General features: G+C 41.2%; 109 protein-coding genes, 1 other RNA gene, 3 pseudogenes and 1 riboswitch (2 of these 114 cut by a window edge). Of the genes and pseudogenes, 81 read left to right on the top strand and 32 right to left on the bottom strand.

The features are described from left to right. The 35 genes and pseudogenes from DV740_RS05465 to DV740_RS05295 all read left to right on the top strand — a co-directional run. Nucleotides 1–201: the 3' end of a tRNA (adenine(22)-N(1))-methyltransferase gene (locus DV740_RS05465; RefSeq protein ID WP_118087573.1), read on the top strand. It extends 594 nt beyond the left edge of the window; only the last 201 of its 795 coding nucleotides appear in the window; the start codon falls outside the window, past its left edge; its stop codon occupies nt 199–201. Next, entirely contained in the window at nt 198–983 is a 786-nt protein-coding gene (locus tag DV740_RS05460) for a Nif3-like dinuclear metal center hexameric protein (RefSeq protein ID WP_118087572.1), read from the top strand. Before DV740_RS05465 ends, DV740_RS05460 begins: the two co-directional genes overlap by 4 nt. 28 nt (nt 984–1,011) lie before the next feature. Continuing rightward, entirely contained in the window at nt 1,012–2,706 is a 1,695-nt protein-coding gene (locus tag DV740_RS05455) for a nucleoside kinase (RefSeq protein ID WP_117947422.1), read from the top strand. Nucleotides 2,707–2,929: 223 nt separating this feature from the next. Then, nucleotides 2,930–4,624 (top strand): GspE/PulE family protein, encoded by a 1,695-nt coding sequence (locus DV740_RS05450; RefSeq protein ID WP_117841990.1) that lies wholly within the window; start codon nt 2,930–2,932, stop codon nt 4,622–4,624. 20 nt (nt 4,625–4,644) lie between these two features. Continuing rightward, nucleotides 4,645–5,703, top strand: coding sequence for a type IV pilus twitching motility protein PilT (locus DV740_RS05445; RefSeq protein ID WP_118087571.1), 1,059 nt, complete (start codon nt 4,645–4,647; stop codon nt 5,701–5,703). 118 nt (nt 5,704–5,821) lie between these two features. Further along, on the top strand, nt 5,822–7,036 hold the full coding sequence (locus DV740_RS05440; protein ID WP_118087570.1) for a type II secretion system F family protein: 1,215 nt from the start codon (nt 5,822–5,824) through the stop codon (nt 7,034–7,036). A gap of 77 nt (nt 7,037–7,113) precedes the next feature. Continuing rightward, nucleotides 7,114–7,578, top strand: a complete 465-nt coding sequence (locus DV740_RS05435; protein ID WP_117947419.1) for a type II secretion system protein — start codon at nt 7,114–7,116, stop codon at nt 7,576–7,578. 31 nt (nt 7,579–7,609) lie between these two features. After that, nucleotides 7,610–8,368, top strand: a complete 759-nt coding sequence (locus DV740_RS05430) for a prepilin peptidase (protein WP_330414786.1) — start codon at nt 7,610–7,612, stop codon at nt 8,366–8,368. A 77-nt stretch (nt 8,369–8,445) separates the two neighbouring features. Then, complete coding sequence (locus tag DV740_RS05425; protein WP_118087569.1) at nt 8,446–10,149, top strand: pilus assembly protein PilM; 1,704 nt, start codon at nt 8,446–8,448, stop codon at nt 10,147–10,149. After that, nucleotides 10,142–10,909 (top strand): hypothetical protein, encoded by a 768-nt coding sequence (locus DV740_RS05420; protein ID WP_118087568.1) that lies wholly within the window; start codon nt 10,142–10,144, stop codon nt 10,907–10,909. Before DV740_RS05425 ends, DV740_RS05420 begins: the two co-directional genes overlap by 8 nt. Before the next feature lie 55 nt (nt 10,910–10,964). After that, nucleotides 10,965–12,068, top strand: a complete 1,104-nt coding sequence (locus DV740_RS05415; protein ID WP_118087567.1) for a type II secretion system protein — start codon at nt 10,965–10,967, stop codon at nt 12,066–12,068. 12 nt (nt 12,069–12,080) lie between these two features. Beyond that, entirely contained in the window at nt 12,081–14,297 is a 2,217-nt protein-coding gene (locus tag DV740_RS05410) for a hypothetical protein (RefSeq protein WP_117947416.1), read from the top strand. A gap of 7 nt (nt 14,298–14,304) precedes the next feature. Further along, nucleotides 14,305–14,895 carry a pilus assembly FimT family protein gene (locus DV740_RS05405; RefSeq protein WP_117947415.1) on the top strand — a complete coding sequence of 197 codons (591 nt, stop codon included), beginning with the start codon at nt 14,305–14,307 and terminating at the stop codon, nt 14,893–14,895. A 27-nt stretch (nt 14,896–14,922) separates the two neighbouring features. Continuing rightward, nucleotides 14,923–17,079: a PilW family protein gene (locus DV740_RS05400; RefSeq protein ID WP_118087565.1), complete on the top strand. Its 2,157-nt coding sequence runs from the start codon at nt 14,923–14,925 to the stop codon at nt 17,077–17,079. 30 nt (nt 17,080–17,109) lie between these two features. After that, on the top strand, nt 17,110–21,852 hold the full coding sequence (locus DV740_RS05395; RefSeq protein ID WP_118087564.1) for a DUF5057 domain-containing protein: 4,743 nt from the start codon (nt 17,110–17,112) through the stop codon (nt 21,850–21,852). A gap of 127 nt (nt 21,853–21,979) precedes the next feature. Then, nucleotides 21,980–22,323, top strand: an RNA gene (rnpB, locus tag DV740_RS05390) — RNase P RNA component class A. A gap of 199 nt (nt 22,324–22,522) precedes the next feature. Further along, entirely contained in the window at nt 22,523–22,918 is a 396-nt protein-coding gene (locus DV740_RS05385) for a hypothetical protein (protein WP_118087563.1), read from the top strand. 25 nt (nt 22,919–22,943) lie between these two features. Then, the gene (locus DV740_RS05380) at nt 22,944–23,843 is read left to right on the top strand and encodes a DUF5685 family protein (protein WP_118057228.1); all 900 of its coding nucleotides are present in this window, start codon (nt 22,944–22,946) and stop codon (nt 23,841–23,843) included. Between the two features lie 28 nt (nt 23,844–23,871). Further along, nucleotides 23,872–24,534 (top strand): J domain-containing protein, encoded by a 663-nt coding sequence (locus tag DV740_RS05375; RefSeq protein WP_022244043.1) that lies wholly within the window; start codon nt 23,872–23,874, stop codon nt 24,532–24,534. A gap of 89 nt (nt 24,535–24,623) precedes the next feature. Then, nucleotides 24,624–25,163: a hydrolase gene (locus DV740_RS05370; protein ID WP_022244044.1), complete on the top strand. Its 540-nt coding sequence runs from the start codon at nt 24,624–24,626 to the stop codon at nt 25,161–25,163. 12 nt (nt 25,164–25,175) lie between these two features. Next, nucleotides 25,176–25,688 (top strand): YqeG family HAD IIIA-type phosphatase, encoded by a 513-nt coding sequence (locus tag DV740_RS05365; RefSeq protein WP_117947413.1) that lies wholly within the window; start codon nt 25,176–25,178, stop codon nt 25,686–25,688. Further along, nucleotides 25,685–26,125 (top strand): ribose 5-phosphate isomerase B, encoded by a 441-nt coding sequence (rpiB, locus tag DV740_RS05360; RefSeq protein ID WP_022244046.1) that lies wholly within the window; start codon nt 25,685–25,687, stop codon nt 26,123–26,125. Before DV740_RS05365 ends, rpiB begins: the two co-directional genes overlap by 4 nt. A 159-nt stretch (nt 26,126–26,284) precedes the next feature. Beyond that, nucleotides 26,285–26,842 carry an elongation factor P gene (efp, locus tag DV740_RS05355; protein ID WP_022244047.1) on the top strand — a complete coding sequence of 186 codons (558 nt, stop codon included), beginning with the start codon at nt 26,285–26,287 and terminating at the stop codon, nt 26,840–26,842. Nucleotides 26,843–26,925: 83 nt separating this feature from the next. Continuing rightward, nucleotides 26,926–28,824 carry an LTA synthase family protein gene (locus tag DV740_RS05350; RefSeq protein ID WP_242994223.1) on the top strand — a complete coding sequence of 633 codons (1,899 nt, stop codon included), beginning with the start codon at nt 26,926–26,928 and terminating at the stop codon, nt 28,822–28,824. A gap of 2 nt (nt 28,825–28,826) precedes the next feature. Next, the gene (locus DV740_RS05345) at nt 28,827–31,310 is read left to right on the top strand and encodes a YfhO family protein (RefSeq protein ID WP_118087562.1); all 2,484 of its coding nucleotides are present in this window, start codon (nt 28,827–28,829) and stop codon (nt 31,308–31,310) included. Next, nucleotides 31,307–32,044: an ElyC/SanA/YdcF family protein gene (locus DV740_RS05340; RefSeq protein WP_118087561.1), complete on the top strand. Its 738-nt coding sequence runs from the start codon at nt 31,307–31,309 to the stop codon at nt 32,042–32,044. Before DV740_RS05345 ends, DV740_RS05340 begins: the two co-directional genes overlap by 4 nt. Before the next feature lie 151 nt (nt 32,045–32,195). Next, nucleotides 32,196–33,236, top strand: coding sequence for a zinc ribbon domain-containing protein (locus DV740_RS05335; RefSeq protein WP_118087560.1), 1,041 nt, complete (start codon nt 32,196–32,198; stop codon nt 33,234–33,236). Between the two features lie 130 nt (nt 33,237–33,366). After that, on the top strand, nt 33,367–34,230 hold the full coding sequence (locus DV740_RS05330; protein WP_242994221.1) for a C39 family peptidase: 864 nt from the start codon (nt 33,367–33,369) through the stop codon (nt 34,228–34,230). Between the two features lie 414 nt (nt 34,231–34,644). Next, nucleotides 34,645–34,818 carry a chorismate--pyruvate lyase gene (locus tag DV740_RS05325; protein ID WP_117698093.1) on the top strand — a complete coding sequence of 58 codons (174 nt, stop codon included), beginning with the start codon at nt 34,645–34,647 and terminating at the stop codon, nt 34,816–34,818. A gap of 62 nt (nt 34,819–34,880) precedes the next feature. Next, nucleotides 34,881–35,954 carry an alpha/beta hydrolase family protein gene (locus DV740_RS05320; protein WP_118057232.1) on the top strand — a complete coding sequence of 358 codons (1,074 nt, stop codon included), beginning with the start codon at nt 34,881–34,883 and terminating at the stop codon, nt 35,952–35,954. A gap of 224 nt (nt 35,955–36,178) precedes the next feature. Further along, nucleotides 36,179–36,763, top strand: coding sequence for a hypothetical protein (locus tag DV740_RS05310; RefSeq protein WP_147337974.1), 585 nt, complete (start codon nt 36,179–36,181; stop codon nt 36,761–36,763). Nucleotides 36,764–37,048: 285 nt separating this feature from the next. After that, nucleotides 37,049–38,302 (top strand): ATP-binding protein, encoded by a 1,254-nt coding sequence (locus DV740_RS05305; RefSeq protein WP_022244062.1) that lies wholly within the window; start codon nt 37,049–37,051, stop codon nt 38,300–38,302. Between the two features lie 18 nt (nt 38,303–38,320). Next, nucleotides 38,321–38,485 (top strand): hypothetical protein, encoded by a 165-nt coding sequence (locus DV740_RS14760; RefSeq protein WP_158561519.1) that lies wholly within the window; start codon nt 38,321–38,323, stop codon nt 38,483–38,485. Between the two features lie 230 nt (nt 38,486–38,715). After that, nucleotides 38,716–40,083 carry an MATE family efflux transporter gene (locus tag DV740_RS05300; protein WP_118057233.1) on the top strand — a complete coding sequence of 456 codons (1,368 nt, stop codon included), beginning with the start codon at nt 38,716–38,718 and terminating at the stop codon, nt 40,081–40,083. A 13-nt stretch (nt 40,084–40,096) separates the two neighbouring features. Further along, nucleotides 40,097–40,189, top strand: a pseudogene (locus DV740_RS05295) (cytidylate kinase family protein); the annotation flags it as partial. A gap of 584 nt (nt 40,190–40,773) precedes the next feature. Here DV740_RS05295 and DV740_RS15405 read toward each other — a convergent pair. Beyond that, nucleotides 40,774–40,926 (bottom strand): DUF6774 domain-containing protein, encoded by a 153-nt coding sequence (locus DV740_RS15405; RefSeq protein WP_416390273.1) that lies wholly within the window; start codon nt 40,924–40,926, stop codon nt 40,774–40,776. Nucleotide 40,927: 1 nt separating this feature from the next. Between DV740_RS15405 and DV740_RS05285 the strand changes: the two genes are divergently transcribed. The 5 genes from DV740_RS05285 to DV740_RS05265 all read left to right on the top strand — a co-directional run bounded on the left by DV740_RS05285 (nt 40,928) and on the right by DV740_RS05265 (nt 46,147). Then, entirely contained in the window at nt 40,928–42,136 is a 1,209-nt protein-coding gene (locus DV740_RS05285) for an ROK family transcriptional regulator (protein WP_330415590.1), read from the top strand. A 251-nt stretch (nt 42,137–42,387) separates the two neighbouring features. Beyond that, nucleotides 42,388–43,416, top strand: coding sequence for a zinc-dependent alcohol dehydrogenase (locus DV740_RS05280; RefSeq protein ID WP_117841974.1), 1,029 nt, complete (start codon nt 42,388–42,390; stop codon nt 43,414–43,416). A gap of 9 nt (nt 43,417–43,425) precedes the next feature. Beyond that, entirely contained in the window at nt 43,426–43,818 is a 393-nt protein-coding gene (locus tag DV740_RS05275) for a VOC family protein (RefSeq protein ID WP_117841973.1), read from the top strand. Nucleotides 43,819–43,836: 18 nt separating this feature from the next. Then, a complete protein-coding gene (locus tag DV740_RS05270) occupies nt 43,837–45,201 on the top strand; it encodes an MFS transporter (RefSeq protein ID WP_117841972.1) in 1,365 nt (454 codons plus the stop codon). After that, a complete protein-coding gene (locus DV740_RS05265; RefSeq protein ID WP_117841971.1) occupies nt 45,185–46,147 on the top strand; it encodes a carbohydrate kinase family protein in 963 nt (320 codons plus the stop codon). Before DV740_RS05270 ends, DV740_RS05265 begins: the two co-directional genes overlap by 17 nt. Nucleotides 46,148–46,290: 143 nt before the next feature. On the opposite strand, the pseudogene DV740_RS05260 reads toward DV740_RS05265, so the two are convergent. Then, nucleotides 46,291–46,416: pseudogene (locus DV740_RS05260) on the bottom strand (DUF6061 family protein); the annotation flags it as partial. Between the two features lie 448 nt (nt 46,417–46,864). Here DV740_RS05260 and DV740_RS05255 point away from each other — a divergent pair. From DV740_RS05255 to DV740_RS15050, 7 genes are all read left to right on the top strand, one after another. Beyond that, the gene (locus DV740_RS05255; RefSeq protein WP_004853467.1) at nt 46,865–47,302 is read left to right on the top strand and encodes a radical SAM mobile pair system MarR family transcriptional regulator; all 438 of its coding nucleotides are present in this window, start codon (nt 46,865–46,867) and stop codon (nt 47,300–47,302) included. Next, nucleotides 47,299–47,988: a radical SAM mobile pair protein A gene (locus DV740_RS05250; protein WP_118087559.1), complete on the top strand. Its 690-nt coding sequence runs from the start codon at nt 47,299–47,301 to the stop codon at nt 47,986–47,988. The genes DV740_RS05255 and DV740_RS05250 overlap by 4 nt, the downstream gene beginning before the upstream one ends. Continuing rightward, nucleotides 47,976–48,884, top strand: a complete 909-nt coding sequence (locus DV740_RS05245) for a radical SAM mobile pair protein B (protein ID WP_118057235.1) — start codon at nt 47,976–47,978, stop codon at nt 48,882–48,884. The genes DV740_RS05250 and DV740_RS05245 overlap by 13 nt, the downstream gene beginning before the upstream one ends. Nucleotides 48,885–49,090: 206 nt before the next feature. Continuing rightward, nucleotides 49,091–49,732, top strand: a complete 642-nt coding sequence (locus DV740_RS05240) for a nitroreductase family protein (protein ID WP_117698757.1) — start codon at nt 49,091–49,093, stop codon at nt 49,730–49,732. Then, a complete protein-coding gene (locus DV740_RS15180; protein WP_255415047.1) occupies nt 49,729–49,857 on the top strand; it encodes a hypothetical protein in 129 nt (42 codons plus the stop codon). The genes DV740_RS05240 and DV740_RS15180 overlap by 4 nt, the downstream gene beginning before the upstream one ends. Then, nucleotides 49,854–50,042 carry a DUF3303 domain-containing protein gene (locus DV740_RS05230; protein WP_118087558.1) on the top strand — a complete coding sequence of 63 codons (189 nt, stop codon included), beginning with the start codon at nt 49,854–49,856 and terminating at the stop codon, nt 50,040–50,042. Before DV740_RS15180 ends, DV740_RS05230 begins: the two co-directional genes overlap by 4 nt. Nucleotides 50,043–50,066: 24 nt before the next feature. Beyond that, the gene (locus DV740_RS15050; RefSeq protein ID WP_242986207.1) at nt 50,067–50,204 is read left to right on the top strand and encodes a hypothetical protein; all 138 of its coding nucleotides are present in this window, start codon (nt 50,067–50,069) and stop codon (nt 50,202–50,204) included. 262 nt (nt 50,205–50,466) lie between these two features. Here DV740_RS15050 and DV740_RS14655 read toward each other — a convergent pair whose 3' ends face one another. Continuing rightward, entirely contained in the window at nt 50,467–50,649 is a 183-nt protein-coding gene (locus tag DV740_RS14655; protein WP_117698752.1) for a DUF6774 domain-containing protein, read from the bottom strand. 115 nt (nt 50,650–50,764) lie between these two features. Between DV740_RS14655 and DV740_RS05220 the strand changes: the two genes are divergently transcribed. From DV740_RS05220 to DV740_RS05165, 11 genes are all read left to right on the top strand, one after another. Continuing rightward, entirely contained in the window at nt 50,765–51,268 is a 504-nt protein-coding gene (locus DV740_RS05220) for a cysteine hydrolase family protein (RefSeq protein ID WP_118087557.1), read from the top strand. Nucleotides 51,269–51,357: 89 nt separating this feature from the next. Further along, nucleotides 51,358–51,825, top strand: a complete 468-nt coding sequence (locus DV740_RS05215) for an acyl-CoA thioesterase (protein WP_117698750.1) — start codon at nt 51,358–51,360, stop codon at nt 51,823–51,825. A 6-nt stretch (nt 51,826–51,831) separates the two neighbouring features. Then, nucleotides 51,832–54,468 carry a DNA polymerase I gene (polA, locus tag DV740_RS05210; protein WP_118087556.1) on the top strand — a complete coding sequence of 879 codons (2,637 nt, stop codon included), beginning with the start codon at nt 51,832–51,834 and terminating at the stop codon, nt 54,466–54,468. Nucleotides 54,469–54,483: 15 nt separating this feature from the next. Further along, on the top strand, nt 54,484–55,098 hold the full coding sequence (gene coaE / locus DV740_RS05205) for a dephospho-CoA kinase (RefSeq protein ID WP_118087555.1): 615 nt from the start codon (nt 54,484–54,486) through the stop codon (nt 55,096–55,098). Continuing rightward, nucleotides 55,091–57,352 (top strand): cell division FtsA domain-containing protein, encoded by a 2,262-nt coding sequence (locus DV740_RS05200; RefSeq protein WP_118087554.1) that lies wholly within the window; start codon nt 55,091–55,093, stop codon nt 57,350–57,352. The genes coaE and DV740_RS05200 overlap by 8 nt, the downstream gene beginning before the upstream one ends. 20 nt (nt 57,353–57,372) lie before the next feature. Continuing rightward, a complete protein-coding gene (locus DV740_RS05195; protein ID WP_117698746.1) occupies nt 57,373–58,170 on the top strand; it encodes an MBL fold metallo-hydrolase in 798 nt (265 codons plus the stop codon). A gap of 35 nt (nt 58,171–58,205) precedes the next feature. Continuing rightward, a complete protein-coding gene (locus DV740_RS05190) occupies nt 58,206–58,490 on the top strand; it encodes an ACT domain-containing protein (protein WP_022244074.1) in 285 nt (94 codons plus the stop codon). A 104-nt stretch (nt 58,491–58,594) separates the two neighbouring features. Continuing rightward, complete coding sequence (locus DV740_RS05185) at nt 58,595–59,959, top strand: PFL family protein (RefSeq protein ID WP_117698745.1); 1,365 nt, start codon at nt 58,595–58,597, stop codon at nt 59,957–59,959. Between the two features lie 24 nt (nt 59,960–59,983). After that, nucleotides 59,984–61,177 carry a glycosyltransferase family protein gene (locus DV740_RS05180; RefSeq protein WP_118057239.1) on the top strand — a complete coding sequence of 398 codons (1,194 nt, stop codon included), beginning with the start codon at nt 59,984–59,986 and terminating at the stop codon, nt 61,175–61,177. Nucleotides 61,178–61,253: 76 nt separating this feature from the next. Further along, a riboswitch (ZMP/ZTP riboswitch) is annotated at nt 61,254–61,334 on the top strand. Nucleotides 61,335–61,468: 134 nt separating this feature from the next. Further along, entirely contained in the window at nt 61,469–62,182 is a 714-nt protein-coding gene (locus DV740_RS05170; protein WP_022244078.1) for an IMP cyclohydrolase, read from the top strand. A gap of 39 nt (nt 62,183–62,221) precedes the next feature. After that, nucleotides 62,222–63,400 (top strand): phosphoribosylaminoimidazolecarboxamide formyltransferase, encoded by a 1,179-nt coding sequence (locus DV740_RS05165; RefSeq protein ID WP_117841215.1) that lies wholly within the window; start codon nt 62,222–62,224, stop codon nt 63,398–63,400. A 545-nt stretch (nt 63,401–63,945) separates the two neighbouring features. Here the strand turns inward: DV740_RS05165 and DV740_RS05160 are convergent. Next, complete coding sequence (locus DV740_RS05160) at nt 63,946–65,205, bottom strand: nucleotidyltransferase (RefSeq protein WP_118087553.1); 1,260 nt, start codon at nt 65,203–65,205, stop codon at nt 63,946–63,948. A 226-nt stretch (nt 65,206–65,431) separates the two neighbouring features. Between DV740_RS05160 and DV740_RS05155 the strand changes: the two genes are divergently transcribed. The 10 genes from DV740_RS05155 (at nt 65,432) to ilvA (ending at nt 76,225) form a co-directional block, all read left to right on the top strand. After that, entirely contained in the window at nt 65,432–66,622 is a 1,191-nt protein-coding gene (locus DV740_RS05155; protein WP_118087552.1) for an acetate kinase, read from the top strand. Nucleotides 66,623–66,693: 71 nt separating this feature from the next. Continuing rightward, nucleotides 66,694–67,218: a YceD family protein gene (locus DV740_RS05150; protein WP_197420842.1), complete on the top strand. Its 525-nt coding sequence runs from the start codon at nt 66,694–66,696 to the stop codon at nt 67,216–67,218. Nucleotides 67,219–67,222: 4 nt separating this feature from the next. After that, on the top strand, nt 67,223–67,402 hold the full coding sequence (gene rpmF / locus DV740_RS05145) for a 50S ribosomal protein L32 (protein WP_022244083.1): 180 nt from the start codon (nt 67,223–67,225) through the stop codon (nt 67,400–67,402). A gap of 117 nt (nt 67,403–67,519) precedes the next feature. After that, complete coding sequence (locus DV740_RS05140) at nt 67,520–68,173, top strand: YesL family protein (protein ID WP_158561517.1); 654 nt, start codon at nt 67,520–67,522, stop codon at nt 68,171–68,173. Between the two features lie 81 nt (nt 68,174–68,254). Continuing rightward, nucleotides 68,255–69,274, top strand: a complete 1,020-nt coding sequence (gene plsX, locus DV740_RS05135) for a phosphate acyltransferase PlsX (RefSeq protein ID WP_022244085.1) — start codon at nt 68,255–68,257, stop codon at nt 69,272–69,274. 13 nt (nt 69,275–69,287) lie between these two features. Further along, the gene (gene acpP, locus DV740_RS05130; RefSeq protein ID WP_022244086.1) at nt 69,288–69,518 is read left to right on the top strand and encodes an acyl carrier protein; all 231 of its coding nucleotides are present in this window, start codon (nt 69,288–69,290) and stop codon (nt 69,516–69,518) included. A 229-nt stretch (nt 69,519–69,747) separates the two neighbouring features. Beyond that, nucleotides 69,748–70,446 carry a ribonuclease III gene (gene rnc / locus DV740_RS05125; RefSeq protein ID WP_022244087.1) on the top strand — a complete coding sequence of 233 codons (699 nt, stop codon included), beginning with the start codon at nt 69,748–69,750 and terminating at the stop codon, nt 70,444–70,446. 12 nt (nt 70,447–70,458) lie between these two features. Continuing rightward, nucleotides 70,459–74,019: a chromosome segregation protein SMC gene (gene smc, locus DV740_RS05120; protein WP_022244088.1), complete on the top strand. Its 3,561-nt coding sequence runs from the start codon at nt 70,459–70,461 to the stop codon at nt 74,017–74,019. 5 nt (nt 74,020–74,024) lie between these two features. After that, nucleotides 74,025–75,020 carry a signal recognition particle-docking protein FtsY gene (ftsY, locus tag DV740_RS05115; protein ID WP_117841210.1) on the top strand — a complete coding sequence of 332 codons (996 nt, stop codon included), beginning with the start codon at nt 74,025–74,027 and terminating at the stop codon, nt 75,018–75,020. Further along, nucleotides 75,014–76,225: a threonine ammonia-lyase gene (gene ilvA, locus DV740_RS05110; protein ID WP_022244090.1), complete on the top strand. Its 1,212-nt coding sequence runs from the start codon at nt 75,014–75,016 to the stop codon at nt 76,223–76,225. Before ftsY ends, ilvA begins: the two co-directional genes overlap by 7 nt. A gap of 247 nt (nt 76,226–76,472) precedes the next feature. Here the strand turns inward: ilvA and DV740_RS05100 are convergent, their stop codons facing one another. From DV740_RS05100 to DV740_RS05065, 6 genes are all read right to left on the bottom strand, one after another. Beyond that, nucleotides 76,473–77,663, bottom strand: coding sequence for a site-specific integrase (locus DV740_RS05100; RefSeq protein WP_009271880.1), 1,191 nt, complete (start codon nt 77,661–77,663; stop codon nt 76,473–76,475). 77 nt (nt 77,664–77,740) lie between these two features. Beyond that, nucleotides 77,741–77,944: an excisionase gene (locus tag DV740_RS05095; protein ID WP_004613735.1), complete on the bottom strand. Its 204-nt coding sequence runs from the start codon at nt 77,942–77,944 to the stop codon at nt 77,741–77,743. A gap of 374 nt (nt 77,945–78,318) precedes the next feature. Further along, nucleotides 78,319–78,558 carry a helix-turn-helix domain-containing protein gene (locus tag DV740_RS05080; RefSeq protein WP_025487352.1) on the bottom strand — a complete coding sequence of 80 codons (240 nt, stop codon included), beginning with the start codon at nt 78,556–78,558 and terminating at the stop codon, nt 78,319–78,321. After that, nucleotides 78,551–78,979, bottom strand: a complete 429-nt coding sequence (locus DV740_RS05075) for an RNA polymerase sigma factor (protein WP_008787630.1) — start codon at nt 78,977–78,979, stop codon at nt 78,551–78,553. Before DV740_RS05075 ends, DV740_RS05080 begins: the two co-directional genes overlap by 8 nt. 279 nt (nt 78,980–79,258) lie before the next feature. Then, nucleotides 79,259–79,483 (bottom strand): hypothetical protein, encoded by a 225-nt coding sequence (locus DV740_RS05070; RefSeq protein WP_008787629.1) that lies wholly within the window; start codon nt 79,481–79,483, stop codon nt 79,259–79,261. Between the two features lie 31 nt (nt 79,484–79,514). After that, the gene (locus tag DV740_RS05065; protein WP_008787628.1) at nt 79,515–79,940 is read right to left on the bottom strand and encodes a hypothetical protein; all 426 of its coding nucleotides are present in this window, start codon (nt 79,938–79,940) and stop codon (nt 79,515–79,517) included. Between DV740_RS05065 and DV740_RS05060 the strand changes: the two genes are divergently transcribed. The 5 genes and pseudogenes from DV740_RS05060 to DV740_RS05035 all read left to right on the top strand — a co-directional run bounded on the left by DV740_RS05060 (nt 79,915) and on the right by DV740_RS05035 (nt 81,998). Beyond that, nucleotides 79,915–80,199, top strand: a complete 285-nt coding sequence (locus DV740_RS05060) for a topoisomerase C-terminal repeat-containing protein (protein WP_008787627.1) — start codon at nt 79,915–79,917, stop codon at nt 80,197–80,199. The two genes, DV740_RS05065 and DV740_RS05060, sit on opposite strands and share 26 nt — an antisense overlap. Nucleotides 80,200–80,404: 205 nt before the next feature. Next, a pseudogene (locus DV740_RS05055) lies at nt 80,405–80,574 on the top strand (MLS leader peptide). Nucleotides 80,575–80,622: 48 nt separating this feature from the next. After that, a complete protein-coding gene (locus DV740_RS05050; protein WP_023948524.1) occupies nt 80,623–80,706 on the top strand; it encodes a 23S rRNA methyltransferase attenuation leader peptide in 84 nt (27 codons plus the stop codon). 124 nt (nt 80,707–80,830) lie between these two features. Beyond that, the gene (gene erm(B), locus DV740_RS05045) at nt 80,831–81,568 is read left to right on the top strand and encodes a 23S rRNA (adenine(2058)-N(6))-methyltransferase Erm(B) (protein WP_002292226.1); all 738 of its coding nucleotides are present in this window, start codon (nt 80,831–80,833) and stop codon (nt 81,566–81,568) included. Between the two features lie 145 nt (nt 81,569–81,713). Continuing rightward, on the top strand, nt 81,714–81,998 hold the full coding sequence (locus tag DV740_RS05035; RefSeq protein WP_002326770.1) for a topoisomerase C-terminal repeat-containing protein: 285 nt from the start codon (nt 81,714–81,716) through the stop codon (nt 81,996–81,998). Between the two features lie 177 nt (nt 81,999–82,175). On the opposite strand, the gene DV740_RS05030 is transcribed toward DV740_RS05035, so the two are convergent. The 21 genes from DV740_RS05030 to DV740_RS04925 form a co-directional block, all read right to left on the bottom strand. Beyond that, nucleotides 82,176–82,592: a hypothetical protein gene (locus DV740_RS05030; RefSeq protein WP_008787625.1), complete on the bottom strand. Its 417-nt coding sequence runs from the start codon at nt 82,590–82,592 to the stop codon at nt 82,176–82,178. After that, nucleotides 82,589–82,792 (bottom strand): helix-turn-helix transcriptional regulator, encoded by a 204-nt coding sequence (locus tag DV740_RS05025; RefSeq protein ID WP_008787624.1) that lies wholly within the window; start codon nt 82,790–82,792, stop codon nt 82,589–82,591. The genes DV740_RS05030 and DV740_RS05025 overlap by 4 nt, the downstream gene beginning before the upstream one ends. Nucleotides 82,793–82,892: 100 nt before the next feature. Next, complete coding sequence (locus tag DV740_RS05020) at nt 82,893–83,804, bottom strand: conjugal transfer protein (RefSeq protein WP_008787623.1); 912 nt, start codon at nt 83,802–83,804, stop codon at nt 82,893–82,895. Between the two features lie 17 nt (nt 83,805–83,821). Beyond that, nucleotides 83,822–84,829, bottom strand: coding sequence for a bifunctional lytic transglycosylase/C40 family peptidase (locus DV740_RS05015; RefSeq protein WP_008787622.1), 1,008 nt, complete (start codon nt 84,827–84,829; stop codon nt 83,822–83,824). Continuing rightward, the gene (locus DV740_RS05010; RefSeq protein WP_008787621.1) at nt 84,826–87,030 is read right to left on the bottom strand and encodes a CD3337/EF1877 family mobilome membrane protein; all 2,205 of its coding nucleotides are present in this window, start codon (nt 87,028–87,030) and stop codon (nt 84,826–84,828) included. The genes DV740_RS05015 and DV740_RS05010 overlap by 4 nt, the downstream gene beginning before the upstream one ends. Further along, a complete protein-coding gene (locus DV740_RS05005) occupies nt 87,030–89,480 on the bottom strand; it encodes an ATP-binding protein (protein WP_008787620.1) in 2,451 nt (816 codons plus the stop codon). Before DV740_RS05005 ends, DV740_RS05010 begins: the two co-directional genes overlap by 1 nt. After that, entirely contained in the window at nt 89,458–89,856 is a 399-nt protein-coding gene (locus DV740_RS05000; RefSeq protein ID WP_009243016.1) for a conjugal transfer protein, read from the bottom strand. Before DV740_RS05000 ends, DV740_RS05005 begins: the two co-directional genes overlap by 23 nt. Before the next feature lie 116 nt (nt 89,857–89,972). Continuing rightward, nucleotides 89,973–90,476 (bottom strand): antirestriction protein ArdA, encoded by a 504-nt coding sequence (locus DV740_RS04995; RefSeq protein WP_002323345.1) that lies wholly within the window; start codon nt 90,474–90,476, stop codon nt 89,973–89,975. 17 nt (nt 90,477–90,493) lie between these two features. Beyond that, nucleotides 90,494–90,997 carry an antirestriction protein ArdA gene (locus tag DV740_RS04990; protein ID WP_008787619.1) on the bottom strand — a complete coding sequence of 168 codons (504 nt, stop codon included), beginning with the start codon at nt 90,995–90,997 and terminating at the stop codon, nt 90,494–90,496. Next, on the bottom strand, nt 90,916–91,212 hold the full coding sequence (locus tag DV740_RS04985; RefSeq protein WP_008787618.1) for a hypothetical protein: 297 nt from the start codon (nt 91,210–91,212) through the stop codon (nt 90,916–90,918). The genes DV740_RS04990 and DV740_RS04985 overlap by 82 nt, the downstream gene beginning before the upstream one ends. Nucleotides 91,213–91,321: 109 nt before the next feature. Beyond that, the gene (locus tag DV740_RS04980) at nt 91,322–91,942 is read right to left on the bottom strand and encodes a hypothetical protein (RefSeq protein ID WP_008787617.1); all 621 of its coding nucleotides are present in this window, start codon (nt 91,940–91,942) and stop codon (nt 91,322–91,324) included. An 89-nt stretch (nt 91,943–92,031) separates the two neighbouring features. Then, a complete protein-coding gene (locus DV740_RS04975) occupies nt 92,032–92,253 on the bottom strand; it encodes a hypothetical protein (protein WP_002323342.1) in 222 nt (73 codons plus the stop codon). Further along, nucleotides 92,254–92,388, bottom strand: coding sequence for a DUF3789 domain-containing protein (locus DV740_RS04970; RefSeq protein WP_017143882.1), 135 nt, complete (start codon nt 92,386–92,388; stop codon nt 92,254–92,256). It abuts the gene before it with no gap. Between the two features lie 12 nt (nt 92,389–92,400). Beyond that, on the bottom strand, nt 92,401–93,597 hold the full coding sequence (gene mobT, locus DV740_RS04965) for a MobT family relaxase (protein ID WP_008787615.1): 1,197 nt from the start codon (nt 93,595–93,597) through the stop codon (nt 92,401–92,403). Between the two features lie 183 nt (nt 93,598–93,780). Beyond that, a complete protein-coding gene (locus DV740_RS04960) occupies nt 93,781–95,175 on the bottom strand; it encodes an FtsK/SpoIIIE domain-containing protein (RefSeq protein ID WP_008787614.1) in 1,395 nt (464 codons plus the stop codon). Nucleotides 95,176–95,243: 68 nt separating this feature from the next. Continuing rightward, nucleotides 95,244–95,447, bottom strand: a complete 204-nt coding sequence (locus DV740_RS04955) for a helix-turn-helix transcriptional regulator (RefSeq protein ID WP_008787613.1) — start codon at nt 95,445–95,447, stop codon at nt 95,244–95,246. Nucleotides 95,448–95,450: 3 nt separating this feature from the next. Continuing rightward, the gene (locus DV740_RS04950; protein ID WP_017143883.1) at nt 95,451–96,092 is read right to left on the bottom strand and encodes a DUF3796 domain-containing protein; all 642 of its coding nucleotides are present in this window, start codon (nt 96,090–96,092) and stop codon (nt 95,451–95,453) included. 116 nt (nt 96,093–96,208) lie between these two features. Next, nucleotides 96,209–96,592, bottom strand: coding sequence for a YdcP family protein (locus DV740_RS04945; protein WP_008787611.1), 384 nt, complete (start codon nt 96,590–96,592; stop codon nt 96,209–96,211). A 15-nt stretch (nt 96,593–96,607) separates the two neighbouring features. Further along, a complete protein-coding gene (locus tag DV740_RS04940; protein WP_005339720.1) occupies nt 96,608–96,934 on the bottom strand; it encodes a YdcP family protein in 327 nt (108 codons plus the stop codon). A 234-nt stretch (nt 96,935–97,168) separates the two neighbouring features. Next, complete coding sequence (locus DV740_RS04930; protein ID WP_008787610.1) at nt 97,169–100,222, bottom strand: SrtB-anchored collagen-binding adhesin; 3,054 nt, start codon at nt 100,220–100,222, stop codon at nt 97,169–97,171. Nucleotides 100,223–100,578: 356 nt separating this feature from the next. Then, nucleotides 100,579–101,598 (bottom strand): DUF5050 domain-containing protein, encoded by a 1,020-nt coding sequence (locus tag DV740_RS04925; protein ID WP_117841209.1) that lies wholly within the window; start codon nt 101,596–101,598, stop codon nt 100,579–100,581. A 466-nt stretch (nt 101,599–102,064) separates the two neighbouring features. On the opposite strand from DV740_RS04925, the gene pheA reads away from it, so the two are divergent. The 4 genes from pheA to DV740_RS04900 are packed head-to-tail and all read left to right on the top strand — an operon-like array spanning nt 102,065 to nt 108,283. Next, on the top strand, nt 102,065–103,195 hold the full coding sequence (pheA, locus tag DV740_RS04915; RefSeq protein ID WP_118057244.1) for a prephenate dehydratase: 1,131 nt from the start codon (nt 102,065–102,067) through the stop codon (nt 103,193–103,195). Nucleotides 103,196–103,216: 21 nt separating this feature from the next. After that, nucleotides 103,217–104,512 carry an ATP-binding protein gene (locus DV740_RS04910; protein ID WP_117698734.1) on the top strand — a complete coding sequence of 432 codons (1,296 nt, stop codon included), beginning with the start codon at nt 103,217–103,219 and terminating at the stop codon, nt 104,510–104,512. Nucleotides 104,513–104,542: 30 nt separating this feature from the next. Next, on the top strand, nt 104,543–106,075 hold the full coding sequence (locus tag DV740_RS04905) for a Ppx/GppA phosphatase family protein (RefSeq protein ID WP_117841208.1): 1,533 nt from the start codon (nt 104,543–104,545) through the stop codon (nt 106,073–106,075). 12 nt (nt 106,076–106,087) lie between these two features. Then, nucleotides 106,088–108,283: an RNA degradosome polyphosphate kinase gene (locus tag DV740_RS04900; RefSeq protein WP_117841207.1), complete on the top strand. Its 2,196-nt coding sequence runs from the start codon at nt 106,088–106,090 to the stop codon at nt 108,281–108,283. A 318-nt stretch (nt 108,284–108,601) separates the two neighbouring features. On the opposite strand, the gene DV740_RS04895 is transcribed toward DV740_RS04900, so the two are convergent. Beyond that, nucleotides 108,602–109,474 carry a PHP domain-containing protein gene (locus DV740_RS04895; protein ID WP_117841206.1) on the bottom strand — a complete coding sequence of 291 codons (873 nt, stop codon included), beginning with the start codon at nt 109,472–109,474 and terminating at the stop codon, nt 108,602–108,604. Nucleotides 109,475–109,651: 177 nt separating this feature from the next. On the opposite strand from DV740_RS04895, the gene DV740_RS04890 reads away from it, so the two are divergent. The 4 genes from DV740_RS04890 to DV740_RS04875 form a co-directional block, all read left to right on the top strand. Further along, nucleotides 109,652–110,836: an AfsR/SARP family transcriptional regulator gene (locus tag DV740_RS04890; RefSeq protein ID WP_117698730.1), complete on the top strand. Its 1,185-nt coding sequence runs from the start codon at nt 109,652–109,654 to the stop codon at nt 110,834–110,836. 166 nt (nt 110,837–111,002) lie between these two features. Next, on the top strand, nt 111,003–113,891 hold the full coding sequence (locus tag DV740_RS15175; RefSeq protein WP_278336386.1) for a hypothetical protein: 2,889 nt from the start codon (nt 111,003–111,005) through the stop codon (nt 113,889–113,891). Nucleotides 113,892–113,909: 18 nt separating this feature from the next. After that, nucleotides 113,910–114,092, top strand: a complete 183-nt coding sequence (locus DV740_RS04880; protein ID WP_117698320.1) for a hypothetical protein — start codon at nt 113,910–113,912, stop codon at nt 114,090–114,092. A 183-nt stretch (nt 114,093–114,275) separates the two neighbouring features. After that, nucleotides 114,276–115,343, top strand: partial view of a hypothetical protein gene (locus tag DV740_RS04875; protein ID WP_118057805.1) — the 5' portion only. It continues 732 nt past the right edge of the window; 1,068 of the gene's 1,800 nt are visible here — the first part of the coding sequence; the start codon lies at nt 114,276–114,278; its stop codon lies beyond the right edge, outside the window.

Raw genomic sequence — 115,343 nt, 5'->3', positions numbered from 1 at the left:
AAGAAACTTGAAATCCAGAAGCTTATGCCGGAGCAAACTGTATTGCAGAAACCAGAATTGCTGCAACAATCTGCAACGCAACAGGATGAATTGCAGCAGAAAGAAGATGGCAGTACAAGACGCTTTGAACGGCAGAAAGAACTGCAAGAGAAACTTGCAATGATAGAAGAAGCAGAGCGTATCATGGGAGAAAATATATGAAGTGTGAACAGATACGGGAAATATTAGAGACACTTGCTCCTGTAGCAATGGCCTGTGAATGGGATAATCCAGGATTTCAGGTCTGCAGATGGGAGAAAGAGATAAACAGTATCTATCTGGCGGTGGATGCAACCGATGAAGTAATTGCGGAAGCAAAAGAACTTAAGGCTGATATGATACTGACGCATCATCCGTTAATCTTTGGTGGAATAAAAAATATTCTTACCAGTGATTTTATCGGCAGAAGAATTTACGGACTGGCACAGCAGGATATGGTTTACTGTGCGATGCATACGAATTTTGATATCTGCGTCATGGCGGACCTTGCAGCAGATTACCTGGAACTAATGGAGACAGAACCATTGGAAGTAACCGGGGAGTGGCAGGGAAAATCCTGTGGTATCGGCAAAGTGGGGATGCTGCCAGAGGAGATAAGTCTAGGGGATTGCGGCAGGATTGTAAAAAGCCGGTTTCAGACAGAAGCGGTAAAAGTATTTGGTGATACCAGCCGCATGGTACAGCGTGCAGCAATTTGTCCCGGCTCCGGAAAGAGTGAAGTGGATGAAGCGATTGCAAAGGGTGCCCAGGTGTTGATAACAGGAGATATTGACCACCATACGGGAATCGACGCAGCAGCCAGAGGCTTAAGTATCTTAGATGCAGGACATTATGGATTGGAGCATATTTTTGTAACCTATATGGCAGAATATTTCAAGGAAAAATTACCGGAACTGAACATATACAGCCAGAAGTTACAATCTCCGTTTTCCTATATTGTATAAATAGTAATCAAAGAAATGGGGGACTACTATGGGAGAAATTAAATGTAGAATTAATATTCATGGAAATGTAAGGGAGTATGTGCCGGAAACCACATACAAGCAGCTTGCCAAGGAATATCAGAAACAGTTTTCGGATGATATTGTCCTGGTGCTGGTGAACAACCGCCTGCGGGAGCTGCGTGAGAAGGTAGAATCGGGAAATCTTACCTTTATTACAACAGCAGACAAGGATGGAAGGAAAGCATACCGGAGAAGTACGGCGTTACTGATGCAGAAGGCAGTGCATAATCTTTATGGGGAAGAAAAGATTACGGTCCGCATCATGCATTCCATTGCCCAGGGATATTATTGTGAACTGAAGCGGAATGAGGAAAAGAACGGAGCATCAGAGCAGGCAGAATGGGTAGCTGTCGATGAACAGATGTTAAGGAATTTAAAGCAGGAGATGCAGCGTCTGGTAGAAGCCGATTTTCTGATTGAAAAGCACAGTCTGCCGACGGCAGATGCAGTAGAACTCTTCCGGAGACTGGGAATGACCGATAAAGAAAGACTGTTCCGCTACCGGAGAAGCTCAAGAGTCAATATTTATGAGCTGGATCATTACAAAGATTATTTCTATGGATATATGGTACCGTCTACCGGTTATCTGAAATATTTTGACCTGACATTATATAAAGAAGGTTTTATGCTGCTCTTTCCGGGAAAAGATACCAGGACGGTGGATGTTTTTGTCCCATCGGATAAACTGTACCTGACACTGGAAGAAGCGTCAGAGTGGGGACATACCATGGGAGTAGGAACCATAGGAGCTTTGAATGATGCAGTTTCTGCCGGCAGAATACAGGAAATAATTCTGATACAGGAAGCCCTGATGGAACAGAAAATAGGACAGCTGGCAGAGCAGATTAAAGAGGGACATCATAAGAAATTCATTATGATAGCAGGTCCGTCCTCTTCCGGGAAGACAACGTTTTCCCACAGGCTGTCCATACAGCTTGCCGCCCATGGCATGAAACCGCATCCGGTTCCGCTGGATGATTTTTATGTAGACCGGGATAAGACACCGAAAGATGCAGATGGAAAACTGGATTTCGAATGCCTGGAGGCATTGGATATTGACCGTTTTAATAATGATATGACAAGTCTTTTAAATGGAGATGCAACGGAACTGCCGGTATTTAATTTTAAAACCGGAAAACGGGAAGCAAAAGGCAGAATGATGCAGCTTGGAGAGGAAGATGTACTTGTTATTGAAGGCATCCATGGACTGAATGACAGGCTTTCCTACTCTCTGCCGCAGGAAAGCAAATTCCGTATTTATATCAGTGCGCTGACCCAGCTGGATATTGATGAACATAACTGCCTGCCGACGACAGATGGCAGACTGATCCGGAGAATCGTAAGGGACGCAAGAACCAGGGCTACATCAGCAAGGGAGACCATAGCCATGTGGGATTCGGTAAGGCGGGGAGAAGAAAAAAATATCTTCCCATTTCAGGAAGGTGCTGATGTAATGTTTAATTCAGCTTTAATTTATGAACTTGCTGTGCTAAAACAGTATGCAGAGCCATTGCTGTTTGCAATTGAACGGGACTGCCCGGAGTATCTTGAAGCGAAGCGGCTGCTGAAGTTCTTAGATTATTTCCTTCCGGTACCGGCAGATAATATCAATAACAATTCGATTATCCGTGAGTTTATCGGTGGAAGCTGTTTTAATGTCTGATATAGAAGCTATATGAGGGATAGACCGTGTTTCTTGTACAAAAGAGACATTTGTCTATCCCTGAATTTTACTTAAAAACACAAAAAAATAGACAAAAATTACGAAAAAAAGCGAATAAAAATAGAAATTTTGTTGAAAAGCATATAAAGAATGGCTATAATAAAATAATGATGATTTTTGTCACATCATGATATGTGAAGAATGATTTGGAGAGTGGCAGAGAATGGAAAGCAGACAGAAGAAACGTCTGGGGGATATGCTGATTGAGGAACAGATTATTACAGATGAGCAGCTCTCAGATGCATTAGAGAAGAAAAAGGGGACTACAAAGCGGCTGGGTGAGGTTCTGGTAGAGCTGGGTTATACCAATGAGACGGATATTGCCAAGGCACTGTCAAGCCAGCTTGGACTGGAAATAGTCTCGCTTAGTGGAATACAGATAGAAGAAAATGTGCTAAAGCTGGTGGACGTGGCAGTTCTGAGAAAATATGTCATGGTACCAATTGGCTTTTCACCGAATAATATGAATGAAGTCCGTGTGGCAATGGCCGACCCGATGGATATGCGTGGAATTGATGATTTTTCTATTATTACTAATCTGCAGGTCGCACCGGTAATTGCCACAACCCATGATATTATGCTTACCCTTGACCGTTTCTATGGAAGCAGTGAAGCAAGGAAGGTGGCTGAGGCATATGCACTGGAGCGCCGGCAGGAAGAGCAGAGGGAACAGGAGAAGGAGAATGATGAAGATATTGCAAATTCCCCGATTGTCCTTCTGGTAAATGCCATGATTGAGCAGGCAGCAAGACAGCGTGCCAGTGATATACATATAGAAGCATTGGAAAGCCGTGTAAGAATCCGCTACAGGATTGATGGTGTGTTATATGAGAAGGCGAGCTACGACATCCGGCTTCTGAATGCAATTACAGCACGTATCAAGATTATTGGCGGCATGGATATATCAGAAAAAAGAAAACCACAGGATGGACGAATTACCCTTGTGGTAGATCGTGTGGAATATGATATCCGTGTATCAATCCTGCCAACGGTTTATGGAGAGAAGTGTGTACTTCGTCTTGCACAGAAGAAAGCACTGACCAAGGATAAGAGGGAACTTGGATTTACCCCGGGGGAGCTGGAAAGCTTTGATCGTATGTTAAAGCATCCGAATGGAATCCTTTTGGTAACAGGACCAACCGGAAGTGGTAAATCAACGACGCTTTACACAGCACTTTCTGAACTGAATACAGAGGATATTAATATTATCACAGTAGAAGACCCGGTAGAGGCGAATCTGGACGGCGTCAATCAGGTACAGGTAAATGCCAAAGCGGATATGACCTTTGCATCTGCACTGCGTTCAATCCTGCGACAGGATCCGGATATTATCATGATTGGAGAGATCCGAGACGAAGAAACTGCAGAGATTGCGGTACAGGCTTCTATTACTGGACATCTGGTAGTAAGTACCCTGCATACCAACAGTGCGGCAGGAACCATTACCCGAATGTTAAATATGGGCGTAGAGGGATACCTCCTTGCGGATTCCGTAATTGGTGTAATTGCCCAGCGTCTGGTGCGGAGACTCTGTCCGAACTGTAAACAGCCGCATAAGCCGACAGAATACGAACGCAAGCTTCTGAATCTGGATGATTTGGATGAGACGATGATTTTTGAAGCAAAGGGCTGCCCGATGTGTGCCAATACAGGGTATAAGGGCAGAATCGGTGTCTATGAGATGATGGAAATCAGCACGGAAATGAAAGACGCTATAGCAAAAGATGCTTCCACTGCCGAAATCAAACATCTGGCAGTAGAAAATGGAATGGAAACTCTTGCAGCGGGAGCCAGACGTAAAGTTTTAGAAGGAATTACTTCTGTGTCAGAGCTGGTGGGAGTATCTGCTGAGGATTAAGGAGAACTGGGGATTTTACAATGAACAGAATAGAAATGTTTTTGCGGGAAGGAAATGAAAAAGGGGCATCCGATATCCATCTTGCACCGGGAAGCCCGGTGATGTTCCGGATTGATGGAGAACTGGTTCCCGCATCAGATGAGAAGATAAAACCATTTGAAATAGAAGAAATGATAGAACCGCTGTTGACGGAAGAGCAGAAGGCAGAGCTGAAGGAAAATGGAGAACTGGATTTTGCGTATTCTATCGCAGGCTTTCACAGGGTGCGTTTTAATGTGTTCCGTCAGAGAGGTACTTATGCGGTAGCACTCCGTATACTCTCGTTTGAGATACCGGAAGCAAAGCGGCTTGGTATTCCACCATCTGTGGTTGACCTGACCAACCGCAAGCGTGGGCTGGTATTGGTAACAGGACCGACCGGAAGTGGTAAATCTACCACACTGGCGTCTTTGATACATATTATTTCTGAAACATATGCTAAGACAATTATTACACTGGAAGACCCGATTGAGTATTTGCATCCTCACAGCAAGTCAATTGTATTGCAGAGGGAAATCGGTTATGACAGTAAGAGTTATGCGTCAGCACTTCGCGCCGCATTGCGTGAAGACCCGGATGTAATTCTGGTGGGGGAGATGCGTGACCTGGAAACAATCAGTATTGCGATTACGGCGGCAGAAACCGGATATCTGGTATTTTCAACCCTGCATACCAACAGTGCAGCAGCAACCATTGACCGTGTCATTGACGTGTTTCCACCGCATCAGCAGCAGCAGACCAGGATACAGCTGTCAGGTGTTATTGAAGGAATTATCGCCCAGCAGCTTCTTCCAAAGGAAGGCGGCGGACGTGTGGCGGCTTACGAGGTCATGCTTGCCACTCCGGCAATCCGTAACCTGATACGTGAAGGAAAGAGCTTCCAGATACAGTCTATGATACAGACCAGCAAGAAGCTTGGCATGCAGGCAATGGATGATGCCATTTATGACCTTTATATGCAGAATAAGATATCCGCAGAAGATGCCGTAAGCTTCGCACAGGAGCCGGCAGTTATGCAGCAGAAGGTAACGCTATTCTAAACTGCGGAGCATCTGCAGGGAACTGTTAACAGCAGCTTCCGTGGATACCGTAGAATGAGAAAAATGGTTAACAAATTTGAAATTTAACCGATAAATATACTGTAAGGGGGATGAGAAGGTGCCCAGTTATTCATATATAGCAGTGGATGCCATGGGAAAAGAGAAGAAGGCAACCATTGATGCAGAAAATCAGGACAAGGCAGCAGCCCGGCTTAAGAAAAACGGACTTACTTTAATATCCATAAAGGAAGTCGGAATGTTGGAAAAGGATATTAAATTAAGCTTTGGGCGGAAAGTAAAACCAAGGGATTTGAGCGTGTTCTGCCGGCAGTTTGTCAGTATGATAGAAGCCGGGGTTACGGTAATTGATGCCCTTGGAATGTTAGAGGAACAGACGGAAAATAAGAGGCTTTCCGCTGCACTTCATGAAGTGCGTACCGAAGTGGAGAAAGGACAGACACTATCTGAAGCCATGGGACATCAGGGAGAGATTTTCCCGGAAATGTTAGTGAATATGGTGGCGGCAGGAGAGACCTCCGGTAATATCGAACTTTCCTTCAGCCGTATGGCAGTGCAGTTTGATAAGACGGCGAAACTGTCCGGTTTAATGAAAAAATCACTGGCTTATCCGGTGGTACTTCTGATAGTGGCAGTATTAATCGTCATTCTGATGGTAGTAAAGGTAATACCGGGATATGCAGCAACCTTTGAACAGGCAGGCATGCAGCTGCCGGGCATCACCCGGGCAATGATGAGCATGAGCCATGTGATTACAAAATTCTGGTATCTTTTCGTGGGAGGAATCCTGCTGATTGTACTTGGTATCCGGGAATGGCGCAAGACAGAGAATGGAAAGCTGTTCTTTGGCAAAATAGCCATGAAACTTCCAATATTTGGCAAGTTAAACATAAAGACATATTCTTCACAGTTTGCCCGTACATTAAGTACTTTAATGTATGCAGGAATCCCATTGATTCATGGAATTGATGCAGTCACCAAGCTGATGAAGAACCGTCACTTCCAGCTGCAATTGCAGTCAGCAAGAGAGGAAGTGGCAAAGGGTGTTCCGTTATCAGAACCGCTGCGGAAGGGCGGACTGTTTCCGCCTATGGTAATCCACATGCTTTCTATCGGCGAGGAAACCGGTGATATTGAGGGCATGTTAGACAAGCTGGCAGATTATTATGATGAAGAGGTTGAGATGACCACCCAGACGGTTATGGCGGCAATGGAACCAATGATTATCGTAGTAATGGCAATTATCGTAGTAATTCTGATTGCAGCAATTTATGCGCCGATGCTTTCCATGTACAACCAGCTCGGCAACATGTAAAACGAATTAAGATTCCGTAATAGGGGCGGGATTTTAAGATAAAATATTTATATTTATACAAGAAGGAGAATAGCATTATGAACAAGATTAGAAACAGAAAGAACAACAAAGGCTTTTCATTAGTTGAGTTAATCATCGTTATTGCCATCATGGCAATCTTAGCAGGAATCTTAATTCCTCAGTTTGTTAAGTACATCAGCAGCTCCAAAGTATCCGGAGATATCCAGCAGGCAGAGAACATCTACAATGCAGTAGCAGCTCAGTACGCAGATTCTCAGGGAACAGCACCAACAGGTATGACTTATGATGGAAACAAGCATGAAGTAACAGCTGCTGTTGCAGAGGCATTAGAAATGGGAAAAGCAGCACCTACATGTAAAGTAGATTCAAGCTATTTATTTATGTATAGCTGTGACAGCAAGGGTGCGGTTGCTGTATATCTTGCACCAGCAAGCGAGGCAGATAAAGCATATGATGCTACAAAAGATACCAAGATTTCTCCATCCATTGAAGGAGTGGATAAAGATAAGTGGACAAAATAATCCGCTGAGCTAAGAAAGGACACTACATACCATGACACCAATGCTTGCACTCATCACAGTATTTATTTTCATATATGGAATTGTCATCGGAAGCTTCTTAAATGTCTGTATCTACCGGATACCGCAGAAAGAAGATATCGTCCGGGAGAGTTCCCACTGTATGAGCTGCGGGCATCGGTTGAAATGGTATGATTTAGTGCCGCTGTTCAGTTATCTTTTCTTAAAGGGAAAATGCCGTTACTGTGGTTCGAAGCTGTCAAAGCAGTACCCTATCGTCGAAGCACTCAATGGAATCCTTTATGTAGTTGTATTTTACGCAACAGATTTTAGGTGGGACAGTATTTTATACTGTCTTATGACTTCTGCGTTAATCGTACTTAGTGTGATAGATTACCGCACCTATGAGATTCCTTTTGGAATCAATGTGTTCCTGTTTGTACTGGGGGTTATCCGGTGCGTATTTGGAAAAGGGGACAGAGGAACCTTGATGATTGGTTTCTTTGCAGTGAGCTTGTTCTTGCTGTTATTATCACTTCTTACCAGAGGAGCAGCAATTGGTGGTGGAGACATCAAGCTGATGGCGGCTGCCGGGCTGCTTCTCGGATGGAAGTTGATTATTCTTGCATTTGTGATTGGATGTATTGCGGGTTCTGTGGTACATCTGTTCCGGATGAAGGTATGTGGTGCCGGCAGAATGCTGGCGCTGGGTCCATACTTATCGGTCGGGATATTTATTGCTGCCCTGTGGGGAAATGGGATGATAGACTGGTATCTGGGACTTTTTATGTAGAAAAGAGTGATTATAAGTGGAAAGTGTATGAAGCATAGGTATGCTTTCCAGTTATAATCACGAAAGGTGAGTGAAGGATGAAGATATTAAGTATAGAAATAGGTGTTGATGTAACCCATGTATTGGAGATGGATTACCGGGTGAAGAATCCGAAAGTATATCGAAGCTTTAGCTTTCAGACTCCGGTAGGTGTAATTGGAGAAGCTGGTGTGCGTAAGAGTGAGGAATTCCGCACAGCCTTACATAAGCTTCTGGATGCAAATAAGATTAAGACACGGAAAACTTTGTTTGTAGTTAATTCCGGTAAGATAGCAAGCCGTGAAGTGCTGATTCCGATGATAAAAGAAAACCGTATCAAGGATTTCTTAAATACAAATTCAGCAGATTTCTTCCCGGTAGATTTATCCCGGTACCAGCTGGTATACCGGAATGAAGGTGTGGTACAGCAGGACACGGTAAAGAAGAGAAAATTATATGTATTTGCTGTGCCGGGAGATCTGGTACAGTCTTATGAAGAGCTGGCAGATTTCTGCTCCCTGGAACTTACAGCACTTGATTATGTGGGAAACAGTATTTTCCAGATGATGCATAAAGCGGTAGGAAATAATATCTGCTGTTCTGTAAAATTAGACAATAATGCAACCATGATTACGATTATCAATCAGGGAATGGTTGTATTACAAAGAACAGTATTTTATGGCTTTGAAGAAGTAGAGAAGGTTGTAGTGGATTCCGGTCTTTTCCCGAAGGAACAGTATCCGGCAGCAATGGATATATTACAGCAGACAGACTGTCTGGATGCAAACCAGGCGGCACCGGAAGATGCCATGAATGCCATGCGGGCAGAAGCGGTAGAAGCACTGCGTCCGATGATTGGCAATATTCGGCGGGTATTAGATTATTATCAGTCCAGAAATAATGGGGCAGAAGTAAAAGAGTGTTTCCTGATTGGTAACGGAGCTTATATCAAGGGACTGGACAGACTGATGTCCCTGGAATTGAATCTTCCGGTACATTTACAGGAAAAAGATGTTTTAAACGGTTTCCGTACATCCGGAGGCAGATTTGATGCCATGTATGAAGCCTGCTATGGAGCAGCAATACAGCCATTAGACTTTGTGTTTGGTTCGGCACAGACTGCAAAGATTATAGAAGAGAAGAAAAAACGCGAATTGCTTGCAGCAAAGCTGATTGGTCTGCTTTGCGTGGCATGTGCTGTGATATTGCTGGCATTATCCGGAGTACAGAGGATTGCATTATCCCACGAACTGAATACTCTGAATAAGCAGAAGGATGAACTGGAATATATACAGGATATTTATAATGCATATGTGGATACCAAGAGCCAGTATGATGATGTGACAAAAATGAATGGCAAGACAGAGACAGTCAGTGATGCACTGGCAGATGCCATTGAAGAAATGGAAGAAAAATTCCCATCCGGTGTAAAGGTAACAAGCCTTACCAGTAATGGAGAGGGAATTTCCATGGACATTGAAGTATCTACAAAGGAAGAAGCAGCAAAGATTTTGCAGAATCTTGCAACCTTCGACGCTTTCCGCAGTGTAACGACCAACGGAATTACAGAATCCACAGATGAGAACGGTAAAATTACGGTAACATTTTCAGTGATGTGTACCTATGTAAATGGTACAGCAGATGATTCCATTGATACCGAGACCACACCGGAAGAAGATGTCGAGACCTATATGAATGGTGACCAGTATATTTATCCGGATATGGAAGGCAGTACCGAAAGTGGGGAGGCAGACAATGAATAAGGAAAATAAGAAAGTAAACGACAGGGAATTAAAACTGATATTTGTATTAGGCGGCATAGTATTATTTTTCTTAATCTACCAGTTTGGATATCTGAATGTCCAGAAGGCAAATAAAAATTTAAAGAGCCAGGTAGATGAGGTGCGTGGAGAAGTAAAGGTTATGCAGACCATGAAGCAGAACGAAGAGACTTATAAGGCATATACAGATTCCATGACACAGGAAATGCAGGAGGTAATGGATGCAATTCCATCAGAGATCCGTTCGGAGGATAAGATTATGTTTGCCAGAAGTCTTGAAAAAGAGTATGGCTTTCATGTTACCGGCGTAGGTCTCCAGACGGACGAAATGGTTTATGAAATGAATGAAGATGGAAGTAATCCGGCAGATGATGGCAAATTGTTATATCGTACCGTGGTAAGTCTTGACTGTGAATGTGATTATACACAGCTTAAGAACTGTCTGCGTGGATTAAAGAATAATAATTTCAAGATGTCTGTGGATACAGCAAGCTTCGAGCCGGATGAAGAAACCGGGAAACTGAAAGGAAATATGACGGTAAATATGTATTATCTTTACGGAAGTGAGAAACCATATGAACCATTAACCATTGATGGGGTATCCTTAGGAACAGATAATATTTTTGGAACGGGAACGATTACGCCGTCAGCTTCATCGGATGCCGCAGGTACAGAAGATACCACAGGAAAAACAGGTACTACAGGAACAGCAGGTACCACAGGAACGGATACCAGGCGGTAAGAAAAGCCGGACAGTATAGAAGAAAATGTGAAAAGCAGAAAGGAGCAGAGATGGTATGAGCGGTTATAATGGCAGAAAATTAAATCATAAATTAAATTGTAGTTTAAATAACCGGGGATTTTCATTAGTGGAAATTCTGATTGCAGTAGCGATTCTCGTACTGTGTGCAGTTCCTTTACTGAAAGCATTTGTAACATCTGCCCAGACCAATGTCAGGGCAAGACAGAATTTAAATGCGACTACGCTGGCTGAAAATATTATGGAAGAAATAAAAGCAGCAGGTGTTGAAGGCTATGGTGTGAAATCGGGAGACACGGTTACGATAGATGGTGTGGATCTTCCGGTTTATGAGGCTGAGTATAGCAATTACAGCTTTGATGGCAGGGCATATGATGTTAAGGCAGTAATGACACCATCGCAGGAGACCTATCTGGATGGTACGGATGAAAAAGCATATAATGCACAGGGTATCCCGGAGATTTCTGTTATGGATGACAGCCGGGATGCTGTTTATGTAGAGGACAAGAATGCAAGATTTGACATAATAGATGAAAATGCGGATTCGCTGGGCATGAAGGCGGAAGAACTGCTGAATGCATGCAGAACGGAATACCGCTTTGCAGTAAAGGAAAATCACGGCAGATATACCGTTACCCAGACGGTAACATACAGTGATGCTTCCGGAAATACAATCGGAACACCCCAGACCCTGACCATATTTGATTCGGTGCTGACCGGAGCAGATCTCAGAAGTCTTTATGTGTGCTATATTCCGGCACTTCGAACAGCCGGTGATATGTACAGAACGCAGGAGAAGGTGGTAATCGAAAACAGACAGGATATTCCGGTTGATGTATATCTTATCCGTCAGGGCTCGCAGGATACACCACTTGCAGTCAGTATTATAGAAAGTGCTCCATCAACAGTGGCAGCAACACAGATTCATACAAATCTTTCTGTAGATGATAAGACAGACATCGGCAGTATAGAACGAAATGGAAGCAGTATTACAGCAGCTACAGCTAAAAGCGCCTTTGGTTTTCAGAAGATGGGCGAGGCTGCAAAGGCAGATGCAGCCAGACTTTATACAGTAGAAGTAACCGTTAAACCGGTAGATTCGGAAAAATCAATTACCTTAACAGGAACGGCAATGAAGTAAGGCGGGAAAACAATGAACAGATGGAAGAAATCACGGGACAATCGAGGAATGTCACTGGTCATGGTCATTGGAACAGTGGCACTGGTAAGCATACTGGTGGTTATAGTACTGTCTCTTTCTCTGATGAATATACAGATGAAGTCAGTATATAAGAAGTCTGCGGATAATTTCTATGATGCAGAAGCGGCAATGGATGAGATACGTACCGGTCTGCAGCAGGATGTGGCAGATGCAGCAACCACGGCATATCTTTCTGTTATGTCACAATATTCTGCCAGCAGTTATCAGGATGCTGTGCGTCAGAGCACCTTCCGGGAATTGTACCGGAAGGAGTTAAAGAAGAAAATCGGGCAGACCATGGATGATACCCATTATGATATCGGCTATCTTGAGAATTATATCGGTGCGTCCCACCGTTATGAAGCAGCAACCGGTACCGGAGCCAGACTTACAACACAGGATGGCAAAGATGCAGATTTTGTGGTAACACAGTCCGGTCTTGTGATTATGAATCTGGAGCTTTCTTATAAGGATGCAGATGCTTATGAGTCAGTTGTAGATACAGATCTTGTATTAAGCTATCCACAGGTAAACTTTATCCAGTCAACATCAGTACCGGATTTGCTGAATTACTGTGTGGTAGCAGATGAAGGTGTCTGGGTAAACAATGGAAACCGTACACTTACCATGAATGGCAATGTATACGCAGGCAATTATTATACCGGGAGCAGCAGTGACCGGAATGGATTCCACATTGACAACAGTGGAAGTGTAATGCTTGGACTGCGCAAGACGCTGATTACCAGAGGCGGACTTACGGTAGAAAACCAAGGTTCTTTTACAACGGATACCAAAGCTACGATATGGGCAGATAATCTCAATGTTTACAGCAACGCAGCCCTGTCCTTATCTGGCAGTACATATGTATCGGATGATTTGACGATTACCGGAAGCGGTGATGTTACCTTGCGTGGAGAGTATTATGGCTACGGTAATCCGGAGACTGCCAAGGCAGCGGCATCTGTAGTTACAGAAGAAGTCAATGCCAATAAGGCGGCATACAGCAGTGCCATGATTATCAATGGAATTGCAGACAGTGGCAAGGCTAGTATCCGCATGAATGGATTAAAGACATTGATGTTAGCAGGAAATGCCTATATCGGAAGCGGCAATGCCATGATGGGAGAATCCCTGGCTGTAAAGAGCAGCCAGACGGCATATCTTGCACCGGCAGACTGTTTTCTTATAAATACTACCAATCCCACAACGGTAGCGGAAGATTTTATGGCAAAGAGTGATTTTGCAGCAGCTCCGGAAAAATATATTAATTATGAAGTGTTAAAAAATTATCATGCTTTGGATATCACACCATTATATAAAGATGGTCTGGTTTATTATTTCTTAAAATTCGAGAATGCAAAGGAAGCTGCGGCATTTGACCTTGCATACTACAATGATGCAGACCATGCAGCCACAAGGCAGCAGTACCTGTCTCTTTATGTGGATGACGCAGAATTATCTATCCGGGAGAGCAGCTCTGTGGAGAAGATTACCAACGGAAGTATTCTTGTCTGGGATACAAAAGGAATCCGTACCATTGAGCCGACAACCATAAGTAATGGATTAGACGATATTTACGAGGATGGTTATTATGCCGGACTGCAGAGTGGCTGGCAGGATATGTATGCTTCTTATAATATTTCACTGACAAAGGATTATGAGAGGCTTACAGCGGAGCAGAAGGCAGCCACTGTGTTTGAAAATCTGGTGGATGTAGACGGGCTGAAAAAAATTACTGGCACATCCGGAGCAGTTGAATTTGAATTTACCGATGGGGATGGAGTCCGGCAGGTGGCATACGTAACAGATAATGAAGGTGCATCAGCATTGGAGGTGGATGCTTCGTTTCTGGGTGGAAAGAATGTACCGCTTATCATTGCAACCGGAGATGTGAAGGTTACAGCAGATTACTCCGGTACAATTTTAAGTGGTGGCCAGGTGACCTTTGGCATGCCGGGAAGCAGCAGTTCAACAGTGTCATCTGATATGCAGGATGCTGCCAGAGTCATCCAGAATGCCGAATATAAGAAGGGGTCAGATACCTATATTCTGTCACAGGTATTGAAGAACAGCCAGTACTATGTAGGCAGTATTGGAAAGGCATATACCGGAGAGGATGCCGTGGATGTAACGAAGCTTGTAACCTATCAGAACTGGTCAAAGGAGTAAAGATAAGATGCAGAAAGGGAATCGTATAAGCGGAAAAAAGAATAGTGGATTTTCGTTGGTAGAGCTGATTGTTACCGTGGCGATTCTTGCAATTATTTCTGTGGGAGCGTTTCTGCTTACCGGCTCACAGAATGGATGGAAACTGCGTCATGCTGCGGAAAGACTGGATTCAGCACTGGATAAAGCTATGGTTCAGTCTATGAGTAAGAGTGATACTGCAGGTCTTATTGTCTATGAATTGAATGGAGAATATTATGCGGCAATAATAAAGGAATCCTGCCGGGACGGAAATATTTACCGTGTAACTGAGGACAAGGTGCTGGAAAAGTATTCACTTGGAAAAGAACCGTTGACGATTACGCTAAGTTATAAAGGAAAAGACGGGACAGCAGTATCAGATGTTACATTATCCAATCAAGGCAGTGAGAGTAATTTAAGCAGTGCGGCAGAATTTCTCTATGACAGAAGTACGGGGGCGGTTAAGACCGTAAAGGTAAACAGTGTGGAAAGCTATTATACTGGTATATATTTGAAGTTGTCAGACCGTGATATGCAGATAAAAATAAGTGCTGCCACCGGCAGACATGAGATACAGTAAGCAAAAAGCAGGGAGGAGGAAAACAAAGTGGACCACAGGAAAGCTTCAAAGAAGTATTGTGAAATCAGAAAATGCGGGATATATGATAATAAAGGATTTACGCTGGTTGAACTGCTGGTGGGAATTGCGATTGTGGCAATTGTCGGTGGATTAATCGGCACATTTTTGATTTTCTCCACAAGAACATATGGAAAAGTAACCGATGAAGCAGACTTACAGGAGGATGCACAGATTCTCCTATCCCAGATGGATAGTTATATTATCGATACAGACAGTGCACTTCGTTATTATGCAGATGTATCAGAGAGTGGAAGCGGCACGGAAATTTTAAAGGACAGCCTTTATCCGGGTGGAGCAGCAGGACTGACCAGAAAATGGCTGGAGATTTATAAGACCACCGATACCGGATATACAAAAGAGACCGTTTTGTGGACAAAATCCACAGAGAAGCTGACATATAAGCAGGAGACTATTGATGCGGCAGGAACGGTAACTGAAAATATAGAAGAACAGGATCTGGCAACGCATGTAACAGATTTTTCCATTGATCTGACGAAAGTAACTTCATTGCGTCAGGTAACAGTGTCTGTTGCACTTGCCAGTGGAGAGAAAAGTTATGGAGCGGATACTACAGTGTATCTGCGTAACCAGATTGTAGTAAATGGGGAGCCTTATAAACCGGATGCAGCACCGGTCATTTCATCTGTACTCAGCGTTAAGGTTCTGCCACAGACAGTTATGATGCGGCCCGGCGGAAGAAAGGCATTTCAGGCAATTGTCTATGGTAATAATTCACCATCCCAGGAGGTAACCTGGAGTCTTTCCGGAAATACGTCTTCCCTGACCACTATTTCAGAGGATGGATTGCTGTGGATCAGCATGGATGAGAAGGCAAAGAGCTTAACGGTAACAGCGACATCGGTACAGGATACCACCAAGTCAGGAACGGCGGAAGTAACAGTAGTACATGGCAAGAAGCTGTCTTTAGGCCAGATTCGGAAATACTGGCTGCAAAGAGGAAAATCAATGTATATCTATGCAAGGGTGAATGGAACATTAAGTGGTTCTATTACCTGGGAAAGTAATCCATTGGATTTACTTTCGGTGAATCCCGCAGATTCTGTAACAGTTGCAGGAGGATATCCATCATTGGATTTGATGAATGCAAGATGTGTGAAAACAGAGTATCCGGGGACACCTTTAGGAGAATATACAGTGAAGATTAGCGGTATAGTAGATGGTCAGCCGTATGAAGATATGGTTTATATAGAGGTGGTGGATTCGCCTGAAACGGCTGGAGCAGGTGATGTTGTATATTTTGATAAATCAAATGGTTTGGATTATTGGGTACATCCTGGAGACACCGTGAATTTGTCTACAGCATTAAAGAGGTTCGATATTGGAACAAAACGTAGTTATGAATTTAAAGAAGGCGGGAATATAAATAAGGAATCCTATACTTTTGAAACCTCTGGAACAGATGATGAAAAGATAAAAATAAGTATTGATGAAACAGCTGAGGATGGTGAGATTTATGTTACAGTCAAAGCTGGAAATCAATGGCATACAGGCTATGATTCTGTTACAATTCATGTGGCGGAGGAATTGGATTTCCCATATATTGTGGAAACAACATATTTTCCAGATCAGGAGAACTGGTTCTGGTCAAGTGTACATTGCAGGGGACCGGTAATGATAGCAGATTCAACATTACAATTTACGAATCTTACTTCCGGAATCAATGGGTTGATAGCAAATACCGGCGAGCCGCATAAACTTACACCATCGGAGCAGCATACAGGTGAGAATGAGCGTACGCTGTCTGGCGTAAATGAATTTGTACAGGACGGACCGGGAAGGTATGAAAGTTCTAAGATACTTAATTTAGAGGGAATTATTATTATTGATAAAGATGTTGAACTTGATGCACCTTTTATTTGTTGTAATAGTGATACGGTGATTTATATAAAGGGAGAACATAGCTTGAAATTCAAAGGAATTACTACTTTTGACGGGCTGATTTATGCACCGGAAGGAGATGTTTATTTTGAAGGTCAGGCGGGTTATTGCCGGGGTGTTGTAATAGCAAAAAATTTGCATGTAAATAGTCGGGGAGACAGGGAGTTATCCTTTATGGAAAAAAGCAGTGTAATGGATCTGGTTAATACATTGAAGGCAAACTAGCTTGTTGAGAAGTAAAAGAGGACAGGATATATGAAACGGAAGAATTCTTTGAAAAATTCCAGAAAGAGAATCATTCAGGCAACGGTAGCAGCAGTAGCAGGTATAACAGTTGCGGTTGCTGCATTCCGGCCGGTAGAGACTTCAGCAAACGGAGTACTGCCGGGGGTGGAAAGTATCGTTGCACAGAAGATGGCAACAGAAGATAAGACCTATCGGATTTTAGAGATTATGCCGGATGGAGCAGAAAGTGAAATGGGCTATCTTGCAGCGGGCAGTGAGCCGGTAGCCCTGGCAGATGGAATGCTGGCTTACTTTGCAGAGAATGGTATCGAAAATACGCAGCAGGAGAGAATGAATTATATCAACAGCTTAAAGCAGCGTTTGGAGGACGGGAAGATAGCTTCCGGTGATACATCTAAGACACCACTTTATGCAGAAGCTTATGAGGAGACTTTTTTCCCGACAGAGGAGCAGCAGAAGGACTACAAGAAGCTGGTATTTCCGGAAGAACAGTATGAGACAATTACTGCTGAGGGACATTATGCTTACCGGCAGGATTATGACGGAAACTATAATCCCAATGTAGTTTCCTTCTCTTATAATGCAACTGGGGATTATGCAGTAGAATTTGAACGGAGAACACCACTTAGGGATGAAGCACCATATAACCAGCCATATGAGTACCGGGATAATGGAACAGATGGTTATTATGAAGCAGTTGAAAATCCTATGACAGGTGGTAATTATTACTATATTTCAGATTTTTACTACGTTGGAGCAGATTCAGAACATGGGCATTATCTGGCACAGTTAGATGCTGTAAAACCATATTCATATACTGCATCAGGGGATGGTGCATTTGCATTTGTACCGGGAACAGCGGAAGAGGACAGTGCAAATCAGTCCTGTCAGGTGGAGATGGGTTCTGTCTGGTATACCGGTGGACTTTATAATAATAACCTGTTCCGGGACTATGTATTAGGAGCATTGTCCAAGGATGATTTAAAGGTGGAAGTAACGGCAGTGACAGAGTCTGGACTTGCTTCTGTAGATGTATCCAGTATGGATTTTATTTATATCGGCGGACAGGGTTATGATACCGGAATGAAATATCAGCTTTCTTCTCCGGAGCTTCTTGCACAGGTGGATAAAATATATAAGAAAATTTTAGGAAAAGCACCGGTTCTTATTGATTCCACTGTCTTAGAAAGTGCACTTACTGATTATAATACTTCTGATATTGCAAAGCTTGTGGTGTGGAGCATCCAGAAGGAGTTAAAGGATGACCCGCAGTCTGTGGATGCGGCAGAATTATGTGATACCGCTTCTTTAAACAGCAATTACACCGGCAATGATACTAATTATGCGGAAAATAATGTTTACTGCATGAAAATGACAGATGCAGACGGGGTACGTCAGCATGTATTTACCGGTCTGCTGGAAGCTTTTCCACAGGAGCTGCAGGAGGCGGAGGGATTTGCATCCGTCCGGGCATTGATTGAACAGGAGAATACCCTCCGTACATCAGCGGATGCGATTGATACCACGCTTTCAAAGAACATGGTCTTACAGTATATTTTAAATTATCCGTATGAGAGAACCTTTAGTGATAAAGAGGAGCTGCGGGTGCTGGATATCGAACCGGCAATGGGCGCACTGTATCTTGATGAAAATACAGCTGATGACAGGATTCTTACCAAAAAGAAGCTGGCAGACTGGACAGGTGTTGCCATTGAAAATATCAGCATTACCCGGATGACTTCAGCGGAGTTTATTGGTAAAATCGAAGACATGAATATGAAATACGACCTGGTTTACTTTGGGCTTGGTTATGCCGGAGAGAATGGAAATTCTGATGCAAAGCTTCAGGGGGATTATATGAACCGTGATGCTGAAGGAAATACGGTTTATAATGATTCGCTGATGAACGGACTGGTCTATGCACATACCGGGGATGCATTCTTAAGAAAGGCTATTCTTGGCGGACTTTTAGATACCGATTATGTAGATAATAATACATCGAATTATCTCTATGGAGGCAATCCGGACAGCTCAAGAGACCCATACGGTGACCGGGATGAGTGGGACAGCGGATTAGGTAAGCTCGTTACCGCAACAAAGACCATCAGTGGTTTCCAGTATGATAATCCAAAGAATAGAAATGACCGTCAGGAAATTACCGTTACAGTAGGAAATGTAGGAGTATACCGTGCCAGCGGAAATGATATAACAGAGAGCAAGAAACGTGATCTGGAAGAATTCCTCGGAGCGAAATATCCGGTTCTTTTTGCACAGAATTTTGTGACCACAGAAGGTGAAATCAATGCAAAGGTGGTAGATAATTCTTCTGTTTTATATCAGTTCGCAAAGGAAAATCTGGCACAGGATAATGTCTTTTACCTGGATACCGAAGGCAAGCCAAATGATGAGAGCAGCTTCCGGTACTATATTAATATGCCAAAGGTTAAACTTGCCATGCTCAATCCGTCTACCGGAGTAGAAGAGAGTGATACGGCATTAAGTACAGGAACAGCACGTACTACGGATAACAATTATGGCAATAAAATAGTAGAAATCCGTACCGATAAGAAGGATTCCGGAGTCTATACGCTGCGTTACCGCTTCCGGATTGACAGTTCCGTAGATGCCAGTGCGGCTACGGTATATCATGCAGGACTTTATTTTGATATGAATGCCGATGGTAAATTTATCGAAAATGATACCTATTCCGAACGGCAGAAGGACTGCATCATTTTTGATGCTTCCGGCAATGAAGTCAACCGGGATGCAGCTGGAGAATATCAGTTGAGCAGCGGACAGGAGTACTATCTTGAAAAAGACATTCCAGGTGACTATCGTGGTATGCTGACCTGGAAACTGGAACTGACTCAGACCACCAATGCCTATATCCGTACAGCAAAGACAGGTTATACGATTGTATCAAGACCAGCTGGTGATGATAGTGTACAGGTTGTTAAGGTGCTTCAGATTATGGGAAATAATAATGAATGGGGCGGTTACTTTAATCTTTCTACAGATGGTGACGTGCGGAATTTTATCAGCAATTTTGAAAATACAGAGGGAGTCCGGTTTGAAATTACAGCCATTCCAATGCGCGATTTCGATGGCAAATATACATCCTTTGAACAGCTGAAGGATTATCAGATGTTAATCTTTGGTTTCCAGGACAGTTATTCGGATATGACCAATGCTGACACACTGACAGCAGTAGATGATTATATTGTCAGCGGACGAAGTGTATTGTTTACCCATGATACCTCTTCCTTTGTCAATGTGGCAACCGAGCAGATGTACTGTCAGGATAATCCGGATGGCGATAATGGATGGAACCCGGGCTGGCTTAGCAACCAGGGTAATGCAGGAGATTTTAACCAGGTAGAACGTCACTGGGGCTATACGGTAAACCAGAAATTCCGTGGTGTTCTTGGAATGGACCGTTATGGAATTACTTATAATGAGAGGACTTCCAAAGACCCGCAGGCGGCACAGCTTCGTTCCCTGCTATTAAAGGAAGGACAGCTTTTAGACATCAGTACTACTACAGATGCCTCTGGCAATGAGATAACAACCGGAACCATTGATACGGCACATGGTGGCGTAACTACAAGGGAGAATCCGGATGGCAGCGGGGCACTGACTTCTGCAGTATTAGGAAGTGATAAGGATATTGCGTATGTACCGGGAACGAATCAGAAGCAGTCCTATGGACAGACACAGGGTTATACTTATGGTGCAATCAATTTCCATTATTATTATAATGCTCCGTGGCAGTGTACAACGGAAGCAAAGTATGCTTATAACCAGTACATGATGTGGCGTACACTTCCGTTACCAACACAAAGAAATGATGTTTCTCTTGGAAACCTGAAAAACAATGCCAGCATGTATGCAACCCAGGTAAATGATGGACAGATTACCCATTATCCATATGAGATTGGCAGTCAGATTACGATAGCTAATACCCATTACCAGTATTATCAGCTGAATATGGATGAGGATATGGATGGAGATGAAAACAGTGATATTGTAGTGTGGTACTGTCTGGGTGCATCCGGTGATGGTTCGGCGATTTATACCAGTTCCCCGAATGATGTGCGGAACAATTATTATATTTACAACATTGGAAATATTACCTATTCCGGTGTGGGACACAGTACAATAAGTAACGTGAATGAGAAGCAGTTATTCTTTAATACCATTGTTGCAGCGTACAAGACAAGAATCAAAGATCCGGTAGTAAAGCTTTTAGAGAATGGAAGCCGTACTTCAGCAGAAAAGGAAGCTGTTTATGTACATACTGATAATGCCATCGGAAATAAGGCACTGGAAAATGAAGTAAGTTTTTATTACACCGTAACAGATTCGAATCTCGTCACATCGGATAAGGAAATCAGTGTGGATTATTCCATGGTAGATAAGAATGGCAGCAGTATTGCAATTCCGGTACAGGCAGCAGAAAATCAGGTGTATATCACAACAGAAGCAGTAAACGGAGATACGGTTACGACAGATTCTGCCGGAAGACTGAGAGGCTTAAAGAGCGGGGAAGTGTATAAAGTCACAGTTCATAATCTGACGGATACAAAAGTACAGGAGGCAATTACCAATGGTAATATGCGGATTGCAGTTCATGCAGTCAGTACCTTTGACTATTATGGAGACAGCTATGGTCTGGGTGAAAATGCCCAGGGCATTCCACAGAGCAGTGCATCTATGAAAATATTAGGAACAACGCTGTTTGATTTGGATTAGAACAAAAGAAAAAAATTTTATTGGAAAAATGGAAACGAAATCGTATAAGACCGGAAAAGCAATCCGTAAAATCGAAAAAAAGGTTGAAAAACTGGTAACGTTACCATATAATAAAACCATGAAGAACCAAGTAGGGTGAATGGTCGCGGCTGCATTGTCGAAAGACATACAGACGAGGAAAGTCCGGGCTTCGCAGGGCAGGATGCCGGATAACGTCCGGTGGAGGCAACTCCAAGGAAAGTGCAACAGAAATGTACCGCCAGGTAACTGGTAAGGGTGGAAAGGCAGTGTAAGAGACTACCGCATCTCTGGTAACAGAGATGGCTCTGTAAACCCCATTCGAAGCAAGACCAGATTTAAGCATTGACGTGGCCCGCCAGCTTAAGGTAGGTTGCTTGAGGCGGTTGGCAACAGCCGTCCTAGATAGATGACCATTTTCAACATAACCCGGCTTACAGCCCTGCTTGGTTTCTTACTATCAAATCTAATGTAATTCTAAAATGTTTCTTAAAAGACAATAACTCTGTTGACACAGAAAAGCAGGGGACTTAAGATGAATATCAGGGTATGGTGATATGTGAACATACATATCACCATATTTTTGCGTAAGCATCCGTAAGGAACTGCCGGTGGCAGGTGCGTAGATATAAAAAGAAGAGAGGTCTTATATTTGAAAGAGAAGTTAGCGAGATTTATGTCAGGAAGATATGGAGTAGATCAGTTATCAAGATTATATCTTGGAATTGCACTGATATTACTGGTAGTTTCAATTTTTAGTCACCTTGGTATATTTTATATAGCTGGAATTGTTCTTCTGGTGTATACTTATTATCGTATGTTTTCGAAGAACATTTCCAAGATGTATGCACAGAATCAGAAGTATTTGAATGCAAAATATCGTGTGGTGGTAAAAAAGGATGCATGGAAGAAACAGTGGCAGCAGCGTAAGATTTACCGGTTTTATCGTTGTCCGGGATGTAAACAGAAGGTTCGTGTTCCAAAAGGAAAAGGTAAAATCTGCATTACCTGTCCAAAATGCAGAATGGAATTCATAAAGAAAAGTTAAGCTGTAGCTATTTGGAGGAAGCAGTATGTTTGGATATGTAAATATCAATCGTAATGAATTATCAGATGAAAATAAAAAGATTTACCAGGGTTATTACTGCGGACTTTGTCAGAAACTAAAGGAGGTTTCCGGCCGTAAAGGCCAGATGCTTTTAAACTATGACATGACATTTCTGGTAGTGCTTCTGACCGGACTTTATGAGCTGGAGGATAAAAGCACAGATTTTGTATGTGCGCTGCATCCGACGAAAAAACGGACAGCCAGAATCAATGAAGCAACAGAATATGCTGCTGATATGAATATTATTCTTTCCTACCAGAATTTTGAAGATGACTGGAGAGACAATCGTTCTTATTCGAAAAAAGCATTTGCCAGAATGCTGGGAAAAGATTATAATCGCATCATGGCAAAATACCCAAGACAGGTAAAGGCAGTAGAAACCTATATCGAAGAACTGGGTAAGGCAGAGGATGCACAGGAATCCAATATTGATAAAATATCAGGACTGACAGGAACCATGCTGGGCGAAATTTTTGCATGGCGGGAAGATATATGGGCAGAAGAACTCAGATATTTTGGATTTTATTTAGGAAAGTTTATTTATCTGATGGATGCCTATGAGGATTTTGAAACAGATAAGCGTAAAAATGCATACAATGTTTTCCGGGTACAGCGGAAAGAGGATATGCAGAATCTGGATACCTTTGTGAAGCTGCTGCTGACCAGTATGATGTCAGAGTGTGCCAAGTCCTTTGAACGTCTGCCAATTCTTATGCATGCAGACATTCTGCGGAATGTATTATATTCCGGAGTCTGGACGAAATATGAGTACAACAGACTGAAACGTGAGCGGAAGCAGCAGAAGCTTCTTGAAAAACAGAAAGCCGAAAAACAGAAGGCAGACAGGAAAAGTGCAACAAAGTGAAGTTAAGAATTAAGAAGGAGTAAGTAGTATGGACCCATACAAAGTGCTGGGCATAGCTCCGGGAGCAACAGATGAAGAAATCAAACGGGCATACCGGAATCTGAGCCGCAAATATCATCCGGATGCCAATGTAAATAATCCTGACCGTGCACAGGCAGAAGAAAAATTTAAAGAAGTACAGATGGCTTATGACCAGATTATGAAACAGAAACAGCAGGGTTACAGCTATGGAAGCGGTTACGGCGGCGGTGGCGCTTACGGTTATGGTGGTTTTGGCTATGGCAGAACCAATGGTGCATATGGAAACAGCGGTTATGGCAGCAGTGCTTCAGGTGAATCGGTAGAGATGCAGGCGGCTGCAAATTACATCCGGAATCGTTGCTTTAAAGAAGCATTGCATGTGTTAGATGGCATTTCTGACAGAACGGCACGCTGGTATTATTACAGTGCAATTGCCAATGCCGGAAGCGGTAATAATGTAACGGCAAAGGAGCATGCCAGTCAGGCTGTCAATATGGAACCGAGTAATATGGAATATCGTCAGCTGCAGCAGCAGTTAGAGTTTGGCGGAACCTGGTATCAGAGCAGAGGCGGTGAATATGAACGGCCATATTCCGGCAGCAGCGGCTGGTGCATGAGTATGCTGTTATTGAATCTTTTATGTAACTGCTGTTGTTTCAGACCATATTAGAAAACCATATTTTTGAAGATCTTTTTTATTTGCAAGAATGAAAACTTCTGCTATACTGTAGAATGAAAAAACAGAAATGGAGATTAGAAATGAGAATTTTAGCTGAAAATACATCATGTATTGTAATTGACTATCAGGAGAAGATTTTGCCGGCAATGTCAGGAAGAGAGGAACTTGTGGCAAATTCTGCTGCATTATTAAAGGGACTTAATTTATTGGAAATACCGATGGTATTGACCACACAGTATGCCAAGGGATTAGGAAATAATATTCCGGAGATTTGTGAAGCAATTGGAAGTGATGTGGCATATGACAAGACCACATTTTCTGCATATGAAACAGAAGCGGTATATGAAGCAATGGATAAAGAGCGTAAAAATGTCCTGATTTGTGGAATTGAAGCACATATCTGTGTACTTCAGACAGCCATTGATTTAAAGGCAGCAGGGTATCAGCCGGTTATCGTAGCAGACTGTGTATCTTCAAGAAAAGAACTGGATAAGGAACTTGGTTTAAAGAGAGCGGAACAGGAAGGCATTCTGATTACATCTAAGGAAGCTATTTTATTTGAATTGACACGTAAGGCAGGCGGACCGGTATTTAAACAGATTTCTGCACTGATTAAATAAAGGAGACAGGATATGCTGCAAAGATTTTATCCCGATGAATATCTGGATTCTACCTATGTCATTGACTTTGATAAACTTTATGAAGAGGGATACCGGGGCATTATTTTTGATATTGATAATACACTTGTTCCACACGGAGCACCGGCGGATGAGCGGGCAAAAAAGCTGTTTGCTCATTTAAAAGAGCTGGGTTATCATTGTATGCTGTTATCGAATAACAAGGAACCACGGGTGAAGATGTTCAATGATGCGGTAAATGTTTCCTATATTTACAAGGCAGGAAAACCGTCAACGAAAAATTATCTTAAGGCAATGGAAGAGATGGGAACCACCACGGAGAATACGTTATTTGTGGGAGACCAGATATTTACTGATGTGTATGGGGCAAACCGTGCGGGAATCCGTACAATTCTGGTAAAACCGATACATCCGAAAGAAGAAATACAGATTGTTTTAAAGAGATACTTGGAGAAAATTGTGTTATTTTTTTATACAAGGAAGAGAAAGAAGGAAGAAAAATTATGAAAATCGGAATTGGAAATGACCACAGTGCAGTCGAAATGAAATTTGCAATTAAAAAGTATTTAGAGGAAATGGGACATGAAGTTGTAAATTACGGAACAGATTCTACCGAGAGCTGTGACTATCCGGAGTATGGTGAAAAAGTAGGACGTGCAGTTGCAGCCGGGGAAGTAGACTGTGGCGTATTAATCTGTGGTACCGGGGTTGGAATCTCTTTAGCTGCTAATAAGGTAAAAGGTGTCCGTGCAGCAGTATGTTCTGATGTAACAACTGCGCATCTGGTAAAAGAACATAACAATGCCAATATCATCGCATTTGGAGCAAGAATTGTTGGAATCGAGAAGGCAAAAGATATTGTAAAAGCATACCTGAATGCAGAATTTCAGGGTGGCAGACATGAAAAACGTATTGCCATGATTCATGAAATTGAATCAAGATAGGGTAAAGTCACAAAAAAAAGGTTGAAAAATGGCTTGTTTTATTATAGAATAGAACGAGTGAGTGACAAGTTTGGAATGAGAATTTTTTCCAATACCCATAAGAACCTGCCGATGGCAGCGTCTTATGGTGCTTAGCAACGAAAATTAGGAGGAATATCGATGATTTCAGCAGGAGATTTCAGAAACGGAATTACAATCGAATTAGAAGGAAATATTTATCAGATTATTGAATTCCAGCACGTTAAACCTGGAAAGGGTGCTGCATTTGTCAGAACCAAATTAAAGAATATCAAGAGTGGCGGTGTAGTTGAGAAAACTTTCCGTCCAACAGAGAAATGCCCACAGGCACGTATCGACCGTAAAGATATGCAGTATTTATATTCTGACGGAGATTTGTATTACTTCATGGATGTTGAAAACTATGAGCAGATTGCTTTAGATAAGACAACCATCGGTGATACATTAAAATTTGTAAAAGAGAACGAAATGTGTAAAATCTGTTCTCACAATGGCAACGTATTTGCTGTTGAACCACCATTGTTTGTTGAACTTCAGATTACAGAGACAGAACCTGGATTCAAGGGTGATACTGCAACAGGTGCAACAAAACCTGCAACTGTTGAGACTGGTGCAACTGTAATGGTTCCATTATTCGTAGAGCAGGATGATGTCATTAAAATCGATACAAGAACTGGTGAGTATTTATCCAGAGTATAATTTTATGCGAAATACGTGGGAGTTTCAAAACAGTTGTTTTGAAACTCCTTTTTCTGTTGCCGGGCATTAGGAAGGAACTATTAGTGGCAGTACCAGCAGGTTATGGTAATGAGAATGGAAAGTTGAGGACACAGGTCATGCAGGAAGAAAGCAGAAAAAAGAAAAATTTCATAAAAAGGATTTATCATGCAGAAGCACCAAAATGGCTGAAATATGTGATTTTATTCGGATATCCGGTTCTGCTTTTTTATATTACTGCATTTATGACATATAATCCTTTTGTAAGAACCAGATGGAGAGCACAAATTCTAAATCTCATTTTATTTGAGGCTTTTGTGTGGCTGCTGCTGGCAATTACCGGAAGTGCAGTGATTGCACTTCGTACGGAAACAATTCTTGGAATTGCATTGAGCATTGCGAATTATTATGTCATTTCCTTCCGTGGTTCTCCGGTGGTGCCATGGGATTTGCTGTCTCTTGGAACGGCAGCCAGTGTTGCCGGAGGCTATAATTATATGTTGCCGTCCCGTCAGATTGCGTTGATTCTTCTGATGTTCTTTCTGGCATTTACGGAGCGTTATGCAAAGATTCATATTTCACGGAAAAAGATATTGCTCCGCGCAGGTAGTGCTGTGATTTCTGTTGCCTGTATGGCAGGAATTGGCTGGATGGTACAGGATGATGCAATGGTAAGTGAATTACAGCTTTATCCGTTCCTTTTTACGCCTACAGTCATGTATGAACGAAATGGCTTTGCAGTGACGTTTCTTATGGATATGCAGTATCTTAAGGTGGAGAAGCCGGAAGGATATTCTGTTGAAAAGGCAAAGGAATTATTAGAAAATGAGGATGGTCTTGACTGGACGGCATCCGACCAGAGAAATAATGTTGGAAAGGAATTCACAAATCAGAAAGAAACAACAGACCAGCTTCCGAATGTTATCGTCATTATGGATGAAGCCTTTTCCGATTTGGGGGTCCTGTCCGATGAGGCACTTCCGGTAAATGAAGACTATATGCCGTTTATTCACAGCCTGCAACAGGGGGCAGAAAATACCCAGACCGGATATTTGAATGTATCGGTGAAGGGTGGAAATACAGCAAATACGGAATTTGAATTTTTAACGGGAGATACCATGGCATTTCTTCCGGCTGGTAGTATTCCGTATCAGCAGTATATTACGAAGGATACACCAAGCATGGCATCCTATCTAAAGAGCTTGGGCTATGAGACCTATGCCATGCATCCGTATTATGCGTCCGGCTGGAACCGGGATAAGATATATCCGCTGCTGGGATTTGACAGCTTTTATTCTTCTGCAGATTTCTATGGTTCCACCTATGAGCGGGGCTATATTGATGATTCATCCTGTGTGGATAAGATTATTGAGACATATGAGAAGAAGGATGCAGGAACGCCGGCATTTATCTTTAATGTAACCATGCAGAATCACAGCCCATATACCGACGGCTATCAGAATCTTCAGGGAAATGTTACAGTAGATGGAACGGTATCTGCCCAATTATTGGAATATCTGACACTGGTAAAATTATCGGATGCAGCATTGGAAAAGCTGATTGATTATTTTGAGACACAGGACGAACCTACGGTTATCGTATTCTTTGGTGACCACCAGCCGACAGATGCGGTGGTGGAGCCAATCTGGAATTTAGAAGGCAAATCATCCTCTGATTTAACAGAAAAAGAAAATCAGCTTCGTTATAAGGTGCCTTATGTTATCTGGGCAAATTATGATATTGATGAGGCGGTAAATCAGGAGAGCAGTGCCAACTATCTGGGGGCACAGATGATGGAAGCAGCAGGAGTTCCGTTGTCGGATTATCAGAATTATTTACTGGAACAGAAGAAGGAGATGCCATTGATTTCCACGCAGCATACGGAAGCAGAAGGCAGTGATGCATGGCTTAATTATCAGACGCTGCAGTATTATCTTTTATTTGACTGGGATGGAGAAAAATAGAAATGAAGGAAAGATTACTTCGAATCAAAAACAATAAGAAGATGCCGTTAATACTGGCTTTTTGCATTCCATTTTTTCTTGCACTGGGAGTCTGTATCGGCCATGAGATTTATCCTTTTGGCAATCAGTGTTTTCTGCATATTGATATGTATCACCAGTATGCACCGTTTTTTACGGAATTCATGAATAAGTTAAAGAGCGGAAGCGGGTTATTATATACATGGAATCTGGGGCTTGGTACAGATTTTGTATCCCTGATGGCATATTATCTATCCAGTCCTTTTAACTGGCTGTTATTATTATGTCCGTCTAATCTGGTTATCGAATTTATGACGGTATTGATTTTAATTAAGACTGGACTTAGCGGACTTACTTTTGCATTTTACTTAAACCGGCATTATAAAGATAATGGATATCGCATTGCTTTATTTGCGGTATTCTATGCGTTATCCGGGTTTATGTGTGCTTATAACTGGGATATTATGTGGCTGGATACGGTGGTGTTATTGCCGCTTATTTTGCTGGGTCTGGAAAGACTGGTAGAAGGAAAGAAGATGACGCTTTATGTGGTAACACTGGCGGTTTCGATTCTTTCAAACTACTATATTTCCATTATGGTCTGCATCTATCTGGTGCTTTATTTTGTGATTCTGATATTAGAGCAGAAAAGCGGGATAGGAAAAGCAATTCTTAAATTTGCGACCGGCTCCATCCTGGCAGGCGGTATGGGAGCAGTACTGATTCTGCCGGAGATAGTGGCATTAAGCGGAAGTGGTTCCGGTGGAATCTCTTTTCCGGAAAAAATGGAGTGGTATTTTGGCCTGCTGGATGAAGCAGCAAGGTTCTGCATTGGTGTCGAGCCGTCTTCTACGATAGGACATATGCCAAATCTTTACTGCGGAGCGGCAATTTTATTATTATTATTCCTTTATCTTTTGAATCGCAGGATCCGAATTGGTGCAAAGATTCCAAGACTCTTACTGGTGGCGTTTTTCTTTGTGAGCTTTGCAAATAATAAGCTGGATTTTATCTGGCATGGATTTCATTTCCCGGATGGACTTCCGGCAAGACAGACCTTTTTATTTGCATTTTTACTGCTGACCTTAGGTTATGAGGCAGTGCGGGAAGAAAAAGGCAATAGTATTTTTAAAATCCTATTCGCATTCCTGTTAGCGGAGCTGATATTGGTTTTATGCTTCCGGTTTACAGATTTAGAACAGGTGACACCAGAGCAGATGCTTTTAACAGGACTTTTGATTTTAGGTTATGCACTTCTGCTGTTATTCTATCGGCGGAAGGATAAGACGATGCGGACTATCGTATCGATATTTGCGGTGCTTCTGGTATGTGCCGAGGCAGGCGTAAATCTTGACACGACCAGTATTTCTACTACCAGCCGGACGCTGTATACCCAGCATTTAGAGGATTATAAAACACTGGCGGAGACAGCAGGAGCAGAGGATGACGGTTTCTTCCGTATGGATAAGTTTAACCGGATGACGAAGAATGAGTCGGCACTTTCAAACTATGCATCCGCATCTATTTTTTCTTCTCTTATAAATAAAGATGTGGCAGATTTCTATCGGGAGATGGGAATGGAAGGCGGTAAGAATTATTACTGCTATAATGGTGCAACGATGCTTACTTCCTCGCTGCTTTCGGTAAAATATATCCTGACGGACAGTGCAGAAGAGGAAAGTCCGTATCGAAGTCTGATATCAGAACAGAATGGCATATATTTATATGAAAATACTTATACACTGCCACTTGGTTTTATGGTAGATAGTGATTTGACGGAAAAGTGGGATTTTACCCTTGGAACACCGATAATGGCACAGAATGAACTCGCCTATGCCCTTGGTGCAACGGAGAATCTTTTAGAGCCGGTAGATGCAGAATTACATGATGGAAAAACGGTGATTCAGGTAACGGAAAGTGGCTATTATTATGGCTATTATACGATGAAGGATGCCAAAACCATTACCGCAACCACTGGAAACCGCATGCGGACATTTTCTAAATGTGACCATGTCTATTTACTGGATTTGGGCTATTGTGAGGCTGGGGAAGATATTACGCTGACTTCTGCCGATACGGATCAGATACTGGTGCAGGGCTACCGGTTAAATGATGCAGCATTTCAGGCAGCATATCATACATTATCCCAGCAGACCATGGAGTTAAAATCCTACAGTGACAGCAGAATCGAAGGCAGCATCAACGTAAAAAAAGCCGGAACTCTTTTGCTGTCCGTGCCGGATGATGAAGGCTGGCATGTCTTTGTGGATGGGGAAGAAGTGGATTATGAGCATTTCTGCGATGCGTTTATCAGCATTCCATTAAAAGAAGGCAGCCATGATATTATATTAAAATATACAACACCGAATCTGAAACTGGGAGCATTGCTTTCCGGTGGAGCATTGTTCTTATTCCTTTGTATTACCTGGATACCGGTTGTTGTGAGAAAACGAGGAGAGAGGGCATGAAGAAAAAAATAACATTTCTGATATTTACGGTACTGGCGCTACTTTGTGTTGTTTATTCGGGGATGGTACTGGCAACGGGTTCCGGAACATCATTTTTTCTTGTGTGGATTGGGCTGGCGGTACTTTTCTTCCTGTTTGGGTATTCTATCTGGAAATCTTTCTGGAAGAAAGTTCCCCGGCTGGTTAAGGGAATCTGTATTGCTGTCGTTGCAGTGGGATTTACAGCATTTTTCATCGTAGAAGGCTGTATCATAAGTCAGATGCATGAAAAAGGCGAAGCGGGACTTGACTATATTATTGTGCTGGGGGCACAGGTGAGGGAAAGCGGACCAAGTGCTGCGTTAAAATACCGGCTGGATGAGGCAGTGGAATATTTAGAGGATAATCCAAAGACAATCTGTATCGTATCCGGCGGACAGGGTGCAAATGAACCATATTCCGAAGCCGAAGGAATGGCACAGTATTTAAAAGAACAGGGGATTGATGCGTCCCGGATTCTCTTAGAGGATAAGTCCTTAAATACAGAGCAGAATATGGAGTACAGCAAGGCACTGATAAAAGATGGGGCATCCGTTGGAATTATCACCAATGATTTTCATCTGTTCCGGGCAAAGCAGATTGCACGAAAATACGGACTGGACAATGTCTGTGGAATAGCAGCAAAGTCTACACCGGTTTATCTTCCAAATAATATGCTGCGGGAATTTTTAGCAGAGATAAAATTTTTGCTGTAATTATGCGGATGAATGGAAAAGTCAAAGACTGACCGGAGACTTTGATGTGTGCCAAGGCACATTCTTTGTTCTAAATGGGCTTGCATCGGGTGGAAGAATAGAATAGTATAAAAAGTAACAGGAGTTTTATGGAGAAAGGGTTTATATAGCTATGGAGATTAAATGTGAATACTGTGGCTCCATCATTAAGGAAACAGATGAAAAATGTCCTTACTGTGGAGCCACCAATCAGGCAGTAAAGCGTACTGCGGATCATACGCCAAAAACCATTGAAGAATTGCAGCAGTGGTATCAGGCACGGAATCTGCCGCCTTATGAAGTGACGAGATTCTTTATCGGAATCAATTACACACAGCCCAAGGCCTTTGGTATTTACCGGGAAGGACAGAATGTTATTGTCTATAAGAACAAGGCAAACGGCGAGCGGGCGATCCGCTATCAGGGAACGGATGAAGCCTATGCGGTAAATGAGCTGTATCTTAAGTTAAAAGAGGAAATCTTAAACCAGAAGGAACATAATCGGGCTGGAAATGTAAGAAGCAGTTATGGAAATAACAGAAAGCCAATGTCAACAGGAAAGGTAATAGGAAGAACCTTTGCCGGGATTGGAGCATTTTTTCTTTTCTTCTTTGGTTCTTTTGTACTCTTTGTGTTAGATACATTATACCGGGGAATTGGAACAGCACTTTTTATTGCACTGATTGCCGCAGCACCGGTGGCAGTGATATTAGACCTTATTGTTTGTGGTTTAAGGGGAAAAAGTACGGTATTTGAAAAGATATATCAGGGATTTGCCGGAAAGAAATTCTTAACCTGTGCCGTTTGTTTCCTGATGTGCTTTTTAATCGTTCTGATTCCGATACATAATTACAAGAAGGCAAGTTATTACCAGTACCAAAATACGGTCTATGTACACAGCCACAATAACTGGTTCGAGTATGATGGTTATGACTATGATAAGATAGACAGTGATGAGGTACCGGATGATATTTTAAATAACCGTTCTGATTATGAAATGACTTATCAGAATGGCTATGACTGGGATAACAGCATTACCAATTTTGAAGACAGCAGATATTATGAAGAGCATTATGGCTCAGACAGCTCGGACAGCAGTTCAGACAGTGGATATGACTGGGATTCCAATGACAGCTGGGATTCTAATTCATCTGACTGGGATAGCGACTGGTAAATATTAATATATCATTTAGAAATTTATTTTTCTGTTAAGAATAATCTAAGAAATGAAATAGAATATCTTTAAGAACACTCCTTTTTCGTGTGCTTTACTAAGAGTAAAGAATGAAAAAGGGGTGTTTTTTATGATGCAGTCAGAACAGGAAGGACAACGAAATTTACAACAATCAGGAGCAGCCGGACAGCGGAATACACAACATGCAACGAACATAAAAAAGCGGAGCATGCGCCGGAAAAAAGCAAGAAGAATGCGAAGAATCAAAAGAATATTTGTGGCAGCAATAATTCTGCTGGTAGTTTTTGCCGCGGGCAGAACATCATTTGTGCAAGGCTTCTTAAATCACTGGAATGTAAAATCAGAGGCAACACTTACGGCAGAGGGGTATCCGGAAAGCCTGGTACAACTTTACGAGAAAAATGAAGAAGCAAGACAGTTTGTGCTTGATTATAAGAAGAATGGAAACAACGAGCAGCCGATTGATATTTCATCGGATGTAACAGATGGTAAAATACCGCTTTTCCTTCAGTGGGACGAGCGTTGGGGCTATAGAACCTATGGAGATAATTTCCTTGCAATTACAGGATGTGGTCCGACGGCATTGTCCATGGTCTATGTGGGACTGACCGGAGATACATCCATGAATCCTTATGCCGTTGCCCAGATGGCACAGGAGGATGGCTTCTATGTCAATGGAAGCGGATCTTCCTGGAGTATGATGACGGAACTTGCCACAAAGCTTGGCTTATCCGCGCAGGAACTGAGCTTAAATGAAGACAGCATCCGGCAGGAATTATCCCAGGGGCATCCGATTATCTGTATCATGGGACCGGGAGATTTTACCACATCCGGACATTTTATTGTATTAACAGGAGTAGATTCCGATGGAAAAATAACAGTGAATGATTCCAATAGTAAAAAGAACAGTAATAAGGCATGGAAGATAGAAGACCTTATGAGCCAGATCCGGGATTTGTGGGTGTATCAGTAGAAGTGGCATTCTTTACGAAAATCTGCTATAATTCTTGATAAAATGATTTGAAAGGCGAGTGGGAAAGAGACTGGTGGTAATCTTTCGACGGTAGTGTTTGAATATCCACAGCATTTGCCGGATGTGAATGTTGCATAAAAACTGTAAGGGGTACTAAGAATTTTGATTTAAATTTTATTTTTTTTCTGGCAACCGGTGCAAATTCGCATCCATGCTCAGATGCACCTCGCTGGCACATCCCTGTGCCAGCGTTGCCTGATGTCAGACAAAATTCCAAGTGCCCCTAACAGTCTTTATCATGCATCCACATTCCGGTAAATACTGTGGATATTACATCACATTCCGCCGGAAGAAAACCGGCATCATATTTCCCACTCCTTTACAAATATTTTAACAAGAAGGGAGCTATAGAATATGGGAACATGGTATTACGAAGTCGTATCCATCGATGGAGACTATGCAAATTTAAAGAGGACAGACATTGCTTCAGATGATTTAAAACTTGTGGCAAGAGCACTTCTTCCGGCAGAAATTATGGAGGGAAGCAAGTTAAAATACGAACTGATGCAGTATGAGATTATAGAATAGAGGATAAAGGAGTTAGGGAAGATGAAAATCGAAGCGGCAAGGCGGGAGGTTTAGCAAAAATTATGAAAAAGGAAAAGGTTATTGGAATGGGGGTACTGCTTGGAATTGTTATTCTGGCAGTGATTGGAGTTGTAGTGGCAGGAAATCAGAAAAAAAATAAAACGAAGACTGAGACAGAAAATAAAACGGAAACAGAGACGCAGATGGAATCAGAATCAGAATCGGAAACAGAAACTGCACCTGCGGATAAAGAGTCTTTGGACGCAGACGAGCTGGTAGAAGAGAACTTTCGTCAGGCTGGAATTACAGAATATGAAAAAATAGATATGGAAGATTATGAGAGCCAGGTAGGAATCGATTTATCAGAATATGTATCTTATCGGTTTTATTATGATAGCGATGGATTGAAAATTGAAGGATATTTCAGTGCACCAAAAGATTTACTGGATGGAAAAAAGACTTCCTGTCTTATTTATAATCATGGTGGAAATCAGGATTACGGAGCATTGGAAAATATAGAAATCTGCTTTTATGCCTATCAGCTTCATACCATTTGCATTGCATCAAACTATAGGGGATGTGGAAGCAGTGAAGGAGAAGACCAGTTTGGCGGAGCAGATGTGGATGATGTGGTCCGGATTTTGGATTTGTGTGAGCAATTTTCCTATATTGATGAGGATGCCATAAATATGATGGGTATTTCCAGAGGCGGAATGATGACTTATGAAGTGTTAAGAAGGGATGAGCGGGTGCATAAGGCAGTTGTCGTATCTGGCCTTTCCGATTGCTTTATGTCATATGAGGAAAGAAGTGATATGCAGACCATATTCGATTCTTTGGTAGGCGGTTCCCCGGAAGAGATGCCGGAGGAATATGAGAAACGTTCTGCAACCTATTGGGCGGATGAAATTAATACACCGCTGCTTATCATTCATGCCACCGGAGATGAAAAAGTATCCGTTGCACAGGCAGATAAATTAACAGAAGCATTAGAGCAGGCAGGAAAGACCTACGAATATATCACCTTTGATGGAAATTCCCACGGAGAAATCCGACCAGAGGATGGTGAGAAGATAAAGGCGTTTCTGGGAGGGCAGGAGCAGGAAGAAGATAGTGAAAAGAATAATGTAAAATAGTGAAAAAATAGTGTATTATTTCCTTCGCATGGTACTGTTGTATTCAAATAAGGTTTGTGAATTGCCGGAGAGCTCAAACAGCGAAAAATTGGAAGGAAGCCTTTCGTATCTAAAAAGTAGAGAAAAAGAATTGCTCTTGCTGCTCATGAAGAACTACAAAAGAGAGTTCACGCCTATTGAAGTCAGCAAAGAACTTAAGGTTACCAATAAGACGGTAACAAACTATGCAAAATGGGATGATTGATTTATATGTGAGAGGTAATAATTCTGTAGCTTATTCAGAGATATATTCATCGTTTGCATCAGAAAAAAATAGTTATATTTCTGATTTGTTGTTGCTGGTTATCAATAATGACAGCTCTAAGGTACGAAAACATGGAGAAACATATGAAGTTGCAGGTGTTCGATTTACAGCAGACCAGATTCCTAAAATAGATACAAATAAGTTATTAGAAATAAAAGCTTGTAACAATATAATTGATTTCGGACAGAATCATTACTTCAAATATGTTTCTTCAGACGGAAAAGAGCATGCATTATTTACAAATGACAAGGGTGTTGGGGTTCCCTACTCGGAACATATGCGGGGAGCAGAGCATGATGCAGTTGCTCAGAGATATGCTCTTTTTTGGCGGTATATGATGAACGATGATCCTGTATATGTAGGATTGACTTATTCTAATGATGATATTGATGAATTTATGAAACATGCAGGCATAGAAAATGGCTTCTTTACTGTTAGAATGGGGAATCAGGAAGCAACACAATATTATACCAAAAGCGAAAACCATACTTTGGATATTCCATAAGGAGAAGATTTGTGGTGTTTGGAATACCCGTCAAATTATAGATTTTGGGAAAAATTGATTAATCTCTGAGAGTCTATTTATATGTGTTGTAGTTATCAAGCAAAGGGATACTTATATCGTGTTACAGGACATGGTGTAGGTATCCTTTTTGCATATTATCTATAATCATTACATAAAAAAGTGCAAATGCACAAAAAATAGTAATGGTTATTGAAGTGAAAATAATTTAGTGATAAAATAACATTACCAAAATTCGTGCAATGCACAAAAATAAGGAGTGACACTATGGAGATTAAGAGAGATTCATACCTTGAACAGTTAAAGATAAGAAAAGATAACGGAATGATTAAGATTATCACAGGAATCAGGAGATGCGGCAAATCATTCCTGTTATTTGTGTTGTTTAAGAAGTATTTACTGGAGAGTGGCATAGATAATGACCACATCATTGAGATTGCTTTAGATGGCATTGAAAATGAGGAACTGAGAGATCCAAAGAAGTGTTATCAGCATATTAAAGAACGGGTGGAAGATGACCGGAAGTATTATCTGCTCTTGGACGAAGTACAGTTTATGCCACGATTTGAGGAAGTGCTGAACAGTTTGCTTCGTATCAGTAACATTGATGTGTATGTAACCGGCAGTAATTCTAAATTTTTATCTAGTGACATTGTAACTGAATTTAGAGGCAGAGGAGATGAAATAAGAATTTATCCGTTGTCTTTTGCAGAGTTCTATGCGGCTTATGATGGAGATTATGATGATGCTTGGGAAGAATATATGATATACGGTGGTTTACCACAAGTGGCACAATTTTCTGTAGAACGCCAGAAGGCTGAGTATCTTAAAAATATTTTTACCAATGTTTATATCAAGGATGTGGTAGAGCGGAATAAAATTCAAAATGTTGATGAGATTGGAACTTTGGTGGACATTCTTGCTTCTGCCATAGGAGCACCTACCAATCCAACAAAAATATCAAATACTTTCAAAAGTGAGAGAGGTATCAATTACAGTAATAAAACTATATCCAATCATATTGATTATTTGGCAGAGGCATTTTTGATTTCTAAAGCGGACCGGTATGATATTAAGGGGAGAAAATATGTAGGAGCCAATCTGAAATACTATTTTTCGGATATAGGACTTAGAAATGCCAGACTAAACTTCAGACAGCAGGAGCCGACTCATATTATGGAGAACATTGTTTATAATGAGTTGCTTGTGCGTGGTTACAATGTAGATGTTGGTATTGTGGATGTATTTGCAAAGAATAGTGACGGAAAGAGAGTTCATAAGCAGCTAGAGGTTGATTTTGTAGTAAACCAGGGCAGTCAGAGATATTACATTCAGGTGGCTTATGATATGACTTCTGAGGAAAAACAAACACAGGAACTTAATTCACTCCGAAATATTCCGGATTCATTTAAGAAGATTGTTATAGTAAATGGAACAAAAAAGCCTTGGAGAAATGAGGAAGGCTTTGTGATCATGGGCATGAAATATTTTCTGCTCAATGAGGATAGTTTGGAGTTTTAGTATGGAAGGAGATGATAAGTGTTCTTTGGTGATAGATCCGAAATAAATAATAGTAAGTACTTTGAGATTTTGGATAAGGAAATAATGAGAAAGGTAAGTGGAGGTTACAATTTAGGCATGGCTTACGTTGAAAATTGCATATATGGTGGAACATGGGATGAGTATAAAACGAGAGAAAAATAATTTGACTTTTTCCAAAAAGAAAAATATAATGACTTTTGAACGAGTAGCAAAATTGCGTAAATCCAGTTTTGCTGCTCGTTTTTGTAATTTTATAATGCAATGAAAAAGTGTGTAGCTTATCAGCGTAAGTCCAACTTATAAGATAGGTGCGCACTTTTTATATTGCCAAATATCCGTAAGAAGCTTCCAGTGGCAGCTTCTGCAGGTGGAAAAAGGAGGATTAAGTTAAGATGGCAGAAAGTAACAAGATGAAGGATATGCCGGTAAATAAGCTTATGGTGCAGATGGGAATACCGATGATTTTATCTATGGCATTGCAGGCGGTTTATAACATTGTAGACAGTGCCTTTGTAGGAAACATGAAATCAGGAAGTGAGGCTGCACTTAATGCACTTACACTAGTATTTCCGGTTCAGATGCTTATGGTAGCAGTGGGAATCGGAACCGGTGTGGGAACCAATGCACTTCTCGCGAGAACACTGGGAGAGGGAAAAAGTAAAAAAGCTGCAAAAGTTGCAGGAAACAGTTTATTTCTTGGAGTGATTATTTATGCAGTATGTCTGCTGTTTGGAATGTTTGGAGTAAAAGCATACATCTCATCCCAGACCGTTGATACGGAAGTCATTGCAATGGGGACAAGCTATTTAAGAATATGCTGTGTGATTTCATTTGGAATTATTTCCTTCTCGCTATTTGAGAAACTGTTACAGGCAACCGGGCGTTCCATTTATTCAACAATTGGTCAGGTTGTGGGAGCAGTGGTAAATATTATTCTTGACCCAATTATGATTTATGGCATCGGACCGGTTCCTGAAATGGGAGTAAAGGGCGCAGCCTATGCAACCGTAATCGGACAGGTGGTATCAGCAGCATTGTTATTTATTTTCCATGTAAAATTAAATAAGGAATTTGAGCATGGTGTAAAGTTTATGAAACCAGAGGGCAGAATTATCAGGGAAATCTATGCAATCGGACTTCCGGCAATTATTGGACAGGCGCTTATGTCTATTATGGTTTATGTGATAAATCTGATTTTAAAATTCAGTCCTTCGGCTCAGACCGCATATGGATTGTTCTATAAAGTACAGCAGTTTGTACTCTTCCTTGCCTTTGGACTTAGAGATGCAATCACGCCGATTATTGCATTTGCCTATGGAATGCATAGCAAGAAGAGGATTCAGGATGGAATCAGATATGGCTTAATCTATACGATTGTGCTTATGATTGTGGGTGTGGCGATTACAGAAATTTTCCCTGGGGCTTTTGCAACATTATTTAATGCAGGACAGTCAAGGGAATATTTTATCGGAGCCATGAGAATTATTTCTATCAGCTTTATTTTCGCCGGAATCAATGTAGCATATCAGGGAATTTATCAGGCATTGGACGGCGGTTTGGAGTCGCTTGTGATTTCACTGCTCAGACAGCTTGTCATCATATTACCGCTGGCAGGTGTTTTCTCCAGTTTAGTCAGAAATGGACAGATGGACGTTTCCTTAATCTGGTGGGCATTCCCGATAACAGAGATTGCTGCATGCCTTGTGGGATATGTATTTTTAAAGAGAATCCGGAAGAATAAAGTGGAAAGTTTAAGTTAAGGAGGAGTCAGCTATGGCAAAAAGAATCATTACAATCAGCAGAGAGTTTGGAAGCGGCGGACGGTTTATGGGGAAAGAAGTGGCAAAAAACTTGGTACTGTATTTTTGCAGTACCTTTTCTTTTTCTGGAAAGTGAAGTATGATACAGAGGAAGAGTAGCTGCTTGACGACAGAAGAATTGGGTAACATAAGAAAAATGTGGAGGTAAATAAAAGGCATGCTGAATGTGAAAAATGCTGAAATAGCAGATTTAGAGCAAATTATGAAAATTTACAGATATGCACAGGATTATATGATAAAGTCCGGAAATCCGACTCAATGGGGACATTTTTACCCGGATGCAGATCTGATAAAATCTGATATTGATAAAAATGCATGTAAGGTAATATATGACAAGAATGGAATCCACGGGGTATTTGCATTGTTTGATGGTACAGAACCTACTTATAAGCATATTGAGGGCGGTAACTGGCTGAATGAAGAACCATATCTGACGATTCACAGGCTTGCCGGAGATGGTCAGGTACATGGCTTGTTTCCGTGTGCTTTAAACTATTGTAAAAAGATTTCTTTAAATATCAGGGTAGATACTCATGCGGATAATAAAACTATGCAAAGGCTGATTGAAAAGAATGGTTTTATAAAATGCGGTACGATATATGTAAAAAATGGAACAGCAAGAATAGCATATCAAAGGACTGATTTTCGGGCAGCAAGATTTGCAAGCATATCACTTAATACCACTAGGTCTGCGGCAAGAAGCGTAAGCTCATCGGTCGACAGGCATTCGGACAACTGGCAGGAAATTGTGGAGAGGTAAAAAAGATTTGTACAGTTTGACATAGTGGTTGTCCATAAGATATTTAGCGTTAACGGATCGTCCCTTTACAAACAGAATAAAAAAGCATATAATTCTTTTATAAAATATTTAATAAAAGAGGACAAAAAAACGGAAAATAAAGATAAAAGAAATATAGCAAGAAAAAAAATCATCAATTATGTGCTGAATCATCCGGTTATGTCCAAAGCGGAGCTCGCGAAAGAATTAAATCTGAGTATGCCGACTGTGTTAGCAAACGTAAATGACCTGTTGGAGAAAAGACTGTTAGAAGAAGTGGGCGAGTATGCGTCGACAGGCGGACGAAAGGCAAAAAGTATAGGAATTAATAAGTCATATTGTCATGCAATGGGGCTTTTGATCACTGCGAATCATATCGAAATGGTACTGGTAAATCTTGGAGATGAGATCGTAAAAAAAGACCGCATCCGTTTAAAATTTACGGCAGAATTATCCTACTGTACAGAGGTGGCACAAAAGGTTGAAACTTTTCTGGCAGACGAGCCTGCGAAGGAGACACTGCTTGGAATTGGTATTGCGATCCCGGGAATTATCGATCAGAAAGAACGGATTGTTTTAAAATCCCACGCGTTAGGGATAGAGAACTATAGTCTCCGCTTTTTAGAGCAGGCTGTGGGAATGCCGGTGTATTTTGAAAATGATGCCAATGCAGCCATGCTTGCAGAAAAAAAGCAGAAGTATCCCAATGCGATATATCTGTCTTTGAATCATACATTAGGCGGTGCTTTCTGCATAGATGGAAAGTTGTATCGCGGACAAAACCAGAAAGCAGGAGAGTTTGGTCATATGATACTTGTTCCCGGTGGAAAAAAATGTTATTGTGGTAAATCAGGATGCGCGGATGCATATTGTGCTGCAAGTGTACTGACGGAAGATAACAGGCAGTCGCTGGATGCATTTATGGAAAATCTTGAAAGTGGAGATAAAAAGGTTTTACAGATATGGAATGAGTATCTGGATCATCTTGCTGTTTTGATATCAAATCTACGGATGGCATATGATATGGATATCATACTGGGGGGCGATGTCGGAGGTGTACTCTCAGATTATATGATACCTTTGGGAGAAAAAGTGATGGCATATAATGGTTTTGAACATGATGTTTCATACCTGAAGAACTGTTCGTACAGGAAAGAAGCGTCGGCTGTTGGAGCTGCGAAATATTTTTTTGCGGAACATATGATGGAAATATAAATTATTATAGTGTGAAAACAGAGTGAAGTGTGAGCAAAAAAACGGAAAGGAAACGATAAGTGAGGTTTTCTTTCCGTTTTTTGTGCGTTGATTAGAAAATATATACAAAAAGCATATCTGCAAATTGTGCAATGCGTAAAATTGAGAGAAATATATTGACAAAATATGTTTAAAGGATGATAATGTAATTACTTTAATAAAACATTTAATAAAACATAAAATAAAACAATATAAAAAAGGAGGAAGCAATTATGTTACAGCAGGTAATGACAAATCCAGGAGAAATTATTTTCAGAGAGGTTCCGGTTCCGGAGGTAAAGGAAAATCAGGTTTTGGTAAAGATTATGAATATTGGTGTCTGTGGATCAGATATTCATGTTTATCATGGAAAACATCCGTTTACAAAATATCCGGTAACACAGGGACATGAGGTTTCCGGTGAGATCACAGAACTTGGAAAAAATGTCACAGAGTTTCATGTGGGACAGAAGGTGACGATAGAGCCACAGGTATATTGTGGACACTGCTATCCATGCCGTCATGGAAAGTATAATCTCTGTGAGGAATTAAAAGTAATGGGATTTCAAACGACAGGAACAGCATCTGAGTATTTTGCAGTGGATGCATCTAAAGTAACACCTATTCCAGAAGATATGTCCTATGAAGAAGGAGCTATGATCGAACCTCTTGCTGTGGCAGTTCATGGTGTAAAACAGATGGGTGATGTGGCTGGCATGAATATTGCAGTCCTTGGAGCGGGACCGATCGGAAATCTTGTAGCACAGGCAGCAAAAGGAATGGGGGCAGCGAAAGTGATGATCACAGATATCAGTGATCTTAGACTGGCAAAGGCAAAAGAATGTGGAATTGATGTGTGTGTGAATACCAAAGATAAAGACTTTGGTGAGGCAATGATCGAAGCATTTGGACCGGATAAGGCGGATGTAATCTACGACTGTGCCGGAAACAATATCACAATGGGACAGGCAATTAAATATGCAAGAAAAGGAAGCACGATTGTACTGGTGGCTGTTTTTGCAGGAATGGCAGAAGTAGATCTTGCAGTGGCAAATGACCACGAACTTGACATTAAGAGCACGATGATGTACCGCCATGATGATTATATAGATGGAATCAGACTGGTAAATGAGGGCAAAGTTCATTTGAAACCGCTTATCTCAAAGACATTTGCTTTTAAAGATTATCTGAAGGCATACCAGTATATTGATGATAACCGCGAGACAACGATGAAAGTAATTATCAACGTCAGTGAAAAGTAAGGAGTTCGTATGGAAAATAAATATGGAATTGTCGGAGTTGCCCATGTCGGGCTTCCGACAAACGATTTACAGAAAACAGTTGAGTTTTATAGGGGTCTTGGATTTGAAGTAATTATGCAGACTTATAATGAAAAAGCAGGGGAAAAAGTGGCATTTTTACAGATAAAAAATTACTGTATAGAGACTTTTGAAAATGGGCAGGCGGCAATGTCAGACGGTGCATACCAGCATGTTGCTCTTGATGTGGAAGACATTGAGAGTATATATCAGAAAATCTGCAATGAAAAATACACAGTTATCACAGACGGAATCGAAGAACTGCCATTTTGGGAAAATGGTGTGAAGTTTTTTATGATTAAGGGACCAAATGAGGAAAGAATAGAGTTCTGTCAGAAACTCTGATAAAAACAGGAGGGACATATGGGAAGCGAAAACAAAAATGGAAAAGTACCGCTGATCAGTAAGATTGCATATGGGTTTGGTGATGTTGGATGTAATTTCAGCTGGATGTTTGTCAGTAATTTTCTGATGATATTTTATACAGACGTGTTCGGAATCAGTATGGCGGCTGTGTCAGCACTTATGCTTTTTTCAAGATTCTGGGATGCAATCAATGATCCAATCGTCGGGGGACTTACAGATAAAACAAAATCGAGATGGGGACGGTACCGTCCATGGTTGTTAGTAGCGGCACCAATCACAGCGATTCTTCTTGTTATGACATTCTGGGCAAGACCCGACTGGCCGCAGAATGGAAAGATTATTTATATGGTAATTACATATTGTCTGCTGGTTTTGGGGTATACCTGTGTGAATATTCCATATGGAACCTTGTGTGGTGCTATGACACAGGATATTGATGAACGTGCAAAAATAAATACATCCCGTTCGGTTGCAGCGATGATTGCAATTGGTGTGTTAAATATTATCACAGTTCCACTGCTCAGCAAATTCGGCAGTCATAGTGCAAAGACAGGATATCTGACGGTTGCGGTCATATATGGATGTATTTTTACAGCCTGTCATTTCTTCTGCTTTGCGAAGACGAAAGAGGCAGTGATTACTCCGGAAAAAGAAAAAATTTCTGTAAAGGTTCAGTTGAAAGCGGTTATGCAGAACAGACCATATCTTCTTGCATTGGCAGGACAGATATTATTTGGATTTACACTGTATGGTAGAAACGCAGATATTCTGTATTACTTTACATATGTGGAAGGGAATGCCTCCTACTACACAACTTATTCGATGTGCATCATTATTCCTTCTATCATCGGGGCAGCCTGTTTTCAACCATTATTCCGCAAGTTGAATAACAAAGGAAGAACAGCATCTCTCTTTGCTTTATTTACAGGAATTTCCATGTTGTCTATGTTTTTCTTTAATGCCAAAGAATCACCGGCTATTTTTTATGCTTTATCTGGTCTGACACAGTTTTTCTTCTCTGGATTTAATACTGCAATCTATGCAATTATTCCAGACTGTGTGGAATATGGGGAGTGGAAAACCGGACTTAGAAATGATGGTTTTCAGTATGCATTTATTTCACTTGGAAATAAAATCGGAATGGCAGTTGGAACAGCACTTTTAGCAGGATTACTTGGAAAATGTGGCTATATTGCAAATCAGACACAGAATGCGGCTGTACTTTCAATTATGAAACATGCATTTACGACGATTCCGGGTGCACTGTGGATTGTGACTGCGGTTGTATTATTTTTCTACCGGTTAAATAAAAAACGTTATAACGAGATTGTGGAGGAACTGAAAAATGGAAGAAAAAGTTGATATCGTGGCATTGGGAGAATTGCTGATTGATTTTACGGAAGCAGGACACAGTCAGGATGGGAGAAAATTGTTCGAACAGAATCCCGGCGGTGCTCCGGCAAATCTTCTAACCGTTGCAAGCCACTTTGGGTATCGCACATCTTTTATTGGAAAAGTTGGAAACGATATGCATGGTAAATTTTTAAAGAAGACATTGCAAAAGGAAGGAATCAATACAGATGCTATTGTTGAAGACCCGGGTTATTTTACAACGTTGGCATTTGTGGAAATCGGTGAAAGTGGAGAACGGAATTTTTCTTTTGCAAGAAAACCAGGTGCAGATACACAGTTAAAAAAAGAAGAACTGGATCAGACATTAATTTCAGGTTGTAGAATTTTTCATTTTGGATCATTATCGCTGACAGATGAACCGGCAGAAAGTACAACGATTGAAGCGGTAAAAATGGCAAAAGCAGCGGGTGCACTTATTTCCTATGATCCGAATTATCGACCGTCTCTTTGGAAGAGCAAAGAGGATGCAGTGAAAAAAATGAGATCTGTCATAGAATTGGTAGATGTCATGAAGGTATCGGATGAAGAGAGTATTTTGTTGACAGAGGCCGAAAGTTATGAGCAGGCCGCAGACCAACTCCTTGCTATGGGACCAAAGCTGGTAGCCATTACATTGGGAGAACAGGGTGTTCTTATGGCAACAAAAAGCAGAAAAGAAATCATCAAAGCATTTCAGATACATGCGGTCGACACGACTGGGGCAGGTGATTCATTCTGGGGAGGCGTATTATGCAGTATCCTTTCCATGAATAAGAATGTTGAAAAAATGAAATGGGAAGAAATCAAAAAGTGTGCTGTTTTGGGAAATGCAGTTGCTGGATTGTGTGTGCAAAAGAGAGGTGGCATCCCTGCGATTCCGACAAAAGAAGCAGTGTTTGAATTTATGCAGAAATAATGAATGTATATGACAAAATTGGGGCTATAAAAACGCCCCTATTTTTAACAAAAATATAAGCAGGACAACTTTCGATATTTGCTCCTGCTTGTATTTTATGTAAATTACGATAAGTTTTATTCCCTGTGTTCTTCGCCCCATGTACAGTCTGATTCTGGTGTAGTCTTTAAATGCTTTTCTGATTCCCAACAATCAATGCGGAGCATATAGCCAGCAGATATATAAACATCAATACTATTAAGCTGTGGATTGTATTCTGCAAATATTATTCTCGTCGTATTTTATCTCCTTATCATTCAATCAATCATTTGTTACAAAAATCAGAAGCATTTCAATCAGTTCACCATGTCACTTTCATTTTGTGTTATAATGTGTTATCAGATTTCTTGGTCTCCGCTGCCGCTTCGGTCGGCACAGAGCAGAGGTCCACTGGACCTCTTGTGCCCTTATCAGAGTTCGTAAACACTGGTGCGATGATATAATACAAGGGAAACAATAAGGGAAAGCTCACCTGCGATAAATTCAGTATTTTCAAGGGTTTGCGGAGAATTTAATAACAAAATATAACAGTTATTAAATCTCTTAAAACAGGTGAAATCTCAATTCCAGTTTGGAGAATTGAAAAAAACGGAATTTACCTATTAAGACATATAAACTCTTGACAATAAAGCTCCTATATAGTATGTTTTTAATAAACTACTATATAGGAGCTTTTGTATGGAAATGAATGGAGGATTTCTTGTCACCAAAATAAAACAGCTTGGAGACCGGATTTTCGAGAAGATTCTCAGTGAAAAGAATATTGATGCGTTTAATGGAGCTCAGGGACGTATTCTTTATGTGCTGTGGCAGGAGGATGGTATCTCAATCAGGTCACTCTCGACTAAATGCGGATTAGCGATAACATCTCTTACTACGATGCTGGAAAGAATGGAAAATCAAGGGCTGATAAGCCGTGTTCAGTCTGAAACGGACAAAAGAAAAACACTCCTGTTTCTGACTGAGAAAGCACATGCCTTAAAGGGCGAGTACGATTCTGTATCTGATGAGATGGGCAGTATTTACTACAAAGGTTTTTCAGAGGAAGAAATTACCCGGTTTGAGGAATGCCTCGACCGCATCAGAAAGAATCTTGAGGAGTGGCAGAAGTCATGAGTATTTGTATCAAAGATTTGATTCAGAACATGAATATCGTCATTGGCTGCACAGTGGGGTGTACATATTGCTATGCCCACAATAACGTGAAACGCTGGCATATGATTGATGACTTCGCTGACCCTGAATTCTTTCCGGGTAAGCTTAAGATGATGGAAAAGAAACGTCCGCAGAACTTTCTTCTTACCGGCATGAGCGATCTCTCCGGATGGAAGCCGGAATGGAGAGACGAGGTATTTGTAAAGATCCGTGAAAATCCGCAGCATCAGTTCCTGTTCCTTACCAAGCGACCTGATTTGCTGGATTTTGATACCGATCTGGAAAACGCATGGTTTGGCGTTACGGTGACGAGGAAAGCAGAACTGTGGCGTATCGATGCTCTTCGGAAAAACGTCAGAGCAAAACATTACCATGTTACCTTTGAGCCGTTATTCGACGATCCCGGCACAGTTGACCTTTCCGGAATCAATTGGATCGTTGTCGGCACCATGACCGGAGCTCAGAGCAGGAAGATTCATACGGAACCGGAATGGGCATGGTCTCTGACGGACCAAGCACATAAGCTCGGCATTCCGGTGTTTATGAAGGAAGACCTTGTCCCTATCATAGGGGATGAAAATATGATTCAGGAAATGCCGGAAGAATTTAATAAAGTGTTAGAGGTACAGAAATCATGGAAGAAGTAATAAATGGAATCCTCATTCGTGAGGTGGAAACAAAGAATATCATGACTAAGTCTAGTCTGCCGGTAGGCGGTTACTCGGTCAATCCCTATGTGGGCTGTACACATGCCTGCAAGTATTGCTATGCTTCTTTTATGAAGCGCTTTACCGGGCACAAGGAGGAATGGGGCACTTTCCTTGATGTGAAGCATTGGCCGGAAATTAAAAATCCGAAGAAATATGCCGGACAGCGGGTGGTCATCGGTTCTGTGACAGATGGCTACAATCCACAGGAGGAGCAATTCGGGAATACCAGAAAACTTCTGGAGCAGCTGATCGGCAGTGACGCAGATATTCTGATCTGCACAAAGTCGGATCTTGTGGTACGGGATATTGATCTGTTGAAGAAGCTTGGACGTGTAACCGTTTCATGGTCGATCAACACACTAGATGAAAATTTCAAGAACGATATGGATTCTGCTTCGAGCATTGAGCGCCGTATCACTGCTATGAAGCAGGTATATGAAGCAGGTATCCGTACAGTCTGTTTCGTATCCCCGGTATTCCCCGGTATCACGGATTTTGAAGCAATCTTTGAGCGGGTAAAGAATCAGTGCGATCTGTTCTGGCTCGAAAATCTCAATCTTCGAGGCGGTTTCAAAAAGACAATTATGGATTATATCGCCGGACAATATCCTGATCTTGTACCACTTTACGACGAGATCTATAACAAGCATAACCGCAGCTACTTTGAAGCACTTGAAGTAAAAGCTGAGAAAATGGCTAAGAAGTATGATTGTGCCTTTGTGGATAATGAAATGCCTTATGGCAGAGTCCCGCAGGGGCATCCGGTGATCGTAGATTATTTCTATCATGAGGAAATCCGTGGGACAGAGAATACCGGAAAAAGAAATCGTTAAATTCCAGTTTATGGAATTGGAAAACCGGAAGTTGTATGTTTTATCAATTACAGGTTCTAAAACTGAATAAATCAGAAATTAAGAGTAGATAACCTGAAATATGGTTATCTATTTTTAATCGTCTTGATTTTCTTTACCATTGAATTTTTTATGGGAAGATATGATATACTTGATTTAATTAGATGAACGAAAGCGAGGATATTGTAATGGATATATTAGAAATTATGAAAGAAAGACACAGCGTAAGACAGTATAAAAATCAGACTATCGAACCATCGAAAAGAGAAGAAATCAACTCTTTGATAAATGACGTCAATGCTGAGAGTAAATTATCAATCCAGGCTTTTTATGACGAACCGAAGTGCTTTAATTCCTTTATGGCTCATTATGGGAAGTTTGAAAATGTGAAGAATTATATTGCCATTGTTGGAAATAAGAATGATCAGGAAAAGGCGGGATATTATGGTGAGAAGATTGTTTTGAAATGTCAGGAACTTGGTCTTAATACCTGCTGGGTAGCAATGACGCATGGTAAATCAAAAGCAGAAATAGAAAGAGGACAGAAACTGTTAATCATTATTTCACTGGGATATGGAAAAACACAGGGAGTTCCACATAAAAGTAAGAGTATAGTGGAACTTGGAAAGGCAGACCAGAGTACAGAATGGTTTGACAGAGGTATGGAAGCAGTAAGTCTTGCACCTACTGCTGTAAACCAGCAGAAGTTTCAGTTGGAACTGAAAAATGGAAAAGTTACAGCAAAAAATCTTGGAGGATTTTATTCTAAGATAGATCTTGGAATTGTCAAATATCACTTTGAAGCAGTAACTGGACATGAGGTAAAATGATGCATACAAAGAAAGATATAGATAAGCTGGCGGCAGATTTTGAACAATGCCAGAAAATTCTGCTTGCACTGGGAGATGAAAATAGACAGCATATGATTTTGGAAATGATGAAAAAGGGCGGATGATGCCAACAGGTGAAACCTATGTCAACAGTCGGGTTGCAGAAGACGGTAATACCTGTTATCAAATCAATGAAGCTGAAAGTTTGGAAGTGTTGCAGGAGTGGGCTTCGAATTGGAATGATGTTACTGATTTTACATTTATACCGGTAATAAGTAGCCATGAAATGAGCGAAAAAATGAAGAAGTAGACAATTCAGGTTTGGAGGAACAATATGGTACGAAAAGCAGAAAAACAGGATTTAGAAATACTGGCAAATTTAGCAGTACAAATGTGGGACAGCCATTCGGTCAGTGAACTGATTACTGAATTCTCAGAAATTATGGAAAAAAGAAACACTCAATTTTTTTGAAATATGAAAATGATATTCCAATTGGCTTTGCACAATGCCAGTTGCGGTATGATTATGTAGAAGGAACAAAAACCAGTCCGGTTGGATACTATAGATAGTGTTCTATTTCATAAAGCAATGAATTTTACAGAAGCAAACAGAATTATTTGCTTTACCAAGACATTATAAAAGAATGCAGAGAAGTAGTTTATAGAGATACTTCTCTGCATTTTTGCTGTCGGGCATCCGAAAGAGGCTGCCGGTGGCAAGTCCGGTAGGTAAGTTATGGTACATCTTCCGCAGAAGCAGCAGGCTCACAGATTGATTTCCGGGTGGCAAGATTTGCAAGCATATCACTTAATACCACCAGGTCTGCAGCAAGGAGCGTAAGTTCATCGGTCGACAGGCATTCGGACAACTGGCAGGAAATTGTGGAGAGGTAAAAAAGATTTGTACAGTTTGACATAGCGGTTGACCATAAGATATTTATGATATGGTATGCAACTGTCAGAGAAAATGTGTATAATAAAAGAAATAACTTCCGATAGATAATTGGTAAAAGGGAATGAAAGGAATCAAATATGAAAACACTGATTGTAGTAGATATGCAGAATGACTTTATCGATGGTTCACTTGGAACCAGAGAGGCACAAGAAATTGTACCAAAGGTAAAAGAGAAAATCAAAGAGTATCAGGAGCGTGGGGACGAGATCATTTTTACCAGGGATACCCATCAGTCAGATTATCTTAGTACACCGGAGGGAAAGAAGCTTCCGGTGGAGCATTGCATTGAAGGAACAAAGGGCTGGGAGATTGCAGAAGGCTTGGAGGTGCCGGGATGCAGCTGTATTAATAAACCGACCTTTGGATGGACACACTGGTCGGAGAGAAACTTTGAAGAAATAGAATTATGCGGACTTTGTACGGATATCTGTGTGGTATCCAATGCCTTGATTTTGAAAGCGGAATTTCCGGATGTAGAGATTACAGTAGATGCCACATGTTGTGCCGGAGTGACGCCGGAATCCCATGAGGCGGCGCTTACTGCTATGAAAATGTGTCAGATTCAGGTAATTGGAGAGTAGAAAGGCGTAATAATTACAAAAGAATCCCTTCGACGCTTGAACGTCGTTCGTTTTTTGAGTATAATCGTTTCGTAAGGAAGGTGACAGATATGAAGGATACAAGAGTTGATATTTATCATGGAGTAACACCAATTAAGGTAAAACCGTATGAGCATAATGTAAAATATTATGAGACAGACCAGATGGGGATTGTGCATCACTCCAATTATATCCGTTGGATGGAAGAGGCACGCATGGACTTGATGGATCAGATGGGCTTCAGCTATAAACAGATGGAAGACCAGGAAATTATCAGTCCGGTGCTGTCGGTACAGTGTGAATATAAGAGCATGGTGCGATTCGGGGATACCGTTGTCATTGAAACAGCCATTGCAGGTTACAATGGAATCAAACTCAGTGTCCGCTATCGTATGACAGATAAAGCGACCGGAGAGCTTCGGACCATTGCAGCCAGTGAGCACTGCTTCTTAGATCGTAATGGTAAGCCGATTTCCTTGAAACGGTCATACCCTGAAATAGATACAAAATTCTTCCAGATGATGGATGAGGAAAGTTAGGATAGGATGAGCGAAAAATTAGTTCTGATTGATGGACACAGTATATTAAACCGGGCATTTTTTGGATTACCGGATTTGACCAATGCAGAGGGACTTCATACCAATGCAGTATATGGTTTCTTAAATATTTTATTTAAAATATTAGAGGAAGAGCAGCCGGAGTATCTTACGGTTGCTTTTGATGTGCATGCACCAACATTCCGTCATAAGATGTTTGATGCATACAAGGGAACGAGAAAACCGATGGCAGAAGAATTGCGGCAGCAGGTACCGCTGATGAAAGAAATGCTGCGTGCCATGGGAGTTACGGTAATTGAAAAAGAAGGCTTAGAAGCAGATGACCTATTGGGAACCATAGCAAAGCGCAGTGAAGCAGCAGGCTATGAAGTGTCTGTAGTGTCCGGAGACCGGGACTTATTGCAGCTTGCCAGTGACCATATTAAGATCCGGATTCCAAAGACTAAGCGGACCGGAACGGAAATCGAAGATTATAATACCAAAGAGGTATTGGAAAAATATCAGGTTACACCATTGCAGTTTATTGATGTAAAGGCGCTGATGGGCGATACCGCAGATAATATTCCGGGTGTACCGGGAATCGGCGAAAAGACAGCCACGAACCTGATTGTGGCATATGGCAGCATTGAAAATGCGTATGCCCATGTAGAAGAGATTAAGCCAAACCGTGCGAAAGAGATGTTAAAAGAGCATTATGATATGGCACAGTTGAGTAAGACACTGGCTACCATTAAGATAGATGCAGACATCCCATATAATATCAACGAAGCAAGAATTGGCAATTTATATACACCGGAAGCTTATATGATGTGTAAGCGTCTGGAATTTAAGAATCTTTTGAAACGGTTTGAAGTGGACACACCGGTAAATACCGGAGAGGAAAACTTTAAACGAATCGAGGATTTTGCTGGGGTAGAAGATTTTTTTGCAAAGGCAAAGAAGCAGCAGGCAGCAGGCTTCCAGTTGATTTATGAAAAGGATGTTGTGCTTGGACTTGCAGTTGCATGCACAAAAGAAGATGTGGCATATATTCCGGTTGCGGGATTTGTGACAAAGCAGTATCTATTCGAACAGAGCAGACAGCTTCTTGCAGCAGGCACAGAGATTCGCACCTTTGATTTAAAACCACAGCTTAAATGGATAGAAGCCGATGAAAAAAGTCATATTTTTGATGTGAAAATAGCAGCTTATTTATTAAATCCATTGAAAAATGACTATGCTTATGAAGATATTGCAAAAGACTATCTTGATTTGATGGTGCCATCGAAAGAGGATTATCTTGGAAAGAAAGATTTTGTCACATCATCGGAAGAAAAGCCGGAAGAATTCTTGAAAATGGCATGTTATCAGGCATATATTAATTTAATGGCAAAAGAGCCGCTGGCAAAGCAGTTAGAAGAAGAGGGCATGAAAGAACTCTTTGATAAAATAGAAATGCCGCTGGTATATACCTTATCTGATATGGAAAAGGAAGGCATTGCTATTGATGCAGATGCCTTAAAAGAATATGGAGAGAATCTTGCAGTATCCATAGATAAAATTGAAAAAGAAATCTATGAAGAAGCCGGTGAGACCTTTAATATCAATTCACCAAAACAGCTTGGTGTGATTCTTTTTGAAAAATTGCAGATGCCAAATGGCAAGAAGACCAAGACCGGATATTCTACTGCAGCAGATGTACTGGAAAAGCTGGCACCGGATTATCCGATTGTATCAAAAATATTAGAGTACCGTCAGCTGACCAAATTAAAATCCACATATGCCGACGGACTGGCTGCATTTATTGCAGAGGATGGACGGATTCACAGTACATTCCAGCAGACCATAACAGCCACCGGACGTTTAAGCAGTACAGACCCGAATTTACAGAACATTCCAATCCGGATGGAATTGGGACGGCTGATTCGTAAAGTGTTTTTACCGAGAGAAGGTTATGTATTCTTAGATGCGGATTATTCCCAGATAGAGCTTCGTCTGCTGGCACATATGTCAGGAGATAAAAATCTGATTGATGCATATAAGCATGCAGAAGATATTCATGCGATTACTGCATCCAAGGTATTTCATGTGCCGTTCGAAGAAGTAACACCACTGCAGCGAAGAAATGCAAAGGCGGTAAACTTTGGTATTGTCTATGGAATCAGTTCCTTCGGATTAAGTCAGGATTTAAGTATTACAAGAAAAGAAGCAGAACAGTATATTAAGAGCTATTTTGAAACCTATCCGGGAATCAAGTCATTCTTAGACGGACTGGTAGAGGATGGCAGGACAAAAGGCTATGTCACAACAATGTTTGGCAGAAGAAGACCGGTGCCGGAGTTATCCTCCAGTAATTTCATGCAGCGTTCCTTTGGAGAACGTGTGGCAATGAATGCACCGATTCAGGGTTCTGCAGCAGATATTATTAAAATAGCCATGATTCATGTACATGACCGCCTGAAAGAGGAAGGCTTGAAATCAAAACTGATTTTACAGGTACATGACGAACTTTTGGTTGAGACCTGTAAAGAAGAACAGCAGCAGGTAGAGAAGATTTTGAAAGAAGAAATGCTTCATGCAGCAGACCTTGCGGTAACCTTAGAGGTAGATATGCATGCCGGAAATAACTGGTACGAAGCAAAATAGGATAAGGCAGAAATTATGAAATTTATCGGAATTACCGGAGGCGTAGGAGCCGGAAAAACAGAAATATTAAAATACCTTGCCGGCAGAGAAGATACGAAAGTAATGCTGGCGGATGATATTGCAAGAGAACTTTCCGAGCCGGGACAGTCCTGTAACGAAAAATTGCAGGAGCTGTTTGATGGAACAGATGTTTTTGATGAAAAGGGGAAGATGAACCGTCCGAAGGCGGCAGCCATTATTTTCAAGGATGAAGCCAGACGGAATGGAATGAATGAGATTTTGCATCCGGCAGTAAAGGAATATGTGCTCCATGTATTAGAGCAGGAAAAGGAAGAAGGCAGGCTTCGTTATCTGGTATTGGAAGCGGCATTATTAATCGAAGAACATTATGATGAAATTTGTGATGAATTATGGTATATTTATACTTCAGAGGAGAATCGCAGAGCAAGGCTGAAGCAGTCGAGAGGCTACAGTGATGAAAAAATCAGTGAAATGTTTGAAAGCCAGCTTTGCGAGAACGAATACCGCAGACATTGCAAAGTGGTAATTGATAATAATGGTACGACGGAAGAAACCATTGCACAGGTAAGAACGATAATAGAGAATGAGGGAGAAAATACCAATGGATAATGCAGAACAGAATGCAAATCAATTTGTATTTGGCTTGGATATCGGAACAAGAAACGTAGTTGGAACAGTTGGATATCGGGAAGGCAAAGACTTCTATGTGGCAGCCCAGTATATGAAAGAGCATGAAACCAGAGCTATGCTGGATGGTCAGATTCATGACATCGGAAGAGTAGGCAGAACAATTGCAGAAGTAAAGGCAGAATTAGAAGGGCAGCTAGAGGCAAAGCTTACCGATGTCTGCATTGCTGCCGCTGGCCGTGTACTGAAAACCGTGACCACCAGCGTGGAATATGAATTCGCAGAAGAGACCGTAGTAACTGCAGAACATATACATACTCTGGATTTACTGGGAGTAGACCATGCCCAGCAGATTTTAAAAGAGAGGAATGATACCCGTTACAAATTTTACTGTGTGGGATATTCCGTTGTAAAATATTATATCAATGATGAAGTCTTTTCCAATATCGAAGGACATAAGGCAGAGAAAATTTCGGAGGATGTTATCGTAACCTTCCTGCCGGAGGACGTTGTAGATGGTCTGTATTCTGCAGTAGGGCAGGCTGGATTAAATGTTGCCAATCTGACTTTGGAGCCTATTGCTGCAATCAACGTAGCAATTCCGGAGGCCTTTCGAATGTTAAATATTGCACTGGTTGATGTGGGAGCCGGAACATCTGACATCTGTGTCACCAGAGACGGAAGCATTATTGCATATGGCATGATTCCTTATGCCGGAGATGAGCTGACCGAATTAATTGTACAGCATTATCTGGTGGATTTTAATATGGCAGAACATATGAAGCTGACATCCGGTATGGCGGATGAAGTGGAATTTACAGATATCATGAGCATTACCCATACGATTCCATCCGAAGAAATCTGGGATTTAACCCATGATACGGTAGATAAGATTACTACTGAGGTAGCAGAGAAAATCAAAGAGTTAAATGGTGATAAATCGGTCAGTGCAGCCTTCGTAGTTGGTGGTGGCGGCAAAATCCATGGATTTACGGAAATGCTTGCAGACAAACTTGAAATTCCAAGAGAGCGTGTAGCATTACGTGGAGAAGAAGTTTTAAAAGAGGTTCATTTTGCACAGGAAGAGATTAAGAAAGACCCATTACTGGTAACACCGATTGGAATCTGTCTTAATTATTATGACCAGAAGAATAATTTCATTATGGTCCGGTTTAACGGAGAACGCTTAAAGCTATATGATAACAGCCATCTTACCATTGTGGACGCTGCATTGCAGGCGGGCTTCCCGAATGAAGCACTGTTCCCAAGACGGGGCAAGGCAGTGGAGTTTACCGTAAATGGAAAGCCGAGAATCGTCCGTGGAGAACCGGGAGAATCAGCCATTGTTAAAGTGGACGGAAGAGTAGTCAGCATCAATACACCACTGGTTCCGAATTCCGAGATTACCATAGAAGCCTCTACCATTGGAAAAGAAGCTGTATCTACGATTGAACAGTTAGATGAATATACATCTTCCACCATTACCTTCCAGGTCAATGGCATCAATATTACCTGTCCGAAATTTGTTCAGGTCAATGGAAGCCTTGAACCTTCTAATTATGTTATTCAGGAAGGGGACGAAATCGAAACCAGAAACTTCTATACCATTGGACAGCTGGCAGAGTTTATGGATGTGCGGATTGATGAAGAAGCCGGAATTATCTTAAATGGAAAACCGGCAGATATGGGTTCCCTTTGCTATGAGAACTTTGAAATCGAATGGAGTGCTTCTGCCTATGAAAGCGGTGAACGCCATATTTCCTATGGACAGGCAGACCACAGATTTGATGCCGGACCGGAAGAAGAAGCTTCAACAGAAGGAAGCACAGACAGTGCAGCTGAAGTTCATGAGACAGAAGCTTCTGTGGCAGCTGAATCTGTGACAGGCGAAAATGCTGCGGATGAAAATGTTGCAGATGGCATTCAAACGGTAGGTGCAGAGCCGGCAGTTGAAACGAATACAGATTCTGCAGCAGAAGCAGCAGCCGATGCACCGGTGCAGAAACCGACAGAGCCGGAAAGCAGAGAATTACATATTATTGCAAACAATCAGGAAATTACTTTAAGTGGCAAAGAAGAATATGTATTCGTGGATATTTTTGATTATATTGATTTTGATTTGTCAGCATCCCACGGAAGAGCAATTGTAACTTTAATCAATGGCGTGGATGCCCAGTATACACAGGTATTGCAGGACGGCGATAAAATTGAAGTGTACTGGAAAGAGAATTACTAAATAGAAAGAGACATAAGAAAATGGAATTATGCAGTATTGCAAGTGGAAGCAGTGGGAACTGTATCTATGCAGGAACAGAAAGCAGCCATCTGATGATTGATGCCGGAATCAGTGGAAAGCGCATTGAAGCAGGATTAAACAGTATCGGTTTGAAAACCGCGGAAATGCAGGCACTGCTTGTGACCCACGAACATTCAGACCACATTTCCGGTCTTGGCGTGGTAGCAAGAAAATATGGAATTCCAATCTATGCCACGGCAGAGACCATTGAGGCAGTCAAAGGGATTTCCAGTGTGGGAAAAGTAGATGAGACATTGTTTCACCCTATCGAAGCCGGAGTGGAATTTCAGATTGGAGATATTACGGTGGAGCCGGTATCCATTTCCCATGATGCCGCAAATCCGGTGGCATATATCATGAAACAGTCAGATAAAAAGATGGCGGTCATTACCGATTTGGGGAAATATGACAATTATCTTATAGACAAGCTGCAGGATTTAGATGTATTATTGTTAGAAGCAAATCATGATGTGCGCATGCTTCAGGTGGGTAGTTATCCGTATCCTCTGAAACAGCGGATATTAGGGGACAGAGGACATCTTTCCAATGAGAGCAGTGGACAATTTTTAGGACAGCTCCTGCATGATAAGTTTAAAAAAGTAGTATTGGGGCATCTGAGCAAGGAAAATAATCTGGCAGAACTGGCATATGAGACAGTGCGCCAGGAAGTAGAACAGGGTGAGAACCCGTACCACGGAAATGATTTTCCAATCCAGGTAGCAAAGCGGGACGAAGTGTCTGAGCTTATCCGGATTTAAGAATATTAAGAAAGCAAAAATAAGAGGAGAACAAAATGGAAAAGACACAGAGCAAGACAATTATTACTGTAGTAGGAAAAGATACTGTAGGAATTATCGCAAAAGTTTGTACTTATTTATCAGAACAGCATATCAATGTACTGGATATTTCACAGACTATCATTGACGGATTCTTCAATATGATGATGATTGTTGATTTAAATACATCCAAAACACCATTTGCTGAGTGTTCTGCAGCACTGGAAAAATTAGGTGAGGAAATCGGTGTTACCATCAAATGTCAGAGAGAAGAAATCTTTGATATGATGCACAGAATTTAATACGACTTACATAAAAGGGAACTGCTGTTGGCAGGTCACTAAGGCGTATCAATGAAAATACAGGAAATGAGCTGCGTAGAAAGGCAGAATATAGGAGACAAAAAATGATTAATATAATGGAAGTAAGCGAAACCAATAAAATGGTGGAGCATGAGAACTTAGATGTCCGTACCATTACCATTGGAATCAGTCTTTTGGATTGTATTGATTCTGATTTAAAGAAGTTAAACGATAACATTTATAAGAAAATTACTACAGTGGCAAAGGATCTGGTATCAGCAGGAAATCAGATTGAGCAGGAATTTGGAATCCCAATCGTAAATAAAAGAATTTCCGTTACACCAATTGCACTGGTTGGCGGGGCAGCCTGCAAGACACCGGAAGATTTTGCAACCATCGCAGATACTATGGATGCAGCAGCCAAAGCAGTAGGAGTAAACCTGATTGGTGGATATTCTGCACTGGTATCCAAGGGAATGACAAAGGCAGATGAGCTTTTAATCCGTTCTATTCCAATGGCACTTTGCCGTACCGAAAGAGTCTGCAGTTCTGTAAATCTTGCATCCACAAAAACCGGAATTAACATGGATGCTGTAAAATTAATGGGAGAGATTCTCTTAGAGGTGGCAGAGCAGTCTAAGGACAGAGATTCTGTAGACTGTATGAAACTGGTTGTATTCTGTAATGCGCCGGATGACAACCCGTTTATGGCAGGCGCATTCCATGGTGTAACAGAGGCAGATGCGGTAATCAATGTTGGTGTCAGCGGACCGGGTGTTGTAAAGACTGCACTGGAAAAAGTCCGTGGAGAGAACTTTGAAGTATTATGTGAGACCATCAAGAAGACTGCATTTAAAGTAACCCGTGTAGGTCAGCTTGTAGCACAGGAAGCGTCGAGAATTTTAAATATTCCATTTGGTATTGTAGATTTATCTCTGGCACCAACTCCTGCAATCGGAGACAGTGTAGCAGATATTCTTTGTGAAATTGGTCTTGAATATGCAGGTGCACCGGGAACGACAGCAGCCCTTGCTCTTTTAAATGACCAGGTTAAGAAGGGCGGCGTAATGGCATCTTCTTATGTTGGTGGTTTAAGTGGTGCATTTATTCCGGTCAGCGAAGACCAGGGAATGATTAATGCAGTACAGGCAAATGCCATTACACTGGAGAAATTAGAAGCAATGACCTGTGTATGTTCCGTAGGTCTCGATATGATTGCAATTCCGGGTGATACCAAGGCAACTACCATTTCCGGTATTATTGCAGATGAAATGGCACTTGGAATGATTAACCAGAAGACTACAGCAGCCCGTCTGATTCCGGTAATCGGAAAGGGAGTAGGCGATACTGTAGAATTTGGTGGATTATTCGGCTATGCACCGATTATGCCGGTAAACCAGTATTCCTGTGATGCATTTATCAACCGTGGGGGAAGAATTCCTGCACCAATTCACAGCTTTAAGAACTAGGATTTTTTGAAATGGAGAAAGAAAATGAGTGATATCCGTAAACTTGTGTTTTTTGAACGAGGCGTAGAAACATTAACTTATTTTTCACATGAGATGGCAGCGTCATTTCGCAAGATGGGATATCAGATTTTCTTCTTCGACATTCAGGCAGAATATGCTGATACGAAACGATTAAGCCGCTTTTTAAAAAGTGGCGAGACCGCAGTCATTACCTTTAACTTTATCGGATTAAGCGGAGAGGAGTTCCTGCTGGAGACAGAGTCTCAGTCTGTCTTTGCCAGCAGAAATATTCCGGTCTACTGTATTCTTGTGGACCATCCGTTGTATTATCATAAGCAGCTTGATGAGACAATTCCGAATCTGACTGTGTTCTGTATCGACCGTCAGCATATTTCTTATATGAAACGGTTTTATAAAGGGATTCCCTGTCATTTTTTACCATTGGCAGGGAATTTTCTGATGGATGGGGAAGAGCGAGTCCCAACAGATTTTATTCCATATGAGAACCGGGAATATGAAGTGGGTTTTATCGCAAACTATGTGCATCTTCCGGCAATTGAAGAGCATTTTACCAGCCAGACGAAGGAATATATTGATTTCTATCATGAGATATTAAATTATCTCCGCCTGCATCCGTCAGAGCCGTTAGATTCTGCCATGGAGCATTTTGTCCGCCGGGAGATTCCGGAAGTAACGGAGCGGGAGCTGATGGCATGCTTTGCAGGAATGCTTTTTTTGGATATGTATAACCGGACTTATTTCCGTGGAGAAACGGTGCGGACATTGGTAGACAATGGAGTACGGGTACATGTTTTTGGCAAAGGGTGGGAGAATCTTAAGGTAAAGCATCCGGAGAATCTTATTTTAAACGGAAGACAGCTTGATTCTGCCGAATGCGTAAAAATCATCCGGAATACAAAGCTTGCATTGAATACCATGCCGTGGTTTAAGGATGGAGCCCATGATAGAATTTTTACAGCCATGTTAAATAAAGCAGTATCCCTGACAGATGGCAGCATTTATTTAAAGGAGCGTTTCTGCGATGGAAAAGATCTGGCATTTTATGAGTTAGAGCATCTGGATGCATTGCCGGAGCAGGTATTATCCATGCTGGGGCATCCGAAGAAAATGAAAGAAATCATAGAATATTCTTATGAACGGGCACTTAAGGAAGATACCTGGGCGAACCGTGCAGAACGTCTGAGAGAGTTCTTATAGAAATAGAAAATCTTATGAAGGGGAGTCCTTAGAGGAAGAATTCCTTGACAAGTGTTTTGGAATATGTTTTACTAAATTCAGGTCATATGACTGACGGAACCGTGGGAATAACCACATGAAGTATGACCTGAGAAAGCCGACCGTCTGGGCAGTTAAGCTCGGGATACGTGTCGGTATTTTTTATGCATGCAAACAGGAAAAGTCACAGGGAAAATTCGAAAGAGAAAGAGACTTTGACGAAAGCTGCAGCAACTTTAAAAATTACATGGAGCGTAAGAAGGAGGAACAAAAATGAAGATGACTTCATTAGCAGAAGAACTTGGAAGCACTACTTATCCGGGAAGAGGAATTGTAATTGGAAAGTCGAAGAATGGAAAGTATGCGGTAACTGCTTATTTTATCATGGGAAGAAGCGAGAACAGCCGTAACCGTGTATTTGTTGAGGATGGAGAAGGAATCCGTACCCAGGCATTTGACCCTGCAAAATTAAGTGACCCAAGTCTTATTATTTATGCACCGGTTCGCGTACTGGGCAATAAGACCATTGTAACCAATGGAGACCAGACAGATACCATTTATGAACTGATGGATAAACAGCAGACCTTCGAACAGGCATTAAGAACCAGAGAATTTGAGCCGGACGCACCTAACTATACACCGCGTATTTCCGGAATCATGCATGTGGAAGATGGAAAATACAATTATGCAATGTCTATTTTAAAGAGCAACAATGGTAATCCGGATGCCTGCAACCGTTATACATTTGCTTATGAGAATCCGGTAGCAGGAGAAGGACATTTCATTCATACTTATATGAATGATGGCAATCCATTACCAAGCTTTGAAGGCGAACCGGTACTGGTTGATATCGGAGATGACATTGATGCATTTACCGAGCTGGTATGGAATAACCTGAATGCAGACAATAAGGTATCCTTATTTGTAAGATATATTGATATTGAAACCGGAAAATATGAAAGCCGCATTGTAAACAAGAACAAATAAGATTTTGTGAATAAGATTCGTTCGAGAGAGGAAAATAAAATGAAAGAATTAGAATTAAAATATGGTTGTAACCCAAATCAGAAACCATCCAGAATTTACATGGAAAATGGCGAATTGCCAATCAAAGTATTAAATGGTAAACCAGGTTATATTAACTTCTTAGACGCATTCAATGGCTGGCAGTTAGTAAAAGAATTAAAGAAAGCAACCGGACTTCCGGCAGCCACTTCTTTTAAACATGTTTCTCCGGCAGGTGCAGCAGTGGGACTTCCACTTTCTGAAGTAGAGCGTAAGATTTACTGGGTAGATGACATGGATGTAGAATTTACACCGATTGCTAATGCATATGCAAGAGCAAGAGGCGCTGACCGTATGTCCTCTTTCGGAGATTTCATTTCTCTTTCTGATGTCTGTGATAAAGCAACCGCACTTTTAATTAAAAGAGAAGTATCTGATGGAGTTATTGCACCGGGCTATGATGATGACGCATTAGAAATTTTAAAAGCAAAGAAAAATGGCAATTACAATGTCATTGAAATTGATCCTGACTATATTCCAGACCCAATCGAGCGTAAACAGGTATTTGGCGTTACCTTTGAGCAGGGAAGAAATGAGTTAAATATTGACGAGCATTTCTTTGACAATATTGTAACAGAAAACAAAGAGCTGCCGGAATCAGCAAAGAGAGATCTGGCAATTTCCATGATTACTTTAAAATATACACAGTCTAACTCCGTATGTTATGTAAAAGACGGACAGGCAATCGGTATTGGTGCCGGACAGCAGTCCCGTATCCACTGTACCAGATTAGCAGGCTCCAAAGCAGATAACTGGTGGTTACGCCAGTCTCCACAGGTACTGAATCTGCCATTTTTAGATAAAATTCGCAGAGCTGACCGTGATAATGCAATCGACCTTTACATTGGCGAGGATTATATGGACGTACTTGCAGATGGCGAATGGGAGAAGATATTTAAGACCAGACCTGCTGTATTTACGGCAGAAGAAAAACGTGCATGGTTAGATAAGAATACCGGAGTATCTCTTGGCTCTGATGCGTTCTTCCCATTTGGAGATAACATCGAGCGCGCCCACAGAAGTGGCGTGCAGTATGTAGCACAGCCGGGCGGATCTATCCGTGATGACCATGTAATCGAAACCTGTAACAAATATGGTATGGTGATGAGCTTTACCGGAATCCGTCTGTTCCACCACTAGGAGCTGGAAAATCAGATAGGATTTGAAAGATAAGATTTTGCTTTGTGAAAGGACATTTAGTTCCTGCTATAAAATTCCGCAGTTACTAAGCAGTTTGTTTTTCTTTTTGAGATAAAAACAGTCTTTCCAATGTTTGACAAGATGTCTGTACGGTTCGTCGAAGTACGGATGCATAATAAAGGCTGTTAGGGGCACTTGGAATTTCGTCTGGCAACAGGCAACGCTGGCACAGGGATGTGCCAGCGAGGCGCATTTGAACATGGATGTGAATTTGCGCTGGTTGCCAGATAATGTGATGTATTATCCGAAATTCCCAGTGCCCCTTGCAGGCTTTATAGAGCATCCGTACCCGACGGACAGTGCAGACATCCAGTCAAAGCAACGGAAAGACAGTTTACATTCAAGAAAAACAAACTGCTAAGAACTGCTGAAATTTTACTGCCAAAGAACTAAGATGTCCTTTTACAATCAAAATCTTAGTTCTTATCAAACACTCTTTTGATTTTCCCACCAACCAAATGGTGGAATCAGACGGCACGGAAAATTCACACCCTTACAATATTGCGTACAAACTCGCTTCTGGCATCCTGACCGGTTATTCCGGACAGGATGTTTTCGTATAATTCGCCGGCAAAAATATCAAAATCAAAAACCTTTGCTGCATCGGAAGAAAGAAAGTTATAGGCATCGGCAGTTTTGGAGATCATAGGAACACTGGCGTAGTTGCTTAAAATAGTAAGAAGCCTGGAAGCATCTTTGCGGAAACCTAAAATCCGGAGATAAGGAATATAATCCAATGATCTGCCCAGGCGGTAATCGTCCTTTGTAATCTGAAGCAGAAGGTGCGTGAAAATCCGGCTGATTCTGGTATAAGTCATATCCTTTGTTTTCAGTAACTGGCAGAACTGCTCAAAGGAATGAAACTGTTTTTGCAAATTTTTTATCCGGTGGGCAATTGCTTCATTGGAATCACCACAGAAAGCCAGTTGTGCTTCACTCTGCTGTAACAGAAGGTAAGAGAGCGGAGCAGAAAAATCATTGGCAGAAACCGGCGGATAAAGATTAAGATATTCTTTTAAAATAGAATAAGCAGCTTCCGGCAGATATGGATTTAATGTAGTGATGTCATTCCAGCCGTTTGAAAGAAGTTCTTTTCTTATGGCAGTGGCAGAGGAAAGACTGCTGTTAAGTGCCGCTTCGTGATAGCCGTCTCCGGTCCGCTGAATCAGATAAGGGGTGATGGCGGCATTCTGAGCCTGAATCGCTTTTAAATATTCAATAGCAAGAATATTATTTGGCTCATTTAAAAGGCTGGCAAGTTCATCTGCCGGGATTTGCGGGTTGGCTTCTTTTAAATAGCTGCATACCGCCTGACTTCTTGCGGCAGGATAGGACATTCCTTTTTTGAGACAGGAAGAGAGAACTTCTTTGTAGTCTTCTGGTTCGGATACGAGCAGGGAAGCAACTTCTTTTAATAAAGAAAGATTGTCTGTTTCTGCACCAAAGCAGAGGGTGTCTACACAGCCACATTTACGCATGAGTGCAACACCTGCAGAAGCAAAAAGTTCGGCAGAAGCAGTTGCCCAGAGGGCTGGCAACTCAATTACCAGGTCAGCACCGCAGCTTAAAGCCATTTCTGTTCGTGCATATTTGTCAATAAGAGCCGGTTCTCCCCGCTGGACGAAATTTCCACTCATGGCTGCGATAACGAAGTCAGCCTGGGTCAGGGAACGGATTTTTTCTATCTGGTAAGCATGACCGTTATGAAACGGATTGTATTCTGCAATGATTCCTATGATGCGCATAAGTCCTCCAAAGTTACAAATAATATAGTTCTATCATAGCATTATTCCCATATTTTTGGCAAATTACTTATGGAAAGTATTCATAAGAAGAATTTCGAAAAAATATTTTTCTTTGCATTTTTTCAGACACTGTACTTGAACACCATTTAAAATAGGGGTATACTAAACATACATATGCGGATTTGTAACAATGAACCGTAAAAAAATAGCAGTGAGGAGAAAACAGATGAACGTATTAGTTATTAACTGTGGAAGTTCTTCTTTGAAGTATCAGCTTATTAATTCAGATACAGAAGCTGTACTGGCTAAAGGACTTTGTGAAAGAATCGGAATTGATGGAAGATTAGTATACCAGCTTGCTGGCCATGATAAAGAGATAACAGAAGCACCAATGCCGACCCATAAAGAAGGTATCCAGATGGTACTGGATGCACTGGTAAACCCAAAGACAGGTGCGGTAAAGAGTCTTTCTGAAATTGATGCAGTAGGACATCGTGTCGTACATGGTGGCGAGAAATTTGCCCAGTCTGTTGTATTAAATGAGGAAGTATTAGCAAAAGTGGAAGAGTGTAATGAGCTTGCACCACTTCATAACCCTGCAAACTTAATTGGTATTCGTGTATGTCAGGAACTTATGCCTGGTGTACCAATGGTAGGTGTGTTTGATACCGCTTTCCATCAGACCATGCCGCAGAAGGCTTATCTTTATGGTCTGCCATATGAATATTATGAAAAATACAAGGTAAGACGTTACGGTTTCCACGGAACAAGCCACAGCTTCGTATCCAAACGTCTGGCTGAGTTCTTAAATCTTGATTATAACAATTCCAGACTGATTGTTGCCCACCTTGGAAACGGCGCATCCATCAGTGCTGTATTAGATGGTAAATGTGTAGATACCTCTATGGGACTTACTCCATTAGAGGGACTTGTAATGGGAACACGTTCCGGTGACATTGACCCGGCAATCATGGAATTCATTGCAAAGAAAGAAAACCTTGACATCGACGGAATTATGGATGTATTAAATAAGAAATCCGGTGTAGAGGGACTTTCCGGTGTATCCAGTGATTTCCGTGATCTCGAGGCTGCTTATCATGAAGGAAATCCAAGAGCAATTGCAGCATGTGAAGTATTTGCTTACCGTGTAGCAAAATATATCGGTGCTTATGTGGCTGCAATGAACGGAGTAGATGCCATTGCATTTACCGCAGGAATTGGTGAGAATACATCTTTTATCCGTGAGAAGATTCTTGCATACTTCGGATATCTTGGAATTACCATGGATAAGGCAGCAAATATGGTTCGTGGAGAGGATAAGATTATTTCTACTCCGGATTCCAAAGTAACCGTATGCATTATCCCGACCAACGAGGAACTTGCAATCGCAAGAGAAACCGTAGCTTTGGTAGGCTAAAAAAGGAAAAATATTGTTGACAAAAGCTATAGTGCTATGTATAATTGTTTAGGTGTGAAAAGGAGACAAACGTGATATTAGATTTAACCGATGTATGTTCATGTGAAAATAAAGAGCTTACGAAAGAGGCTGTAATTGAATTGACATCCTTTGATTCAAAGTTAGGTGTGTTTCCGTTCATAGAGAAAAAGCCATTCGAGCTGCGTATCGTTAACGAAGAGAATAAGGATTTACTGATTCACGGAGAAACGGACGTAAGGATAGCAATACCATGTGACCGCTGCTTGGAAGAAGTTCCAACAGATTTCCACCTTGTATTCGATAAGAAGTTCCCATTGGAAGATGCGGATGCTTCGGAAGAAGAGATGGATGAGGCAGACTACATGAAAGGATTTCAGCTTGATATTGATAAAATGGTCTATGATGAAATCTTGGTGAACTGGCCAATGAAGGTTCTGTGCAGAGAGGATTGCAAGGGGATTTGTAAGAAATGCGGTACGAATCTGAATGTCAAGACTTGTGACTGCGAGAAATCTGAGCTGGACCCGAGAATGGCAGCAATTCAAGATATTTTCAATAAATTTAAGGAGGTGTAACCAGATGTCAATTTGTCCAAAGAACAAATCTTCCAAAGGAAGAAGAGATAAAAGAAGAGCAAACTGGAAAATGACTGCTCCAAGTTTAGTAAAATGCAGTAAGTGCGGCGCTTTGATGATGCCTCACAGAGTATGTAAGAACTGCGGTTCATACAACAAGAAAGAAATTATTCCTCAGGACTAATTAAGAAGTGACCCGGGAGTGTTTGTAAAAACACTCCCTTTTTACTTTCTGAAAAAGATAGGCATTTGCAAAACAGATTCTGTTTTGTGGATGCCTATTCATAGAAAAGGAGAAGGTATGAGCAATATTTTTAATTATAATAATAAGTTCTTTAGCGCATTTGATAAAGTGATTAACATATTTTGCTTGAGTTTAATCTGGTTCATGGCATGTATTCCGGTTTTTACTATTGGCGCGTCCTGCACGGCATTATATTATGCAGTAAATAAAGTAATCCGCCATGGCAGAGGATATATCTGGAAAGAGTTCTGGTCATCTTTCCGTTCCAATTTCAAACAGGCAACCGTAATCTGGCTGATTTTTCTATTAATTGGTCTTATTATGGGAGCAGACTGGTTTATTATGTTTCAGTTTATGAAAGCCGGAGCAGCATGGGGCAAGGCTTTTGTGATTTTTGTTGTTATGCTGGTATTTGAGATTGCAATCTGGTTATATGTATATCCGAACATTGCCCGTTTTGAAAATACCAATAAAGCAATTGTAAAGAATGCAGCACTGATGTCATTTGCACATCTGCCAAAGACCATTCTTATGCTGGTGATTTTGCTGGTAATTGCATTTTTAGTATATCTGATTCCATTTTTATTAATCTTTGCACCGGCGGCATTTATTGCAATTCAGAATGGAATTATGGAGAAGATTTTCTTGCGTTATATGTCAGAGGAGGACATTGCCAAAGAAGAGGAACGGAACCGGGAATATTTCAATTAGTTTTCTGTTGATTTCTATGGAAAGTTATAGTATATTTCAATATAGGCTTAATGTGATGGCAGATTTACAGGAGGAATGTATATGCAGGAAGTCATTAGAGTGGCAGTTGATGCAATGGGAGGCGACAACGCGCCGGGCGAAATTGTAAAAGGTGCCATCGAGGCAGTAAATACACGCAGAGATATACAGGTTGTACTGGTTGGACAGCAGGAGGTTATTGCTGAAGAATTGAAAAAGTATACCTATGAGAAAGACCAGATTGAAATTAAGAATGCAACAGAAGTAATTGAGACTGCGGAACATCCGGTAAATGCAATTCGTAAGAAAAAGGATTCATCAATTGTTGTGGGAATGAATATGGTAAAACAGAAGGAAGCAGATGCATTTGTATCGGCAGGAAGTTCCGGAGCCGTATTAGTTGGTGGACAGGTGATTGTAGGAAGAATCCGTGGTATCGAGCGTCCGCCTTTGGCACCGCTGATTCCGACCGAGACAGGAGTATCCCTGCTCATTGATTGTGGAGCAAATGTAGATGCCCGTTCTTCACATCTGGTACAGTTTGCCAGGATGGGTTCCATTTATATGGAAAATGTTGTGGGAATCAAGAACCCGAGAGTTGCAATCGTAAATATCGGAGCAGAAGAAGAAAAAGGAAATGCACTGGTAAAGGAAACATATCCTTTATTAAAAGAATGCAAGGATATCAATTTTGTGGGAAGTATTGAAGCAAGAGAGATACCACATGGCGGAGCAGATGTCATTGTCTGTGAAGCGTTTGTAGGAAATGTAATCCTTAAACTTTATGAAGGACTTTCCAGTACGCTGATTGGTGTAGTAAAGCAGGGAATGCTCAGCAGCCTAAAGAGTAAGATTGGTGCAGCATTGGCATTGCCGGCACTGAAGAAGACATTAAAATCTTTCGATGCATCCCAGTATGGCGGGGCACCATTGCTTGGACTGAATGGACTGGTGGTTAAAACACATGGAAGCTCCAAGGCGAAGGAAGTAAAGAATTCCATCATTCAGTGTGTTACATTTAAAGAACAGGATATCAATAATAAAATCAAAAAAAATATAGTAATTTCTGAAACAGAAGAATAGAAAGGAAAAGATTATGGAATTTGAAAAACTGAAAAAAATTATTGCAGAAGTCCTGAATGTGGACGAAGAAGAGATTAGTATGGAAACTACTTTTGTAGATGACCTTGGCGCAGATTCATTGGATGTTTTCCAGATTATCATGGGTCTGGAGGAAGAATTTGATATTGAGATTCCAAATGAAGAAGCAGAGAAAATTGTTACTGTAGGCGATGCGGTAGAGCAGATAAAGAGTGCGCTGAACTAAAAGCAGAATAGATAGTATTCTTCAAAGGAAGCATATTGTGCGAAAGAGTCCGGCATGCCGGATTCTTTTTTGCTTTACAGGAAATTTCTTTCCTGTAAAGTAAAAAACGCTCCGCGAGGATGCACACTGCGGCGTATAAGGTAGATGTCGCAAGCGACCGCCGCAGGCGGCTTGCAAAGCGTGTTTCCCGTAGTTTGCGGGCAGCATCGACAGTTAGAAGGAGAAAACAGTGAGCAGATTACATGAATTTGAAGAAGTGATAGGATATCATTTCAACAATCAGGGATTATTAAGACAGGCATTAACCCATAGTTCCTATGCCAATGAAAGACATATGAAGAAGCACTCGGATAATGAGCGGCTGGAATTCTTAGGCGATGCAGTGCTTGAGGTTACATCCAGTGAATTCTTATACCAGAAGTATCCGGATTATTCGGAAGGTGAACTGACCAAGCTCCGGGCAAGTCTTGTGTGTGAGCCGACACTGGCATTTTGTACCAGAGCAATTGATTTGGGAAAATATCTGTATCTGGGAAAAGGAGAGGATTTAACAGGAGGAAGAAATCGGAAATCCATTCTTTCGGATGCATTGGAAGCAGTAATAGGAGCAATTTTTCTGGATGGTGGTTTTGCTAATGCAAAAGAGTTTGTGTTAAAATACATTCTGACAGACATTGAGCACAAACAGCTCTTTTATGATAGCAAGACTATCCTGCAGGAGATAGTACAGGCAGGATATAATGAAGAACTGAATTATCAGTTGATTCGGGAAGAAGGACCGGATCATGATAAGCGGTTTGTGGTAGAAGCCAGAATCGGAGAAAAGTCCATTGGAGAGGGAATGGGACATACAAAGAAAGCAGCAGAACAGGAGGCTGCATATCAGGCGCTGCTTAAGCTGAAACAGCAGGAGAATAAGCGCTCTTAAACGGAGGAAGTTATGTATCTCAAAAGTATTGAAATTCACGGTTTTAAATCATTTGCAAATAAAATTGTATTTGATTTTCACAACGGAATCACAGGCATTGTGGGGCCAAACGGTAGTGGAAAAAGTAATGTTGCGGACGCAGTGCGCTGGGTATTGGGAGAACAGAGTGCCAAGCAGCTACGTGGTGCAAGCATGCAGGATGTTATTTTTGCGGGAACAGAGAATCGTAAGCCATTAAGTTATGCATATGTTGCGATTACATTAGACAATGCAGACCATCAGCTTGCGGTAGATTATTCAGAAGTAACGGTAGCCAGAAGAGTATACCGTTCCGGAGAAAGTGAATATCTTATCAATGGCAATCCATGCCGTCTGAAGGATGTAAGCGAGCTTTTTTATGATACCGGTATCGGTAAAGAAGGTTATTCTATTATCGGACAGGGTCAGATTGAGCGAATCTTAAGCGGTAAGCCGGAGGAAAGAAGAGAACTTTTCGATGAAGCGGCAGGAATTGTAAAATATAAGAGAAGAAAAGTAACCGCCCAGAAGAAATTAGAAAGTGAGCGGGAGAACCTGGTACGTGTCAATGACATTTTGACAGAGCTGGAGCGTCAGGTAGGACCGTTGGAGAAACAGTCAGAGACCGCAAGAATCTATCTTAAGAAAAAGGAAGAGTTAAAGACCTTGGATGTTAACATGTTCCTTTTAGAGATGGAGCGGATTGAGACCCAGACCAAAGAAGTAGAAGAAAAGTTTAAAATTGCAGATACCCAGTTAAAAGAAGACAACGAGGCATACGAGAATATCAAAGCGGAGTATGAGAAAAAAGAGCAGGACATGGAAGAAATGGATGCGAAAATCACAGAAATCCGCGAAGAACTCAGCAATACCAATGTCATGAAGGGAAAACTGGAAGGTCAGATTAATGTATTAAATGAGCAGATTAAGGCTGCACAGATGACAGATGACAGCTTAAAAGCACGTTTGGAACAGTTAGAAAGTGACCGGAAAGAAAGAAAAGAACAGCAGGAGCATTATCTTGCACAGAAGCAGGAAATTGACAGCCAGGTAGCAGAGATTGAAGCACGCAAGCAGGCAGCTTCTGATGAGTTAGAAAAGATTCAGAAGGAAATTGCCCGCTGTACGCAGGGCATCGAAGAAGGCAAGAATGAGATTATTGAGATTCTGAATAATAAAGCTTCCACAAAAGCAAAATTACAGAAATTCGATACCATGGCAGAGCAGGTAAATATCCGCAAAGCCCAGTTGAATCAGCGTCTCTTAAAGCGTAAAAGCGAAGAAGCAGATTTGCAGAGTGTATTGTCAGAATATCAGGACAAATTAGCAGAAGTAAGTCGTGAGATTGAAGCATTAAAGGCAAAAGAAAAAGAGACCGCAGACTTAATTCAAAGCTGGCGTAAGAAAACAGCAGAGAACCGGAGTGCCTTAGAAAAAGCAACTATTGACTATAATAAGGGAGAATCCCGTCTTGAGACCTTAAAAAATATTGCAGAGCGTTATGAAGGCTATGGAAACAGTATCCGTAAGGTAATGGAGCAGAAGGATAAGGAAGGCGGAATCCTCGGCGTTGTGGCAGACCTCATTCAGGTGGACAAGAAGTATGAGACAGCCATTGAAGTTGCACTCAGTGGAAACATCCAGAACATTGTTACGAAAGACGAGCAGACAGCAAAGAAAATGATTGCTTATCTGAAACAGAATCGTCTGGGACGTGCCACATTCCTGCCGTTGACCAGTGTTACCGGTAAGGATAACAGCAAGCAGGATGTATTTTTAAAAGAAGAAGGCGTAATCGGAAAGGCAGATACGCTGGTAAAACATGATGCAAAATTTGACGGTGTAATGTCCTATCTTCTTGGAAGAGTCTTTGTTATGGACTCCATTGACCATGCGTTGGCACTGGCGAAGAAGAGCCATTATTCTTTACATATGGTAACCTTGGAGGGTGAGTATTTAAGCCCGGGTGGTTCCATTGCCGGTGGTGCCTTTAAGAATACCGGTAATCTTCTGGGAAGAAAACGCGAAATTGACGATTTGACGAAGAGACTGGAAGAACTGAAGAAAACCATTGCATCCTGCAAGGAGCGGAGCGAAGAAATCCGCACTGCACAGGAACTTGCCATGCAGGATATGGAAAAGGTACGGACTGATTTACAGGAACAGTATTTACAGCAGAATACAGCCAGGATGAATGTAGACCGTACCTTGCAGCAGAAGAATGAAAGCGAGAGCGTATTTGAAGGTTTAAAGAATGAGAGCCAGGATATTGAAGAACAGTTGACGGATATTAAGAAGGGCAAGGAACGTACGGAAGAGGAAATCAAAGAAGCAGAAGTACGGGAAGAAGAAATCAAAGCCCAGGCAGAGCAGTTCCAGGTGATTTTAGAAGAACAGATGAAACTGGAAGAGGCTGCAACTGAAGCTGTTTCCAAGGTGCAGTTAGAGGAAGCCGGATTCACACAGAAACAGGAATTCATACAGGAAAACTTAGAACGTGTGGAAGAAGAGTTAGAGCGTGTATACAAGAATCAGGAGTCTTTGAAGAATCAGTCAGCAGAATCCAAAGAAGATGCAAAACGTCATGAGGCAGACATTGAAGCCATCCGAAAGACCATTCTTGCATCCGATGAGAATTATGCGGCATTGAATCAGAAGCTTTCTGAGAGCATTGCTGCAAAAGAACAGATGTCAGCAGAGTATAAGGGATTCTTTGAACGAAGAGAAGAGATTTCCAAGCGGATTGCAAATCTTGACAAAGAGATTTTCCGACTGAACAGCCAGAGAGAGAAGTTAGAAGAGGCAGGTGAATACCAGACCAATTATATGTGGGAGGAATATGAGCTGACTCCGCATAACGCATTGCTGCTTCGCAATGAAGAATATCAGGATTTGCCGGAACTTAAGAAACAGATTTACGGTATCAAGGATGATATCCGAAAATTGGGTGATGTCAATGTCAATGCCATTGAAGAATATAAAGAAATCAGTGAACGTTATACGTTTTTAAAGACGCAGCATGATGATTTGGTAGAAGCAGAGCAGACGCTGGTGGGTATCATTGAAGATCTGGATACCGGAATGCGCAAGCAGTTTACCGAGAAGTTTGCGGAAATCCAGCATGAATTTGACAAGGCATTTAAGGATCTCTTTGGTGGTGGTAAAGGAACCTTAGAGTTAGTCGAGGATGAGGACATCTTAGAGTGCGGCATCCGTATTATTGCACAGCCACCTGGAAAGAAGCTGCAGAACATGATGCAGTTGTCCGGTGGAGAGAAATCGTTGACAGCCATTGCACTGTTATTTGCAATTCAGAACTTAAAGCCATCTCCATTCTGTCTTTTAGACGAGATTGAGGCAGCGTTAGATGATTCTAACGTAGGACGTTTTGCAAAATATCTGCATAAATTAACGAAGAATACGCAGTTTATTATCATTACGCACCGAAGAGGAACCATGGCAGCAGCCGACCGCCTGTACGGAATTACCATGCAGGAGAAGGGTGTATCCACACTGGTAAGTGTAAATCTGATTGAAGAAGATTTAGATAAATAAGAGAAATGAACAGAGAAAGAAGTGACAAGATGGAAGAAGAAAAGAAAGAGAAAAAAGGCTTTTTTGCCCGCCTTGTATCAGGATTAACCAAGACAAGAGATAACATTGTATCCGGTATTGATTCTGTATTTCATGGATTTTCACATATTGATGATGATTTCTATGAAGAAATCGAAGAGATTCTGATTATGGGAGACCTTGGTGTACATGCCACAGAGGCAATTTTGGACAAGTTAAAGGAACGTGTCAAAGAAGAAAAAATCAAAGAGCCGGCAGACTGTAAAGAGCTTCTGATTCAGAGTATCAAAGAGCAGATGGATGTAGGCGAGACTGCATACCGCTTCGAGGAAGAAAAATCTGTCGTTTTAGTCATTGGTGTAAACGGAGTCGGAAAGACAACCTCTGTTGGCAAGCTGGCAGGTAAATTAAAGAGTCAGGGTAAACGCGTGGTTTTAGCTGCGGCAGATACCTTCCGTGCAGCGGCAGGAGACCAGTTAAAGGAATGGGCGAACCGTGCCGGAGTAGACATGATTGGCGGCCAGGAGGGTGCTGACCCGGGCTCTGTGGTATACGATGCAGTAGCAGCTGCGAAAGCAAGAAAGGCAGATGTCCTTTTGTGCGATACTGCCGGACGGCTTCATAACAAGAAAAATCTGATGGAAGAACTTCGCAAAATCAACCGTATTCTGGAAAAAGAGTATTCTGATGCATACCGCGAGACCTTGGTAGTATTGGATGCTACAACCGGACAGAATGCACTGGCACAGGCAAGACAGTTTGCAGAGGTGGCAGACATTACCGGAATTATTTTAACGAAAATGGACGGAACCGCAAAAGGTGGTATCGCAGTTGCCATTCAGTCAGAACTTGGCATCCCTGTAAAATATATCGGTGTCGGTGAAACCATAGATGATTTACAGAAATTTGATTCCGGGCAGTTTGTAAATGCATTGTTTGATGTAAAGGAAGATTCGGGAGAAGAAGGAGAGACAGAATGTTAACATTAGATAAATTTGAAGAAGCAAGTGAAAAAGTAAAAGAAGTAACTTTGGAGACCAAATTAATTTACAGCAATTATTTGAGTGAGCAGACCGGTAACAAAGTATATCTGAAACCAGAAAATATGCAGTTTACCGGAGCATATAAGGTACGTGGTGCCTATTATAAAATCAGCACTTTATCCGAAGAAGAAAGAGAGAGGGGACTGATTACCGCTTCCGCAGGAAACCATGCCCAGGGTGTTGCCTATGCAGCAAAATGCTATGGCTGTAAAGCAACCATCGTTATGCCAACCACAACACCACTGATTAAAGTAAACCGTACCAAGAGCTATGGTGCTGATGTAGTACTTTATGGAGATGTTTATGATGAAGCATGTGCACATGCTTATGAACTGGCTGAGAAGCATGGATATACCTTTATCCATCCTTTTGATGATTTGACGGTTGCAACCGGTCAGGGAACCATAGCCATGGAAATCTTTAAAGAACTTCCACTGGTTGAGTATATTTTAGTTCCAATCGGAGGAGGCGGACTGGCAACCGGTGTTTCCACTCTTGCCAAATTACTGAATCCAAAGATTAAAGTGATTGGTGTAGAACCGGCTGGAGCAAATTGTATGCAGGCTTCCTTTAAGGAGGGTAAGGTTACAACACTTCCGGCAGTGAATACCATTGCAGATGGTACCGCAGTAAAGACTCCGGGAGAAAAAATCTTCCCATATATTCAGAAGAACTTAGACGATATCATCACCGTAAGTGATGATGAGCTGGTCGTATCTTTCCTTGATATGGTAGAAAACCATAAGATGGTGGTAGAGAACTCCGGTTTACTTACCGTTGCCGCATTAAAGCATCTGAATGTGAAAGACAAACGGGTCGTATCCATCCTGAGCGGTGGAAACATGGATGTCATTACCATGTCTTCCGTTGTTCAGCAGGGACTTATTTTCCGTGACAGAATCTTTACTGTATCTGTACTGCTTCCGGATAAGCCGGGTGAGCTTTGTAAAGTGTCCGGAATCATCGCAAGAGAGCAGGGAAATGTTATCAAGCTGGAGCATAACCAGTTTGTAACAACCAACCGTACCGCAGCAGTTGAACTTCGCATTACATTAGAGTGCTTTGGACCGGAGCATAAACAGCAGATTATCAATGCTTTGGAAAAAGAAGGCTATAAACCAAAACAGGTTCGTACCAGCCTGTAAGGGACGTTTATTGGAAAAGGATATTTTTCAATTTCTTTGCAGACAGAAGAAAAAAGTATAGTTTGTATTCATAAAAACTTACTAAATTTCTGATTATCTTTTCATAAGTTGGTAAATGCCGATATATCCCGTATTTTAGGGCTTTATCGGTATTTTCTTTTTGGAAGATACCTTGCATAAGCTGGCATTTACCAGCATGAAAATGCAACCAAAAGTAGTAAATGAGTAGTAAATATAAGCTCCGATATTAACAAGCCAGTCTTTCCAGTTCCGCTTTTGCAGATTGAAATGTACCGTGTGCGTAATAGCCAAGTGTCATGGTTATGTTAGCGTGTCCCATGAGATATTGCAGGGTGTTTGGGTTCATTCCTCTATTTGCCATATTCGTACAATAAGTATGCCTGAATGAATGTGGTGTGATGTTCGGTAACTTATCCGTGTGATACTTGTTATATTTCTTAATCAATCCTCGCACCATACCCTCATAGTTTCCTGCAACTTTAGGCAAGCCCTCACGGTTTAAGAATAGGAAATTGCTGTAACCACCTACAATCAGCGGTTGTGCTTTTCCTCTGCTCTTTAGTATTCTTTGGATTGCTTGATAAGCCCGTTCTGTCAATGGAAGTTCCCGTTTTCCGTTTTTGGTCTTTGGTGTTTCAATATAGTAGCCTATTTCGCTATCTTTCAATAGCTGGTGGTCTATATTGAGTATTCTGTTCTGCATATCAATATGCGTCGTCAGTCCGCAAAATTCAGAAATACGAAGTCCCGTTTCCAGCAGAAGCACAACCTCATCATAATACTTGCTGTAAATCTTGTCCTTTTCCATAAAGGCAAGCAGGCGTTCTTCCTGCTCTGGTGTAAGGATAACTTTCTGCTCCGTATCATCTTCCAGAACATCACTTAGCTTAAATTCAAACGGGTTCTTTCTGATACAGTCGTCTTGTATCGCCATGTAAAATGACGCTTTCAAGGAACGCTTATAGTTATCAATCGTTTTATAGGCATATCCTTTTTCACTCATTCTGATAGCCCATTCTTTAGCGTCCGATTGCTTCACAGTATCAATCGCCCTCATACCCAACGGGTCGTTTTTCAGAGCGTTCATAAGATACTGTCGTCCTTTTTCAGTAGCCCTTTTGATGTTCTTTCTTTGGCTGTTCTTCTTGTCGTAGAGCTGGCAGACTGTCATTTTACCGCCGACTGTGTCGATACCGTCGTTAAGGTCTTTTTTTATCTGTGCTTCTTTTTCCCTCAACGATATATCATCACGCTTTCCAGCAGGTGTCTTGTCTGTCGGTACAAGTTTCCAAGAATAGACAAATTGTGGCTTTCCGTATATATCGGTATATTTATAAACGTATCTTCCGTCTTTTCGCTGGCTCTCTCCATTACGCAAATTGCGATTTTTACCGTCTTTTCGTTTTACATTAGACATAGTGTAAAGCTCCTTTCCGTCATGGAATGAGCCGTGATACGCTATATTTATTATACCATATCTACGGCTCAATGACATTAGATTTCGTCCAATGTATCTATGATTTTTTCAAATTGTTTTCGCTTAATCTGAATACGGTTACCGTTCACGATAACCCAGCCAGCGTCAATATTTTCTTCGGCTAATTTACGCAATTTCTTTTCGCCAATGCGGAAGTATTTGGACGCTTCTTCAATCGTCAGCGTATATTTTTCCCAGATAGGCACATCAGTATTGTTCATAATCTATGCACCCCCTTTACTGTGTGTCATTTTTTACAAGCAGGCAGACGGCTTTGGAAAGCTCCGTTAGTATCTCAACTATTCCCATTCTTGTGGGCAGAACCGCACCATGCGGACGTATCATTATTCTGTGAGGATAGGTCGTGGCAAAACGACTTTTCCAACAGTCGCTCTCGGATCACTGCGTGGGTCGCTCGCTTTCTTTTGAAAAGGTCGTGGCGTACAGTCCCCGTGGCTCGCTATCTCACAAACGTATCTGTCTGCTTTATTCAGTTGTCAAAGAGCTGTGGCGAAAGCGTGTTGCTTTCATGTAAAAGCAGGGGCAGAGCAGGAAAGAGGGGATTGAACAAATCATGCTCTGCGGTTACTGCTTGTTATTCTTCGGTTTCTAAAGGAATATCAAAGTCCAAAATCATTTTGATAAGTGCTTCTCTGATACGTCCTTTTAATTCCATGTCTACGACTATGCAGACATTACCATATTTGTCGTAGAACGGACGCAAACAACATTTTGATATGTACGGGTCATACAACGCCAGTATCTTTTCAATCGCATTTACGTTGCCGTCCACAGCCGACGAAATAAGGTAAAATGACGGGCGTGTGTTATTCATCATTCATGTTCTCCTTTAATTTTTTCTTGATTTCTTCAAGTGAGTTCTTCCTACTGCGGAACGACGTTGAACGGTTAATCTTTAATCTGTCGCCGATTTCTGTATCGCTCATGCCTAAGAAGAAATACATCAACAAGATTTCTCTGTCTTTTTCAGACAGATACTTAATCGCTTCTGCTAAATCATCATCAAGGACACGAACCTCAATACCACATACATCAAAGGCGGTATAATCGCTTTCGTATTCGTCCCAGACTGCCAGCTTTTCTACGACGATTTCTGGAAGTTCACAATAGGAAATTTCCTTATTTCTTCGTCGCTTTAATTCTTTGCGATAATTACGGACAATGCCTTTCACTACACGTTTGAGCTTGCAGTCAAATTGACATTGTATTGTCTTTTGGAAGTCCGACGGTTTCATATCATCACACCCCCTTTCCGTTATGACGTGAAAAGTGTTTATCCCTCTTTCCGCACCATATCTGTACAGCAAGGTGTGATTTGTTGCATGATTTTGAAAAAAAATGAAAAAATTTTTTCGGGTACAAAAAAAGCCCGCACAAAACATATAGTCTGTACGAGCTATTAAAGCTGTGAGATATTCAGTTGTTAATAAAATGCTGTTAGGTAGTGTATGACCGTATAAGATTATGCTTAAAACTTTCCATGACACAAGCCCCCTTACAGCACTTGATTTCTATTAAACTTTTGTCTTTTTTGTAATCTTGTAAATATATTCTTCTGGAGTAGGGCGTTTATTTCCAAAATACTTTCTGAAATTCTCCTGCACTTCTGGGTCGGTGCTGTTCATAGCTTCATCAATCGTCGCTTCAATATCAGCTCGAACATCAGCTAATGACACACCGCCAGCTTTTGCACCAGCTTTCAATGCTTTTTTAATATCTCGTTTTTTAAGTCCTATCATAGTATTACCTCGTCACAATTTACTGAATGTTTTAGAAATGTTTTTCAAAATGCTTATATAGAATAATCCCTAAAAATGTTTGCAGTAGGAATAAACCAAATATAATGCCTATAATCCATGCTTCAATATGAAGTAACGCAAGTACAAAAGCAACAAACAAGTACACGAAAGTCATTAACTGATATACTAAAGAACCAGCTTTCATTCTTAAAAATATTTTTCTTTCATCAACATTATTGATGTGATTTTCTCTATTTATATTTTGTAATTTTTCTTTATTTTTTGGCATTTCATAATAACAAATTTTCAATAATTGAACACCAGAAGCAAAAGCTAAACCGAACCCCATTGCGTAAAAAAGTGTAGCGTAATAATCAGTATCAATAACGAAATATCCAAAACATATAAAGATTATACCTATAATAATCTCAATGATAAATGATAATTTTTTCTTCATTGTTAATTCCACCTTTCAAAAGACTACATTTTCTGTATTAAAAAAATCGTTTTATGGTTGTTCAAATTATCCTGAATGTAAGTTTACTTTAGCTGAACATTTTAGAAAGAAAAAACTAACCAAAACGAATGTAAAAGAATTACTGGAGGGAAAAGAAACCCTGGTAAAAGGAATCAAAAACAAAGAGAAAAAGCCCTACAATGCCGTTGTAAAAATTGGGGAAAAGGGATATATTGATTTTATATCTTTCTCAAAATAAACATAAAAGCCCTTTAAAGAGGGCTTTTATATATTAATCACAAATCACTTATCACAAATCACTTATCACAAATCACAAGTGATTTGTGATTGTTGATGATAAAATAAGAATAAGAAGAAATAGAAAGAAGTGAGTGATTGTGGGAAATTTAGGCGCACAAAAAGAAAAACGAAATGATACACCAATCAGTGCAAAAAAAGATATAATGGGAGATAAGACGGTTCGTGTTCGTGCTGACTTGCACCATATCATAAAAATCGAAACAGCAAAGAATGGCGGAAACGTAAAAGAAGTTATGGAAATAAGACTTAGAAGCAAACTTAAGAGTGTGTTGATATTGCAGTATCTTAAAATTTTGTGTATAATAGGAATTGAAGTTAAATTAGATGCTAAAAATTTGTAATTAAGAAGGAGGGATTCGTCATGTTGGTATTCCAAATGCGTAATGTAGATAAAACATCTACTATTTTGAAACAGACTAAAAACAGTGATTACGCAGATAAATAAATACGTTAGATTAATTCCTACCAGTGACTAATCTTATGACTTTTTAAACAGATAACTAAAATTACAAACAAATCGTTTAACTTCTGTATTTATTTACAGATGTAATCACTTCAGGAGTGATTACATGAACAAAAATATAAAATATTCTCAAAACTTTTTAACGAGTGAAAAAGTACTCAACCAAATAATAAAACAATTGAATTTAAAAGAAACCGATACCGTTTACGAAATTGGAACAGGTAAAGGGCATTTAACGACGAAACTGGCTAAAATAAGTAAACAGGTAACGTCTATTGAATTAGACAGTCATCTATTCAACTTATCGTCAGAAAAATTAAAACTGAATACTCGTGTCACTTTAATTCACCAAGATATTCTACAGTTTCAATTCCCTAACAAACAGAGGTATAAAATTGTTGGGAGTATTCCTTACCATTTAAGCACACAAATTATTAAAAAAGTGGTTTTTGAAAGCCATGCGTCTGACATCTATCTGATTGTTGAAGAAGGATTCTACAAGCGTACCTTGGATATTCACCGAACACTAGGGTTGCTCTTGCACACTCAAGTCTCGATTCAGCAATTGCTTAAGCTGCCAGCGGAATGCTTTCATCCTAAACCAAAAGTAAACAGTGTCTTAATAAAACTTACCCGCCATACCACAGATGTTCCAGATAAATATTGGAAGCTATATACGTACTTTGTTTCAAAATGGGTCAATCGAGAATATCGTCAACTGTTTACTAAAAATCAGTTTCATCAAGCAATGAAACACGCCAAAGTAAACAATTTAAGTACCGTTACTTATGAGCAAGTATTGTCTATTTTTAATAGTTATCTATTATTTAACGGGAGGAAATAATTCTATGAGTCGCTTTTTTAAATTTGGAAAGTTACACGTTACTAAAGGGAATGGAGATAAATTATTAGATATACTACTGACAGCTTCCAAGAAGCTAAAGAGGTCCCTAGCGCCTACGGGGAATTTGTATCGATAAGGGGTACAAATTCCCACTAAGCGCTCGGGACCCCTTGTAGGAAAATGTCCTAAGTGTGGCAACAATATTGTATTAAAAAAATCGTTTTATGGTTGTTCAAATTATCCTGAATGTAAGTTTACTTTAGCTGAACATTTTAGAAAGAAAAAACTAACCAAAACGAATGTAAAAGAATTACTGGAGGGAAAAGAAACCCTGGTAAAAGGAATCAAAAACAAAGAGAAAAAGCCCTACAATGCCGTTGTAAAAATTGGGGAAAAGGGATATATTGATTTTATCTCTTTTTCAAAATAAACATAAAAGCCCTTTAAAGAGGGCTTTTATATATTAATCACAAATCACTTATCACAAATCACAAGTGATTAATCACAAATCACTTGTGATTTGTGATTCTTAATGATACAATATTACTATACAAAAAAAGAATGGGGCGTAGTTATGGAGAAGGAAAAACTAAAAATACTTGAAGAATTAAGACGTATTTTTATCTAAATAACGAGCTGTTATAACCCATGTAATTTGTCCGATAGCAATAACTCCTGCTATCGAAAAAAACACAACTTTACTCATATATCCCATAAAGACAAGAGCAAATAATACAAGAACCAATAATGTAAGTGTTACTTTATAAGCATTCGCAAGAGAAGCATTAGTAATTGCGATATTTCTTTCATCATTTTCTAATATTTGCATTTCTTTTGTTGGCTTACTGAATATATCACAACCCATAAAAATCAATATTATTCCAATAAGCGTTGTACCATAGACAACCAAATCTGGACGAGGTACGGGCAATAGTTGGTGTACGCCTAAACCATAAGTTAGTAAACCACCTAAAAAGATTATTACACCGATAAATAATTCAACTTTTTGTATCTTATGTTTCATTTGCTTTCCTCCTCATAAATAAATATTTCTTCAATACTCATTTGAAAGTACCTTGCAATTTTAAAAGCTAAGATAATAGAGGGATTGTAGCGTCCATTTTCTAAAGAGCCTATTGTTTGACGAGATACTTCAAGAGCAGTCGCTAAATCTTCTTGTTTAATACCTCTTTGTTTTCGTAATTCTTCTAAACGATTTTTCACAACATACCCCTTTCTTGAACAAATGGAAAGTTTGCTTTCCTTTTCTAATCTTATGATACTCCTGCAAGTAAAGAATGTCAAGCAAACTTTCCATATTTTATTATCCTACAATCTTCCAGTTGCTATCCTTATGTAGCACAAGTTCATACTGCGATATTTGTGTAGCCTTTGTCTGATTATCAAGGAATTTCACAGCAACTTTGACTTTCACATTGTCCCCGTCCTTTGTAAAGATAGGGTTTACCAGTTCAGCATAAATGTAGTCCCTGCCGATAGGCTCAAGCACATTTCCCGATACATAGTAGGCAAGCTCTTTTTCTGTGGCTGTCGGGTACAGCTTAAAGAATGTTTCAAGAAATGCAGTAGCGTCATTGACGGTATCAGCGTCTACACTTGCATTTGCTTCTGGTGTCTTAGGCTCATAATCTGATTTCTCGATTGCTGGTGCAAGGGTAGGGTTCTGAACGATTACCATATCCCCGTCAGCGTCTACATGGACTTTTACGGTATAGGTTGCTTTCACATTGCTTGTCTGTTCTCCCTCTTTTATCTGCTGATCCACTTCGTAGGTAGCAGAAAAAGTGTCCGTTCCCGACTGTTCAATACTCCATACAATCACATCTGTAACTGTGGAGCTGGTCGGTATATCGGTTCTAATGGTATCCACATTCAAGTCCTGCAATTCCTTTGTCAGATAACCGCTGATTGCCTGCGTCCTTGCTTCAATCGCTTCTTTGCTGTTACTCCATGTGTAGTAGGGCTTTGCAAAGTTCTTCACAAAATTTTCTATCCCGTTGGTGTCCTGCAAGCGAAGCTCTATGATTTCTTTTTCATGGGTCGTGTGCTGGTCGATAGCCGTAAAATTCTTATACGCCCCAAAGCTCACGCTTGCGATAAGCACCACCCACAATGCAATCACGGATTTTTTATGTGTGCCTACCTTGAAAGTACGCACCTTTTTTTCTTTGGGTTCTTTGATAGTTTCTGTCTGTTTCTTATTCTTTCTAAACATGATGAAATCCTCACTTTCTATTGTTTTACTCGTCCTGCACCGATTAAGTGCTGTTGCCAGTAACTACTACTTAGGTCTGCATATCCTATCGGGTCGCCTGCGTGGTACATCTGTGTCGGCGAAACAAGAATACCGACGTGTGTTACATAACTTCCAGCGTTATAGGTAGAATGGAAAAATACCAAGTCCCCAGCCTTTGCCTGCGAAAGTGGAAGATGTTGGGTTGCGTCATACTGTGCTTGTGCGGTTCTCGGTAAGGAGATACCAGCTTTTCCATAGCACCATTGCGTCAGTCCCGAACAGTCAAAAGAAGTGTTGGGATTGCTACCGCCATACACATATTTCCAGCCTTGATATTTTAACGCTTCATTCATGACCTTTTGTGCCAGCTCTCCCGATACCTGCGGAACAGTTAAATACTGATTGACTAATTCGACGTAAAATTGATTGCCATACTGATACCGCCAACCCCCGTTCTTCGCAACGGCTATCGGGTTGGTGTAGGTTACTTTCTTTCCACCCGATTTCTCACGGGCGAAGCTCTCTGCAAGGTTAAAGGTGTGTTTCTTTCCTTTTCCTGCCACATATCCCACATAACCACCGCCATAGTTATAGGACTGTATCGCTACATTCAAATCGTCGATACCTTGATTTTTACAGGAAGAAAGCAGGGACGCAAAATACTTACACCCCTGCTTGATTGAGCTTTCCGTATCTAAAGAGTTGGGCGGTAAACCAAGACTTTCTGAACTCTGCATAACATCTTCTGCCGTACCGCCACTTTCTACTTGAATGATAGCCAGTAGCACGTTGACATACTCGGAGATACCGTTTTCTCTGGCGTATTTTTCCACCATAGGCTGATGTTTCAAGACTTCTGCGGATAAATTCATACCCGTAATGCCAGAAGAAAAGTTGCTGTTCTCGTCGTCGCTGTCCGCACTAATGAGGACACCAAAGAAAAGGACTATGGAAAAGAGGATAGGAAACAGACTGCCAATAAGAGCGATATGTTTCAGTTTCATTTTTTCTTCTGTCCTTTCTTCGTTACAAGGTTACGGTTCTTTTCGGTATGTTCCGTTGTACGCTTTGATTGTTCAAAGGTCTGTTTCTTTGTAGTACGCTCTGCTTTGTAATTCTGGCGTGTTTCCTGCGATACTACTTTTTCTACATTCTGCCTATGTACTGGCTGTGCAGGCTGGGTCGCTTTCTTATCAGAAGCACCAGAAGATAACGGACGCTCTTTCACAACATTTGTCTTGACTGGTTCACTTGCTTTTGAAGTGGTCGCTGTGGCAGGACGTTTCACTTCCTGCATTTTTTCCGCACTCGGCTTTGGAATGGTTGAAGCTGTGGCTGGTCGCTCATGGGGACGGGTAGCTCCCGTTGTCGCTGATCCGTCCGTCTTTCTTTGTCTTGCTTCTTGTGCCTTTTGAAGCTCCATACGTTTGTCAGCGATATTCTGTCTATGCTGTTCCTGCTTTTCCAAGCGTCCCGTCTGTCTGGACTGCTGTTCCTGCACCATGCCACGCTTGAAGTCTGATACGCTGGACTTTGCCTTTTCCTTTGCGGAATACACCGCATAAGCGGTCTGTGTCGGCATATCCTTGATATTCTCTTTGACAGCGTTAGCCTTGTCTTTCACTTTATTTTTCGTATCTAAGACAGCACCCACCTTTGAGCCTGCACGCTGTCCCATGCTGGAAGTGGTATTGCCCCGATTTTCTTTAGAAGCCGTATTTTTTCTTTCGGCTCTCTTGCCAGCAACGGCACTTCCAGCTACCGCACCAGCCACACCACCCGAAATACCGCCAGCACTTACCGCCCTTGCAATACGGTGTTCCATACGCCTAGCCCTATGTCGCATAAACAGATACGGTCTGCGGAAAATTCTTCGTCCCATGTTTTGACTGTCGCCAGCATTAAGTGAGAACATACTCATTAAGTCGCCCAGTTTCATATAGATACCAGCAAAACACACTATCTGCAAGAACGCCACCATAAAGAACGGGTAGTCTGTGGAGATGTTATAAAACATACTGGAAATGCTGAACGCCACCGTTACAATGAGCGTTATTCCTGCCCGTGTCATTATGGTATTAAATACCCTCACGATTGCCTGCTTTGCCATGCTTTCATAGCTCGGTATCATGGAAAGTAGAAAGCTGATAGGTAAAAACATTGCAAAGATAATAAAGAGTATCTGGCTGAACAACATCATACCCGTAAGCAAGAATACAAATATCGTGATACCTAAGTTAAAGAATAGCAGGAAGAACACCATACCTAAACGGTTTACGACCTGCGGTATCGTCAGATTGTTGTTGTCATTGTCCTCGATTTCTGTTTTCACGACTTCCTCTCTGGTCTTGCCGTCCTCGTCCTCTGGACTTACTGATACCAGAGCTTCTACACGGTCTGTCCCGATTTCCTCTGCGTTGCTGTTACCAAATTGAAGCAAGAGCCACGGCTGTTCCACTTGAATGGAAAACAAGCTGTCCCGTATCAAGTCCACGCTGTCCTTGCCCTCGCTGTCAGAGTTGGGGAGCATGATTTTTGTTCCCAAGTCCAAAGAAGCGGTACTGATGTCTGATGAAAATTCATTTATCTTCTTGATGTAATCGGGAGCGTAGGCAATAAAGGAAGCGGACAACACGAACACCACCACAAAGTTAATAACAGCGTGAAGTGCCTTGCTGGTTTCGCGTTTGATAAGTCCCGTATAGGCAACATAAAGTCCCACTATTAAGATAATGAGAAGCAGGAAACCGACATAGAAGCCCGTAGAAGAAAAGCCGTTCTCGGTAACGCCTGCAAGGGTCTGTATGCTTTGTCCGATACTGTCTGCCATATCGTTAATAAAATCAAGTTTGTATGCTTCCTGCACCACATAGCCCGTAGCATTGCTTAAATAAAGGCTTATCGTCCAGACAAAATTGGTAATGCAGTAAAGTCCGTACTGCACCGATTTTCCGATACCGTCCAGCCAGTTCCATGGCAACCACGACCAGCTATTATCCACATAAAAATCAAGCTGGTAATTCGACAGCGGATATTTTGAGTAAAGATTTTCTGCGTTTATGGTATCGTCCACAAGCCCCGTCGCATGAGCCACCGTCCCCAGAAGTGAGAGCAGGATAAGGGAGAGTGCCACGACAAACAGAGCCATTTTGAGAAAGTGAAGTATCTTCCTTTTTGTGAACGCACCTTTTATCCTTTCTTTCATCACTCCACCTCATTTCTCTGTACGGGCGGTCTGGTATCAAAGGCGTGTAGCAGTTCTTCAAAGACTGGGTGTATCTGCACCACACCGACACGCCCGTATAAGTCCTGCAATAAGCATTGTCCGTTCTCCAAATCACGCAAGCGTTTCTGGTTGTTCTCGTCGTCCTTGTCGATACCGAAAAATTCTAAGGTCTGCTTTATCTCGTTGATGTCAGTAGAACGAAAGGCAAACTTCAAGCCGATATTGTTTTTCAGACTTTCCTTTGACACGTCGCCAGAAGATTGTGTAACAAAATAGACGCCTGCCTGCATAGCTCGTCCAGCACGCACCAGCTTATTTGATAAAGTTTCGCCTTGTGCCACATTTAAGAACGCCCACGCTTCGTCAAGGTCTACAATCTTAAAAATGCTTCTGTCTGAATGGATAAAATCAAGGGCAAAGGTACTAATCACAATCAGCATAGACACCGACAATAATTCAATGGTCGTGTATTCCTCAAATGTTGTATCCTTATCTGGTAATACTAAGTCCGCTACTTGAATGATATTGAGTTGGTTATCCAGACTGATTGCATTTTCCACCGTACCGTCTGAAAACAGCAGGTGTGCAAAGTCGTAGTCCGTGAAGCTGTCGATATGTTCTGCGATATTTCTTGATATGGGTGTATCTTCACGGCGTAGCTCGTCTATCACATGGAGCAAGCCCCGACTGTCGCTCTGGGTAACGGAGCGTACCGCCTTACGAAGTACAGGGAATTTTTCGCCGTCCCTAGAGGAAATACCCGTAAGGAATGTTAAGATGTCGATTGCCAGACTTTCAGCGTCTTTTACATTCTTCATAATCACGAACGGGTCAAGAAGTCCTGCATTGTCCTTGTCGCTGGTAAGGTTTACGATATTGATTTCATGGGCGATTTCTGGGAGCGTTTCTTTCCAGTTGCCCCTCTCAGCTTTGGGGTCTAAAATGACTGCTTGACCGCCAAACAGCACCGCATAATATACCAGAAGATTGTTGCAGAATGACTTTCCACCGCCAAGCGAACCGACAAAAGCAGAAGCAAGAGCGTTTGTTACTGTACCTTTTACACCCTGCGAAGCTAACGACGGTTGCAGGTACACATTTCTTCCCGTATCAACGGAATAGCCCATATAGATACCCGTAGTTTCCCCTAACTGCTGGGTCGCACCAAAACCAAGACCTGCCAAGAAATCTGATTTTACATACTGCACGTAGTCATTGATATATCGCTTGCTGGCAGGAAGAAATTCAGAATGAAGCCCCAGCATATCCCCAGCAGGACGCACCAGCTTTACATTGAGGTCGTCGTAAAAATCTTTGACTTCATCACAACGGCGTTTTAATTCGTCCAAATCATCAGCCGATACACGCACTACATAAGAGAGCTTATACATACTTTCTTTTGTCTGGTCTAAGTCCGTTTCCAGCTCATCCACGCTGTCTAATGCGTCCACCACATTTGAGCTTGTTTCACTTCCTGCTTGATAAGCGTGATTGTCAAGGTCTTTCAATTCCTTTTTCTTGTTGCGGACGGTTGTTAATGCTTTACGGTTCTCCACGATTTCTACATTCATAGAAGTATCAACGGGGAATGTGAATTGCTGTTGCTGGAAATAGAAGATTTCAGACGACGGAAAATCAAGCTCGCCAACAATCGCATTGACGGTAAAGTAGGACACATAGCTTTCCCTGTCCTCATGTTCCAATCGCAAATACCGCTGGCTTTCCTCAATCACACACCTTGTCGGACGGATAAGGTCGTAGTATTTTATCAGCGTTTCTTTCTGTAATTTCTTCTTTGGTAGCTGGTACTCATAATCTTCATAGGCGATACCGTCCCTGCCGTAAAGATGTTCCATGAGATACCCAAAATCATGGATTTCCAAGCGACGCACCTTAAAGCGACGGGAGATTTTATTTTCCAGCAACTTTTCCATTTTCATATAACGGTTGATTTCATCATTCGGCATGGAAACAAAGTCATTCATCAGCGTGTGGTTCACTTCATGGAGAAATTCCTTGAATGTCAGCCACGCCGATTTTTTGATGTTCTTCAGATTGAGCTGTTCTTCCGTAACCATGAGCTTAAAGCCAAGAAAAAAGCGGTAGTCCACTTGATTGTCCCCAATCATTGATACTAACGCTTCGGTCTGTTCGTCTATCTTCTGGCAGGCAACTTCCTTTAATTTCCCCGTAACCAGCTTCTTTGACTGCTCCTGCATACTTCGTATTGAGCTTTCCGTTGCAATCTGCAACGCATGAATTTTTCCCTCACGGGACTGTGCGATAAGCTGTCGGAAACTGTCATGCACGATAAATTTCTGCTCTGCGGATAGGAAAGAATAGTTGTATGGTATCAGCTCATAATAAGCAAACACCTCATTGTCCTTATTCCAGACAAGGTTATTGTCAATATATTTTATCGGGAACATAGTTCACACTCCTTACTGCCGTGATTGTTTCATTGAGTATCTGCTTATGCAGTTTTACGGCTTTTCCTGCATAAGTGATTTTCGGTCGCAGGGCATAGGTTATCTGTGATTTCAAAAAGCTGTACGGCTTCTTTCCGTCAAAGGTTTTCTGCGACATAAACCATGTGAGAGCAACGGGAATACCAAAGTATTTGAGAAATGCTCCCTCAATCATGGAAAGTGGGGGAATATCCCCAAACAGAATAATGAGAAATTCCGTAATCACAAACCATGTAATCTGTGTAAAGGTAACGGGAAAGGGTAAGTTAAAGTCATTGATTGCATACAAGACTTTTTCCACGTTCCAGATACCCGTATAAGATTTAATCTTTTTCAAGTTCTTTCAGCTCCTTTCGTAAGTTTCTAAATAGAAAAGGACAGCCATTTTCAGACTGTCCCTTAAAGAGAAATACGCTGTCAGTAACAACAATGCTTGTCGCTGATCTTCCAGCGTTAATATGGTATCTCGCACATACCTCGGCTTGTTTCAATAAAGCAACCGCCCATATCCAAATCTCGCCCGTAGGCTTCATAGTCAATGTAATTCTGTAAGCTGGGTGGAATGTCCCCAAGTGCCTGCAATTCGTCTATGTAGTAATAGGCAACGTCTGTCATAGTTTCACAGTCGGGATAATAATAAATATCGTCCTTGTGTTCCACGACTTCTTCCAGCGTCCCGTAGTGGCTGATAAATTCGTCCAGACACTCTACAATATAGTCGGGAAGTTCCTCTATCATTTCATACATCTCATTGAGTTCTTCAATGGAAACATACTCGCCAATCGCAATGGGGAAGTTGTCGGTATCATGGATAGCGTATTCCTCATACTGTTCATTCAAGCCGATTTTTTCTTTCACATCTTCCTCGTCAATGGGGAACGTGAACCAAGCACCGACTAAATAGCCCTCATTGTATTTGCCAAGATTAGCAATGTAAACCGCCATATCATCAATCATAAGCACCACCTCATTTCCTACTCTGGCAGTTCAAAGATACCGTGTTCTGTTACTAAAAATTTCCCGTGTTCCTGCAAGTGAGAAGCGTAGGCTTCAAAGTCAAAGTAATATTCTTGACAGTCCTCGGATAAATGCTTAAATGTCGGGTCGTTCATCAGCTTTTGCCTTGCAACATCTATCATGCTTTTGCAGTCGGGATAAACCGTAATCACGTTCCTGCAAATATAAAGTGCTTCTAAATTTTCATACACGGTAAGAAGTGATACATATTCTTCCTGCATATCGCTTGAAAGCTGGCGGTACATAAAATCTAATTCGTTGAGCTGGTACACGCTTGTATGTTCGTGGACTTCATCAGCAAAGGGCAGTACCTTTTCGATAATGCGGTAATCCCCACTTTCTGCACCGACACCTAACTTTTCTTCAAACTCTGCAACATCTATCGGCAGGTCAAACCAGTATGATGTTGTTTCTTCGCCAGTTGTTCCTTTCGTTTCCACCAGCACCCTTGTTTCCTGCATTGTTCCTCACGTCCTTTCTGTTGTTTCATCACATCTTGTAAGGTCTGGTACGACATACCAAACACATATTTAGAAAAATCTTCTAACTGTCTTTCTTCATAATCGGCAGGGTTCAGTCGTTTCATTTCCTGCCACACCTTACGCTTGTAAGAGGGCAGGTCGGAAATATAATCACAGCCGACTTTCGTCTGCATATCCTTAAAAATATCGCTCATTTCATCACTCCAATCTAAAATTTAGGTAAGAAAAAAGCAGTCAATCCTAAGACTAACTGCTTTGTGTGTATGGATATGAAATTGTCAAACTGGGATTTATCAATATAAACTACCATGGAAAAATATAATAAAATACCAAAGTACTTAATACAATTCCGACAATATACATTTTTCTATAGTTTACTTTTTTGAAAAATATTATGGTAAACACAACAGCTCCTATAATATCCATTAACAACTGAAATAGGAATGTTTGATGTTCCAAAAAATAAATAAAAACTGCTATTGTTTCAGCAAATAATGCTCCTACTGGTAAAGAATATAATACTGAACTAAAAATATGTTCCCTATTCCAATAGTACAGAATAAATGCTGCTATTGCACAAGCGATTGACCAAACAGTAAACAATATGAATAGCCCAAAGCGGAATCCGCCGGAAAACATAGGTATAAACATTCCTAATATTGCTTGTAAAGCATAAAAACTTAATGTCATTCCAAACATATACAAGAACGAACTAATTCCTGCACAAATATTTGAGGTGCTTAACATAACGATGATAGTATTGGTAATAATCCAAAAACCAAACAATGTTTGAGGTGATGAAAAACTCCATAGTGTATCTGCGGGAAAATAATCTAACAGTCTACATATACACCCTACTAATATACCAATTACAAATATCGCTGTATAAGACTTATATGTATTTCTTAGTTTTATATTTGACACAATAGTTTTCCTCCTAAGTTCAAATTCATATTTGTCGTTTTCTTCATATCCATATTATATCACTCACATATTAGCACTACAATAAAATTTTATGCACCGATAATCTTGTTGAACAGCTCTAACAGTACATCTTTCACACCGCCGGCATTGAATACCAAGCCGACAGCAATCAAGGCAACTACCAAGAAGCCAATGAGCTTTGAAAACTCACGCTTGAACCCTAAGTAGATACCGATAACCACAATCGCCATAAGCACTAAGCTCTGTGCGTTTGATAAAAACCATTGATATAAATTTTGTCCGAAATTCATTTAATTGTCCTCGCTTTCTTTTAATTGTTCCATTTCATAGTCAGCTTCTTTGCCGACATTCAAAATACACATCAAGACTACGCCGATACCCATTCCCATAGATACCAGCAGGAAGTCTTTTAATAATACCCACATTTTTTATCACTCCTAACTTTCTACTAAATCTTTTGCAGGGGTCGTCTGCTGTTTGATTATCATTTCATGCTTTTCTGTGAGCTTTGCCTGCTGTTCGATTGTTTCCATGTAGTCTGTACCGTTTCCCTTATCAATCTTTTTCAGCATTTTTAAGGTCGGTGCTACCTGCCGTTGTACCCACCGCAATGTGCGGTCTAAGGTGTAAGGCTCTGGTTTTGTCGTCAGCTTCAAGCTCTGTCTGTTATCGCCGATAAACCAAGCCCAGCGGTCATTGAGCTTCCAGTCATTTTTTCGCTTGTCGGGTTCTTCATCAACAAACCGCACATACTGATTGATGATAGAAAAAGCGGTCTGTTCTGCGTCATAATAGGTCAGTAAATCTCGTACCGCATAATAGGCTCGTTCATTGCGAAGCCGTATTTCAAAACGGTTGATAATGTCGGCTTCTTCCAGAGGTGTCCCTAACTTGACGTACTGCTCATAGTCCTTTTCATAGATACAGAAATACACATCTGATTTCAGCGACCCAAGATAAAGGGTACGCCCCATATATTCTCTGTCGTCCTCTCTGTGCTTGATAAGCTCGCCCGACTGGTAAAACTTATAGCTTCTGGACTTTCCGATATATTCCCGTTTCCTGCATTTTTCCGCAAGCTCTGGAATATCCAAAATGCCCGTATGGTCGTTGATAGCAAGGTCGATACGCTTCATCACGCCACCGTCTATAAGTGCGTCCATAAGAAAGTCATACCAGCTTCTTTGCTGTGCCAGCAGGTAACTTTCAAACTGCCTGCAACCACGCCCCTTTAACTCTAAAAGGACACCTTTTTCTTCGTCAGCCGACGTATAGATAAAGATGTCCCCTAAAGAGTAATGCTCCGTATAACTGTAACGCCCGTAATTTTCATGGAGCATATAGTTGATATTCAGTTTTAATATATCTTTGATGATGTGCTGTATATCCAGCGTGGGAAAACGAATTTTCACATAATCAAACAGCATGGTAAGCGGTGCTTCTGGATTGAACTTTGCCAGTTCTTTATGCAGAGTATTCAGAAGTTCCTTTGACGGCTTCATTTTTCCGCTTTCTATCTTGTTGAGATATTCTCTTGTGATACCAGACGCCACCGCCAGCCTGCCTTGTGAGATACCGTAAGCAATCCGTTTTTCCCGTAATTCTTTTATCCATTGTTCTTCATTCAGAACCATACCCCCAATCTGTCAAGTGTGAAGTTTTTTAAGGCGACTTCACAGCCGATTTTTGCTAGGAAACCATGCGATAAGCCTTATGTTTCCTGTGTTTTTCGTCTATTGTCTATTTGCAAACGTACCCCTCTGTTAGATACCGAGGGGTTTTACCTGCTGGCGTGGCTTACGCCACACCAGCAACGGCTAGTCCGTGCCGTCGCCTTTCGCTTCGCACGTCGCCGTCCCGTCCTTCCTTGCTTGTGCAAGAGAGCAGATAGTCTGTAAAAAATCATGTCCTTTCGGGACTAAAGGCGTGTAAAATTCACTGATAACACTTGTTCCCACATCACAATAGCCACGCCCCTTGATACGCTTCTGGAAAAATTGCTTTTTCACATCTGAACCGAACAGCATACCGTAACCTAATTCGCTGATACGCCCAAGTCCCACACGGAAATTGAAGTTATCTCTGATACCGTCCGAGAAATACTTTGCGTCTGGACGCTGGCAGGCAACGATAAGGAAATAACCTGCTTGTCGTCCTAACATAACGATTTTCTTTAACTGGCTAAGTAAGCCCACGCTTTCTTTCGTCCCCAGCATTTCAAAAAATGCCACATATTCATCAAAGATAAGAAAGCAGGGAGGCAGTCCAAGATAGGCGTAGTTTTCGCCCGTCTTATAGTTCGGGTGTCGTTTCATTTCCTCGCTTCGTCGTACCATGCCCTCATAAAAGGCATTGACGCAATCTATCATTTCTTCTTTAGTATGGTAGACGTTTGGCATGACTGTTCCCAAGTCCGCAAGGTCGCTGTTCTTTGGGTCTAAAATGTAAAGGACAGCGTTTGTATGCAGTAAGGCTTCAATGAGCGTCAGCAGAAAATAGGTTTTACCGCCACCAGTCCCACCAGCAATCAGAGCGTGAGGGAGTGCGTCATATTCCCAGACAAGATTTTTCATCAGTCTAAGACAGCCATTTTCTGCCCGTACTTCATCAATGGTAATGCGGTTCGCTATCATATCATAAAGCAGGGTATATTCAATATAGCCGTCATGCAGGGTCTTGTCAGTCAGCTCGCAATACAAGCCACTTTCCAGCTTATCCTCTAACCGTAAAAGCTGGTCTTGATATTTTCCCAGCGTGATTTCACAGCGGATATGAAGCAAGCCTTTTTCCATTTGATAATAAATCTTTGGAAACCAGACGATTTTTTCCCTTGATCTGCTTTGCAGGTCAGTAAAAAAACCGCTGTCTTGTACGGTATCGGCTTCATACCACTTGTTTTCCAGTACCATTCTTGCCAGCTTTTGACGGTGCAGGAGCTTCTTGAAACTGTCGTAACAGAAGCGGTAATACCCAAAAGCGACCAATGCACAAACACCAGTCGCTATCAGTATAGTTATGAAGTTGTAAGGGCAAAGCGTCAAGCCGTTCTCTAACAAGCTGAAATGCTCCCAATCGGTACGCATGAGCTGTTTACTATTCAGTAGCAGGAGAACCGCCACGAATACAAACAGAAGCGTTCCTATGGAAAAGTGGTAAACAAGGTGCTTGTCGCTGGCTCTGATACGGTGTCCTTTATTCCAAATCTTACGCATAAAACAATCTCTCCTTTCTGTGTACGAAAAAAGCAGTCAATCCTAAGACTAACTGCTTTAAACTGTCTTTATTCAAAAATAAATATATCTTCTATCGGAGCTTTTACAGCTCTTGAAATATCTATTGCCAATTTAAGTGACGGATTATATTGTGCTTTTTCTAATCTCATAATAGTTTCACGACGAACACCTACAATGTCAGCGAGTTGTTCTTGTGTTAATTCTTGTGCTACACGATATTTTTTTAAATTACATACAAACTTTGCTTCCATAATTTATTCCCTTTTTTCATAACGATATAATAAATAGTTGCTAAGAAAAAGAACAAGAGCATAGATAAGTGAAACAGAAATCAGCATAAACATTGCACACCACTCAACATTACGGGAAAACATACCTATTGCCATAAGCCAGATAACTACAAATAATAGTTTAAAACCTATCTTGTAAGCTTCTAATTGTGCCTTACGTTTATTTTCTTGAAAAAGCTCATCTTCTAAGATATGAGAAAGTTTACCTTCAAAGAAAAAACTGAAAAAACCAAAAAATATGAAAAAAGCAAAAGGAAATATTTCTCCAAATTTATAGTATGTCCAAAATCCGCCAAACCCCAGAAAACCAAACATTCCACAAAATCCCCAGTAAGGAGAAATTGTTCTTGAATATCGTTTTTCCCTGCTGTTTTTTGAAAAGACATTTTTAAAGCAGATAATTACTATATAGATAGCATATAGTGCTATTAAAGCTCCAATTACTAACATAGGAATATCCTTGTAAGAAAATACATATTCCGACATATCCATATTTTTGACCCAGCGTCCATTATTGTATAATAGGGAGTAGATTGTACCAACAATAAGCAATAAAGCACACCCTACCCCCATAAAAATAATTTTTTTAATTTGTTTCTTTGACATATTTATCTCTCCTTTCAAATGAGATGTTTTTGTATCTTTATGAGATAAATATATCACTCCGCATTGTTTGTGTCAATCAAAATTGGTCAATCAAAATTAAGACAAATACATCACTTTTATTTCTTCGGCTGTCCCTGCGTTGTAGGGTTCTGTGGACTGCCTGCGTTCTGGTTGCCTTTATTCTTCAATACAATATCCTCTGCCTTTACATACCAGTCCACATCTGCACCCGTATAAGTCTTTCTTGATACCGTATCGGCTACGGGATTGACAAGCTCCACAACTGCATTGTACGGAAATTCCCTTAACGGTACTTCTGGCGGTACGGACACGGGGATAATTCCACCATGCAGACTGCACTTCAAATCATAGATACGCTTTTTAAGCTGGGTACTCGGTGTCCCGTCCTCATTTTGTAAGAACACATCACGCACCGCTGTAAATTTTAATTCTCCAAATGTTTTCTCTTTGTCAATAACAAACCCGTTTGATAATCTCATAAATTCTTCACTCCTTTACTTTTCTTCAACTGCTACAATATCATCAGCAACTAACACATAATCGGTATGTCCCATATCCCCGATTGCGTAACCTCTGCCGTATAACTTCGGATTGACAAGTTTTACTTTCTGTTCATACTTGAACTTCTTTTCGCCAGCCTGCACGGGAATTTCCACCACAACATTTTCGCCTTTTTGTACGTCAGAATAAAGGTTATAGCTTCGTCTGGCTAAGACCCTGCGGTTATTTTTATCTCTTTCAAAGACTGGCTCACTTTCGCCTGCAAATTCAAGAGTTCCAAAAGACTGTGCCATATCTGGCACGACATATTTCATTTCCATATTGTTTTACCTCGTTTCTTTCTATTTTTGATAAATTGATTGTGATTTCTTATTCTGGCGGTTTGGGAAGTACCAGCAATCCCACCGATAGTAAAGGGTAAAATCAATGCTTACGCACCCTTGACTATCCGTGTTCTTGCAGGTAAGTAGCAGACAAGCCAGAATAAGCGGAAGTCTGCCGTTTGACAGCTTCGGCGGAGAGCGTGATTTTTCTTTCCTCATACCGTTACCGCCTTATGATTTCTTCATTTTACGGCGTTTGTAGAAGAAGATACCTGCCAGCCCAGCACCAGAAGTTAAAAGAAGTGCAAGCAGTCCGTAAAGGTTTGTGTTATCGCCCGTTTTGGGACTGTCGCTAGGTCGGTGTGGCTTCTCTGGTGTCGGCGGTGTTTCGGGTTTCTCTGGTTCTTCTGGGACTTCTGGTTTTTCCTTAAAGGTAATCGTCTGTCCCTCGTCCTCAATGTCTTTATGCTCGGTAACTTTCTTCGGCTCGTCTGGATTGCTTAAATCGTACAATTCTTCAAAAGTTACAAGCTGTTTGCCATCAAGAGAAGTAGCGTCAAAGGTAAAGGCAACTTCCACTTTCATAGTTTCGCTGTCAGCGGTAAATGTATAATCACTTTCCACACGTTTTCCGTCGATAAGAAGCTCTGCATTTTCTTCTTTCAACATCTGCCAGCCTACAAGTTTGTACTGTGTACCGACTTCTAAGCCCTCTAAGGTTACGGTATCAATGATTGTTACCTCTTTTCCAGCTTCAAGTTCTTTGTTGCCGTCCTTATCCGTAGCAGTCGTATGAATTTTGATGATACGTTCTGTAATAAGTACCGTCTGCCCGTCGTCCTCAATGTCTTTGTGTTCCGCAACTTTTACAGGTTCTTTTGGATTGCTCAAATCATACAATTCTTCAAAGGTAACAAGGTTCTTGCCACCTAAAGCAGACGCATTGAATGTATAAGAAATTTCCACTTTCATTTCTTCATCATCAGCGATAAAGGTATAATCGTTTTCTACACGTTTCCCGTCAATGACAAGCTCGGCGTTTTCTTCCTTTAACATCTGCCAGCCTTTGAGCTGATATTTTGTGCCTTTGGTAAGTCCGTCTAATTTGACAGTATCAACGATTGTAACCTCTTTTCCTGCAAGGATTGTCTTTTCGCCGTCCTTGCTGGTCGCTGTGGTATGGATAGAGATTTCTTTTTCGTATTCATCAGTCAAAGTCCCTAAATCAATCACAAGGTTATTTCTTGATACCACGATTTCAAAAGGTGGGATAAGTTTAAAACCTTTGTTGCTGTCGCATTTCATTTCTTCAATGATGTAAGTATCATAAGGCAATGCACCCTTGCTGTCGTCTGGTTCAGAAGTTCCAAACCACACACCGTCCTCGCTGGTCTTGCCTGCGTTGGTATTGTGCTTATGAGAAGCCCAGTCAGCAGAAGTGGAGAATTGCCCGTTATCATCAGTTACTACAACATGACTTTCTCCCGTCGTCTTGCTTGTGATCCGAAACGGAACATCAGCAAGACGCTTGTGTGTGCCTGCACCGATTTTTACGCCCTCAATATCCCCACGCTTAATCTGATTGTAGATAGAATGAGATTCGTCGGTTAAGTCCACGATTTTTCCATTTTCTGTGATTGTAAAATCAATCGGTTTTACACCGTCAGTTAAGTAACCGTCGGGAGCTTCACTTTCAACGATACGGAAGTTTCCATAAGGTAAAAGGTCAGAAGAAGTAGAAGCGACACCCTCAAGGTCTGTATGGATTGTTTTTACCACTTCATTTTTCTTGTATAGCTTGCCCTCAACCAAAACAGAATTATCATTTAAGGAAATGATGTCAAAGGCAGTATCTTTCAAAGTGGCACTTCCTTGTGGCTTCGTATCGCCCGTTTCTAAATCTCGTTTCTGAATTTTCACACCGCCACGGATAATCTTATCTGATACGGAAAACTGGTTACTTCCAGATAATACGGCAAGGTCGCCGTCCTCGGTAATCTGTGTTACATATAAGCCCTTAATCTGTTCGGACTTATCGCCAGCCTGCATATATGCACCATCAAGCAAGTAACCGTTTGGAGCTTTTGTTTCCTCAACGGTTAGTGTTCCTAAAGGAAGAACCGCTTTGCCGTCCTGCATATAGAAACTGTCGCCAGATACCTTGTAAGCGTCCCCTAATTTTGTGATGTAATGGGTTGTCCCGTCGCTGTCTGTTTCGGCGATTGTCTTTGTAACCCATGTACGAGTAGCTTCGGCAGGGAGATTGTCTTTGTTATAGAAGCCAGCATAATACTTCCATGTAAATTCCGCACCTGCTAGAGAAGCGTTCCCCTGCGGATTGTCTTTCTGTGTTTCCATATCAATCTTGAAAAGCTCAATCAAAGTGTCCGTTACTTTTGGTATATCTGATACTTTCAAGGTCGCTGTCTTTCCAGCTTCAACCTTTAAGGAATATACAGTTTTATCTACTTTATATCCTGCTGGTGCAGAAAGTTCCTTGATATAAACTGTGCCAGCCTTTACCTCTACAACATCTGTATTTCCGTTTTCATCAGTCGTAAGGGTGGCAAGCTGTTTCGTGCAGTCCTTATCAGAAAAGACACCATAGGTCGCACCAGCGACAGAGTAATTCCCGTTACCGTCTGTAATACTGGTATTACTGGAAGTCTTTTGCAGTTTCGCATTTCCGACATTTAATTTCGCCCAGAATTGCCCCAATTCCTGCCCCTCGCCAGAGTAGATATAACCGCCACATTCATAGCGTCCTTTGTTTTCTTTAACAAAGGCTTTTGCACCAGAGAAAACTTCGTCCTGCGTAGCTTTTGGAATTTCATCATAAGAAGCTCGCACGTTGTCGCATTGCCAGCCAAGATGTACGCTCAATCTCTGCCAGACCACACATTGTTCCAACAGATAGACTTGCTTGTAGTTCAATTCCTTGTGAGTTTCGCCATACTGTTTGACATACTCTAAGGATAACGCCACATCTGAAATCTGGTCGGCACTCATGCGTGAGCTTGCGTCAGCTCTGGTCTTGTAGCCATTCTTAAAATCTGTATTGATGTCGATACAATAGGCAGTTTCGCCCTCGACTTTCATATAACCCTCATTGAATGTCGAACCGATAGAACCGTCATTCATTACTTTTTCAATGATACCGACACGCTCTGCACTTTCCGTCCAGTATTGCTTACTTTCTGCATGGACGGGTGTAGTCGGTAAAGCAGTAACGACAGTTGCAAGAGCTAAGAAGCCCGTACACAATCGTTTCCATGTCTTTTTCATAAATCTAATGCTCCTTTCATTTTAGGTAATAAAATAGCCGTCCAATAAGAACGGCTGGAAATAGAAAAGGAACGTCATTTTAGGCGTTCCATAGTCTATGAAATATTCAATTTTTTGTTGTTTCAATACGGATGTGCTGTACCATATCTTTGCATATCTAAGAAAACTTGCGTATCAAGGCTCATTCTTTAGTAGTAAATAAGTAGTAAATTGATGTGTTTGTTTTCTTGAAAATGCTGATAGATACTGTGTTTTAGCGGATAATCAGATTTTTATTGTGTTTTTAATAAAATAGAAAAAGCCGCATTGGAGAGGAAGAAAAACTTCAGCTCTGATGCGGCTTTTGGAATGGTAGATTATAATTTCTCCGGCGTAAATACACCGATATCATTTCCGGTTCCGCTAAGTGGCATCTGATAACAGACAGAGTCATTGCCGTATTCATAGAAGTAAAGGTACTGTGAGGTGGTATGTAATGCGGTATAATTACCGGATATCAGTAATTCCTCATTGCTTCCGTCGGTGAGACAGCGGTAGATACCGGCACCCTCTCCATTTTTTTGATAATAGATATAATCCCCGGTGACGTTGTAGCAGTCAATTCTGGATGGAATGATAAGGTTGGCAGTACCGCTGCTTAAGGAATAAGTGCTTAGTCCATAATCGTTGTCTCCATCCATGTAATAAGCCGTGTCATTAATTACAGTCGGTTCATAACAGGTGCAGCTATAGAGTGTAGCAACAGAGTTGTCAGCAGTATCAAGCTGCAGGAGAGAGTGGGAATCGTTTTCGCCATTAAAGTACATATACTGTCCATTAGAGGAGCAGGTCTTATAAGGAAACTTAGAAACCTGTTCTTTTTTTGTTCCGTCGATTTTTATCCGATACAGGGTAGAAGCCGTTTCTTTGTCATAGTGGATATAGTAAATATAATTTCCGTACAGTCCGGCATAAAGACTTGGGTCGTCATCTAAAATGGTAACCCTGCCTCCATCACGGTTGATACGGCATAAGCTGTTAGTTCCAAAATTCAGAAAAGAGAAATTAGTATCCTCACTCTTGTTGTTTCGGACATAGTAAACATAGTGATCATCTGCATTGATATAAGAGACGGTATCATCGGAAAGCTTCTTCATATCAGAACCATCAGGATTCATGGAATAGAGTCGGTGGTTGTCGGAAGGATTACTGAAGAAAACAGTGCCGTTGCTTTCACAGAAAAGTCCACCGTTATAAAGATTACCGGCAGAATTTCCATTGACATAACCGGAATTCATTTTTGTGCGGTTGAGAAAATGAATCAGACAAAACACTGTAATCAGAATAAGAATAATTGCAATCGTGATAAAGAGCTGTTTTTTTCGTTTGTTTTTCATAAGAATCCTCCTTTGATGTTATATGTAATCAGACGATTGTGAAATTTGGAAATACGACAGGAGGATGTTTTTCTTTCCGATATTTGACAGAATGGCAGCTTTGTCCGGCTGATTGCGGATGCAATTTCTGTAGTCTGTTAGGGGCACTTGGAATTTCATTAATAACTGGCAACGCTGGCACAGGATGTGCCAGCGAGGCGCAAGTTGAACATGGATGTGAATTTGCGCCGGTTGCCACAACTATGTGATATAAAATGGAAATTCTTAGTGCCCCTTGCAGACGAAAGGATGTATCCGCTGCAGCCGGACAAAGTCGCTATCCAGTCAAAGCAACGGAAAGAACTTTCCTATAACATTTCCAAATTCCACAATTCTTACGATAAAAATTATAACTTTCTTTCGGGAAACTTGCAACCGAAATGGGAATGGTATATGATAGAAAAAAATAATAAGGTGAAAGATAACAATGAAAGATTTAAAAGAGATAAGAGCAGAAATTGACAGCGTGGACAAAGAGCTGGTGTCACTGTATGAAAAACGTATGGCACTGACCGAACAGGTGGCAGATTATAAGCTTTCTACCGGGAAAAAAGTCTTTGATAAGGCAAGGGAAGAAGAAAAGTTAGAAAAGGTAACTTCCATGGTAGATGACCCGTTTTTAAAGCGTGGAACAAGAGAGCTTTTTGAACATCTGATGAGCATGAGCAGAAAAAGGCAGTATCAGAAGCTGGCAGAAAAAGGCATTATGGAGCCGATACCATTTGAAGAGGCAGCGGCACTTCCGGATAAAAATATAAGAATCGTATATCAGGGAGAAGAGGGCGCATACAGCCAGATGGCAATGCAGCAGTTTTTCCATGATACCACAAACAGTTATCATGTGCAGACCTGGCGGGATGCCATGGAAGCAATCGCAAAAGGAGAAGCAGATTATGCAGTGCTTCCGATTGAGAATTCTTCTGCCGGAATTGTGTCAGAAAATTATGATTTGCTGGTAGAATATGATAATTGTATCGTGGGAGAACAGATTATTCCAATAGACCACTGCCTGCTCGGAACGAAAGGCTCAAAGCTATCTGATATTGAACAGGTATATTCCCATCCGCAGGCACTGATGCAGTGTGGTAGATATTTGGACGAGCATCGGAACTGGGAAAAACACAGCTTTAAGAATACTGCCATGGCAGCAAAAAAAGTAAAAGAAGATGGTCTCCTAAGACAGGCAGCCATTGCCAGCCGTCTTACTGCCGATATTTACAGGCTTGATATATTGGACGAGCATATCCAGGATAACAGCAATAACTGTACAAAGTTTGTCATTGTAACCGGCCGTAAGATATTCTTAAAGAATGCCGGAAAAATCAGTATCTGCTTTGAAATTCCGCATGAAAGTGGATCTCTTTATCATATGTTATCCCATTTTATTTTTAATGATTTGAACATGAATAAGATAGAATCAAGACCATTAGGAGAGCGGAACTGGGAATATCGTTTCTTTATTGACTTTGAAGGAAATTTAAATGAGAGTGCAGTAAAGAATGCATTGCATGGAATCAAAGAAGAAGCTGAAAACTTTAAAATTCTTGGAAATTATTAGAAAGACAGGTAAGACATTAAGATGAAACATTCAGGAGAATTAATTTTATATAAGAACTTTGAAAATGGAGAATTATTTTATAATTTTACATGGATTTTGGAAAACTATGATAGTGAATTTTACAATCGGTCTGATATAGTAGAATTGTATTATAGATGTTTGAACCAACTGATTGAACTGGCAGTGAGCCACGGTTTTGAAGGAAATCTGTGGCACTGTTTTCTTGCGTTTATTATGGTAAATAATGAAAATGCCTACAGTACCGCCTGCGAAATGAAAGGAGCAGTAAACGGAAGTATCAATGCGATTGCAGCCCATGATTTTGCTATTTTAAAAGAAATGTTTGATTATAACTTAAATGAAGTGGCAAAGACTCTGGAAATTGATGATATGGATGTGCTTCAGAATTTCAAGGGACCGGATGATAATGGAAGCGTATTTAACAAACGTATCCGTGACTGCATCTGTGAACTGGCTGTAGAACTGGCAGGAGCAAAGGATACCAATGCATTTCAGGACAGCGTAACCGGATTCTATGCAAGATTTGGTGTGGGAAATCTAGGCTTACATAAGGCATTCCGTATCCAGAATACCAATGGTGTTGTAGAACTGGCACCGATTACCAGAATCGCTCATGTGAAACTCGATGACCTGGTAGGCTATGAAATTGCCAAGAAGAAGCTGGTGGATAATACAGAAGCTTTTGTAAAGGGAAAGAGTGCCAATAACTGTCTGTTGTTTGGTGATGCAGGTACCGGTAAATCAACCAGCATAAAGGCAATTGCCAATCAGTATTATGAGCAGGGACTTCGCCTGATTGAAGTTTATAAGCATCAGTTTAAAGATTTGAACACGGTTATTTCCATGATAAAGAACCGTAATTATAAATTTATTATATATATGGATGATTTATCTTTTGAGGAATTTGAAATTGAATACAAATATTTGAAAGCTGTAATTGAAGGTGGGCTGGAGAAGAAACCGGACAATGTGCTGATTTATGCAACCTCAAACCGCAGACATCTGATTCGTGAGAACTTTTCAGATAAAGAGGAAGTGCGTGAGGATATGCATACTTCTGACACCGTACAGGAAAAACTTTCGCTGGTATATCGTTTTGGTGTATCTATTTACTTTGGAGCACCGACCAAGAAAGAATTCCAGCAGATTGTAGTAGAACTGGCAGAAAAGCAGGGAGTACATCTTCCGGCAGAAGAGCTTTTAGCAGAAGCCAACAAATGGGAGTTAAGTCATGGTGGACTTTCCGGAAGAACCGCACAGCAGTTTATCAATTATATGTTAGGACAGGAAGTGTAACAGAAGATTTACACAGGAGGAGGAGCACGGATGAAGACTTTTGCAGCAATTTATATCGGGTCTTATGAAATCAGCATGAAAGTGTTTGAGCTTTCCATTAAGAGAGGAATCCGGGAAATTGACCATGTCCGCCATAGAATAGAATTGGGAAGGGATGTTTATTCCCAGGGATATGTTGGATATGAAACAGCGGATGAATTGTGTCAGGTGCTGAAAGAATTCGTGGGGATTATGGAGATGTATCGGACGGATGAGTATGAAGCATATTCAGGTCTTGTCATCCGGGATGCACAGAACGAAGCATTTATTTTAGACCAGATACGGATTCGAACCGGACTTAATGTGAAAGTGCTGAGCAATTCGGAACATCGTTTTATCAGTTATAAGACGGTGGCATCCCAGAAGAATTTTGAGGATATGACCAGTCAGAATGCAGCAGTAGTTGATGTAGGTGGTGGCAGTATGCAGATAACACTTTTTGTAAAAGGAAAGGTAGTTACCACGCAGCATCTTCTGATTGGAATTATGCGTGTACAGGAGAAACTCTTTGACCTTGGCATGCAAAGCAGCGGTAATTATGAGCAGCAGATACAGGAAGTCGTAGATAAGGAATTAGAGGTCTTTAAAGCTCTTTATCTGCCAAAGGATGGCATCCGTTATGTTATTTTTATGGGAGATTATATCTCTGCATTTATGCCGAAAATCAGTAAAGAAAATGGCAAATGTATGGTAGATGCGGACAAGTTCTATCGTTATACGGAGAAGCTGAGAGCCAAGAATACAGGACAGATTGCAAGAGAATTAGGAATCACCAACGAGAGTGATGCATTGCTGATTCCGGCACTGGTTATCTATCGTCAGTTAGTTGCTGCATTAAATGCGCAGAATGTTGTTGTTCCGGGTGTGAATGTAAATGATGGTATAGCATATGATTATGCACAGCGGCATAATATGGTGAAAGCAACACATGATTTCGAAGAAGATGTAATATCTGCGGCGGAATGTATGTCCAAAAGATATTTCGGCTATCAGCCACATCTTGAAGCATTAGAGCAGATGGCAGTCCGGATATTTGATGCCATGAAGAAGATTCATGGATTGGGAAACAGAGAGCGGCTGATGCTAAGGACAGCAGCCATTCTCCATGACTGTGGTAAATTTGTCAGTCTGGTTAATGGACCGCAGTGCTCCTATGACATTATTATTTCTTCAGAAATTATTGGATTGACTCATCTGGAGCGTGAAATTGTGGCGTCTACGGTACTTTATAATACACTACCGATAGACAGCTATGACAGACTGGCAGATAAGATGGATCATGACAGTTATCTTACCGTAGCCAAGCTTGCAGCTATCCTTAAGGTGGCAAATGCCATGGATAGAAGCCACAAGCAGAAATTTAAGAATGTAAAGACATCTGTTTCCGGAAGAAATCTGATTATTACCATAGAGACGGAAGATGATGTGACCTTGGAAAAGGGACTGTTTGAGTCCAAGGCGTCCTTCTTTGAAGAAGTATTCAGTATGAAACCGGTGATTAAAGTGAAAAAGGTCTATAGTTAGGAGAGTATGCGAATGGAAAAATTAAAAGAATATACGAATCCGGAATATTATGAAAACCGTGAGTTGAGCTGGATTAAATTTAATGGCAGAGTATTGAATGAAGCAAGAGACAAATCCATTCCGCTGCTGGAGCGGTTAAAATTTGTCAGCATTACTTCTTCAAATCTGGACGAATTTTTCATGGTACGTGTGGCTTCTTTAAAGGATATGGTACATGCGGGCTATAAGAAAACAGATATTGCCGGTATGACAGCGTCTGAACAGTTAGCAGCCATTAATCATGATACCAGGGAATTGGTAGAACTGCAGTATTCTACTTATAACCGTTCCCTGATTCCGCTATTGAATGCAAGAGGAATCTATATTGTAGATGCCTATGAAGATTTGGAAAATTTTCAGGCAGAATATGTAGACCGTTATTTTGAAGAAAATATATATCCGGTACTGACACCGATGGCAGTGGATGCATCCAGACCATTTCCGTTGATTCGCAATAAGACATTAAACATTGTAGCTTTACTGGAAGAAAATCCGAAGAAGGATGACCTCCTTGGCAAAGAAGAAGAGAAGAAGCTTAAGGCAGAGGGGAAGAAGGGCGGAACCATCTATGAATATGCAACCGTTCAGGTGCCATCTGTATTACCAAGGCTGATTCCAATTCCATCCGTAAAGGAAGGCGAGAAATCCTTTATCCTGTTGGAGCAGATTATTGAGAAGAATATTTCCAAATTGTTCTTAGGCCATAAAGTGGTCTGTGCTTATCCGTATCGTATTATGCGTAATGCGGACCTTTCCTTTGATGAGGACGAAGCAGAGGATTTACTGAAAGAAATTGAAAAATCCCTAAAGAAACGGCAGTGGGGCGAAGTTATCCGGCTGGAAGTGGAATATGGCATTGATAAGCGTCTGCTGGCATTTTTAAAGGATGAACTTCGGGTAGAGTCAGAGGATGATATCTTTAAAATCAATGGACCGATTGATTTGACTTACCTGATGAAGATGTATGGACTGGAAGGCTGTGATGATTTACGTTACAAACCATATACGCCACAGCCGGTGCCGCAGATCCAGCAGGGAGAGAGTATCTTTGATGCGATTAAAAAAGGTGATATTTTACTGCATCATCCATACCAGACCTTTGATCCGGTAGTCGAATTTATCCGTCAGGCAGCCAAAGATCCGGATGTACTGGCAATCAAACAGACACTTTACCGTGTCAGCGGCAATTCGCCAATCATTGCATCGCTGGCGCAGGCAGCAGAAAATGGCAAACAGGTATCTGTTCTGGTAGAATTAAAAGCCCGTTTCGATGAGGAAAATAATATTGTCTGGGCAAAAAAATTAGAGAAAGCAGGCTGCCATGTCATCTATGGTCTGGTGGGCTTAAAGACCCACAGCAAGATTGCACTGGTCGTAAGAAGAGAAGAAGAAGGCATCTGCCGTTATGTACATCTTGGAACCGGAAACTATAACGATTCCACTGCAAAGCTGTACACAGACTGTGGTATCTTTACCTGTTCGGAAGCAATCGGAGAAGATGCAACAGCAGTATTTAATATGTTATCCGGTTATTCTGAACCGCTGTCCTGGAACCGGCTGGTGGTAGCACCAATCTGGCTGCGGAAGCGTTTCTTGAAATTAATTGAGCGTGAAACAAAATACGCCAGGGCGGGAAAGACAGCCAAAATTGTTGCCAAGATGAATTCTCTTTGTGACCGTGATATTATTGCAGCTTTGTATGAAGCATCAGCAGCGGGAGTGCAGATTGATCTGGTGGTACGTGGAATCTGCTGCCTGAAGGTAGGCATTCCAAAGATCAGTGAAAATATCAGAGTGCGTTCCATTGTAGGAAATTTCTTGGAGCACAGCAGAATTTTCTATTTCTATAATGATGGACAGGAAGAAATTTACATGGGAAGTGCTGACTGGATGCCGCGTAACTTAGACCGCCGTGTAGAGATTATTTTCCCCGTAGAAAATGAAGAGTTAAAGCATAAAGTAATGCATATTCTGGATGTGGAACTGGCAGATAATACGAAAGCACATCTCCTTCAGAAGGATGGCACCTATGAAAAGGTTGACAAACGTGGAAAGGTACTGGTGAATTCACAGCTGCAGTTCTGCAGGGAAGCAGAAGAAGCAGCACCAAAGCCTGCAGATGTGGTAAAAGACCGTATTTTTATTCCGGCAGAACCGGTAGAGGACTAAAGAAATCAGACACTTTTGCCGATATATAATATGAAACCATTGAAATAAAGCTCCAGGGAGGGGATTGTCGCATACGGATATGACGGTTATTTTAAGGTTCCGGTTGTTTTGCTCGTTCATGAGCAGGAAAGACAGCAGAATAGAGGGTATTCGGATGAATCCAGCCGGAAAAAATGTTCCGAAAATGAATTTGAACGAATCTTTCGAAATGCATTAGACGAGGTGAAAGACAAAAAATAGAAAGTATCTATAAAGAGGGACTGTTGTTTTACAGAAATTGTAAAATGACAGTCCCTCTTGGTGTACATGAGTAGTAAGCTATCTGCAATGCAGCGCATTTTTAATATCCGATAAAATATAATAAGGAATCGGCATATGTCTCGTTCCGTTTCCCATGGAAATATAAGGTTTGTTACTTCCGTGGAAGTCAGAGCCACCAGAAATAAGCAGATGATATTTTTGTGCAAGCTTCTTGATGTTCTGTTCGTCACCAAGCTGGTAGCTGGAATAGACGGCTTCAATACCATCTAAATGGCTTTCTTCTACCAGTGTCTGAACCAGAGCGTCCAATCGGTCTGCATTCATGCGATAGAGTACCGGATGGGCTAAAATGGCAAGACCACCGGCATGATGAATCAGGGAAATACCTTCCTGCGGAGTGATTTTAGGACGGTCTACATAATAAGGACAGTCATCCCCGATATATTTACTGAATACTGCATTCATATCTTTGGCAAGACCATGATTTACAAGGTATCTTGCAATATGTGCCCTTGTAATGACTGCATCCGGAAATTCTCTGATAAGACTGTCATAATCAATGGCAAAGTGTGCCTCCTGCTGCAGTTTATCAACCATCAGGCGGTTGCGGTCTGTGCGGGAAGAACGGAATGCATTTAATTTATCATTAAATACTTTATCGTCCGGGTTAATATATAGCCCGACCATATGGATTTCACGATCATCCAGTTCACAGGAGAGTTCAACACCGGCAATGACTTCCGGTGCATCCGGGGAGTTAAGCCGCAAGGTTTCTTCCTGTGCTTCTCTAATACCATCGATACAGTCGTGGTCAGTAAGGGCAAAGGCATATATCGAATGACGTCTGGCTTCATGAACCAGCTCAGATGGAGTAAAAGTTCCGTCAGAGCAGGTTGAATGTACATGTAAATCAATAAATCCTGTTTCCATGGTATAATCCTTTCTAACAGCTCGAAACAATTATTTTTTAGAATTATTTATGAATATGATTATAAGAATAATCTTTCGTTTTGACAATCCGGAAGAAATGAGAAAAATCTTTTGCGTATAAAAACAAAGTCCTTTATACTGCAATTAGGAAAAATAATCTGCAGGGGGGCAGGAAGCATGAAAAAAATTTTAGAAGTAAGTATGCTTGGAACATTTCGAATGCAATATGGAAATCATTCCTTTATCATAGACCGGAAATCAACGACAAAGACGAACCGGCTGCTTCAGATTATTCTGCATGCGGGTACAGAAGGGGTAACAAGGGAAGAACTGGTGGGAAGACTATGGGAAAATGAGGAGGTCGCAAACCCATCCAACAGTTTCCGGGCAATTCTTTTCCGGGTGCGGAAACTGCTTAAGGAGCAGGGACTGCCGGAGAGCGATTATATTATAAGCCGAAAGGGAGTTTATTACTGGACACCGGAAATTCCGTATCGTTGTGATTGCATTTCTTTTGAAGAGAAGGCAGAGCATGCATTGAAACAGGCGGAAGATTTTGGAAAAACAGAATTAGAGGAAGCAGTCAGGCTGTACCGTGGAGAATTTTTGCCGGCACTGGGAGCATCGGAATGGGTAATTTTCTGGGCAACGAAATACCGGAAATTATATATGTCCTGTGTAAAGAGACTGTGCGGAATTTACCGGGATGAGCAGGAGTATCAGAAATTATATGAGATAGCAGAAAAAGCAGCGGTTCTTTATCCACTGGATGACTGGCAGGTATACCAGATGGAGGCATTGATTGCCATGAAGCGTTCCAAAGAGGCGGTGGCATTATATCATAAGACAGAAGAAATGCTGCTGGCAGAGCTTGGCAGTGAGCCTTCAAAGTCTATGCTGGAACAATTAAAACGAATCAGCAGCTGTGTTACGGAGGATGATGCCACTCATATTCAGGCAATACAGGAGAAGCTGGAAGAAGAGAGAGAGGAAGGAGCATTTTACTGTTCGTATCCTGTTTTCATTGAAAATTACCGCTTTGCAAAACGGGTTTTGCAGCGTACGGGAAAGAGCGCGTGGCTTCTTATGAGCACCATTACCGATGGGAAGGGGTATGCTTCTGAAGGCGGTGTTCATTTCGAATACATCCGGGCAGAACTGGAGCAGGCATTGAAAAACTCCCTGCGCAGCGGTGACCTGTATACCAGATACAGCACAAACCAGTATCTGATACTTTTAATAGGTATTGAAGAAGAAAATTGCGGACTTGTGATAGAAAGAATCAATGACAACATGGAACGGACGGCTGGAAAGAAATATGTGAAATATCATAAAGTATTGGTGAATGGAACAGACGAGTAGATACGAGGAGAAATACAATACAAACAGGAAGATTTAAGTACAATTCGGAAGAATAAAGAAAAAATAGAAAAATATAACGCTTTTTATAACACAGAGTAGGCTATGATTGGTTATACAATTCATAAATCAACAGGAAATGGATAAAATGAATAAAAGGAGAAAAAACATGAGAGTAGCCAAAATGTTGGGAAAAAGAATTACAGCTTTTGTAATGGCGGCATTGATGGTATTGTCCTTATCCGGAATAACCGGGATGACAGTAAAAGCTGCCGAAAAGGATGATACAATTAAGATGCAGCTGCAGGATACGAAGAAAATCGAGTGTTCTGCATGGATTGCTTACGAAACCAAGTGGAGTGTTACCGGTGGAAAAAATAAGGTAACATTAAAGAATACAAATAAGAAAGAGGTATCTGTAACTGCAGATAAGACAGGAACAGTTACTTTGAAGTGTAAATATAAGAACTGGCTCCTTCAATGGGAGACAGAAGAGTATACCATTAAAATCAGTAAGAGAACTCCGGTATTTGAAGAGAGCATTTCAAATCTGACTTATAACGGAAAAGTCCAGACACTGAATGCAAAGAACTTTGTAAAGGATGGTCCAAAGAGTGGTATTGCTGGAACCTGTGACAAAGAGATTTTAAATGCAGGAACTTATACTTATACGGTTACAACACCGGCAACAGATGTATATGAGGCAGGAAGCAGGACTTATACGGTAACTGTAAATAAGGCAGAGGCAGTAATTAAGGAAAAACCATCTGCAACAATCAATCATATGTCCGGAAAACTGAGAGAGTCCCATCTGAATGGCGGAATGGCAGTAGCGGTCAATGATGAGAACCAGGAACTGGAAGGCCATTTTGAGTGGCGGAGCCCGGATGAGACACTGTGGTTTAATACTACCGGAACTGCAATCTTTGAAGATGTAGACCATCATGTAGTATTTGTGCCGGAAGGAGATGCAGCAGAGAACTATAAAGAGACGGTATTTATTGTACCGGTAAGAACTTATTTAAAAGCATTGTATGCAAATCTTACAGCCAGCGATTTTGAATATAATGGCAGTAATGATGAGAAGAACTTAAGTTGTGATGCCAATGCATACAGCTGGGGAATTGAAAAAAATCCAAGCATTTCCATTACTTATACTTATTATGATGAGGCAGGAAATAAATTAAGCAAAGCACCGGTGGATGCAGGAACTTATACGGTAATTGCAACAGCCAGTGCAAAGAAATTTGAATCCGCAGACAGTAATGAAGCAGCCTTTACTATCCGGCAGAAACCGTTGACCAATGAAATGGTAACAGCAAAGGATACTGAGTATACCGGAAGCACAGTTGCGGTTGTGGTAAAGGATGGAGACAAAACATTAGTAGAAGGAAAAGATTATACTGTAATATACAGTGGAAGTAATCCAAATGCAGGAGAGACATCAGCAGCAATTACCGGAATCGGTAACTATAAAGGAACGGTAAATACAACCTATACCATTCTTCCGAAAGAAGTGGAAAATGACAGCGTGATTGCAGCTGCAAAGGAAAAATATTATACCGGAAAAGCAGTAACACTCAGTGAAGAAGATGTGACCGTAACTTATAATGGAAAAGTATTAACAGCAGGAACTGATTATACTGTTGGTAATTACAAAGATAATGTAGAAGAGGGAACTGCTCTGGCAACCGTAACCTTTACCGGTAACTATAGTGGAACTGTAAATGTAAGTTTTGGAATCAGTAAGATTCGTGCAAAAGTATATGCTAAATACGGAAATGGAAAACTGCTGCTGTTAAGTGGAAACTGTATTTTAGATCCGGCTGTATTAGAAGAAGCAGCAGATTATGCGACCACGGAGGAAAGCGTAATCCGCGGATTCATTTTAGAGGATGAAAATACAGGTGTAGTGACAACATATACAAAACTTTTCCGCAATACAGAGGGTTATAACGTATATGTAAAGGTAGCAGATACATTTACGCAGAAGGCAGAGTTCTACATCCGGAAAGCAGGAACTGTCCGTCCGGAAGGAACAGTTGGTGATGCAACAGCAAATTATGACTATATAGGAAGAGCAGCAGTTTCTTTAAATCAGCTGAAAGTGACAACTGATATGTCCGGTTTTACTGCACCAGCGTCTTTTGATGCAGAAAAGAATTATGATGGAAAGATGCCGGTAACCCTTGCATCTGTTTTAGATGCATATGCAGCAAACAGTGGCATTGCAGGGGATGATGCAAGATTCTACCGCATCGAATGGTACCGGATGATTAATCCGAATTCCTGGCATATTGATGGAGAAATTGTTGATAACAGTTATACCGTTACTTTTATGGTAGACGGAAATGTATATCAGGAAGTACGTGAAGTAAAGGGAACGGAAGTTTCTGTAACAGATCCTGTAAAGGCAGAGACAGAGACAACAACCTATGAATTTACCGGCTGGACTTTAGAAGATGGCAGTAAAGTAAATGTTGCAGATTTAAATGATAGTACCGTAGTGTATGCTTCTTTTGATGAAAAGGAGAAAGAAACTGAGCCGACTGAACCAGTTGGACCGACCGGGCCAACCGAACCAACCCAGCCGACTGAGCCGACCCAGCCGACCGAACCAACCCAGCCGGCCGAATCAACGGAACCGGCACAGCCGGCAAATCCAGCCCAGCCAGCATCATCAGAAACAGCGGTAACTCCGGCAGATAACAATACACAGCCGGAGACAGCAGCACAGACACCGGTAATCCAGGCACAGACTCCGGTTACACAGACCCAGGTGGCACAGACACCAGTCAGACAGCAGCAGGCAGCACAACAGCCACAGGATGCAGAAGAACCGGTGGTATTAGAAGATGAAGAGGTTCCACTGGCGAATGTAACGGACGATAATGCAAAACAGGAAGTAACTGCATTAGAAGATGAAGCAGCTCCTCTGGCAGCAAATCCGGCGGGAGAAGATAACTGTATCATCCATTGGATTATGATGATTCTTACGATTGTATTTGCAGGATATAATGTAGTAAGGGCAGTACTTCGTCAGAAGAGAAATGCATAAAGGCAGGAGGCAGAAAGTATGAAAAAAGTAGATGGAATCATTGCTGTTATATATGTAATTGCTATGGCAGTGCTGTTTTTCTTAAGAGACTGTGAGAAAGATCTTCCAATGGGAATTCTGGCACTGGCTGTTACCGCAGCTGCAGTAGCATGTATGGTTATCCAGAATAAAAAGCGTGATAGCAAAGCAGCAAGAGCTTAAAAAAATAATATAAATAAGTATTGCAGGCAGGACGATAGAAAATGAAAATACATTTTGTCGTCCTGCTGTTTTTAGTTGCCAGCCATTTGAAGAAAGCTTTCACTTGACATTATTTTAAAATTGAGCTATTGTATTAATTAAATAATACAGTAATAATTGCAAAGAAGAAAAGGGAGATTAGGTATGGCAAAGAAAAAGAAGAAAATGGAGTTTGAAACAATGCAGGTAAAGCTGCCTCATGTAAAGGGGCTGTCCATTATGCTTCCGGTTATTTATATTTTATGGGTGGCAGTGATGTATTATCTTCTGCTTCCGGCATTGAATATTCATTCCAGAGGTTTATGGCTGTTTGTATTAGGCGTTATATTATTCCCGTTAGGAATAATAGGTGCGTTGGTATCGGCAGCCAGGAAGGCAGAAGGTAAGTCTGCAGGAAAGCTGGAAAAGCCGGTAAACGGTATTTTTGCAGCAGTTGGAGTGATCGGAATTCTGTTCCTGATTCTTTTATTTTATGGCAGCAAAATGTTCCATGCACAGGCATATGCAGATATCCTGACCATCGAAGACAGTGATTTTAACAGCGATATCAATACAGCATCTTCTGTATCAAAGATTGCGTTAATGGATACGGACAGTGCAGTATTGCTGGGTAATCGTGAAATCGGAAGCCTTTCAGAAGTGGTGAGCCAGTATAATGTATCGGAAGACTACACACAGATTGATTATCAGGGGGCACCAACGAAAGTATCTGCATTAGAGTATGCCGGCTTCTTTAAATATATGGGAAATAAGGAAAATGGTGTTCCAGGTTATATAACTGTTGATCCGGTAGGACAGAAGGCACAGTATGTTCCGGTAAAGGAAGGAATGATTTATGTTCCGTCTGCTTACTTTGGCAAGGATTTAAGAAGGCATATCCGTATGAATTACCCGGATAAACTTTTCGGAAATCTTCATTTTGAAGTGGACGAAGATGGAAACCCATACTATATTGCCAGTGTATACAAATACACCATCGGTTTATTTGGTGGAGAAACTGTTGAGGGTGCAATCAGCTGTGACCCAATCAGCGGAGACTGTCAGTATTATGATGCATCAGAAGTGCCGAACTGGATGGATGATGTTTTTGACGGGGATCTTCTGGTGGAACAGTATAACTGGTATGGAGAATTATCTAATGGATTTATGAACAGCATCTTCGGCAAAAAAGGCTGTAAGAAATGTACGGAAACGGTAGTAGAGGATGAAGAC

Source organism: Roseburia sp. AF02-12 (assembly GCF_003461765.1).
In the GTDB taxonomy this organism is placed as follows: domain Bacteria; phylum Bacillota; class Clostridia; order Lachnospirales; family Lachnospiraceae; genus Roseburia_C; species Roseburia_C amylophila.
This window is presented reverse-complemented; position numbering and strand designations above follow the sequence as displayed.

Excerpts from the sequence above, each read along its gene's own strand:
- DV740_RS05265 (WP_117841971.1), top strand. The coding sequence starts at position 45,185 with ATGGAAGAAAAAGTTGATATCGTGGCATTGGGAGAATTGCTGATTGAT.
- polA (WP_118087556.1), top strand. The coding sequence starts at position 51,832 with ATGAGCGAAAAATTAGTTCTGATTGATGGACACAGTATATTAAACCGG.
- DV740_RS05325 (WP_117698093.1), top strand. The coding sequence starts at position 34,645 with ATGGGAACATGGTATTACGAAGTCGTATCCATCGATGGAGACTATGCA.
- DV740_RS05280 (WP_117841974.1), top strand. The coding sequence starts at position 42,388 with ATGTTACAGCAGGTAATGACAAATCCAGGAGAAATTATTTTCAGAGAG.
- mobT (WP_008787615.1), bottom strand. The coding sequence starts at position 93,597 with ATGGTTCTGAATGAAGAACAATGGATAAAAGAATTACGGGAAAAACGG.
- DV740_RS05455 (WP_117947422.1), top strand. The coding sequence starts at position 1,012 with ATGGGAGAAATTAAATGTAGAATTAATATTCATGGAAATGTAAGGGAG.
- pheA (WP_118057244.1), top strand. The coding sequence starts at position 102,065 with ATGAAAGATTTAAAAGAGATAAGAGCAGAAATTGACAGCGTGGACAAA.
- DV740_RS05255 (WP_004853467.1), top strand. The coding sequence starts at position 46,865 with ATGGAAATGAATGGAGGATTTCTTGTCACCAAAATAAAACAGCTTGGA.
- DV740_RS04985 (WP_008787618.1), bottom strand. The coding sequence starts at position 91,212 with ATGAGCGATATTTTTAAGGATATGCAGACGAAAGTCGGCTGTGATTAT.
- smc (WP_022244088.1), top strand. The coding sequence starts at position 70,459 with ATGTATCTCAAAAGTATTGAAATTCACGGTTTTAAATCATTTGCAAAT.
- DV740_RS05015 (WP_008787622.1), bottom strand. The coding sequence starts at position 84,829 with ATGAAACTGAAACATATCGCTCTTATTGGCAGTCTGTTTCCTATCCTC.
- DV740_RS05340 (WP_118087561.1), top strand. The coding sequence starts at position 31,307 with ATGAAGAAAAAAATAACATTTCTGATATTTACGGTACTGGCGCTACTT.
- DV740_RS05010 (WP_008787621.1), bottom strand. The coding sequence starts at position 87,030 with ATGAAAGAAAGGATAAAAGGTGCGTTCACAAAAAGGAAGATACTTCAC.
- DV740_RS05410 (WP_117947416.1), top strand. The coding sequence starts at position 12,081 with ATGAACAGATGGAAGAAATCACGGGACAATCGAGGAATGTCACTGGTC.
- ilvA (WP_022244090.1), top strand. The coding sequence starts at position 75,014 with ATGTTAACATTAGATAAATTTGAAGAAGCAAGTGAAAAAGTAAAAGAA.
- DV740_RS04990 (WP_008787619.1), bottom strand. The coding sequence starts at position 90,997 with ATGCAGGAAACAAGGGTGCTGGTGGAAACGAAAGGAACAACTGGCGAA.
- DV740_RS05425 (WP_118087569.1), top strand. The coding sequence starts at position 8,446 with ATGAAGATATTAAGTATAGAAATAGGTGTTGATGTAACCCATGTATTG.
- DV740_RS05460 (WP_118087572.1), top strand. The coding sequence starts at position 198 with ATGAAGTGTGAACAGATACGGGAAATATTAGAGACACTTGCTCCTGTA.
- ftsY (WP_117841210.1), top strand. The coding sequence starts at position 74,025 with ATGAACAGAGAAAGAAGTGACAAGATGGAAGAAGAAAAGAAAGAGAAA.
- DV740_RS05250 (WP_118087559.1), top strand. The coding sequence starts at position 47,299 with ATGAGTATTTGTATCAAAGATTTGATTCAGAACATGAATATCGTCATT.
- DV740_RS05330 (WP_242994221.1), top strand. The coding sequence starts at position 33,367 with ATGATGCAGTCAGAACAGGAAGGACAACGAAATTTACAACAATCAGGA.
- DV740_RS05220 (WP_118087557.1), top strand. The coding sequence starts at position 50,765 with ATGAAAACACTGATTGTAGTAGATATGCAGAATGACTTTATCGATGGT.
- DV740_RS05155 (WP_118087552.1), top strand. The coding sequence starts at position 65,432 with ATGAACGTATTAGTTATTAACTGTGGAAGTTCTTCTTTGAAGTATCAG.
- DV740_RS05240 (WP_117698757.1), top strand. The coding sequence starts at position 49,091 with ATGGATATATTAGAAATTATGAAAGAAAGACACAGCGTAAGACAGTAT.
- DV740_RS05100 (WP_009271880.1), bottom strand. The coding sequence starts at position 77,663 with ATGTCTAATGTAAAACGAAAAGACGGTAAAAATCGCAATTTGCGTAAT.
- DV740_RS05185 (WP_117698745.1), top strand. The coding sequence starts at position 58,595 with ATGATTAATATAATGGAAGTAAGCGAAACCAATAAAATGGTGGAGCAT.
- DV740_RS05200 (WP_118087554.1), top strand. The coding sequence starts at position 55,091 with ATGGATAATGCAGAACAGAATGCAAATCAATTTGTATTTGGCTTGGAT.
- acpP (WP_022244086.1), top strand. The coding sequence starts at position 69,288 with ATGGAATTTGAAAAACTGAAAAAAATTATTGCAGAAGTCCTGAATGTG.
- efp (WP_022244047.1), top strand. The coding sequence starts at position 26,285 with ATGATTTCAGCAGGAGATTTCAGAAACGGAATTACAATCGAATTAGAA.
- DV740_RS05300 (WP_118057233.1), top strand. The coding sequence starts at position 38,716 with ATGGCAGAAAGTAACAAGATGAAGGATATGCCGGTAAATAAGCTTATG.
- DV740_RS05160 (WP_118087553.1), bottom strand. The coding sequence starts at position 65,205 with ATGCGCATCATAGGAATCATTGCAGAATACAATCCGTTTCATAACGGT.
- DV740_RS05275 (WP_117841973.1), top strand. The coding sequence starts at position 43,426 with ATGGAAAATAAATATGGAATTGTCGGAGTTGCCCATGTCGGGCTTCCG.
- DV740_RS04910 (WP_117698734.1), top strand. The coding sequence starts at position 103,217 with ATGAAACATTCAGGAGAATTAATTTTATATAAGAACTTTGAAAATGGA.
- DV740_RS05080 (WP_025487352.1), bottom strand. The coding sequence starts at position 78,558 with ATGAATAACACACGCCCGTCATTTTACCTTATTTCGTCGGCTGTGGAC.
- DV740_RS04960 (WP_008787614.1), bottom strand. The coding sequence starts at position 95,175 with ATGCGTAAGATTTGGAATAAAGGACACCGTATCAGAGCCAGCGACAAG.
- DV740_RS04970 (WP_017143882.1), bottom strand. The coding sequence starts at position 92,388 with ATGTGGGTATTATTAAAAGACTTCCTGCTGGTATCTATGGGAATGGGT.
- DV740_RS05375 (WP_022244043.1), top strand. The coding sequence starts at position 23,872 with ATGGACCCATACAAAGTGCTGGGCATAGCTCCGGGAGCAACAGATGAA.
- DV740_RS04925 (WP_117841209.1), bottom strand. The coding sequence starts at position 101,598 with ATGAAAAACAAACGAAAAAAACAGCTCTTTATCACGATTGCAATTATT.
- DV740_RS05310 (WP_147337974.1), top strand. The coding sequence starts at position 36,179 with ATGCAAAATGGGATGATTGATTTATATGTGAGAGGTAATAATTCTGTA.
- DV740_RS05230 (WP_118087558.1), top strand. The coding sequence starts at position 49,854 with ATGATGCCAACAGGTGAAACCTATGTCAACAGTCGGGTTGCAGAAGAC.
- DV740_RS05420 (WP_118087568.1), top strand. The coding sequence starts at position 10,142 with ATGAATAAGGAAAATAAGAAAGTAAACGACAGGGAATTAAAACTGATA.
- DV740_RS05335 (WP_118087560.1), top strand. The coding sequence starts at position 32,196 with ATGGAGATTAAATGTGAATACTGTGGCTCCATCATTAAGGAAACAGAT.
- DV740_RS04950 (WP_017143883.1), bottom strand. The coding sequence starts at position 96,092 with ATGTCAAAGAAACAAATTAAAAAAATTATTTTTATGGGGGTAGGGTGT.
- DV740_RS04895 (WP_117841206.1), bottom strand. The coding sequence starts at position 109,474 with ATGGAAACAGGATTTATTGATTTACATGTACATTCAACCTGCTCTGAC.
- DV740_RS15175 (WP_278336386.1), top strand. The coding sequence starts at position 111,003 with ATGAGAGTAGCCAAAATGTTGGGAAAAAGAATTACAGCTTTTGTAATG.
- DV740_RS05320 (WP_118057232.1), top strand. The coding sequence starts at position 34,881 with ATGAAAAAGGAAAAGGTTATTGGAATGGGGGTACTGCTTGGAATTGTT.
- DV740_RS04995 (WP_002323345.1), bottom strand. The coding sequence starts at position 90,476 with ATGATTGATGATATGGCGGTTTACATTGCTAATCTTGGCAAATACAAT.
- DV740_RS14655 (WP_117698752.1), bottom strand. The coding sequence starts at position 50,649 with ATGTCAAACTGTACAAATCTTTTTTACCTCTCCACAATTTCCTGCCAG.
- DV740_RS05170 (WP_022244078.1), top strand. The coding sequence starts at position 61,469 with ATGAAGATGACTTCATTAGCAGAAGAACTTGGAAGCACTACTTATCCG.
- DV740_RS05075 (WP_008787630.1), bottom strand. The coding sequence starts at position 78,979 with ATGAAACCGTCGGACTTCCAAAAGACAATACAATGTCAATTTGACTGC.
- DV740_RS05065 (WP_008787628.1), bottom strand. The coding sequence starts at position 79,940 with ATGAAGAAAAAATTATCATTTATCATTGAGATTATTATAGGTATAATC.
- DV740_RS05270 (WP_117841972.1), top strand. The coding sequence starts at position 43,837 with ATGGGAAGCGAAAACAAAAATGGAAAAGTACCGCTGATCAGTAAGATT.
- DV740_RS04945 (WP_008787611.1), bottom strand. The coding sequence starts at position 96,592 with ATGAGATTATCAAACGGGTTTGTTATTGACAAAGAGAAAACATTTGGA.
- DV740_RS05395 (WP_118087564.1), top strand. The coding sequence starts at position 17,110 with ATGAAACGGAAGAATTCTTTGAAAAATTCCAGAAAGAGAATCATTCAG.
- DV740_RS04900 (WP_117841207.1), top strand. The coding sequence starts at position 106,088 with ATGGAAAAATTAAAAGAATATACGAATCCGGAATATTATGAAAACCGT.
- rpiB (WP_022244046.1), top strand. The coding sequence starts at position 25,685 with ATGAAAATCGGAATTGGAAATGACCACAGTGCAGTCGAAATGAAATTT.
- DV740_RS05195 (WP_117698746.1), top strand. The coding sequence starts at position 57,373 with ATGGAATTATGCAGTATTGCAAGTGGAAGCAGTGGGAACTGTATCTAT.
- DV740_RS05005 (WP_008787620.1), bottom strand. The coding sequence starts at position 89,480 with ATGTTCCCGATAAAATATATTGACAATAACCTTGTCTGGAATAAGGAC.
- DV740_RS04905 (WP_117841208.1), top strand. The coding sequence starts at position 104,543 with ATGAAGACTTTTGCAGCAATTTATATCGGGTCTTATGAAATCAGCATG.
- DV740_RS05140 (WP_158561517.1), top strand. The coding sequence starts at position 67,520 with ATGAGCAATATTTTTAATTATAATAATAAGTTCTTTAGCGCATTTGAT.
- DV740_RS05370 (WP_022244044.1), top strand. The coding sequence starts at position 24,624 with ATGAGAATTTTAGCTGAAAATACATCATGTATTGTAATTGACTATCAG.
- DV740_RS05030 (WP_008787625.1), bottom strand. The coding sequence starts at position 82,592 with ATGAAACATAAGATACAAAAAGTTGAATTATTTATCGGTGTAATAATC.
- DV740_RS05380 (WP_118057228.1), top strand. The coding sequence starts at position 22,944 with ATGTTTGGATATGTAAATATCAATCGTAATGAATTATCAGATGAAAAT.
- DV740_RS05305 (WP_022244062.1), top strand. The coding sequence starts at position 37,049 with ATGGAGATTAAGAGAGATTCATACCTTGAACAGTTAAAGATAAGAAAA.
- DV740_RS05190 (WP_022244074.1), top strand. The coding sequence starts at position 58,206 with ATGGAAAAGACACAGAGCAAGACAATTATTACTGTAGTAGGAAAAGAT.
- DV740_RS05435 (WP_117947419.1), top strand. The coding sequence starts at position 7,114 with ATGAACAAGATTAGAAACAGAAAGAACAACAAAGGCTTTTCATTAGTT.
- DV740_RS04930 (WP_008787610.1), bottom strand. The coding sequence starts at position 100,222 with ATGAAAAAGACATGGAAACGATTGTGTACGGGCTTCTTAGCTCTTGCA.
- DV740_RS05165 (WP_117841215.1), top strand. The coding sequence starts at position 62,222 with ATGAAAGAATTAGAATTAAAATATGGTTGTAACCCAAATCAGAAACCA.
- DV740_RS05215 (WP_117698750.1), top strand. The coding sequence starts at position 51,358 with ATGAAGGATACAAGAGTTGATATTTATCATGGAGTAACACCAATTAAG.
- DV740_RS04975 (WP_002323342.1), bottom strand. The coding sequence starts at position 92,253 with ATGAATTTCGGACAAAATTTATATCAATGGTTTTTATCAAACGCACAG.
- coaE (WP_118087555.1), top strand. The coding sequence starts at position 54,484 with ATGAAATTTATCGGAATTACCGGAGGCGTAGGAGCCGGAAAAACAGAA.
- DV740_RS05060 (WP_008787627.1), top strand. The coding sequence starts at position 79,915 with ATGATAAATGATAATTTTTTCTTCATTGTTAATTCCACCTTTCAAAAG.
- DV740_RS04955 (WP_008787613.1), bottom strand. The coding sequence starts at position 95,447 with ATGGAAGCAAAGTTTGTATGTAATTTAAAAAAATATCGTGTAGCACAA.
- DV740_RS05020 (WP_008787623.1), bottom strand. The coding sequence starts at position 83,804 with ATGTTTAGAAAGAATAAGAAACAGACAGAAACTATCAAAGAACCCAAA.
- DV740_RS05050 (WP_023948524.1), top strand. The coding sequence starts at position 80,623 with ATGTTGGTATTCCAAATGCGTAATGTAGATAAAACATCTACTATTTTG.
- DV740_RS05180 (WP_118057239.1), top strand. The coding sequence starts at position 59,984 with ATGAGTGATATCCGTAAACTTGTGTTTTTTGAACGAGGCGTAGAAACA.
- DV740_RS05345 (WP_118087562.1), top strand. The coding sequence starts at position 28,827 with ATGAAGGAAAGATTACTTCGAATCAAAAACAATAAGAAGATGCCGTTA.
- DV740_RS04940 (WP_005339720.1), bottom strand. The coding sequence starts at position 96,934 with ATGGAAATGAAATATGTCGTGCCAGATATGGCACAGTCTTTTGGAACT.
- DV740_RS15180 (WP_255415047.1), top strand. The coding sequence starts at position 49,729 with ATGATGCATACAAAGAAAGATATAGATAAGCTGGCGGCAGATTTTGAA.
- DV740_RS04890 (WP_117698730.1), top strand. The coding sequence starts at position 109,652 with ATGAAAAAAATTTTAGAAGTAAGTATGCTTGGAACATTTCGAATGCAA.
- DV740_RS05070 (WP_008787629.1), bottom strand. The coding sequence starts at position 79,483 with ATGATAGGACTTAAAAAACGAGATATTAAAAAAGCATTGAAAGCTGGT.
- DV740_RS05415 (WP_118087567.1), top strand. The coding sequence starts at position 10,965 with ATGAGCGGTTATAATGGCAGAAAATTAAATCATAAATTAAATTGTAGT.
- DV740_RS05405 (WP_117947415.1), top strand. The coding sequence starts at position 14,305 with ATGCAGAAAGGGAATCGTATAAGCGGAAAAAAGAATAGTGGATTTTCG.
- DV740_RS15405 (WP_416390273.1), bottom strand. The coding sequence starts at position 40,926 with ATGTCAAACTGTACAAATCTTTTTTACCTCTCCACAATTTCCTGCCAG.
- rpmF (WP_022244083.1), top strand. The coding sequence starts at position 67,223 with ATGTCAATTTGTCCAAAGAACAAATCTTCCAAAGGAAGAAGAGATAAA.
- DV740_RS05430 (WP_330414786.1), top strand. The coding sequence starts at position 7,610 with ATGACACCAATGCTTGCACTCATCACAGTATTTATTTTCATATATGGA.
- DV740_RS04880 (WP_117698320.1), top strand. The coding sequence starts at position 113,910 with ATGAAAAAAGTAGATGGAATCATTGCTGTTATATATGTAATTGCTATG.
- DV740_RS05365 (WP_117947413.1), top strand. The coding sequence starts at position 25,176 with ATGCTGCAAAGATTTTATCCCGATGAATATCTGGATTCTACCTATGTC.
- DV740_RS05450 (WP_117841990.1), top strand. The coding sequence starts at position 2,930 with ATGGAAAGCAGACAGAAGAAACGTCTGGGGGATATGCTGATTGAGGAA.
- plsX (WP_022244085.1), top strand. The coding sequence starts at position 68,255 with ATGCAGGAAGTCATTAGAGTGGCAGTTGATGCAATGGGAGGCGACAAC.
- DV740_RS05095 (WP_004613735.1), bottom strand. The coding sequence starts at position 77,944 with ATGAACAATACTGATGTGCCTATCTGGGAAAAATATACGCTGACGATT.
- DV740_RS05445 (WP_118087571.1), top strand. The coding sequence starts at position 4,645 with ATGAACAGAATAGAAATGTTTTTGCGGGAAGGAAATGAAAAAGGGGCA.
- DV740_RS05245 (WP_118057235.1), top strand. The coding sequence starts at position 47,976 with ATGGAAGAAGTAATAAATGGAATCCTCATTCGTGAGGTGGAAACAAAG.
- DV740_RS15050 (WP_242986207.1), top strand. The coding sequence starts at position 50,067 with ATGGTACGAAAAGCAGAAAAACAGGATTTAGAAATACTGGCAAATTTA.